Annotated in this window: 114 protein-coding genes and 3 riboswitches (2 of these 117 running past the window's edge); of the genes, 48 read left to right on the forward strand and 66 right to left on the reverse strand. The window is 62.0% G+C overall.

Annotated elements, in window-relative coordinates; genetic code table 11:
* The 13 genes from gcvPB to Q8R81_RS13735 form a co-directional block, all read right to left on the reverse strand.
* On the reverse strand, nucleotides 1–1,510 hold the 5' portion of the coding sequence (gene gcvPB / locus Q8R81_RS13675; protein ID WP_305618705.1) for an aminomethyl-transferring glycine dehydrogenase subunit GcvPB. The gene continues 47 nt to the left of window position 1, outside the view; 1,510 of the gene's 1,557 nt are visible here — the first part of the coding sequence; its start codon is at nucleotides 1,508–1,510; the stop codon falls past the left edge of the window.
* Nucleotides 1,507–2,865 (reverse strand): aminomethyl-transferring glycine dehydrogenase subunit GcvPA, encoded by a 1,359-nt coding sequence (gene gcvPA / locus Q8R81_RS13680; protein ID WP_305618707.1) that lies wholly within the window; start codon nucleotides 2,863–2,865, stop codon nucleotides 1,507–1,509. The genes gcvPB and gcvPA overlap by 4 nt, the downstream gene beginning before the upstream one ends.
* Nucleotides 2,866–2,869: 4 nt before the next feature.
* Entirely contained in the window at nucleotides 2,870–3,241 is a 372-nt protein-coding gene (gene gcvH / locus Q8R81_RS13685; RefSeq protein WP_305618708.1) for a glycine cleavage system protein GcvH, read from the reverse strand.
* Nucleotides 3,241–4,413, reverse strand: coding sequence for a glycine cleavage system aminomethyltransferase GcvT (gene gcvT, locus Q8R81_RS13690; RefSeq protein ID WP_371135370.1), 1,173 nt, complete (start codon nucleotides 4,411–4,413; stop codon nucleotides 3,241–3,243). Before gcvT ends, gcvH begins: the two co-directional genes overlap by 1 nt.
* Nucleotides 4,414–4,445: 32 nt before the next feature.
* A riboswitch (glycine riboswitch) is annotated at nucleotides 4,446–4,570 on the reverse strand.
* A riboswitch (glycine riboswitch) is annotated at nucleotides 4,571–4,671 on the reverse strand.
* A gap of 53 nt (nucleotides 4,672–4,724) precedes the next feature.
* Entirely contained in the window at nucleotides 4,725–5,402 is a 678-nt protein-coding gene (locus Q8R81_RS13695) for an NAD(P)H-binding protein (protein WP_305618710.1), read from the reverse strand.
* The gene (locus Q8R81_RS13700) at nucleotides 5,395–6,567 is read right to left on the reverse strand and encodes a deoxyguanosinetriphosphate triphosphohydrolase (protein ID WP_305618711.1); all 1,173 of its coding nucleotides are present in this window, start codon (nucleotides 6,565–6,567) and stop codon (nucleotides 5,395–5,397) included. Before Q8R81_RS13700 ends, Q8R81_RS13695 begins: the two co-directional genes overlap by 8 nt.
* Nucleotides 6,568–6,574: 7 nt before the next feature.
* Nucleotides 6,575–7,264, reverse strand: a complete 690-nt coding sequence (locus tag Q8R81_RS13705) for an aspartate/glutamate racemase family protein (protein WP_305618712.1) — start codon at nucleotides 7,262–7,264, stop codon at nucleotides 6,575–6,577.
* Nucleotides 7,265–7,346: 82 nt separating this feature from the next.
* Nucleotides 7,347–7,667 carry a hypothetical protein gene (locus Q8R81_RS13710; protein WP_305618714.1) on the reverse strand — a complete coding sequence of 107 codons (321 nt, stop codon included), beginning with the start codon at nucleotides 7,665–7,667 and terminating at the stop codon, nucleotides 7,347–7,349.
* The gene (locus Q8R81_RS13715) at nucleotides 7,667–9,079 is read right to left on the reverse strand and encodes an NAD(P)(+) transhydrogenase (Re/Si-specific) subunit beta (RefSeq protein ID WP_305618716.1); all 1,413 of its coding nucleotides are present in this window, start codon (nucleotides 9,077–9,079) and stop codon (nucleotides 7,667–7,669) included. Before Q8R81_RS13715 ends, Q8R81_RS13710 begins: the two co-directional genes overlap by 1 nt.
* Nucleotides 9,079–9,363, reverse strand: a complete 285-nt coding sequence (locus Q8R81_RS13720) for an NAD(P) transhydrogenase subunit alpha (protein ID WP_011445494.1) — start codon at nucleotides 9,361–9,363, stop codon at nucleotides 9,079–9,081. Before Q8R81_RS13720 ends, Q8R81_RS13715 begins: the two co-directional genes overlap by 1 nt.
* A 2-nt stretch (nucleotides 9,364–9,365) precedes the next feature.
* Nucleotides 9,366–9,839 (reverse strand): endonuclease domain-containing protein, encoded by a 474-nt coding sequence (locus Q8R81_RS13725; RefSeq protein WP_305618718.1) that lies wholly within the window; start codon nucleotides 9,837–9,839, stop codon nucleotides 9,366–9,368.
* Complete coding sequence (locus tag Q8R81_RS13730; protein ID WP_305618720.1) at nucleotides 9,836–10,951, reverse strand: NAD(P) transhydrogenase subunit alpha; 1,116 nt, start codon at nucleotides 10,949–10,951, stop codon at nucleotides 9,836–9,838. Before Q8R81_RS13730 ends, Q8R81_RS13725 begins: the two co-directional genes overlap by 4 nt.
* A 19-nt stretch (nucleotides 10,952–10,970) precedes the next feature.
* Entirely contained in the window at nucleotides 10,971–11,093 is a 123-nt protein-coding gene (locus tag Q8R81_RS13735) for an aa3-type cytochrome c oxidase subunit IV (protein WP_305618722.1), read from the reverse strand.
* Nucleotides 11,094–11,284: 191 nt separating this feature from the next.
* On the opposite strand from Q8R81_RS13735, the gene Q8R81_RS13740 reads away from it, so the two are divergent.
* A complete protein-coding gene (locus tag Q8R81_RS13740; protein WP_305618724.1) occupies nucleotides 11,285–12,703 on the forward strand; it encodes a sigma-54 dependent transcriptional regulator in 1,419 nt (472 codons plus the stop codon).
* 19 nt (nucleotides 12,704–12,722) lie between these two features.
* On the forward strand, nucleotides 12,723–13,490 hold the full coding sequence (locus Q8R81_RS13745; RefSeq protein WP_305618725.1) for an SDR family NAD(P)-dependent oxidoreductase: 768 nt from the start codon (nucleotides 12,723–12,725) through the stop codon (nucleotides 13,488–13,490).
* Here the strand turns inward: Q8R81_RS13745 and folP are convergent.
* The 3 genes from folP to Q8R81_RS13760 form a co-directional block, all read right to left on the reverse strand.
* A complete protein-coding gene (gene folP / locus Q8R81_RS13750; protein ID WP_305618726.1) occupies nucleotides 13,487–14,593 on the reverse strand; it encodes a dihydropteroate synthase in 1,107 nt (368 codons plus the stop codon). The genes Q8R81_RS13745 and folP overlap by 4 nt on opposite strands.
* Nucleotides 14,594–14,701: 108 nt before the next feature.
* Nucleotides 14,702–15,859, reverse strand: coding sequence for a site-specific DNA-methyltransferase (locus Q8R81_RS13755; protein ID WP_305618728.1), 1,158 nt, complete (start codon nucleotides 15,857–15,859; stop codon nucleotides 14,702–14,704).
* Between the two features lie 202 nt (nucleotides 15,860–16,061).
* Nucleotides 16,062–16,652: a ribonuclease HII gene (locus Q8R81_RS13760; protein ID WP_305618730.1), complete on the reverse strand. Its 591-nt coding sequence runs from the start codon at nucleotides 16,650–16,652 to the stop codon at nucleotides 16,062–16,064.
* A 49-nt stretch (nucleotides 16,653–16,701) separates the two neighbouring features.
* On the opposite strand from Q8R81_RS13760, the gene Q8R81_RS13765 reads away from it, so the two are divergent.
* The 8 genes from Q8R81_RS13765 to Q8R81_RS13800 all read left to right on the forward strand — a co-directional run bounded on the left by Q8R81_RS13765 (nucleotide 16,702) and on the right by Q8R81_RS13800 (nucleotide 21,796).
* Nucleotides 16,702–17,835 carry a PQQ-dependent sugar dehydrogenase gene (locus Q8R81_RS13765; protein WP_305618732.1) on the forward strand — a complete coding sequence of 378 codons (1,134 nt, stop codon included), beginning with the start codon at nucleotides 16,702–16,704 and terminating at the stop codon, nucleotides 17,833–17,835.
* A 96-nt stretch (nucleotides 17,836–17,931) separates the two neighbouring features.
* On the forward strand, nucleotides 17,932–18,621 hold the full coding sequence (locus tag Q8R81_RS13770) for a pyrimidine 5'-nucleotidase (RefSeq protein WP_305618734.1): 690 nt from the start codon (nucleotides 17,932–17,934) through the stop codon (nucleotides 18,619–18,621).
* Between the two features lie 46 nt (nucleotides 18,622–18,667).
* The gene (gene dapD, locus Q8R81_RS13775; RefSeq protein ID WP_305618736.1) at nucleotides 18,668–19,501 is read left to right on the forward strand and encodes a 2,3,4,5-tetrahydropyridine-2,6-dicarboxylate N-succinyltransferase; all 834 of its coding nucleotides are present in this window, start codon (nucleotides 18,668–18,670) and stop codon (nucleotides 19,499–19,501) included.
* Between the two features lie 124 nt (nucleotides 19,502–19,625).
* Nucleotides 19,626–19,784, forward strand: coding sequence for a hypothetical protein (locus Q8R81_RS13780; protein ID WP_305618738.1), 159 nt, complete (start codon nucleotides 19,626–19,628; stop codon nucleotides 19,782–19,784).
* Nucleotides 19,785–19,811: 27 nt separating this feature from the next.
* Entirely contained in the window at nucleotides 19,812–20,165 is a 354-nt protein-coding gene (locus Q8R81_RS13785; protein ID WP_305618740.1) for a hypothetical protein, read from the forward strand.
* 35 nt (nucleotides 20,166–20,200) lie between these two features.
* A complete protein-coding gene (locus Q8R81_RS13790; RefSeq protein ID WP_305618742.1) occupies nucleotides 20,201–20,638 on the forward strand; it encodes a cupin domain-containing protein in 438 nt (145 codons plus the stop codon).
* Complete coding sequence (locus Q8R81_RS13795; protein WP_305618744.1) at nucleotides 20,638–21,039, forward strand: DoxX family protein; 402 nt, start codon at nucleotides 20,638–20,640, stop codon at nucleotides 21,037–21,039. The genes Q8R81_RS13790 and Q8R81_RS13795 overlap by 1 nt, the downstream gene beginning before the upstream one ends.
* A 4-nt stretch (nucleotides 21,040–21,043) precedes the next feature.
* A complete protein-coding gene (locus Q8R81_RS13800; protein WP_305618746.1) occupies nucleotides 21,044–21,796 on the forward strand; it encodes a sulfite exporter TauE/SafE family protein in 753 nt (250 codons plus the stop codon).
* Here the strand turns inward: Q8R81_RS13800 and Q8R81_RS13805 are convergent.
* The gene (locus tag Q8R81_RS13805; RefSeq protein WP_305618748.1) at nucleotides 21,778–22,386 is read right to left on the reverse strand and encodes a GNAT family N-acetyltransferase; all 609 of its coding nucleotides are present in this window, start codon (nucleotides 22,384–22,386) and stop codon (nucleotides 21,778–21,780) included. The two genes, Q8R81_RS13800 and Q8R81_RS13805, sit on opposite strands and share 19 nt — an antisense overlap.
* 95 nt (nucleotides 22,387–22,481) lie before the next feature.
* Here Q8R81_RS13805 and Q8R81_RS13810 point away from each other — a divergent pair, with 95 nt between their 5' ends.
* Nucleotides 22,482–22,787 carry an alkylphosphonate utilization protein gene (locus tag Q8R81_RS13810; RefSeq protein ID WP_305618749.1) on the forward strand — a complete coding sequence of 102 codons (306 nt, stop codon included), beginning with the start codon at nucleotides 22,482–22,484 and terminating at the stop codon, nucleotides 22,785–22,787.
* A gap of 224 nt (nucleotides 22,788–23,011) precedes the next feature.
* Nucleotides 23,012–23,299 carry a hypothetical protein gene (locus tag Q8R81_RS13815; RefSeq protein WP_305618750.1) on the forward strand — a complete coding sequence of 96 codons (288 nt, stop codon included), beginning with the start codon at nucleotides 23,012–23,014 and terminating at the stop codon, nucleotides 23,297–23,299.
* Between the two features lie 129 nt (nucleotides 23,300–23,428).
* Here the strand turns inward: Q8R81_RS13815 and Q8R81_RS13820 are convergent, their stop codons facing one another.
* The 3 genes from Q8R81_RS13820 to Q8R81_RS13830 form a co-directional block, all read right to left on the reverse strand.
* Nucleotides 23,429–23,815, reverse strand: coding sequence for a hypothetical protein (locus Q8R81_RS13820; RefSeq protein WP_305618752.1), 387 nt, complete (start codon nucleotides 23,813–23,815; stop codon nucleotides 23,429–23,431).
* A gap of 60 nt (nucleotides 23,816–23,875) precedes the next feature.
* Nucleotides 23,876–24,271 carry a nuclear transport factor 2 family protein gene (locus Q8R81_RS13825; RefSeq protein WP_305618754.1) on the reverse strand — a complete coding sequence of 132 codons (396 nt, stop codon included), beginning with the start codon at nucleotides 24,269–24,271 and terminating at the stop codon, nucleotides 23,876–23,878.
* A gap of 65 nt (nucleotides 24,272–24,336) precedes the next feature.
* Complete coding sequence (locus tag Q8R81_RS13830) at nucleotides 24,337–24,543, reverse strand: cold-shock protein (RefSeq protein ID WP_084277208.1); 207 nt, start codon at nucleotides 24,541–24,543, stop codon at nucleotides 24,337–24,339.
* Between the two features lie 248 nt (nucleotides 24,544–24,791).
* Here Q8R81_RS13830 and Q8R81_RS13835 point away from each other — a divergent pair, with 248 nt between their 5' ends.
* A complete protein-coding gene (locus Q8R81_RS13835; protein ID WP_305618757.1) occupies nucleotides 24,792–25,262 on the forward strand; it encodes a YaiI/YqxD family protein in 471 nt (156 codons plus the stop codon).
* 65 nt (nucleotides 25,263–25,327) lie between these two features.
* Nucleotides 25,328–25,462 carry a hypothetical protein gene (locus Q8R81_RS13840; protein ID WP_305618759.1) on the forward strand — a complete coding sequence of 45 codons (135 nt, stop codon included), beginning with the start codon at nucleotides 25,328–25,330 and terminating at the stop codon, nucleotides 25,460–25,462.
* A gap of 62 nt (nucleotides 25,463–25,524) precedes the next feature.
* Here Q8R81_RS13840 and Q8R81_RS13845 read toward each other — a convergent pair whose 3' ends face one another.
* Complete coding sequence (locus Q8R81_RS13845) at nucleotides 25,525–26,025, reverse strand: hypothetical protein (protein WP_305618761.1); 501 nt, start codon at nucleotides 26,023–26,025, stop codon at nucleotides 25,525–25,527.
* A 131-nt stretch (nucleotides 26,026–26,156) separates the two neighbouring features.
* Here Q8R81_RS13845 and Q8R81_RS13850 point away from each other — a divergent pair, with 131 nt between their 5' ends.
* Entirely contained in the window at nucleotides 26,157–26,663 is a 507-nt protein-coding gene (locus Q8R81_RS13850; RefSeq protein ID WP_305618763.1) for a hypothetical protein, read from the forward strand.
* Between the two features lie 11 nt (nucleotides 26,664–26,674).
* On the opposite strand, the gene Q8R81_RS13855 is transcribed toward Q8R81_RS13850, so the two are convergent.
* From Q8R81_RS13855 to Q8R81_RS13870, 4 genes are all read right to left on the reverse strand, one after another.
* On the reverse strand, nucleotides 26,675–27,343 hold the full coding sequence (locus Q8R81_RS13855) for a trypsin-like peptidase domain-containing protein (RefSeq protein ID WP_305618765.1): 669 nt from the start codon (nucleotides 27,341–27,343) through the stop codon (nucleotides 26,675–26,677).
* A gap of 100 nt (nucleotides 27,344–27,443) precedes the next feature.
* The gene (gene thiC / locus Q8R81_RS13860) at nucleotides 27,444–29,324 is read right to left on the reverse strand and encodes a phosphomethylpyrimidine synthase ThiC (RefSeq protein ID WP_305618767.1); all 1,881 of its coding nucleotides are present in this window, start codon (nucleotides 29,322–29,324) and stop codon (nucleotides 27,444–27,446) included.
* Between the two features lie 50 nt (nucleotides 29,325–29,374).
* A riboswitch (TPP riboswitch) is annotated at nucleotides 29,375–29,482 on the reverse strand.
* 51 nt (nucleotides 29,483–29,533) lie between these two features.
* Nucleotides 29,534–31,054 (reverse strand): NAD(P)/FAD-dependent oxidoreductase, encoded by a 1,521-nt coding sequence (locus tag Q8R81_RS13865; RefSeq protein WP_305618768.1) that lies wholly within the window; start codon nucleotides 31,052–31,054, stop codon nucleotides 29,534–29,536.
* Between the two features lie 140 nt (nucleotides 31,055–31,194).
* The gene (locus tag Q8R81_RS13870; protein WP_305618770.1) at nucleotides 31,195–31,782 is read right to left on the reverse strand and encodes a DUF2585 domain-containing protein; all 588 of its coding nucleotides are present in this window, start codon (nucleotides 31,780–31,782) and stop codon (nucleotides 31,195–31,197) included.
* A gap of 103 nt (nucleotides 31,783–31,885) precedes the next feature.
* Here Q8R81_RS13870 and crtY point away from each other — a divergent pair, with 103 nt between their 5' ends.
* From crtY to Q8R81_RS13900, 6 genes are all read left to right on the forward strand, one after another.
* Nucleotides 31,886–33,082 carry a lycopene beta-cyclase CrtY gene (crtY, locus tag Q8R81_RS13875; protein WP_305618772.1) on the forward strand — a complete coding sequence of 399 codons (1,197 nt, stop codon included), beginning with the start codon at nucleotides 31,886–31,888 and terminating at the stop codon, nucleotides 33,080–33,082.
* Nucleotides 33,079–34,557 carry a phytoene desaturase gene (locus Q8R81_RS13880; RefSeq protein ID WP_305618774.1) on the forward strand — a complete coding sequence of 493 codons (1,479 nt, stop codon included), beginning with the start codon at nucleotides 33,079–33,081 and terminating at the stop codon, nucleotides 34,555–34,557. The genes crtY and Q8R81_RS13880 overlap by 4 nt, the downstream gene beginning before the upstream one ends.
* Complete coding sequence (locus tag Q8R81_RS13885) at nucleotides 34,554–35,135, forward strand: TIGR00730 family Rossman fold protein (RefSeq protein WP_305618776.1); 582 nt, start codon at nucleotides 34,554–34,556, stop codon at nucleotides 35,133–35,135. The genes Q8R81_RS13880 and Q8R81_RS13885 overlap by 4 nt, the downstream gene beginning before the upstream one ends.
* A gap of 3 nt (nucleotides 35,136–35,138) precedes the next feature.
* Nucleotides 35,139–36,116: a phytoene/squalene synthase family protein gene (locus Q8R81_RS13890; protein WP_305618778.1), complete on the forward strand. Its 978-nt coding sequence runs from the start codon at nucleotides 35,139–35,141 to the stop codon at nucleotides 36,114–36,116.
* Between the two features lie 99 nt (nucleotides 36,117–36,215).
* Entirely contained in the window at nucleotides 36,216–37,058 is an 843-nt protein-coding gene (locus tag Q8R81_RS13895) for a cytochrome b/b6 domain-containing protein (protein ID WP_305618780.1), read from the forward strand.
* Nucleotides 37,055–37,798, forward strand: coding sequence for a molybdopterin-binding protein (locus tag Q8R81_RS13900; protein ID WP_305618782.1), 744 nt, complete (start codon nucleotides 37,055–37,057; stop codon nucleotides 37,796–37,798). Before Q8R81_RS13895 ends, Q8R81_RS13900 begins: the two co-directional genes overlap by 4 nt.
* 88 nt (nucleotides 37,799–37,886) lie before the next feature.
* Here Q8R81_RS13900 and gorA read toward each other — a convergent pair whose 3' ends face one another.
* Together gorA and pgi are read right to left on the reverse strand one after the other, a co-directional pair.
* Nucleotides 37,887–39,245, reverse strand: a complete 1,359-nt coding sequence (gene gorA, locus Q8R81_RS13905; protein WP_305618784.1) for a glutathione-disulfide reductase — start codon at nucleotides 39,243–39,245, stop codon at nucleotides 37,887–37,889.
* Nucleotides 39,246–39,333: 88 nt separating this feature from the next.
* Entirely contained in the window at nucleotides 39,334–40,857 is a 1,524-nt protein-coding gene (gene pgi / locus Q8R81_RS13910) for a glucose-6-phosphate isomerase (protein ID WP_305618786.1), read from the reverse strand.
* 155 nt (nucleotides 40,858–41,012) lie between these two features.
* On the opposite strand from pgi, the gene lepB reads away from it, so the two are divergent.
* From lepB to Q8R81_RS13935, 5 genes are all read left to right on the forward strand, one after another.
* The gene (lepB, locus tag Q8R81_RS13915; RefSeq protein ID WP_305618788.1) at nucleotides 41,013–41,876 is read left to right on the forward strand and encodes a signal peptidase I; all 864 of its coding nucleotides are present in this window, start codon (nucleotides 41,013–41,015) and stop codon (nucleotides 41,874–41,876) included.
* Nucleotides 41,825–42,547, forward strand: coding sequence for a ribonuclease III (rnc, locus tag Q8R81_RS13920; RefSeq protein ID WP_371135372.1), 723 nt, complete (start codon nucleotides 41,825–41,827; stop codon nucleotides 42,545–42,547). Before lepB ends, rnc begins: the two co-directional genes overlap by 52 nt.
* A gap of 47 nt (nucleotides 42,548–42,594) precedes the next feature.
* Nucleotides 42,595–43,500 carry a GTPase Era gene (gene era / locus Q8R81_RS13925; protein WP_305618790.1) on the forward strand — a complete coding sequence of 302 codons (906 nt, stop codon included), beginning with the start codon at nucleotides 42,595–42,597 and terminating at the stop codon, nucleotides 43,498–43,500.
* Complete coding sequence (locus tag Q8R81_RS13930) at nucleotides 43,500–44,324, forward strand: SGNH/GDSL hydrolase family protein (RefSeq protein ID WP_305618791.1); 825 nt, start codon at nucleotides 43,500–43,502, stop codon at nucleotides 44,322–44,324. The genes era and Q8R81_RS13930 overlap by 1 nt, the downstream gene beginning before the upstream one ends.
* A gap of 162 nt (nucleotides 44,325–44,486) precedes the next feature.
* Nucleotides 44,487–46,073 carry a glycosyltransferase family 39 protein gene (locus Q8R81_RS13935; RefSeq protein WP_305618793.1) on the forward strand — a complete coding sequence of 529 codons (1,587 nt, stop codon included), beginning with the start codon at nucleotides 44,487–44,489 and terminating at the stop codon, nucleotides 46,071–46,073.
* 10 nt (nucleotides 46,074–46,083) lie between these two features.
* Here the strand turns inward: Q8R81_RS13935 and topA are convergent, their stop codons facing one another.
* From topA to plsY, 3 genes are all read right to left on the reverse strand, one after another.
* The gene (topA, locus tag Q8R81_RS13940) at nucleotides 46,084–48,723 is read right to left on the reverse strand and encodes a type I DNA topoisomerase (protein WP_305618795.1); all 2,640 of its coding nucleotides are present in this window, start codon (nucleotides 48,721–48,723) and stop codon (nucleotides 46,084–46,086) included.
* Nucleotides 48,724–48,801: 78 nt separating this feature from the next.
* Complete coding sequence (gene dprA, locus Q8R81_RS13945) at nucleotides 48,802–49,920, reverse strand: DNA-processing protein DprA (RefSeq protein ID WP_305618797.1); 1,119 nt, start codon at nucleotides 49,918–49,920, stop codon at nucleotides 48,802–48,804.
* The gene (gene plsY, locus Q8R81_RS13950) at nucleotides 49,917–50,465 is read right to left on the reverse strand and encodes a glycerol-3-phosphate 1-O-acyltransferase PlsY (RefSeq protein ID WP_305619399.1); all 549 of its coding nucleotides are present in this window, start codon (nucleotides 50,463–50,465) and stop codon (nucleotides 49,917–49,919) included. The genes dprA and plsY overlap by 4 nt, the downstream gene beginning before the upstream one ends.
* A gap of 116 nt (nucleotides 50,466–50,581) precedes the next feature.
* Between plsY and murI the strand changes: the two genes are divergently transcribed.
* The 4 genes from murI (at nucleotide 50,582) to Q8R81_RS13970 (ending at nucleotide 54,537) form a co-directional block, all read left to right on the forward strand.
* Nucleotides 50,582–51,415 carry a glutamate racemase gene (murI, locus tag Q8R81_RS13955; RefSeq protein WP_305618799.1) on the forward strand — a complete coding sequence of 278 codons (834 nt, stop codon included), beginning with the start codon at nucleotides 50,582–50,584 and terminating at the stop codon, nucleotides 51,413–51,415.
* Between the two features lie 47 nt (nucleotides 51,416–51,462).
* Complete coding sequence (locus Q8R81_RS13960) at nucleotides 51,463–52,359, forward strand: MBL fold metallo-hydrolase (protein ID WP_305618801.1); 897 nt, start codon at nucleotides 51,463–51,465, stop codon at nucleotides 52,357–52,359.
* A 158-nt stretch (nucleotides 52,360–52,517) separates the two neighbouring features.
* Complete coding sequence (hemA, locus tag Q8R81_RS13965; protein ID WP_292623426.1) at nucleotides 52,518–53,738, forward strand: 5-aminolevulinate synthase; 1,221 nt, start codon at nucleotides 52,518–52,520, stop codon at nucleotides 53,736–53,738.
* Between the two features lie 118 nt (nucleotides 53,739–53,856).
* Nucleotides 53,857–54,537, forward strand: coding sequence for a nitroreductase (locus tag Q8R81_RS13970; protein ID WP_305618804.1), 681 nt, complete (start codon nucleotides 53,857–53,859; stop codon nucleotides 54,535–54,537).
* A gap of 66 nt (nucleotides 54,538–54,603) precedes the next feature.
* Here the strand turns inward: Q8R81_RS13970 and Q8R81_RS13975 are convergent, their stop codons facing one another.
* From Q8R81_RS13975 to Q8R81_RS13990, 4 genes are all read right to left on the reverse strand, one after another.
* Entirely contained in the window at nucleotides 54,604–55,824 is a 1,221-nt protein-coding gene (locus Q8R81_RS13975; RefSeq protein WP_305618806.1) for a type III PLP-dependent enzyme, read from the reverse strand.
* A gap of 171 nt (nucleotides 55,825–55,995) precedes the next feature.
* Nucleotides 55,996–57,222: a serine hydrolase gene (locus tag Q8R81_RS13980; RefSeq protein WP_305618808.1), complete on the reverse strand. Its 1,227-nt coding sequence runs from the start codon at nucleotides 57,220–57,222 to the stop codon at nucleotides 55,996–55,998.
* A gap of 41 nt (nucleotides 57,223–57,263) precedes the next feature.
* Nucleotides 57,264–58,463 (reverse strand): carboxynorspermidine decarboxylase, encoded by a 1,200-nt coding sequence (locus tag Q8R81_RS13985; RefSeq protein ID WP_305618810.1) that lies wholly within the window; start codon nucleotides 58,461–58,463, stop codon nucleotides 57,264–57,266.
* 114 nt (nucleotides 58,464–58,577) lie between these two features.
* A complete protein-coding gene (locus Q8R81_RS13990; RefSeq protein ID WP_305618812.1) occupies nucleotides 58,578–59,783 on the reverse strand; it encodes a saccharopine dehydrogenase family protein in 1,206 nt (401 codons plus the stop codon).
* A 78-nt stretch (nucleotides 59,784–59,861) separates the two neighbouring features.
* On the opposite strand from Q8R81_RS13990, the gene Q8R81_RS13995 reads away from it, so the two are divergent.
* The 5 genes from Q8R81_RS13995 (at nucleotide 59,862) to Q8R81_RS14015 (ending at nucleotide 63,776) form a co-directional block, all read left to right on the forward strand.
* On the forward strand, nucleotides 59,862–60,851 hold the full coding sequence (locus tag Q8R81_RS13995; protein ID WP_305618814.1) for a threonine/serine dehydratase: 990 nt from the start codon (nucleotides 59,862–59,864) through the stop codon (nucleotides 60,849–60,851).
* 104 nt (nucleotides 60,852–60,955) lie between these two features.
* On the forward strand, nucleotides 60,956–62,173 hold the full coding sequence (locus Q8R81_RS14000; protein ID WP_371135373.1) for a DUF3419 family protein: 1,218 nt from the start codon (nucleotides 60,956–60,958) through the stop codon (nucleotides 62,171–62,173).
* A 1-nt stretch (nucleotide 62,174) separates the two neighbouring features.
* Nucleotides 62,175–62,819 carry a class I SAM-dependent methyltransferase gene (locus Q8R81_RS14005; RefSeq protein ID WP_305618816.1) on the forward strand — a complete coding sequence of 215 codons (645 nt, stop codon included), beginning with the start codon at nucleotides 62,175–62,177 and terminating at the stop codon, nucleotides 62,817–62,819.
* Between the two features lie 63 nt (nucleotides 62,820–62,882).
* Entirely contained in the window at nucleotides 62,883–63,314 is a 432-nt protein-coding gene (locus Q8R81_RS14010; RefSeq protein ID WP_305618818.1) for an MAPEG family protein, read from the forward strand.
* 27 nt (nucleotides 63,315–63,341) lie between these two features.
* Entirely contained in the window at nucleotides 63,342–63,776 is a 435-nt protein-coding gene (locus Q8R81_RS14015; protein WP_305618820.1) for an MAPEG family protein, read from the forward strand.
* Between the two features lie 116 nt (nucleotides 63,777–63,892).
* Here the strand turns inward: Q8R81_RS14015 and Q8R81_RS14020 are convergent, their stop codons facing one another.
* The 8 genes from Q8R81_RS14020 to Q8R81_RS14055 form a co-directional block, all read right to left on the reverse strand.
* Entirely contained in the window at nucleotides 63,893–65,098 is a 1,206-nt protein-coding gene (locus Q8R81_RS14020) for a class I SAM-dependent RNA methyltransferase (protein ID WP_305618822.1), read from the reverse strand.
* Nucleotides 65,095–66,504 (reverse strand): NAD(P)H-hydrate dehydratase, encoded by a 1,410-nt coding sequence (locus Q8R81_RS14025; protein WP_305618824.1) that lies wholly within the window; start codon nucleotides 66,502–66,504, stop codon nucleotides 65,095–65,097. The genes Q8R81_RS14020 and Q8R81_RS14025 overlap by 4 nt, the downstream gene beginning before the upstream one ends.
* Nucleotides 66,488–66,841: a hypothetical protein gene (locus Q8R81_RS14030; protein ID WP_305618826.1), complete on the reverse strand. Its 354-nt coding sequence runs from the start codon at nucleotides 66,839–66,841 to the stop codon at nucleotides 66,488–66,490. Before Q8R81_RS14030 ends, Q8R81_RS14025 begins: the two co-directional genes overlap by 17 nt.
* The gene (ilvD, locus tag Q8R81_RS14035) at nucleotides 66,841–68,688 is read right to left on the reverse strand and encodes a dihydroxy-acid dehydratase (protein ID WP_305618828.1); all 1,848 of its coding nucleotides are present in this window, start codon (nucleotides 68,686–68,688) and stop codon (nucleotides 66,841–66,843) included. The genes Q8R81_RS14030 and ilvD overlap by 1 nt, the downstream gene beginning before the upstream one ends.
* A gap of 123 nt (nucleotides 68,689–68,811) precedes the next feature.
* Nucleotides 68,812–69,534, reverse strand: a complete 723-nt coding sequence (locus tag Q8R81_RS14040) for an N-formylglutamate amidohydrolase (RefSeq protein ID WP_305618830.1) — start codon at nucleotides 69,532–69,534, stop codon at nucleotides 68,812–68,814.
* Nucleotides 69,531–70,328, reverse strand: a complete 798-nt coding sequence (locus Q8R81_RS14045; RefSeq protein WP_305619404.1) for a 4-(cytidine 5'-diphospho)-2-C-methyl-D-erythritol kinase — start codon at nucleotides 70,326–70,328, stop codon at nucleotides 69,531–69,533. Before Q8R81_RS14045 ends, Q8R81_RS14040 begins: the two co-directional genes overlap by 4 nt.
* A complete protein-coding gene (locus tag Q8R81_RS14050; RefSeq protein WP_371135386.1) occupies nucleotides 70,328–70,768 on the reverse strand; it encodes an endonuclease domain-containing protein in 441 nt (146 codons plus the stop codon). Before Q8R81_RS14050 ends, Q8R81_RS14045 begins: the two co-directional genes overlap by 1 nt.
* A 91-nt stretch (nucleotides 70,769–70,859) precedes the next feature.
* Entirely contained in the window at nucleotides 70,860–72,509 is a 1,650-nt protein-coding gene (locus Q8R81_RS14055) for an electron transfer flavoprotein-ubiquinone oxidoreductase (RefSeq protein WP_305618832.1), read from the reverse strand.
* Between the two features lie 111 nt (nucleotides 72,510–72,620).
* On the opposite strand from Q8R81_RS14055, the gene Q8R81_RS14060 reads away from it, so the two are divergent.
* Genes Q8R81_RS14060 through Q8R81_RS14075 form a run of 4 tightly spaced genes read left to right on the forward strand, consistent with a single transcriptional unit; the run spans nucleotide 72,621 to nucleotide 76,808 of the window.
* A complete protein-coding gene (locus tag Q8R81_RS14060; protein ID WP_305618834.1) occupies nucleotides 72,621–73,400 on the forward strand; it encodes a hypothetical protein in 780 nt (259 codons plus the stop codon).
* Nucleotides 73,367–75,172, forward strand: coding sequence for a lytic transglycosylase domain-containing protein (locus tag Q8R81_RS14065; RefSeq protein ID WP_371135374.1), 1,806 nt, complete (start codon nucleotides 73,367–73,369; stop codon nucleotides 75,170–75,172). Before Q8R81_RS14060 ends, Q8R81_RS14065 begins: the two co-directional genes overlap by 34 nt.
* Nucleotides 75,162–75,689 (forward strand): molybdenum cofactor biosynthesis protein B, encoded by a 528-nt coding sequence (moaB, locus tag Q8R81_RS14070; RefSeq protein WP_305618838.1) that lies wholly within the window; start codon nucleotides 75,162–75,164, stop codon nucleotides 75,687–75,689. Before Q8R81_RS14065 ends, moaB begins: the two co-directional genes overlap by 11 nt.
* A 51-nt stretch (nucleotides 75,690–75,740) precedes the next feature.
* Nucleotides 75,741–76,808 carry a PA0069 family radical SAM protein gene (locus Q8R81_RS14075; RefSeq protein WP_305618840.1) on the forward strand — a complete coding sequence of 356 codons (1,068 nt, stop codon included), beginning with the start codon at nucleotides 75,741–75,743 and terminating at the stop codon, nucleotides 76,806–76,808.
* 47 nt (nucleotides 76,809–76,855) lie between these two features.
* Here the strand turns inward: Q8R81_RS14075 and Q8R81_RS14080 are convergent, their stop codons facing one another.
* The 8 genes from Q8R81_RS14080 to Q8R81_RS14115 form a co-directional block, all read right to left on the reverse strand.
* Nucleotides 76,856–78,481 (reverse strand): long-chain fatty acid--CoA ligase, encoded by a 1,626-nt coding sequence (locus Q8R81_RS14080; RefSeq protein ID WP_305618842.1) that lies wholly within the window; start codon nucleotides 78,479–78,481, stop codon nucleotides 76,856–76,858.
* Nucleotides 78,482–78,502: 21 nt separating this feature from the next.
* Nucleotides 78,503–82,093, reverse strand: a complete 3,591-nt coding sequence (dnaE, locus tag Q8R81_RS14085; protein ID WP_305618844.1) for a DNA polymerase III subunit alpha — start codon at nucleotides 82,091–82,093, stop codon at nucleotides 78,503–78,505.
* Between the two features lie 172 nt (nucleotides 82,094–82,265).
* Nucleotides 82,266–82,754, reverse strand: a complete 489-nt coding sequence (locus tag Q8R81_RS14090) for a glutathione peroxidase (RefSeq protein ID WP_305618846.1) — start codon at nucleotides 82,752–82,754, stop codon at nucleotides 82,266–82,268.
* Entirely contained in the window at nucleotides 82,751–82,984 is a 234-nt protein-coding gene (locus Q8R81_RS14095; RefSeq protein WP_305618847.1) for a hypothetical protein, read from the reverse strand. Before Q8R81_RS14095 ends, Q8R81_RS14090 begins: the two co-directional genes overlap by 4 nt.
* A gap of 64 nt (nucleotides 82,985–83,048) precedes the next feature.
* Nucleotides 83,049–83,312 (reverse strand): hypothetical protein, encoded by a 264-nt coding sequence (locus Q8R81_RS14100; protein WP_305618848.1) that lies wholly within the window; start codon nucleotides 83,310–83,312, stop codon nucleotides 83,049–83,051.
* A 50-nt stretch (nucleotides 83,313–83,362) separates the two neighbouring features.
* Entirely contained in the window at nucleotides 83,363–84,052 is a 690-nt protein-coding gene (locus Q8R81_RS14105) for an ABC transporter ATP-binding protein (RefSeq protein WP_305618850.1), read from the reverse strand.
* A complete protein-coding gene (locus tag Q8R81_RS14110; protein WP_305618852.1) occupies nucleotides 84,045–85,286 on the reverse strand; it encodes a lipoprotein-releasing ABC transporter permease subunit in 1,242 nt (413 codons plus the stop codon). Before Q8R81_RS14110 ends, Q8R81_RS14105 begins: the two co-directional genes overlap by 8 nt.
* A gap of 112 nt (nucleotides 85,287–85,398) precedes the next feature.
* Nucleotides 85,399–86,334 carry an MASE1 domain-containing protein gene (locus Q8R81_RS14115; RefSeq protein ID WP_305618854.1) on the reverse strand — a complete coding sequence of 312 codons (936 nt, stop codon included), beginning with the start codon at nucleotides 86,332–86,334 and terminating at the stop codon, nucleotides 85,399–85,401.
* Between the two features lie 176 nt (nucleotides 86,335–86,510).
* Between Q8R81_RS14115 and purF the strand changes: the two genes are divergently transcribed.
* The 3 genes from purF to Q8R81_RS14130 all read left to right on the forward strand — a co-directional run bounded on the left by purF (nucleotide 86,511) and on the right by Q8R81_RS14130 (nucleotide 89,174).
* On the forward strand, nucleotides 86,511–88,016 hold the full coding sequence (gene purF, locus Q8R81_RS14120) for an amidophosphoribosyltransferase (protein ID WP_305618856.1): 1,506 nt from the start codon (nucleotides 86,511–86,513) through the stop codon (nucleotides 88,014–88,016).
* A 7-nt stretch (nucleotides 88,017–88,023) separates the two neighbouring features.
* Nucleotides 88,024–88,725: an SDR family NAD(P)-dependent oxidoreductase gene (locus Q8R81_RS14125; RefSeq protein ID WP_371135375.1), complete on the forward strand. Its 702-nt coding sequence runs from the start codon at nucleotides 88,024–88,026 to the stop codon at nucleotides 88,723–88,725.
* Nucleotides 88,726–88,820: 95 nt separating this feature from the next.
* Nucleotides 88,821–89,174 carry a PilZ domain-containing protein gene (locus tag Q8R81_RS14130; protein ID WP_305618861.1) on the forward strand — a complete coding sequence of 118 codons (354 nt, stop codon included), beginning with the start codon at nucleotides 88,821–88,823 and terminating at the stop codon, nucleotides 89,172–89,174.
* Here Q8R81_RS14130 and Q8R81_RS14135 read toward each other — a convergent pair.
* From Q8R81_RS14135 to Q8R81_RS14155, 5 genes are all read right to left on the reverse strand, one after another.
* Nucleotides 89,161–90,432 (reverse strand): cyclopropane-fatty-acyl-phospholipid synthase family protein, encoded by a 1,272-nt coding sequence (locus Q8R81_RS14135; RefSeq protein WP_305618863.1) that lies wholly within the window; start codon nucleotides 90,430–90,432, stop codon nucleotides 89,161–89,163. The two genes, Q8R81_RS14130 and Q8R81_RS14135, sit on opposite strands and share 14 nt — an antisense overlap.
* A 37-nt stretch (nucleotides 90,433–90,469) precedes the next feature.
* Entirely contained in the window at nucleotides 90,470–91,846 is a 1,377-nt protein-coding gene (locus Q8R81_RS14140) for a deoxyribodipyrimidine photo-lyase (protein ID WP_305618865.1), read from the reverse strand.
* Nucleotides 91,847–91,910: 64 nt separating this feature from the next.
* A complete protein-coding gene (locus tag Q8R81_RS14145; protein WP_305618867.1) occupies nucleotides 91,911–92,870 on the reverse strand; it encodes a metal-dependent hydrolase in 960 nt (319 codons plus the stop codon).
* Nucleotides 92,871–92,949: 79 nt separating this feature from the next.
* Nucleotides 92,950–94,002, reverse strand: a complete 1,053-nt coding sequence (locus Q8R81_RS14150) for a 2-oxoacid:ferredoxin oxidoreductase subunit beta (RefSeq protein ID WP_305618869.1) — start codon at nucleotides 94,000–94,002, stop codon at nucleotides 92,950–92,952.
* Nucleotides 93,999–95,948 carry a 2-oxoacid:acceptor oxidoreductase subunit alpha gene (locus tag Q8R81_RS14155; protein ID WP_305618871.1) on the reverse strand — a complete coding sequence of 650 codons (1,950 nt, stop codon included), beginning with the start codon at nucleotides 95,946–95,948 and terminating at the stop codon, nucleotides 93,999–94,001. Before Q8R81_RS14155 ends, Q8R81_RS14150 begins: the two co-directional genes overlap by 4 nt.
* A gap of 203 nt (nucleotides 95,949–96,151) precedes the next feature.
* Here Q8R81_RS14155 and Q8R81_RS14160 point away from each other — a divergent pair, with 203 nt between their 5' ends.
* Both Q8R81_RS14160 and Q8R81_RS14165 read left to right on the forward strand, forming a co-directional pair.
* Entirely contained in the window at nucleotides 96,152–97,105 is a 954-nt protein-coding gene (locus Q8R81_RS14160; protein WP_305618873.1) for an alpha/beta hydrolase, read from the forward strand.
* Complete coding sequence (locus Q8R81_RS14165) at nucleotides 97,102–97,593, forward strand: RNA pyrophosphohydrolase (RefSeq protein ID WP_305618875.1); 492 nt, start codon at nucleotides 97,102–97,104, stop codon at nucleotides 97,591–97,593. The genes Q8R81_RS14160 and Q8R81_RS14165 overlap by 4 nt, the downstream gene beginning before the upstream one ends.
* Before the next feature lie 43 nt (nucleotides 97,594–97,636).
* Here Q8R81_RS14165 and Q8R81_RS14170 read toward each other — a convergent pair whose 3' ends face one another.
* From Q8R81_RS14170 to Q8R81_RS14190, 5 genes are all read right to left on the reverse strand, one after another.
* The gene (locus Q8R81_RS14170; protein WP_305618877.1) at nucleotides 97,637–98,143 is read right to left on the reverse strand and encodes a hypothetical protein; all 507 of its coding nucleotides are present in this window, start codon (nucleotides 98,141–98,143) and stop codon (nucleotides 97,637–97,639) included.
* A 54-nt stretch (nucleotides 98,144–98,197) separates the two neighbouring features.
* Nucleotides 98,198–99,385: an RsmB/NOP family class I SAM-dependent RNA methyltransferase gene (locus Q8R81_RS14175; RefSeq protein ID WP_305618879.1), complete on the reverse strand. Its 1,188-nt coding sequence runs from the start codon at nucleotides 99,383–99,385 to the stop codon at nucleotides 98,198–98,200.
* Between the two features lie 114 nt (nucleotides 99,386–99,499).
* Complete coding sequence (guaB, locus tag Q8R81_RS14180) at nucleotides 99,500–100,957, reverse strand: IMP dehydrogenase (protein WP_305618880.1); 1,458 nt, start codon at nucleotides 100,955–100,957, stop codon at nucleotides 99,500–99,502.
* Between the two features lie 69 nt (nucleotides 100,958–101,026).
* A complete protein-coding gene (locus tag Q8R81_RS14185) occupies nucleotides 101,027–102,538 on the reverse strand; it encodes a M28 family metallopeptidase (RefSeq protein ID WP_305618882.1) in 1,512 nt (503 codons plus the stop codon).
* A gap of 148 nt (nucleotides 102,539–102,686) precedes the next feature.
* Nucleotides 102,687–103,472, reverse strand: a complete 786-nt coding sequence (locus Q8R81_RS14190) for a 3-hydroxybutyrate dehydrogenase (protein ID WP_305618884.1) — start codon at nucleotides 103,470–103,472, stop codon at nucleotides 102,687–102,689.
* 96 nt (nucleotides 103,473–103,568) lie between these two features.
* Between Q8R81_RS14190 and Q8R81_RS14195 the strand changes: the two genes are divergently transcribed.
* On the forward strand, nucleotides 103,569–104,438 hold the full coding sequence (locus Q8R81_RS14195; RefSeq protein WP_305618886.1) for a neutral zinc metallopeptidase: 870 nt from the start codon (nucleotides 103,569–103,571) through the stop codon (nucleotides 104,436–104,438).
* 137 nt (nucleotides 104,439–104,575) lie between these two features.
* Nucleotides 104,576–105,187, forward strand: coding sequence for a hypothetical protein (locus Q8R81_RS14200; protein ID WP_305618888.1), 612 nt, complete (start codon nucleotides 104,576–104,578; stop codon nucleotides 105,185–105,187).
* Between the two features lie 5 nt (nucleotides 105,188–105,192).
* Here the strand turns inward: Q8R81_RS14200 and Q8R81_RS14205 are convergent, their stop codons facing one another.
* The 4 genes from Q8R81_RS14205 to sdhC all read right to left on the reverse strand — a co-directional run bounded on the left by Q8R81_RS14205 (nucleotide 105,193) and on the right by sdhC (nucleotide 108,578).
* Nucleotides 105,193–105,789, reverse strand: a complete 597-nt coding sequence (locus tag Q8R81_RS14205) for a hypothetical protein (RefSeq protein ID WP_305618890.1) — start codon at nucleotides 105,787–105,789, stop codon at nucleotides 105,193–105,195.
* Nucleotides 105,790–105,911: 122 nt separating this feature from the next.
* Complete coding sequence (gene sdhA, locus Q8R81_RS14210; RefSeq protein ID WP_305618892.1) at nucleotides 105,912–107,726, reverse strand: succinate dehydrogenase flavoprotein subunit; 1,815 nt, start codon at nucleotides 107,724–107,726, stop codon at nucleotides 105,912–105,914.
* Nucleotides 107,727–107,729: 3 nt separating this feature from the next.
* Nucleotides 107,730–108,113: a succinate dehydrogenase, hydrophobic membrane anchor protein gene (gene sdhD, locus Q8R81_RS14215; RefSeq protein WP_305618894.1), complete on the reverse strand. Its 384-nt coding sequence runs from the start codon at nucleotides 108,111–108,113 to the stop codon at nucleotides 107,730–107,732.
* Nucleotides 108,114–108,152: 39 nt separating this feature from the next.
* Nucleotides 108,153–108,578 (reverse strand): succinate dehydrogenase, cytochrome b556 subunit, encoded by a 426-nt coding sequence (sdhC, locus tag Q8R81_RS14220; protein WP_305618895.1) that lies wholly within the window; start codon nucleotides 108,576–108,578, stop codon nucleotides 108,153–108,155.
* Between the two features lie 168 nt (nucleotides 108,579–108,746).
* On the opposite strand from sdhC, the gene bla reads away from it, so the two are divergent.
* Both bla and Q8R81_RS14230 read left to right on the forward strand, forming a co-directional pair.
* A complete protein-coding gene (gene bla / locus Q8R81_RS14225) occupies nucleotides 108,747–109,604 on the forward strand; it encodes a subclass B3 metallo-beta-lactamase (RefSeq protein WP_305618897.1) in 858 nt (285 codons plus the stop codon).
* Complete coding sequence (locus Q8R81_RS14230) at nucleotides 109,601–110,557, forward strand: 50S ribosomal protein L11 methyltransferase (RefSeq protein WP_305618899.1); 957 nt, start codon at nucleotides 109,601–109,603, stop codon at nucleotides 110,555–110,557. Before bla ends, Q8R81_RS14230 begins: the two co-directional genes overlap by 4 nt.
* Before the next feature lie 5 nt (nucleotides 110,558–110,562).
* On the opposite strand, the gene Q8R81_RS14235 is transcribed toward Q8R81_RS14230, so the two are convergent.
* A complete protein-coding gene (locus Q8R81_RS14235) occupies nucleotides 110,563–111,066 on the reverse strand; it encodes a CinA family protein (RefSeq protein ID WP_305618901.1) in 504 nt (167 codons plus the stop codon).
* A gap of 16 nt (nucleotides 111,067–111,082) precedes the next feature.
* Nucleotides 111,083–111,265, reverse strand: the end of a protein-coding gene (locus tag Q8R81_RS14240) for a LysE family translocator (RefSeq protein ID WP_305618903.1). 444 nt of this gene lie beyond the right edge of the window; 183 of the gene's 627 nt are visible here — the last part of the coding sequence; its start codon lies off the right edge, out of view; the stop codon is at nucleotides 111,083–111,085.

The raw sequence follows: 111,265 nt of genomic DNA on the forward strand, positions 1-111,265 counted from the left end.
CATCGAGGCGGCGGCGTGGCGCGAGGTGTGGGGCGGATTTGAGCATTTCGTCCCCTGCCCGCGCGCGTTCGGCCAATGACCGCATCGCGCCAACAAACTGGTCGATCCCGGCCTTGCTCTCGGTCTCGGTCGGCTCCACCAGCATTGCGCCGTGGACGACGAGCGGGAAATAGACCGTCATCGGGTGATAGCCCTCGTCGATCAGGCCCTTGGCAAGATCGTTGGTCGAGAAGCCTTCGGCAAAGCCATCGTCCGAGAACAGGGCTTCGTGCATGCATGGGCCGGACGCGCCGAACGGGGCATCGAGCACATCGTCAAGGCTGCGCAGGATATAGTTGGCATTGAGCACCGCATCGCCCGAAACCTGCCGCAAACCATCCGCACCGTGGCTGAGGATATAGGCGAGTGCGCGGGTGTACATGCCCATCTGGCCGTGGAAGGCGCACATGCGGCCGAAGGTCTGCGGGTGCTCTTCATGCGCCTGCTCTTCCTCGATGAGCGTGACCGAGCCATCGGCCTGCCGCGCGGTGAAGGGCAGCGGGCCGAAGGGGCTCAGCGCTTCGGACAGGACGACCGGGCCGGAACCGGGACCGCCGCCGCCGTGCGGGGTGGAGAAGGTCTTGTGCAGATTGATGTGCATGGCATCGACGCCCAGATCGCCGGGACGCACGCGCCCGACGATGGCGTTGAAGTTCGCGCCATCGCAGTAGACGTATCCGCCCGCCGCGTGGACGGCATCGGCGATGATCTTGAGATCACGTTCGAACAGGCCGCAAGTGTTGGGGTTGGTAATCATCACACCGGCGACATCGGGACCGAGACGCGCGATCAGCGCGGCGGAATCGACGCGGCCTTCGGGGGTGGCGGGAATGTTTTCGACCTTGAACCCGGCGAAGGCGGCGGTGGCGGGATTGGTGCCGTGGGCGCTTTCGGGAACGAGGATCACATCGCGCGGATCGCCCTTCGCCTCAAGCGCGGCGCGGATGCAGAGCAGGCCGCACAGTTCGCCGTGGGCACCGGCCTTGGGCGTCATGGCGACGCCGTGCATGCCGGTGAGCTCGATCAGCCAGAACGCCAGTTCATTGATGACCGAAAGCGCGCCCTGCACCGTGTGGACCGGCTGTAGCGGGTGGACATCGGCAAAGCCGGGCATCCGCGCGACCTTTTCATCAAGGCGCGGGTTGTGCTTCATTGTGCACGAGCCGAGCGGGAACAGGCCGAGGTCGATGGCATAGTTCTGGCGCGACAGGCGGGTGTAGTGGCGCACGGTCTCCGGCTCTGACAAGCCGGGCAGGTTCGGGCGTTCGGTGCGGGCCATCGGGCCGAGGGCGGACAGATCGATGCTGTCCGTCTCAGGGAAGTCGACGCCCGAACGGTCGGGCAGGCCGAGTTCGAACAGGAGCGCTTCTTCCAGTTGCAGCCCGCGATTGCCGGTGAATGTCTGGATCGGTGCGCCGGGTACATTCTCGCCCATCGAAGGGCGCCAACCGGTGGGATTGATCGCGTTCATGCCAGCACCTCCTTGAGCGCAGCGGCGAGCGCTGCGATGTCTTCGTCCGTCGTGCATTCGGTGGCGGCTACGACCATGCCGTTCGCCAGCGCCGCTTCCTGCGGGTAGAGGCGGCCCAATGAAACGCCACCGAGGACTTGCCGGTCGGCCAGATCGCGCACCACCTGCCGCGCATCCTTGGGCAGGGTGATCGCAAATTCGTTGAAGTAGTGCGTGTTGACCACGGTGACGCCCGGGACATCTGCAAGTGCGGCGGCTGTCTTGCGTGCAGCGGCGTGGCTGAGCTTTGCCATGTCGGACAGGCCCGATCCGCCGAGCAGGGTCATGTGGATCGAGAACGCCAACGCACACAGGCCGGAGTTGGTGCAGATGTTGCTCGTCGCCTTCTCACGCCGGATGTGCTGTTCGCGCGTGGAGAGGGTGAGGACGAAGCCGCGCTTGCCATCGGCGTCCACGGTTTCACCGCAGAGGCGGCCGGGGATCTGGCGCAGATACTTTTCGCGGCAGCCGAACAGGCCGAGGTAAGGGCCGCCGAACTGGAGGCCGACGCCGATGGACTGGCCCTCGCCCACTACGATGTCAGCGCCGAGGCTGCCGGGGCTTTGCAGGACGCCCAGAGCGACGGGTTCAGTGACGACCGCGATCAGCAGCGCACCCTTGGCCTGTGCGGCAGCGGCGATGGCGGCAAGATCGGGGATGCGGCCGAGTATGTCGGGATACTGGACCACGACGCACGAGGTTTCGCCGTCGATACGGGCGATCAGCGCGGCGTCATCGGGCGTAGGCGTCAGTTCGGGCGCGACGGTATCCAGCACGTCGCCGGTGAACTTGGCCATCGTGCGCGCGGTTTCGACGTAGTGTGAATGAGCGCCGCCCGAGAGGACGGCCTTGCCGCGTTTGGTGATGCGGCCTGCCATCGCGATGGCTTCCCAGCATGCGGTGGAGCCATCGTAGAGTGAGGCGTTGGCGACATCGGTGCCGAACAGGCGCGCGACTTGCGTCTGGAATTCGAACAGCACCTGCAGCGTGCCTTGCGCGATTTCGGGCTGGTAGGGCGTGTAGGCGGTGAGGAATTCTCCGCGCTGGATCAAGTGATCGACCGTCGCGGGCACATGGTGGCGATAGGCCCCGGCGCCGAGGAAGAAGGGCACCGATCCGGCGGTGACATTGTTGGCGGAGAGCCGCGCCATGTGGCGTTCGACCGCCATTTCGCTGGCGTGGCCCGGCAGGCCAGCGATGGGAGCCGAAAGGCGCGCCTCGGCGGGAACGTCAGCGAACAGCTCGTCAATCGAGCCTGCGCCGATGACCGAGAGCATGGCGCTCCGGTCAGCGTCGGTCAGGGGAAGATAGCGCATGGAATCAAAGCTCCGCGATGAAGGCCTGATAGCTGGCCTCGTCCATCAGGCCATCGAGTTCGGCGGGGTCGGACAGAGTCATCTTCCACAGCCAGCCCTCGCCTTCGGGATCGGTGTTGACCAGTTCAGGCTGATCTTCGAGCGCGGCATTGGCGACGGTGACTTTGCCCGAGGCGGGGGCATAAACGTCGGACGCAGCCTTGACGCTGTCGACCACCGAGGCGCTGTCACCCATCGACACTTCGCTGCCAGCACCGGGCACTTCGACAAAGGTGATGTCACCCAACTGGCTTTGCGCGTAGTCGGAGATACCGACGGTGGCTTCGCTGCCTTCGACCGCAATCCATTCGTGGTCCTTGGTGAAATAGCGGGTCATCAAGCGGCTCCTTTACGGTGATAGCGATGGGGTACGAAAGGCATGGGCACGACGCTGGCGGCAAGCTTGCGGCCGCGCACGTCGATGGAGAGTGAGGTGCCGGGGGCGGTAAAATCGGTGGCGACGTACGCCATAGCGATGGGGCGTTCGAGGCTGGGCGAGAAGCCGCCAGAGGTGACAGTGCCGACTTCGGTGTCGCCCGAGAGAACCTTTGCGCCCTCGCGCGCGGCCATGCGGCCTTCGATGGCGAGGCCGACGCGGCGGGTTTGCGCGCCGCTGGCGATCAGGGGGAGGATGACGTCCGCGCCGGGGAAGCCGCCTTCGCTGCGGCGGCGCTTGTTGATGCCGAAGAGCAAATCAGCGCTGACCGGGTCGACCGTTTCGGTCATGTCATGGCCGTAGAGCGGCAGCCCTGCTTCGAGGCGGAGGCTATCACGCGCACCGAGGGCAATGGGCTTTACCTGTGGTTCGGCGCAGATGAGATCGGCAAGCTCGGCGGCATTTTCGGCAGGCACGGAGATTTCGAAGCCATCTTCACCGGTGTAGCCCGAACGGCTGATCCACGCATCTACACCGCCGAGCTTGAACTGCCCGCCGCGCATGAAGGTGAGCGCCGAGAGCGGGTATTCACCGGTAACCAGCGGTTCAAGGGCTTCGAAAGCCTTGGGCCCTTGCAGGGCGAAGAGCGCGCTGTCTTCAAGGTGGTTGAGCGTGATCTCATCGGGCAGACGTTCGCGCAGAGTGGCGATATCATCCCACTTGGTTGCGCCGTTGACGACGAGGTGGAAGCCCGTGCCCCAGCGCGTGACCATCAGATCATCGAGGATGCCGCCTTCGTCGTTCAGCAGCAGCGAATAGCGTGCGCCGCCGAGCGGGAGCGTGCTGAGATCGATAGGTAGTGCAGCTTCGAGTGCGGCTTCTACGCCCTCGCCCGAAACGTAGAGCTGGCCCATGTGCGAAACGTCGAAGAACCCGGCGTTTTCGCGGGACCAAAGGTGCTCGGCGATGATGCCCTCGAATTGCACGGGCATCCAGTACCCGGCGAAATCGACCATGCGGCCACCGCGCGTGCGATGCCATTGGTCGAGCGGCAGGGTCAGCGGAGCGGCGGGGCCTGCCTCCACGTCATCGTCGGCATGATTATCGCCAAGATTATCGTATGTGTTGCTCACAAATATCATTCCCGTGCAGTTAAGCGCCATTTGGCGCCCCCTCTGTCACGGAAACCTGAGAGCTTTCCCCCGCCCGCCTCTCCAGACGGGTTTCATGGGGTTACCCCTTCGGCGGCCCTTCCCTTTGCGGGAAGTGACTCTTTCCAGAGCGTCGCTATCGACCAACGCGGTCCATTTGCCTGAGAGATTCCGGGGCGGTTGCTCCTTCGGCGTCTCTCGATCCTGAACGAATCGAGAGAACTCTCCCGCGCGATCAGCGACGGCTCTTCATCGCTGCACTGCAGCGTGAAGTCAACACGGGTAGCCAGCCCTTATCGACGGTTCAGAATGCGGCGGAATTCATCGTGTTGATGGATGAAACGGCCGCGCGGCTTTGCGCCTGCCAGTGCAAGGACGACGCGCGCAAGGTTGCTGTCCTTGACCGAGCGATAGCGGCGCAGCTTGCCGAGCATGAGCAGATCGGCCAGCGGGCTGAGGACCATGCCGAGGCGTTCTGCCGGGCGCGCGGGGCCTTCGCGGTGACCGCGCAGCAAGCCGGGGCGCAGCAGATCGAGACGGTCAAAGTGCAGCTTGGCGAGCTTGTCCTCAACCTCACCCTTGACCGAAAGGTAGAAGTTTTTCGCCCCCAACTCCGCGCCGACCGAGGAGACGACGATGAGCTGGCGCGCGCCTGCAGCCTTGGCGGCGGCCGCGCATTCCAGCACGAGGTCATGGTCCACCGCGCGGAAAGCGGCCTTGTCACCACCCACGGCCTTGATCGTGGTGCCGAGCGCGATGACCACGGTATGCGGGCGCCCGGCGGCGATGGCATCGGGCCAGTGCTCGGTATCGGACAGCAGCATTTCCATGCGCGCGCCCTTGGGCAGAGGCACTTCGCGGCGAGCGACGGCGACGAGGTGGATGTCCGAGCGGCCAACAGCCTCAGCCATCACGGCGCGGCCAATCAGGCCGGTGGCACCGATGAGGACAACGCGGGTTTGGTCAGACATTTCTAAGCCCTTCGGGGGTCTGGCCGAACAGTTTGGTGTAGCTGTCGATGGCGTAGCGATCCGTCATGCCGGAGATGAAATCGGCGATATGACGCGTGCGCGCGGGTTCGGGTTCGGGCAGTGTCGAACGCCAGCTTTCGGGCATTTGTGATGGGTCTTGGGCATAGGCGGAGAAGAGAGCGGCGATCACTTCGCGAGCACGGTCTGCGGTCTGGCGCTGCTCATCGTGGAGGTAGAGGCGCTGGTACATGAACTGCTTGAGCGCGCGCTCCTGCTCACCCATCGCGGGGGAGAAAATGGCCAGCGGGCAGCCAGCGGCGCGCACCTCTTCAGCACTGGAAACGCCGGTTTGCGCGATGTTGGCCTGTGTGGTGGCGATCACATCGTTTACCATGTGACCAATCTGGCCGCGTACCAGCTCACGCAACATCCGGTCCTGCGGAGCGGCGGGAAACCTCTGTTCGATGGCACGCCATTGGTCGGCAACCGACGGCAGTTCAAGCAACTGGTCGAGGCACAAGAACCCGGCGCGCAGGCCGTCGTCAATGTCGTGGTTGTCGTAGGCGATATCGTCGGAAATGGCGGCGACTTGCGCTTCGAGTGAGGCGAAGGTGGTCAAGTCCAGCGGGAACGCCTTGTCCAGCTCGTCAAGCGCCCAGGTGGGCTTCAGAATCGGGCCGTTGTGCTTGGCAAGCCCTTCTAGCGTTTCCCATGTGAGATTCAGCCCCTCATGCCCGCAATATGGGCTTTCGAGGCGCATCAGTACGCGCAGGGTGTTGGCGTTGTGGTCAAAGCCCCCTGCTCCGGCCATCGCCTCTTCCAGCGCATCTTCTCCGGCGTGGCCGAACGGGGGGTGGCCGATATCGTGGGCAAGGCACAGGGCTTCGGTCAGATCCTCGTCCAGCCCCAATGCACGGGCGATGACGCGGCCGATCTGGGCGACTTCGAGGCTGTGGGTAAGGCGGACGCGGTAGTGATCGCCGTCGGGCGCGATGAACACCTGAGTCTTGTGGCGCAGGCGACGGAAGGCGATGGAGTGGATGATGCGGTCACGGTCGCGCTGAAATGCGCTGCGTGGCCCGCGCGAGGCCTTTTCATCGGTGCCGAATTCGCGCCCGCGCGTGTGCGCAGGGTTGCTGGCGTAGGGGGCGCGGCCCTCTATCATAGTCAGCTCAGCCGAGAATCCAGTCGACCGCGGCCTGCGCATGGATGCGGGTGCAATCATAGATTGGCAGCACGTTGGCATCCACGTCGATCACCATGTCCAACTCGGTGCAGGCCAGCACCGCAGCCTGTGCGCCGCGCTGTTCCATGTTGGTGAGCATGGTCTTGAACGTCCGTTCGGCTGCGCGGGTGGCTTTACCCTGCATCAGTTCATCGTAGATGATGCCGTCGGTCGCATCGACCTCTTCCATGACTGGCGGCAGCAGGCTGATTCCCTGCGCGATCAGGCGTTTGCGGTAAAAGCTTTCCATCACGACGTAGCGTGTGCCCAGCAGTGCGGCGGTTTCTATGCCGTCGGCCTTCATCTTTGCAGCGACCGCATCCGCAATGTGGATCACCGGGATCGATACCGCACCCGCGACATCGTCATAGACCTTGTGCATCGAATTCGCGCCGATCAGCAGCGCGGTAGCTCCTGCCTGTTCGAGGCGGCGGGCGCTTTCTGAAAGGATCGCTGCGGCGCGCGCCCACTGGTCTGGCGTGGCAAGGCGGGCGAGGCCATCGAAATCGAGGCTTTCGATCAGGAGTGGCGCGCTCGACAGCGTAGAGGTGCGCGCCTGCACCAGTTGGTTGATGTCTTCGTAATACGTGCGAGTGGAAAACCAGCTCATGCCGCCGATAAGGCCGATCTTGCGCAAAGCGATAACTCCTGCGGGCTGGAAACACCCCTGACGGGCAAGGCCTTACGAAAGGTGGCGCGGCAGGTCCAGTGGGCTGGAGCTACTTCTTCTCGGGCGCGAAGCCGGTGGCACACAAGGCGGCAGCGCTGGTCGTCACGCCGAGCAGTTCGGCATCGCCGAGGCGGCGGACGGTCAGCACATAGTCCGACAGGCCGCGCTTGGGGGCCTGCAGCGATTGCAGTCGCTGAAGCTGGCCGAGCGTAAGCCGGTCGGTCATGCGCTCGGCCATGCAGGCAGCGTTTGCATCGGACAGGCCCGCGTCGACGAGTGCCGAGCGGACCTTTCCATATGCCAATTTTGATGGCGTGCAGGCCCCTGCCGCAATGGCGAAAACCAGAACGGCGGGGGCGACGCGCCTCATCAGTGGGCCAGCGACTTGACGATATCCTCGACCATCTTCTTGGCGTCGGCGAGGAGCATCATGGTCTGGTCCATGTAGAACACGTCGTTGTCGACGCCAGCGTAGCCGACCCCGCCCATCGAGCGCTTGACGAAGAAGATCGTCTTAGCCTTGTCCACATCGAACACGGGCATGCCGTAGATCGGGCTGGACTTGTCGGTCTTTGCCGCCGGGTTCACCACGTCGTTCGCGCCGATGATGAAGGCAACGTCAGCCTGCGCGAACTCGCTGTTGATGTCTTCCAGCTCGAACACTTCATCGTAGGGCACGTTGGCTTCGGCCAGCAGCACGTTCATGTGGCCGGGCATGCGACCTGCCACCGGGTGGATGGCATATTTGACGTTGACGCCTGCTTTCTTGAGCACGTCACCCATTTCGCGCAGCGCGTGCTGGGCCTGCGACACTGCCATGCCGTATCCGGGGATGATGATGACGGTTTCGGCTTCCTTCATCATGTAGGCTGCGTCTTCGGCGGAGCCGCGCTTCCACGGGCGCTGCTCTTTGGCTGAGCCGCCCGCTGCTTCGGGTGCTGCGCCAAAGCCGCCTGCAATCACCGAGATGAAGCTGCGGTTCATCGCCTTGCACATGATGTACGAAAGGATCGCGCCCGACGAGCCGACGAGTGCGCCGGTGACGATCATCGCGGTGTTCTGCAGCGTGAAGCCCATCGCGGCTGCTGCCCAGCCCGAATAGGAATTGAGCATCGAGACGACCACCGGCATATCCGCGCCGCCGATCGGGATGATCAGCAGGAAGCCGATGATGAAGGCCAGAACGGTGAGCGTGGCGATGACCCAGACCGACTGGTCCTGCGTGAACCATGCCACGAGGCCGATGATCGCCAGCAGCGTGCCGAGATTCAGCACATGGCGACCGGGCAACATGATCGGCGAACCGCTCATCTTGCCGGCCAGCTTCAGGAACGCGATGATCGAGCCGGAGAACGTGATCGCGCCGATGGCAATGCCAAGGCCGAGTTCGATGCGGCTGACCGGATTGATCTCGCCATTCGGCAGCATGATGCCGAAAGCGTCGGGATTGAGGTAGGCAGCGAGGCCGACCATTACCGCCGCAAGGCCGACCAGCGAGTGAAACGCAGCGACGAGCTGCGGCATGTCAGTCATCGCGATGCGCTTTGCGATGACAAAGCCAATACCACCGCCGATGGCCAGCGCCACGAGGATTTCCGGCAAGCTCGCGATGGAATGCGTGAGCAGCGTGGTGACCACCGCGATGGTCATGCCGATCATGCCATAGCGGTTGCCCGCACGGCTGGTGGCGGGGCTGGAAAGCCCCCGCAGCGCGAGGATGAACAGAACGCCCGAGACGAGATAGGCCAGCGCGACCCAGGGAGAGGGAGCGACGTGTTCCATCACTTCTTCTCCTTCTTCTTGTACATCGCCAGCATTCGCGCGGTAACCGCAAACCCGCCGAAGATGTTGACCGAAGCCAGCACCACCGCGCCCAGCCCCAGCCACTTGGCAGACGGGCTACCCGCAGCCGCCGAGGCCACCAGCGCACCGACCACGATCACCGAGGAGATGGCGTTCGTCACCGCCATCAGCGGCGTATGCAGCGCCGGAGTGACCGACCAGACGACGTAGTACCCGACAAAGCAGGCGAGCACGAAAATGCTCAGGATCGATATGAAGTCCATTGTTACCCTTCCTCCCCGGCACGGGGAGGGGGACCATCCGTAGGATGGTGGAGGGGGCTATCCGCACGCGCGACGATGGCTTCGGCAGTACCGACCACATCCGCGAGTATGCGCTTCGCCGAAATCCTCAAAACCCTGTACCCGTTCTCGACCAGAAATTTAAATCGATGTGTATCGTTTATGGCGCGTTCGGTATCGTGGACCCAGCCTTCAACTTCTATGATGAGCCTTGCAGAGGCACAGTAGAAATCGGCGACGTAAGGCCCAACCGGATGCTGCCTGCGGAATTTCAGTCCCCTCGGACGTTGCCGCAGCAGTTGCCACAGCATGACTTCGGGCTTTGTCATGTCCCGCCGAAGTTGGCGAGCGCGGTAGACTACCGGGCGTTGTGTTGGGGGAGAACCCCCTCCACCCCCCTTCGGGCGGTCCCCCTCCCCGTGCCGGGGAGGATTGGGGACACGGCCCGGAGCGCTCAACCCAACAACCTCTCGTTCACCACCTTGCCGCCCTGCGTCAGGCGGATGGCGTTGCCGATTTCCTCGTCCAGAACGGGTTTGCCCTGTTCCTTGTCCCAGAAGGCCGAGAGGAAGTTGTACAGGTTGCGGCTGAACAGTGCCGAGGCATCGGCGGGCAGGTGCGCGGGCGTGTTCGAATAGCCGACGATCTTGACGCCGTGCTTTTCGACCACCTGATCGGGCACTGACCCTTCGACATTGCCGCCTTGCGCCACGGCAAGGTCGAAGATGACCGACCCGGGCTTCATCGTGGCGATCTGCGCGTCGCTGATCAGTCGGGGCGCGGCGCGGCCCGGGATCAGCGCGGTGGTGATGACGATATCCTGTTTGGCAATGTGGCTGGAGACCAGTTCGGCCTGCGCCGTCTGGTACTCCTCGGACATTTCGGTGGCATAGCCGCCTGCACCCTCACCTTCGATCCCGGCGACGTTTTCCACGAAGATCGGCTTGGCACCGAGCGACTGGATCTGTTCCTTCGTGGCAGAGCGCACGTCCGTTGCTGAAACCTGCGCGCCGAGGCGGCGAGCGGTAGCGATGGCTTGCAGGCCTGCAACACCTACACCCATGATGAAGGCTTTGGCTGCAGATACCGTGCCTGCCGCCGTCATCATCATTGGGAAAGCGCGGCCATAGAGATTGGCGGCGACCAGCACCGCCTTGTAGCCCGCGAGGTTGGATTGCGAGGACAGTATATCCATGCTCTGCGCACGGGTGATGCGCGGCATGAATTCCATTGCCAGCGCTTCAAAACCAGCGGCGGCATAGGCATCGACACGTTCACGCTTGGTGAAAGGATCGAGGCTGGCGACAATCCATGCGCCGGGATTGACACCCGATAGCTGATCTACGTCAGGCCCCTGCACGCCCAGCACGATGTCTGCACCGGCCACGGGGTTGTCGGTAACGTCCGCACCAACGGCACGGTATTCCTCGTCGGAAATCGAGGCGGTGACCCCTGCCCCGCTTTCCACGGCCACTGTGGCACCGAGGGCAATGAACTTCTTCACAGTCTCCGGCGATGCCGAAACCCTGCTCTCCCCTGCCGCGCGTTCCCGAAGGACGGCGATCTTCATTGCCCCCGCCACGGCGCTGTTACTGGATCACCAGGATGACCACGAGCACGAGCACGCAGATCAGCGGTGTGGACCACTTCACCAGATTGATGAAGCCGTCGTAGGTAGCCTTGGCGGCCTTGATGTCATTTGCAGGAGCCATGTTCTTCCCCAATGAAATTTACGCGCCCATTCCGGCGCAGCCTGACTGCTCTAGCGACGGGTTGCCTGGCACTCAAGTGCGCAGCGACCCGGACAGTTGAATCCGTTTTGACGCGCTTAATCGGCTCTTTACCCAATCCGGGTAGTCCTGCGCTCCTGACGCAAATGCGGGGGGAGTCAAAAGTACAGGTCATGCAGGAGTCCGAACAGCGCCTTCTCATGCTGATTGATGATGAACCCGCCCAGTGCCGCCTGATTTCGGCACTGGCTTCGCGGGAGGGATGGCGCACGATCATCGCCCGCGATTCGGAAAGCGCCATTGCTACGCTCGGCACGCGGCAGGGGATGCAGCTTGGCGCGATCATTCTGGACCAGTGGGTTCCGGGCGACGATGCTTGCGCGCTGATTGCCGAATTGAAAGCGCGCCGCCCTGCACTACCGATTCTGATGCTGACGACGAGCAGTTCGCCGCTTCTCGCAGTGGAAGCGATGCGTGCCGGCGCGACTGACTATCTGATCAAGCCGGTGGCTCCGGAACGCCTGTTGCAGGCGCTCCGCAGCGCGACCACGCGTGAAACCGATGCGATTGAACTGCAGCCGCTGACCGAAAAGCTGGGCGCTCCACTCGATTTCGATTCGATGATCGGTGCAGCGCCTGCCTTCCGTGCGGCCTTGGCCGTGGCAGCGAAGGCGGCTCGCACCCATTCCAACGTGATGATCGAGGGCGAAAGTGGCACCGGCAAAGAGATGCTGGTGCGCGCAATGCATGCCGCCAGCCCGCGCGCCAAGGCAGGCCTGCGGGCAATCAACGCAGGCGGCATTCCAGCCAACCAGATCGAATCCGCCCTGTTCGGCCACGAAAAGGGTGCGTTTGCCGGGGCGTTTGAGCGGCACGTGGGCCTTCTGCAACACGCCGATGGCGGCACGTTGGTGATTGATGAAATCGACCGACTGCCCGAGAATGTGCAGGAGCGGATGGTGCGCTTTGTTGAGCGCGGCGATGTGCAGCCGATTGGTGCGCGCCATTCATTCCGCGTTGATGTGCGCGTTATCGCCTGCGCCAACGCGGGAATTCGCGATCTGGTGGAAACAGGCGATTTCCGTTCCGATCTGCTTGCGCTGCTGACGCAAACGCATGTGACTTTACCGGCGCTACGTGAGCGGCCCGCAGATATTGCAGCACTCGCCCGCCATTTTCTGGCGCGAATCGGTGAACAGCCGGGTCTGAGGCCGCTGGGCATTACCGATGGTGCGCTGGCACTGCTGGGGGCCTATGACTGGCCGGGCAATGTTCGCCAGTTGCAGGCCACGCTGTTCCGGGCGGCGGTGTTCTGCGATGGGGAAGCCCTGACGCCGCAGGATTTTCCGAACCTTTCCAACCTGATCGGCGAGGGCAACCGGCGCGTACCGAGCGTGACCGACGGTGCTGGCATCACGCTATTTGCGGCCGACGGCAACTTGCGGCCGCTGGAAGATATCGAAGCCGATGTGATCCGGCTGGCCATCGGCCACTATCGCGGACGCATGACCGAAGTTGCACGGCGGTTGGGGATCGGACGCTCGACCCTTTATCGCAAGCTTTCCGAACTGGGAATCGACAACGCGGCCTGATTGGCGCTAGCCTTGGTCCATGTCTGGGGAATCCGAATTTGCAGGGCGCACCGCGCTCGTCACTGGCGCGGCATCGGGAATCGGTGCTGCGGCGGCTCGCTGGCTTGATGCACAAGGCATCGGCGAACTTTACCTGATCGATATTAACCGGCGCGGTTTGGATAAACTGGATCTTGGCTGCAAGGTTCATGCGCTTGGCGGAGATGTAACCGATCCCAATTTGTGGAAACTGTTCGAGCGCGAACTGCCACAGATCGATTATGCAGTGCTGAACGCCGGAATCGCCAGCGGTGGCGACATTGTCGATCTCGACATCGCAACCTGGCGCAAGACGATGGCAGTCAACCTTGATGGCATGTTCCTGTCGCTCCGGTCGGCGATGCGCGCGATGAAAAAGGCCGGGCGCGGCTCAATCGTCGCGACGGCTTCGGTGTCGGGCGTGAAAGCAGCGGCGGGTACGGCGGCCTATTCTGCATCGAAAGCTGCAACCATCCAACTGGCGCGCGTGGCAGCGGCAGAGGCAGCGAAGTTTGGCGTGCGTGTGAACGCAATTGCACCGGGTGGGGTCGATACAGGAATTTGGGACAGTGCCGAATGGTTCGCGCCACTGGTGGAGCAGCATGGCGGGCGAGCCGAGGCTCTGGCCGCTATGGCGAAGGACGCAACGCCGCTTGGCCGCTTTGCCAGTGCCGATGAAGTGGCCGCGCAGATCGGCTTCCTGCTGTCAGCCGCTGCCGCCACGATCACCGGCACGTGCCTTGTCAGCGACGGCGGCGTTTCGCTTTAAACCAACTGGCTGAAATCGGTCAGCGCGGCATCCCGCAGACCGCGCCACACGTGGAAGGCTTGCACGGTTTCTGCCACATCGTGGACGCGAACCATCTGGCACCCAGCGTCCATTGCCTTGATCGCAAGCATGACCGAGCCTGCCATGCGCTGGTGTGCGGGCACTTCGTTTGACAAGGCACCGATCATGCGTTTGCGGCTTGCGCCAAACAGGATCGGTTGGCCCAGCGCGTGAAACAGCGGCAGCGCGTTGATAAGCGCAAGGTTTTCTGCCAGCGACTTGCCAAAGCCGATGCCGGGATCGAGCAGGATCTTGTCGCGCGCGATGCCAGCGGCCAGCGCTGCATCGCGGCGTTCACGCAAGGCATCAAACACATCAAGCACGACATCGGCGTATTCGCCATCGGCATGAAGATCGCCGTCCGTACCGGGGGCATGCATCAAGACCACAGGAGCGCCGGATTTCGCCACAATTTCAGCGGTGCGTGGATCGTGGCGCATGGCCGAAACGTCATTGACGATGTGCGCGCCCGCCGCGAGGGCGGCTTCGATCACGGTGGAGCGGCGGCTGTCGATGGAGATGGCTGCGCCTGCTGATGCAAGCTTTTCGATCACCGGAACGACGCGCTTGATCTCGTCCCCTTCCCAAACGGCGGCGGCACCGGGGCGCGTGGATTCACCGCCAATGTCGATCAACCCTGCGCCGCCTGACAGCATGGCGTGAGCGTGATCGAGCGCTGCATCCGGCTTATCAAGGAACTGCCCGCCATCGGAAAAACTGTCTGGCGTGACGTTGAGAATGCCCATGATCTGCGGCTGATCGAGCCGGAGCATGCGCTGGCCGCAGGCAAGCGGAGCGTGGCTGCGACGCAGGTTTTCCCACTGGGTGGTGGCTTCGGCAGCAAGGGCATCGGGCAGCGCCGCAATGGCCGAGGGCATGTCTGCCGTGCCGAGGCGCTGGCGGGCGCTGACCTGTGCCCCATCGCGCACAATCAGTGCGAAGCGGCTTGCATAAGCCAGGCCGCCGCCGAGCCGCACCGCAGCGCCTTCTTCGGACTGCGGGCTGTCGGCAATGGCGATGGGACGGATGTAAACTGATGGCATTAGCGCGTCCCCGCGAAGGCGGAGACCTCTGGCGATCATGCACAAGAGGTTCCGCCGGGTTGCCTGAGGCCCCCGCCTGCGCGGGGGCGCGGTGGCGTTTTTAGGCTATCAGTCTTCCACAGCAAGCAGGTATAGCTGCCGTAGTGCGTCGATAGGCTTGACCTCGCCTTCGTGCTCGACATGCCAGAACGTCCAGCCATTGCAGGAAGGGGCGCCTTGCAGCTTTGCACCCAGACCGTGGATCGATCCCAGTTCGGCATCGGACTGGAGCGAGCCATCGGCGCGAACCACCGCGGTGAAGCGGCCTTTCTTCGCTGTAAGGCGCGTGCCGGGAGTGAGGTATCCGCTCTCCACCAGCGCGCCGAAGGCAACCTTGGGAGCGGAGCGCTTCGACTGCATGGTCACCAGCGACGATTCGTCCAGTGGCAGCGCCAGTTCGATACGCTCCAGCGCAACCTCGATGTAATCATCTTCGCGCTCGCAGCCGATCCAGTCGCGGCCCAGACGCTTGGCCACCGCGCCCGTCGTGCCCGTGCCGAAGAACGGATCGAGCACTACGTCACCCTTGTTGGTGGTGGCCAGCATCACGCGGTACAGCAGCGCTTCGGGTTTTTGCGTGGGGTGCGCCTTCGTGCCGTTGCGGCGCAGGCGTTCGGGGCCGGAGCAGATCGGCAGCACCCAGTCCGAACGCATCTGCAATTCATCGTTCAGCGTCTTCATCGCGCGATAGTTGAATGTGTACTTCGATTTCTCGCTCTTCGATGCCCAGATCAGCGTTTCGTGCGCATTGGTAAAGCGCGTGCCTTTGAAGTTGGGCATCGGGTTGGCTTTCCGCCAGATGATGTCGTTGAGAATCCAGAAGCCGAGATCCTGCAGGATCGTGCCGACGCGGAAGATGTTGTGATAGCTGCCGATTACCCAGATCGAGCCATCGGGCTTTAGCAGGCGACGCGCCTCTACCAGCCATTCGCGGGTGAACTGGTCATAGGTCGCAAAGCTGGAGAACTTGTCCCAGTCGTTCGTCACCGCATCAACATGGCTGCCATCCGGGCGCGCCAGATCACCACCCAGTTGCAGGTTGTATGGCGGATCGGCAAAGATCATGTCGATCGACGCATCAGGCAGCTTGCGCATTTCAGCAATGCAATCGCCGCGCAGGATCTGGTTGCGCGGAAGGGCAACGTCAGCCTTCAGCACTTTTGCCGGAGCGGCACGCAAAGCTTTGGCTTGAACCTTGAGCGCGCGCTCCTTGACTGCGACTACCATATCTCGTCCCTGACCCCTGTTGATAAGCCCCCGTTTGAGTCATCACGAGTCCCGCGTCAAGCCGCGACTCGCCGGATTCAGGCGAGTCGCGGCGCATCAAAAATGAGAACGGAACGAGTCCTTATCGATATGTAGAGTCTGCCCGCCACCGTAGGACTCAACATGTAGTGGTGTGCCCATACAGACTCACCGGCAACTTTTTTCAGAGCAGCAACAACTGCGCAACCGGACCGAAGCTGCGGCGGTGCAGCGGCGTTGCGCCGTGGGTGCGAAGGGCGGCAAGGTGTTCCGGGGTGCCGTAACCTGCGTTCCGCTCCCAGCCATAGTGCGGATGATCCACCGCCGCCGCGCGCATGATCCGGTCGCGATGTTCCTTGGCGATGATCGAGGCAGCAGAAATGCACGGCTCCAGCGCATCGCCGCCAACGATGGCGCGTGCAGGCCAGCACCATTCGGAGCGGCGGCCATGCGGGGTAAGATTGCCGTCTATCAGCACTTCGCCCACGCCCTCGTCTTTCGCCAATTGCTCACACAGTGCCGAAACCGCCAGCGTCATGGCCAGCATCGTCGCGCCGAAGATGTTCAGACGGTCGATCTCTTCCGGCTCCACCACACCCACCGCCCAGCGGCAACGGCGCTTTATCACCGCTTCCAATTCAGCGCGGCGTTTGGCGGAAAGCTTTTTGGAATCGTCCAGCCCCGATGGCCGCGGCTTGCACAGCACCACGGCGGCAGCAACCACCGGCCCGGCAAGTGGGCCACGACCGGCCTCATCCACCCCGATTGTCAGCATGGACGAAAAGGTTGTGGCACAAGATGCGGTTGAGGGCATTGTAGAAGGCATGACGAATCCGATCCTGCGCTCGCTATCGCCGCTCACCCTGCTCCTCGCAAGCTGCGGCACTTCTATTTCTGCCCAAGACAAGGCGCCAGAGGCCGCAGGCATCGCGGTGACTGACGTTGCGACATTCGACGAACCTTGGGCAATGACCTTCCTCCCCGGCACCGAAATGGCGCTGATAACCGAGAAGAAGGGCGTGCTGAAATTGTGGCGCGAAGGGTCGGACAAAGCCGTAAACGTCTCCGGAACGCCGAAGGTCGCCTATGGTGGCCAAGGTGGGTTCGGCGATGTGATCGCCGCACCGGATTTCGCAACGAGCGGCATGGTCTATCTCAGTTGGGCTGAACAGGGTGATGGCGATACGCGCGGCGCAGTCGTCGGCCGGGCCAGGCTGGTCATGGGTGACGCGCCGAAGCTGGAAGGCCTCAGCGTGATCTGGCGGCAGTTCCCCAAGGTCAGCGGAAAGGGGCACTATTCCCACCGCATGGCCTTTTCGCCAGATGGCAAGTATCTCTACGTAACCTCGGGTGACCGGCAGAAGTTCACGCCAGCACAGGATCTGACCGCCAACCTCGGCAAGGTTTTGCGGCTGCTGCCCGATGGCACCCCTGCCCCGGAAAATCCGATGGCAACCAAAGGCGGCGTGACCGCGCAGATATGGTCCTTCGGCCACCGCAACCTGTTGGGCATCGCGTTTTCGCCCGATGGACGGCTGTGGGATATAGAACATGGGCCTGCGGGCGGTGACGAAATCAACCTTGTGGAGCCGGGCAAGAACTATGGCTGGCCAATGGTGTCCGACGGCGATCACTATGACGGCAAGCCCATCCCGCGCAACAGCACCCGCCCCGATCTTGCCCAGCCCGCAATCAGCTGGAATCCGGTGATCGCGCCGGGCAACATGATCTTCTACACCGGCAAGGCTTTCCCGCAGTGGCAAGGACAGGCGCTGATCGCCGGTCTTGCCAGCGGTGGCATCGTTCGCGTGGGAATTGAAGGCGCAAAGGCGAAAGAGCTTGAACGCATCGACCTTGGCAATCGCATCCGCGAAATCGAGCAGGCTCCTGACGGATCGATTTACGTGCTGGAAGATGGCGAAGGCGCAAAGCTGCGCCACATCACGTTGAAGCCATAGGGGCAACCCATAGGGCAAGGTGGTAAGCCCGCTTGCGTGATGGTATGCGCCTGATCGCAAGCGGCATTCCTGCCGCGCGCGTGTGCGAGTTGCCCGATGCCTTTCGATCCCTATTGCGTCGATTGCTGGATCTTCGATCTGGACAACACGCTCTATCCCCCATCCACGCGCCTGTTTGACCAGATTGACGAGCGGATGGGCCAGTTCATCCAGAACCTGCTCGGCTGCGACGCGACGGAAGCGCGGCGCGTGCAAAAGCTCTATTTCCACGATCACGGCACCACGCTTTCGGGTCTGATGCATTATCATGCGACCGAACCGTACGAATTCCTCGGCTTCGTTCACGATATCGATATGACCCCGCTGGCAGCCGCGCCGCGCCTTGCCGATCGTCTGGCAGCGCTGCCGGGACGCAAGCTGCTCTTTACAAACGGCGACGATGCCTATGCCGCCAAAGTCCTTGCCGGTCTGGGGCTGGAGGACAGCTTTGAAGGCGTGTGGGACATCCACGCCATGCAATACCGGCCAAAGCCCGAGCCTTCGGCCTACATCTCCATGATCGAAGCTTTCGGGTTCACACCTGAAACGGCCGTGTTCGTTGAAGACATGGCGCGCAATCTGGCCCCGGCCAAGGCGCTGGGGATGCAGACCGTGTGGCTGGACCTTGCCACAGATTGGGGTGATCGCGCCAAAGACGATGCCGCCATCGATGTGGTGGCAGACGACATCGAGAAGTGGCTGGATCACACGCTGGCGAGCCTTGCCGATCCTGCTTCGCTAAGCTAGTGGCCGCGCAATTTTGTTCCATACCGATTGCCCACGGAGAAACACCATGACCCAGCTCGAAGCCGCCGTTGAAGCCGCCTGGGAAGACCGCGCGAATGTAACGCCTGCCAGCGACGCCGTGCGCGAAGTGGTGGAAGCCGCGCTCGAACTGCTGGACAGTGGCAAGGCGCGCGTCGCCGAAAAGGTTGGCGGCGAATGGCAGGTCAACCAGTGGCTCAAAAAGGCCGTGCTGCTCTCGTTCCGCCTGAACGACAATGCCGTGATCGAACATGGCGCAGGTGGCGCTCCGGCGTTTGACAAGGTGCCTTCGAAGTTTGCCGGGTGGGGCGAAAACCGCTTCCGTGATGCCGGTTTCCGCGTTGTTCCGGGCGCTGTGGCGCGCAAGGGTGCGCACATCGCCAAGGGCGTGGTGCTGATGCCAAGCTTCGTCAACATCGGCGCCTATGTCGATGAAGGGACGATGGTCGATACCTGGGCCACCGTCGGCTCGTGCGCGCAGATCGGCAAGAACGTGCATATCTCGGGCGGTGCCGGCATTGGCGGCGTGCTCGAACCGCTGCAGGCCGGCCCTGTCATCATCGAGGACGGCGCATTCATCGGAGCGCGTTCGGAAGTAGCCGAAGGCGTGATCGTCGGCGAAGGCGCTGTGCTTTCGATGGGCGTCTATCTTGGCGCTTCAACCAAGATCGTCGACCGGGCGACCGGCGAAGTCCACATTGGCCGCGTGCCGCCATATGCCGTTGTCGTCCCCGGTGCCCTGCCCGGCAAGCCGCTGCCCGATGGCACGCCTGGCCCGTCGCTCTATTGCGCGGTCATCGTCAAGACGGTTGATGCGCAGACCCGCAGCAAGACCGGCATCAACGAGCTTCTGCGCGACTGATCCGGCGGCCTTCTCCATCGTTCCGGCCCGCTTGTGCGAACCCGATTGTTCGAACATCACCGGAACAGGGGGCTTCCCCAAGCGTAGACTCGGCAAGTTCCGGGAATGCATAAGGAGAAGCTCCGTGGAAAAGCATGGCCAAGAGACGCACATCACCACAGAAGAAGCGCGCGGCGGGGAAACCTCCAACATCATGCGCTGGGTTCTGGCCGGTGGCCTGTTCCTCGCAATCGGGGCGCTGACGATCATCTGGGTCACCGGCGCGCTGATTACGCCGCAGTAATAGCAAGCAGTTTAACGGCAGGTTGGCATGACAATCGGATGGAAGCTCACCCGCGAATGTCGTGACACCCTGCTGGAGCAACTGCCGCCTGCCTACGCCCGGGTTGTCGCCGATCATGTGACGCTCTCAATTGTCGGCGATACATCGCCACCGCCTGTTGAAGAGGCAAGAATTGTCGGGCGGGCAGACGATGGTGCAGGCGTTGAAGCGATGGTCGTGGCGGTCAACGGCTCGACAGCACGGCCCGATGGAAAAGTGTGGCACGTTACTTGGTCCCTCGCAGCGGACCGCACGCCCCGCGAAAGCAATGACATAATCGCCGACTTTGGCTGGACGTCGATTGCGGAGTGCACCCTTGTTCTGGAACCTGCGGTGTGGTGATTGACATGCCAATCTCCCGGCGCAAAACCCAAGCGATGCTCACCGCCGAAGATCTGATCGACAAACTCGGCCTCTCGCTACACCCTGAAGGCGGTTACTATCGCGAAACGTGGCGCGCGCAGGCCGCACCCCACAAGCGCCCTGCCAGCACCGCAATCCTGTTCCTCCTGCGCACGGGGGACCGTTCGCACTGGCACACCGTCGACGCGGACGAGATCTGGATGTGGCAGAGCGGTGATCCGGTCTTGCTGGAAATCGCCGAGGACGATGCTGCTTCGCCCGTACAGCGATTCCTCGGCCCGGAAATCGATGCCGGGCAAACTCTGCAAGGCGTCGTGCCAACAGGGCAATGGCAGGCGGCCAAGGCTGTGGACGGACCGCACGGTTACGCGCTGGTATCGTGCGTAGTCGCCCCCGGATTCGATTTTGCGGGCTTTACGCTCGCCCCGCCGGAATGGAACCCCGGCGCGTGATGCGCGGCATGCTTCGGGCGATCCTTGCGCTGTTCTACTTTGCGGCAGGCGTCATCCATATCATTGCGCCCAAACCATTTCTGTCAATCATGCCCACATGGGTTCCGGCGCCCGAGGCCGTCGTGTTGCTGACCGGAGTTGCCGAACTTCTCGGCGCAGTCGGGTTGATCCAGTGGTTTTCCTTGCCGCTGCGCAAGGCGGCGGGCACCGGGCTGGCGCTCTATGCAGTCTGCGTTTTTCCCGCCAACATCAACCACTTCATTCTCGACATGGCGCGCCCCGATGGCGGCCTTGGTCTTGGCTATCATGTCCCCCGGATGTTCGTGCAACCATTGCTGGTGTGGCTTGCACTGTGGTGCGGTGGGGTGACGGACTGGCCCTTGCGCGGCCGAGCGACCTAGGCCCATGCTGCTTGCAGATCCGGTAGTTCTCGCCGCCTGCGTTGCGGGCGTCATCCTTGTCGGCATGGCCAAAGGCGGGTTTTCAGGGCTTGGCGCGCTGGGTACGCCGGTAGTGGCGCTGGCGCTGCCACCGTCCATCGCTGCGGCAATTCTGCTCCCCATCCTGATCGTGCAGGACGTCGTCAGCGTCTGGGCATTCCGCCATTCGTGGGACAAGTGGATCGTCGGCTGGATGCTGCCCGGCGCAGTTCTTGGCATCGCCATCGGCTGGGCAATGGCGGCAATGATCGACGAAAAGGCGCTGATGGGCGTCCTGGGCAGCATCACCCTATTGTTCGGTGTATACCGACTGTGGATCGAACGCGGTGGGCGCGTGGCGGCGGCGTCCACATCGCCCGGCTGGGTCGGTGCACTGTTTGGCATGGCCACCGGTTTTACCAGCCAGGTTGCCCACGCTGGCGGGCCGCCGTTCCAGATGTGGGTCACCCCGCGCAAGCTGCCACATCTCTCCTACGCGGGGACCAACGCGATCCTGTTTGCCGCGATCAACTGGTTCAAGGTGCCCAGCTACCTTGCCCTTGGCGCGTTCACGCATGACGTGCTTATCGCCGCGGCCCTGCTTGTGCCGCTGGCCATCGCCACCACACTGCTATCGGTGCGCATCGTGAAAGTGCTGAAGCCCGAAAAATTCTATGTGATCATCTACCTGCTGATGGTCCTGCTGGGCGCGCGACTGATCTACGCTGCCGTCGTCTGAGTTGGCCGCGTCATCGTCCAGAAGCGTGGACCATCACCGGCGACATGCCACGTGTCGATCACTTCAAACCCCAACGTGCGGTATAGACCGACATTGCTTTCCGTCGCCGTCTCCAGAACGGACGGCAGCCCGGCAGCGTCAACTTCAGCCAGCCCCGCGCGGATCGTCAGCCCGCCCAGCCCTTGCCCTTGCCAGTCCGGCCGCACCGCCGCCATGCGCAGGTAGAATTGCTGTTCTCCCTTCGGCAAGTGCTGCTCGATCGTCCGGTCAAGCCGCTCTGCCCGCATCACCGCCGTCCCCAGCATGGCGAGGAAGCGCATCATGGCAGCCGGCGTCAGCGGCGCATGTTCGTGAACCGCGCCCGGCGGACGCCACAGCGTTACCGCCTCGGCCCCCGGCGTGCCCAGCGCCATGCCGTGCCGCAAGTGATCCTCAAACGTCCAGCGCATCAAGGGTGGCAGCCGCCGCGCGCGCACGTCATCATCCGGGAACAGCCAAGTCATCGCCGGATCGCCCATAAACGCAGCTGTCAGCGTGGCGGTCGCCAAATCCGCATCAGCGGCTCCCAACCTGACAATGGTCCTGTCCATAGTGCCCGTTCCCATTCTGCCCCATCCTGAAGCGCGTTTTGCTGGCATTCGCTGCGACACCATGCCACCGCCCGAGCAGAAACATGGAGGAAATCATGAGCGACGACGAAGATTATGTCTACGACGAGGACAGCGGTGAATGGATGGCAGCATCCGATCTTGCGGCAAAACGTGCTGCTGAAACCACCATCGAAGTGCGCGATGCGGTGGGCAACCTGCTTGCCGACGGTGATCAGGTCACGCTGATCAAGGATCTTGAAGTCAAAGGCGCAGGCCAGACCCTCAAACAGGGGACGCTGATCAAGTCGATCCGGCTGACTGGCGATGCGCAAGAGATTGACTGCCGCTACCCCGGCATCAAAGGGCTGGTCCTGCGCGCCGAGTTTGTTCGCAAGCGCTGACTTTTGGTCTCTTGGCGCATGCGTGCATACGTAACAATGCACAGGTCCGGTGCCTCGCAAATCACCTAACATGCTGATTTTAAGCGGGGGTTTCGCAGATTGCAGATTGTGCAACTGGGCGGTCGGCAAATACAATTGCCGCGTTGCACACATACAGTATGCTGCAATGCAACAAGATAAGGGTGCTGAAGGTAATCTTTCCTTATCTTCCAGGAGACATTACCATGATCAAGTCTGCAATCGCTCTCGCCGCTGCCGTCCTCGTCGCCGCTCCTGCCGTTGCTGCAGAAGCTGAAGCCGGTTCGTTCACCTACCAGGGTGTGAAGTACGATTACACCGCTGAACAGCAGGGCGACGTCAAGGTTCTCAAGGGTTCGGCCTATGCCGGCAAGGTGCCTTTCGAACTGCGCGTGTCCAAGCGCACCGTCACGGGCCGCTTCAACGGTCGTCCGGTAACCTTCGACGTCAAGGACGTGAAGCCGATCGCCAGCAAGGCTGCTGCCAACGATTGACTGCACCGCAACACGGGAATGCCTCGCCAGATGGCGAGCGTCGCAAAACCCGTGAACCGCGCCAGCATGTTGCTGCGCCGGTAAGGATCAAAAGGGCGCTTCCGGTTGCGGTTGCGCCCTTTTCCTTTTCTACCGGGTTGGCCCACCCATCAGTTTGACTTCCAGCCCACTGCCCGGCTCCTTGGCTTCGTGCCGGTCGATGACCTCCTCGATCCGCGCCTGAACGGCGACCTCGTCTGCGTCGCGATCAATCGGATAGCGCGCAACGATCATGCCATCGTCCATGCTGGTCACACAGATGTAGCGAATGCGCGAACGGCTCGCGAGTTCGTCCAGATCGATGCCGTCAGCCAGCGTCCACGATTTGCCCCCGTGCGAGTGTATCGCGCGCTGGCAATGGCGGCATACTGACAACAGCATCCCACCCTCGCCGCGAGCCTTGCGCGTGACGGGTTGATGAATGCGGGTGTACCAGCATTGCGTCAGCGTTTGGGACGTCTGTGGACGGATGAGCATGGCTGCGACGATGCGCGCCTATGGTCAATTTCCGGGAAACAGCATCATCCGGCATTCTACCTAGGCCAGCGTGACGAAGATCTCCGCTACCAGCAGCCATGCGCGGTCATATCGCCGCCACTTGGCCGCATAGGTTCCGCCCGCAATCTCGATGCCCGAGCCATCGGCAATGCCCTGCCAATGACCATGCTCCATCGCAATCGGCTCGACCGGCGATGCGATCACGCTTTGCGTTATGCGGGTATAGATCGTGCGCGGCGTGGCACCAAATTCGCGCTTCCACGCAGCAAGCTGAGCTTTCCGCCCCGCTATCACCGCGCTGTCGGTGCCGGTGACAAGTATCGCATCAGGCGCGAGAAACTGCCCGATAAACGACAAATCCGCCTCCGCCAGCGCGCGATTGAACGCGGCGCGGCGAAGGCGGATTTGCAGTTCAGCTTCAGAGGCGAAGGTCATCCTTGCGCATTGGCAGGATGCAGGGGCTTTGAACAGCCCGGCTCTAACGCCTCAAAAGTGCTGGATCAGGCCGAAGCGAGATTTACAGCCGAAGCCTTGCCATTGCGGCCGGTTTCGACTTCATAGCTCAGGCGCTGGTCCTTATCGAGCGAAGCCATGCCGGCAGCCTGAACGGCCGAGATGTGAACAAAGCTGTCCGCGCCGCCGTTGTCAGGCTGAATGAAGCCATAGCCTTTTTCGGTGTTGAAGAATTTTACGGTGCCTACTGGCATGGGAGTTCCTTTCAAGAACGATGGTTGCCCGGCTGCGAAAGTGCAGACAGGCCGTGCGTCAAAATCGTCAATTGAAAGGAAATCGTCGTCAAAAGCCGCAGCCGCACCGAAATGCAGAAGCGGGAGTTTCTGCCGAAGTCCGTCGCAAAATTCGACGTCAGCGACCGCCGGTTAGCAGGTTGAATGTGATCTGGCGAATGTATTCGGCAGGCGGTGGCGCAAAACAGGTCGAGCCGCTATGACGCGGCATGAACGAAGTTGTGCAAGAGCCGTGCCTGACCATCCTCGTCGATGGCGATGCCTGTCCGGTAAAAGACGAAATCTACAAGGTGGCTTATCGCCGCAATGTGCCGGTGGTGGTCGTCAGCAATTCACCCTTCCGCGTGCCGGTGCATCCGCTGGTGCGGCGCGTGGTGGTGAGCGATGGGTTTGACGCTGCTGATGACTGGATCGCAGAGGCGGCCCACGCAAAGGCCGTAGTCATCACCGCCGATATCCTGCTCGCCGACCGCTGCCTGAAGGCTGGTGCGAGCACGCTCTCCCCATCCGGCAAGCCCTTCACAACCAGTTCCATCGGCAGCCAGATCGCAACGCGAGCGATCATGGCAGACTTGCGCGCTGGCGGCGATATCATCGGAGGCCCGGCACCCTTCTCCAAGAATGACCGCTCACGCTTCCTCTCGGCGTTGGATGAGATACTGGAGCGTCTGGCGCGTTAGCGTTCGCTATTGGGGCCTGAAAGGTCTAACCTGCAGGCCGGGCAATCGCCCCAAGGAGAACGATAATGGCGAAGAGCCAAAAGAAGTCGAGCAAGGAAACCCGCAAACCAAAAGCGGAAAAGCCCAAGAAGCTCAATGCCTCCAACCCATCGCAGAAGACAGGTGTGGTTGCCGGTCTGGACAACATGAAAAATACCTGACGCGCGCTATTCGCGTTGCCAAGACCCTGCCCCTCCCACGAATGGGAGGGGGTTGGTCGAGCTTAGCGGCAGCGCACGTTGTTGTCGCGATTGTTGCGATTATTCCGATTGTTGCGATTTCCGCTGTCAATCGCAGCACCGGCTGCAGCGCCACCGATGGCTCCGATTATGGCACCCAAGGGCCTGCTGTCGCCCGGCGCGATGATCGCCCCAAGCGCCGCTCCGCCAACGCCACCGACGATCAATCCGGTCGATCCGTCCGAACGGCGGCAATAGTAGCGATCGTCACGCCCGCGATAGACGCGGTCGTTGTTTGAAAGCTGACGTTCGCGATACTGGGAGTTGTTGCGATAATACCGGTCAGCTTCGTACCGGTTGCCGTATCGCGGATCGGGCCGATCATAGTCATAGCGGCCATTCTGCTCGTAGTATCCGCGATCATAGTAGCCCCAATCACCATTCCCTTGGGAGTAGCCGGGCCGGTCGTAATAACCATTGCTGGTGCATGCGGCGGTCAGCGAGGCTGCAGCGGCCAGCGCGGAAAACATCAGGGCCTTGTTCATGGCCGACATCCTTTTTGAAAGGTGACGCCAAAACGGCGCCTTGATGATCAGGCAATGGTCGGCAAGGCAGGACGTTCCCCGCAGCACATTTTGTGCAGCGCACCTTGCCCGCACGGTCTCTCCGCAATAGCATGGTCGGCATCATGGGCTTTATCTCGTTCCGCTCCCGCCTGCGCGCCTTCCAGACGATGCGTTGCGATCCGCCCGATCCGGGGTTCATCGCCGATCTCGAATTTCTGGAAAACCGCGATCTTGACCTTTCGATCCGTCTCGGTGCGATGCTCGGCTTCAATGCCTTGCTTATCACCATCGGCACGCACCCGATTTCGGCCAGTCCCGGCGCGCCGCTGTCGCTGGATGCGCCAAGCCAGCCTGCCTTCGTGCTGGCAAACATTGTCGCGCTCATTCCACTGGTGATTTCATGCGCCTTTGCGCTGCGCGCAATGCTGCTGGGCGAGGAGTTTGATACCGACGGACTGGACGGCGACGCCGCATTGCGCCAGCGCCTGTTCGCCACCTTCATTCGCTCAATCGATGCCCAAGCGCGTTTGCTATACCACGCTGTGCGATGGACCTTGGCAGGCGGCGCGCTCAACCTGATGCTGTGGGCAGCCATTTTGGCCACTAAGGTGTTCTGAAATTAAACATATCAAAAAGAATAACGGCGAATACTCGGCCATATTCCGTTAATAAAAGCTCCAATTGGGACAACCTGAATCAAACCACTGTTTGCTTCAGAAAATGTATTTTCAACTATATTTTTATCCCCGTTCTCTCTCTTGTAAACTCGGCTGTGCCGTTCGTCCTCCCACCGATACGAAGATATTATTCCCACTAAAGATGCCCCTAGTTCGGTCATCTTAAACAGTGGTCCGCCAGAAAATCCGGGATTGTTAAATCCATCTAAGATTATGAGATCTAAATCTCCCTGCTTTATAACACCGCTGAAGAATGCAGTCCTCACTAAAGGGCTAGGAAACGCCAATCTGCCCGGTAAGGTGCTTGAAATTCCATGCGGATATCCAAGGAATTTTAACTCTTCACCTAAGTCTAAAACGCCGCCCATTTGCGTGTCTTTTAGATGCTCAACGCAAACCCCATCTACTGATATCGCACAAATATCGTAACCGCTTTCGCATTCAAAATATGCAACTACGGAAAAGAAATTTTCTTCTGCATTCGATATGATTTGAATACTATCACCTACTTGAATGCCACTAAATATGTGACAAGCTGAAACTATAACAGTTTTACTGTCAATTGTAACTAAATAACCAGTTCCTCGATTTTTTCCGTAAGCAACATTGATGGTCGACATTGTTTGATTCGGACCAATTTGAAATTTATTCAACATTGATTAATACCTCAAACCTGCAGTTGTAGGGTGAAAGAGATTTCTCATTCACCCTACAACGGCGTCAATCGTGCTCCCGCCCGCCCGATCCGATGTAGAGCTCGCGCCCCATCTCGTCGTACTTCTCGCTCATCGCCTTCATCCCGGCTTCCGCCTCAACCTCATTGGCAACGAAGGTTTCAACGCCTGCATTCTGCTTGGCGGCGAATTCGCGCACTTCCTGACTAATCTTCATTGAGCAGAACTTCGGACCGCACATGGAACAGAAGTGCGCAGTCTTGGCGCCTTCGGAAGGCAGCGTCTGGTCGTGGTACTGCTCCGCCGTTTCGGGATCGAGCGACAGGTTGAACTGGTCACGCCAGCGGAACTCAAAACGTGCCTTGCTCAGTGCATCGTCGCGGACTTGCGCTGCCGGGTGGCCCTTGGCGAGATCAGCCGCGTGCGCAGCCAGCTTGTAGGTGATCACGCCAACCTTCACGTCATCGCGATCCGGCAGGCCAAGGTGTTCCTTGGGCGTCACGTAGCAAAGCATCGCCGTGCCATACCAGCCGATCTGCGCAGCGCCGATGCCGCTGGTAATGTGATCGTAACCCGGCGCAATGTCGGTGACCAACGGCCCGAGCGTATAGAACGGCGCTTCGCCGCACGCTTCAAGCTGCTTGGTCATGTTCTCCTTGATCTTGTGCATCGGCACATGGCCGGGGCCTTCGATCATCACCTGAACGTCTTCTGCCCAGGCCCGCTTGGTCAGCTCGCCCAGCGTATAGAGTTCAGCAAACTGCGCTTCGTCGTTGGCATCATAGATTGATCCGGGACGCAGACCATCGCCCAGCGAATAGGCCACGTCATAGACCTTCATGATCTCGGTGATCTCGTCGAAGCGTTCATACAGGAACGATTCCTTGTGATGCGCCAGACACCACTTCGCCATGATCGACCCGCCACGGCTGACGATCCCAGTCATGCGCTTTGCGGCAAGCGGGATGTAGGGCAGGCGCACGCCAGCATGGATCGTGAAGTAGTCCACGCCCTGCTCGGCCTGTTCGATCAGCGTATCGCGGAACACTTCCCACGTCAGGTCTTCGGCCACGCCGCCGACCTTTTCCAGCGCCTGATAGATCGGCACGGTGCCGATCGGCACGGGGCTGTTGCGAATGATCCATTCGCGGGTGTCGTGAATGTTGCGGCCGGTCGAAAGGTCCATCACCGTGTCCGCACCCCAGCGGATCGACCAGACCATCTTGTCCACTTCGTTGGCAACGTCAGAAGCTACAGCGGAGTTGCCGATGTTGGCGTTGATCTTCACGAGAAAGTTGCGGCCAATCGCCATCGGCTCGGATTCAGGGTGATTGATGTTCGAAGGGATGATCGCCCGCCCGCGCGCCACTTCATCGCGCACGAACTCAGGCGTTACGTAATCGGGGATCGAAGCCCCCCAATCCTGCCCATCGCGCACCAACGCTTCCAGCGCCTGCTTGCGGCCAATGTTTTCGCGGATCGCCACGTATTCCATCTCGGGCGTGATGATACCCTTGCGGGCATAGTGCATCTGGCTGACGTTCTGCCCTGCCTTGGCGCGCAGCGGACGCTTCACCACATTGGGGAACGCCGGAACACCCGCCGAACGATCCGGCCCCTTCAGCCCGTTGTCCTCCGGCTTGATTTCGCGCGCGGCATAATCTTCCACATCACCGCGCGCCATGATCCAGTCACGGCGGAGCTGTGGCAGGCCGGTGGCGATATCGATAGTGACGTTCGTGTCCGTAAACGGCCCTGAGGTATCGTAAACCCGCACCGGCGGCTCACCGCTGGAAGGTTCAAGCGAGATTTCCCGCATCGCCACCTTCACATTGGGGAAGCGCAGGCTTTCAACATGAATCTTGCGGCTGCCACGGATCGGGCCGGTGGTAACCCCGATCTCCAGCTTCGAATTGATGTCGGCCATATGCGCGCTCCTCTTCGCAGCGGATGAGGAGCGGGCCTTTAAATTGCTCTGTAAAAGCAGGCCTCCCTCCCTCCGCCCGTGCTAACGGGTTCAGGTTCGACGGGTCGGGCTGCGTGACCAGCCCCTCTCAGCCAACACAGGCTCCCCGGGGTATGCCATTCCAATACGCAGGTTTGCCGCGCGGAGCAACCGGCCTTTGACGCCAAAGGCTATTCCGCCGCCTCGGCCATGCCCGCTCCGGCCCGCACGCCGTCATAGACAAACTCCTGCCCTTCCAGATCAATGGCCGGAATGGCATTGCGCTCCAGCCAGTAGTTCTGGTTGTGCCGCCATATGTCTCCAGCCCCCCGCTTGGGCAGCTTGTCCATATCGCGCATCAGGTAGCCGGGGTTGAAGTTGTCAGCCTCGATCCACGGCGCGATCTCCATGCCCTCGTCCTCATCACGGAACGCCGCCTCCACCTTCTTTGCGCCGCGGGCATCCATGTGGCGCAGCAGCCCGCAGACAAAGTCTCCGACAATATCCACCCGCAACGTCCAACTCGCGCGGAAATAGCCGAAGACCCAAACCATGTTGGGAACGCCGGTGAACATCATCCCGCGATAAGTCACCGTATCGCCCCAGTTAATAGCCTTGCCGTCAACCTCGAACGGAATGTCGCCCAACACTTTCAGGTGGAACCCGGTGCAGGCCACGATGATGTCCGCCTCCAGCAATTCACCGGAAGCTGTCAGAACGCCTGCGTCGGTGAACCGGTCGATGGTGTCGGTAACGACCGAGGCATTGCCCGCCACCACGTGCTTGAACATGTCGCCATCGGGCAGTTGCGCCAGCCGCTGCTGCCACGGACGATAGCGCGGTGTGAAATGCGGCTCGAACGCGAAATCCTCCCCCGCGTAGCTGCGGATCAGCGTGCGCAGTTCCTCGGCAATTACCTCAGGCTCCTCGCGGCTGCGGCGGTCCAGTTCGTAGAAGTTATGGATATAGTCCTGCCGCACCACGCGGTGAACGGTCGGCTCGTCAATACCGATGGCGCGCAGCCGGTCGGCCAGCTCGCTCACGTTGGGCGCGCAATAGAACCATGTGGGCGAACGCTGCAGCATCGTCACCGTCGCTCCTTCATCGCACAGCGCCGGTACAATCGTGGCTGCGGTCGCCCCCGATCCGATCACCAGCACCCGCTTGCCGGAAACGTCGGTCGCCGGATCCCACAACTGCGCGTGGACGAACTGGCCTTTGAAGTCCGCAACGCCCTGCCACTCCTTGGGGATATAGGGCACCTGGTGGTCATAATAGCCCTGACACATCCACAGGAAGTTCGCGGTGAACGTGGCGTTGCTGCCATCCTTGTGCACCGCCTCCAAAGTCCAGCGGTTTGCCTCGCTACACCATTTCGCGCTCGTGATCGTATGGCCATAACGGATATGCTGGTCGATCCCGCCTTCCGCGATCACCTCGCCCATGTAATCGAGGATCGCCTGCGCACTGGCAATCGGTGCGCCGACCCACGGCTTGAACCGATAGCCGAACGTATAAAGATCGCTGTCTGACCGCACACCGGGATACTTGTGCGTCTCCCACGTGCCGCCGAACGTGTCCTTGCTCTCGATGAGCGCATAAGTCTTGCCGGGACACTGGTCCTGCAAGTGCCAGGCAGAGCCGATGCCAGAGATTCCGGCCCCAATGATCAGAACGTCGAAATCGCCGCCCGAACGTGCTTGTTCGCCCATCTGTCCTCTCCATGATCCGCTCCTGCTGTGCAGGACTGGTCCGGCCGTTCTCGGCTCATGCTGGAAGGTGACATTGATCGCTATGCAGCCGCAACCTGATGCGCCCGGCAATGAGGCGATCCGTCAAGAAAATCAGACGTTCAGCCCGCCGCCTGCCATTCGCGCACCGATTCCAGCGGATAGGCCAGCATCAGCACATTCAGCGCCAGATTGTCCCGGATCATGGCCAGCGTGAACATTTCGAACACCAGCGCCATGCCCACCGTCACCATCGCCGGAACCCGCGCCGCGAACAGGAACCCAAGGCTCATGAACGCCATGTCGCAGAACGAGTTCAGCACGCTGTCCCCGGAATATCCCCACGAGACCGTCACCGCGCGATAGCGGTCAATGATGATCGGCGAGTTCTCAAGTATCTCCCAAGCACCCTCGACCAGCACCGCCAGCGCCAGCGCCCAGCGCGGCGAGAGGGCCTGCAACCCAAACCGCCGCCACAAAAGATGCGCTGCGCCATAGAACAGAAAACCGTGGATCACGTGGCTGAAGCTGTACCAATCGGCAATCTGCTGGCTGTTCTCCGCCGATTCCACCACCCCCTGCCACAACCGGATCGTGCCACACTCGCAGATTGGCGGGCGGTGCATGCCCAGCAGGATGATCACGATACCCAGCGCCACGCCCGCCGCCGCAATCTTTCCGGCGCGATCCGGCAGCAGTTCAATTTTCATGCGTCTTCATTCCCCATCCCGTCCATGCCCTTTCTGACGGGTCGTTCGCCAAGCCACAAGCCTGTGGTTGCACCGGCAACCGCATACTCCTAAGCGCTGTGGCATGAGTTTGCGCAATTGCGACATAGCGATCCTTGGAGGCGGACTGGCAGGCGGGCTGGTCGCGCTCTCGCTGAAACAGGCGCGGCCCGATCTGTCGATTGTTCTTGTCGAACAAGCCGATACAATCGGTGGCCATCACGTCTGGTCCTTCTTCGGGACCGACGTTGGCAAGGCTGGCCGCGAACTGCTCGATGGCATGATCGTTGCCGCCTGGCCCGAATACACCGTAAAATTCCCGCAGTACGAACGCCGCCTCAAAACCAGCTACTATTCGATCACTTCTGCCCGCTTTGACCGGATCGTGCGGGAACGCCTTGCCAATGATACGATCATCACCGGCATCAGAGCGCTCGCCTGCAGCGCCACCTCGGCCACGCTGTCCGACGGCACCCGGATCGAGGCCGGGGCCGTGATCGATGCGCGGGGCCTGCGCCACGTTGGTGACCTTACGGGCGGGTGGCAGAAGTTCGTCGGCAGGCGTTTCCGGCTCGAAGCCCCGCACGGCCTTGAGGTGCCCATCGTAAAGGACGCCACTGTCGAACAGATTGACGGTTACCGCTTCGTCTATTCCCTGCCCTTCGCAGCCGACGAAGTCTTCGTAGAAGACACCTACTATTCCGATGGCCCCGCGCTCGATGTCACCGCCGTGCGCGCCCGGATTGACGAATACGTCGCTGCACGCGGCTGGAAAATCGCGGAAGTGCTTGACGAGGAACAGGGCGTACTCCCCGTTGTGGCCGGCGGCGATTTCGGCGCATTCTGGCGGTCGAGCGGCGGCAATGTGGCACGTGCCGGCGTCCGCGCAGGGCTGTTTCAGGCCGTTACCAGCTACTCGCTTCCCGATGCGGTGAAGTATGCCCTCGCCCTTGCCCGGCAACAGGATTTGAGCGGCGAGGCGCTCGCACAATTCAGCGAAGCATGGTCGCGCAAGCACTGGCAGCAGTCCGCCTATCTGCGCGCGCTGTCCGCGCTCCTGTTTGCAGGCGCTGAGCCGCACTTGCGCTATCGCGTGCTCGAACGCTTCTACAGTCTGCGCCACGGCTTGATCGAACGCTTCTACGCCGGTCGCAGCACCACGCTCGACAAGGCGCGCATCCTCGCTGGAAAGCCCCCGCTGCCGATCACCCGTGCCCTCGGTGTGCTCACCGGTCTCGGCGCGCGGCCCAAACACCTTTCGAATTCAGGAACCAGAACATGAAGCGTGCATGCGTAATTGGCTCGGGTTTCGGCGGTCTCGCCCTTGCCATCAGGCTCCAGTCGGGCGGCGTGCAGACCACCGTGGTCGAAGCGCGCGACAAGCCGGGTGGCCGTGCGTACCACTGGCAGAAAGATGGCTTCACCTTTGATGCCGGCCCCACCGTCATCACCGATCCTTCGTGCCTTGAAGAACTGTGGGCGCTCAAGGGCCACCGTCTGTCCGACGATGTCGAACTCATGCCGGTCATGCCGTTCTACCGCCTCAACTGGCCCGATGGCACAAACTTTGATTATTCAAACGATGATGTCAGCCTGAAGGCTGAAATCGCCAAGATCAATCCGCAAGATGTCGCGGGATATGAAGATTTTCTGGAATACTCCGCAGGTGTTTTCGAGGAAGGCTACGTCAAGCTTGGCGCCGTCCCGTTCCTCGATTTCGCCAGCATGCTCAAGGCCGCCCCGTCGCTTGCCCGCTATCAGGCATGGCGCTCGGTCTATTCGGTCGTGTCCAGCTATGTGAAAAGCGAAAAACTGCGCGAAGCCTTCAGCTTCCACAGCCTGCTCGTTGGTGGCAATCCGATGACCACGAGCGCGATCTACGCCCTGATCCACAAGCTGGAAAAGGACGGCGGCGTATGGTGGGCCAAGGGCGGCACCAACCGCCTGATCGAAGGCATGCTGACCCACTTCCAGCGCATTGGCGGCGAAGTGCGGATGGGCGATCCGGTGGTCCATGTCGATACACTGGGCACGCGCGTAACGGGCGTTGAAACCAAAAGCGGCTGGTCCGGCAAATTCGATGCCGTCGCCTCCAACGCCGACATCATGCATTCCTATCGCGATCTGATGCCCGACAACACCCACGCGCAACGCCGTGCAAAGTCCTTGGGCAAGAAGCGCTATTCCCCCAGCCTCTTCGTTGTCCACTTCGGGCTTGAAGGCACATGGCCGGGCATTCCGCACCACATGATCCTGTTCGGCCCGCGCTACAAAGGCCTGCTGGACGACATTTACACCCACGGCGTGCTGCCGGAAGATTTCTCGATCTACCTCCACCACCCGACCGTTACCGATCCGTCAGTCGCCCCGGAAGGCAAGAGCACGTTCTACGCGCTGGTCCCGGTGGCCAACATGGGCAAACTCCCGGTCGATTGGGACGAAGTCGGCCCGATCCTTGAAAAGCGCATCCTTGATGAAGTGGGCCGCCGCCTCATCCCCGATATCCATTCGCGTATCGTAACGAAGTTCCATTACGCTCCGGCAGACTTCAAGACCGACCTGTCCGCCCACCTCGGCAGTGCCTTCAGCCTTGAACCGCTGCTCACGCAAAGCGCATGGTTCCGCGCACACAACCGTGACGATGCGATCTCGAACTTCTATCTGGTCGGCGCTGGCACCCATCCGGGCGCCGGAATTCCAGGCGTGGTCGGCTCTGCCAAAGCCACAGCGAAACTGATGTTGGAGGATCTTGCGTGAAACGTCTCGCCGTCTACTGCGGCTCTGCCTCGCCGGTCGACACTCGTTACGTCACGCTCGCACGCGAAATCGGGCGGGAACTCGCCCGGCGCGGCATCGGTGTCGTCTATGGCGGCGGACGGCTCGGCCTGATGGGCGCGGTCGCTTATGGCGCGCTTGATGCTGGTGGCGAAGTCATCGGCGTTATCCCGGAAGGACTCGTCAATTCCGAAGTCGCCAACAACGATTGCACCGCACTCCACGTCGTCTCCGGCATGCATGATCGCAAAAAGCGCTTTACCGACCTGTCGGACGGCTTCCTGACCATCCCCGGCGGCGTCGGAACGATGGACGAATTGTGGGAAGCGGTCAGTTGGGCGCAACTGGGCTATCACGCCAAGCCGGTGGGCCTGCTGAACGCGTTCGGCTTCTATGACCATCTGCTGGCCTTCAACAATCACATGATCGACGTTGGCTTTATCCGCCCCGCCCACGCAAACATCATCATCGCCGAGCCTGACCTCGATCTGTTGCTCGCCCGCATGGAAGCACACGTTCCGCACACCCCGATCTTCGCGATGAAGGCTGACGACCTGTAATTCATGCAAGATCGCGCCACCCTCGTTAGTAACGCCCGCAAATCGATCCTGAAGGGGTCGAAAAGCTTCGCCATCGCCAGCCACCTGTTCGATAACGTAACGCGTGAAAGGGTCTGGCTGCTCTACGCCTGGTGCCGCCGCTGCGATGACATCATCGACGCGCAGGACCACGGTGGTGCATTGGGCGATCAGGCAGGCGCGGCCGATCGGCTGGCGCTGGTGCGTGAGAAAACAGCGCTGGCCTTTGCAGATAAGCCGACCGACGATCCCGCCTTCGACGCGCTCGGCCTCGTCGCGCGCGAAACCGGCCTGACGCTGGACATGGCGCGCGCCGTTATCGATGGCTTCGCGCTCGATGCCGCCGAATGGCAGCCCCATTCCGAGGCTGACCTTATGCGCTACTGCTGGCACGTGGCCGGTGCGGTGGGCGTGATGATGGCAGTGGTGATGGGCGTTTCGCCGGACGACGAAGACACGCTCGACCGGGCGTGCGACCTCGGCCTCGCCTTCCAGCTTGCGAACATCGCCCGCGATATCGAGGAAGATGACGCGGCGGATCGCAGTTACATCCCGCTGGACTGGCTGGCGGAGGAGGACATCCCGCCCGGCGAGCAGATGAAGCCGCATTACCGCCCCGCCCTCACGCGTATCGTGGCGCGCATGTGCAAGACGGCGGAAATTCACGAATGCTCCGCCCGCATCGGCGCATCGCGACTGAAGCCCCGGCAGCGCTGGGCGATCCTTTCAGCGGCGGGCATCTACGGCGAGATTGCACGTGAGGTTGCGCGGCGTGGCGACCATGCATGGGACCATCGCACGGTCGTTAGTAACGCGCGCAAACTGGGGTTCGTCGGCAAGGCGGCATGGGCCGCACTACGCCCGGTGCGGCGATCCTGTATAGCACTCGCAAGTACCCGGAAATACAGCAGAATGGAGCTTGTGGCGCTGTCCGACAAGAACGGTGTTCCGAAGTACACCTAGATGCACCTAGCTGCACCTACGCGCACTTGGACGACCGAAATCATCGTTTGAGATGCACGCAAAGCGTGTCACACTGCACAAGCCAAACGGAGATTGAACGTGGACGCCGAAACCTCGCCCGTTACGTTGCAAAATCCGCCCGAAGCCCCCCAAAAGCTCGTCTACCGCTCCCGCCTCCCCGTGCGGATCTGGCACTGGCTCAACGCCCTGTCGATCTTCGCCCTGCTGATGAGCGGCGCAACGATCTTCAACGCTCACCCGAGGCTCTACTGGGGCAAATTCGGTGCGAACTACGATCAGCCCTGGCTGGTGATCGGCAAGCGCGGGCAGGAAGGGTTCTTGGCACTCGGCGGCCTTGAAATCCCGACGACCGGCTTTCTGGGATACACCCCCTATTCCACCAAGGCGATCCCGCCGCTGTTCACGATTCCAAACTATTACAGCCTTGCCGAGGGCCGCCAATGGCACTTCTTTTTCGCTTGGGTGCTGGTGATATCGCTGATAGCATTTTTGATTTATGCCATATTATCCAAGCATCTATCACGCCATCTTGCAATTACTTCTGAAGAGCGGAAACCATCACACCTGTGGCAGGATATCAAGCAGCACGCGCGTCTGCGGTTCCCTACGGGTGAGGCCGCGCGGGCGTATAACCCTTTGCAGAAGATTGCCTATCTCGGGGTAATTTTCGTTTTAATTCCGGTGGTTATTCTGACGGGCATGACGATGTCGCCAAATCTGAATGCGGCTTTCCCGTTCCTGCTGGACATCTTTGGCGGTCGGCAATCAGCACGATCCATACATTTTCTATGTGCAGCAGCATTTTGCGCATTCATCTTCATCCATCTTCTGATGGTAGTGCTGGCAGGGCCGATCAACGAACTGCGGTCAATAGTTACCGGATGGTATCGACTGCCGTCAGCGCGAAAGGATTTGTTATGATTTCCCGGCGCGGTGCCTTGATCGGCGCGAGTGGGCTTTTGCTCAGCGGCTGTGACCGTATCACAACGTCACCAACGGTGCGTAAGATGCTGACTTTAGGTGAAAAAGCGACACTAACGGGGCAGCGTCTCGTAACGGACAGGAACGCCCTCGCCCCCGAATTCACCCGCGCCGACTTGTCCCCGCGCTTCAGGGTGAACGGCAACTTCATGCCGAAATCGCCAATCCACGCCAGTCACCTCGCCAACGGCTTTGCAGATTGGAAGCTGGAGGTTGGCGGGTTGGTCGGACGGCCCATGACGCTCACCCTCGCCCAACTCAAGGCCGCGCCGCAGCGCACGCAGATTACGCGACACGACTGCGTCGAGGGGTGGAGTGCGATCGGGGAATGGACCGGGGTGCCGTTGGCACTGCTACTGAGGCAGACAAAAATTTCCGATAAAGCACAATATATTGTATTCCATTGTGCAGATGACTTCTCAGGTATTCCCTACTACGAAAGCATCGACCTGATCGACGCAATGCACCCGCAGACAATCCTTGCCCACACGATGAACCGCCAGCCTCTCCCCGTCGGCCACGGCGCGCCGGTCCGCCTCCGGGTGGAGCGCGCGCTGGGATACAAGCAGGCGAAGTACGTCATGCGGATCGAGGCCGTGGCTTCGTTGGCGGGCATTCACGGTGGCAAGGGTGGGTACTGGGAGGATCGTTCCGGCTATCAGTGGTTTGCCGGAATTTGACGGCCCAAAAAGCGCGGCCCGCTACGTCAAGAATGTGACGTAACGGGCCGTAATTTCTATGTTTTTCAGCAACCTGCGCCGTAACGCATTACCGCATCAGCACGAGTTCTTCGGCCATCGACGGATGCAGCGCCACCGTATCATCGAAGTCCTGCTTGGTGAGGCCTGCCTTGACCGCGATAGCTGCGGCCTGAAGGATTTCCGGGCTGTCGGGGCCGATCATGTGAATGCCCAACACCTTCTCGGTCGTGGCATCGACAATCATCTTGTAGAGGCCGCGTTCGGGGCGGTGGCCGAAGATGTTCTTCATCGGGCGGAAGTCTGACGAATAGACCTTCACGTTGCCGCCATAGGCCTGCCGCGCTTGGCTTTCGGTCAGGCCAACGCCTGCCAGCGGCGGCTGTGAGAAGACGGCGCTGGGGATGCAGTCGTAGCTGATTGTGGTGTCCTTGCCGCCGAACACTCGGTCGGCAAAGGCCTGCCCTTCGCGGATCGCCACTGGGGTGAGTTGGACGCGGTTCGTTACGTCACCGACGGCGTAGATGCTGTCGCATGTAGTCTTGGCGTGACCGTCCACCGGGATTTCACCCTGCGCGCCGAGTTCGATCCCGGCGCTTTCAAGGCCGAGGCCGTCTGTTTTCGGCCGTCGGCCGGTCGCAACCAGCACCACGTCGGCGTGGAGCGGATCGGGCTGCTTGCCCACGTAGACGTCGAAGGTGCCGTCCTCACGCTTTTCCACGCGATCAAACGGGCAGTTGAATTTGTATTCGATGCCGCGCGCCATCGTGATCTGCAGCAGGCGGTCGCGCATGGATTCGTCATAGCCGCGCAAGATCGTCTCGCTGCGGTTCACAATCGTTACGTGACAGCCCAGAGCATTGAAAATGCCTGCGAATTCCATCGCAATGTAACCGCCACCGGAAATCACCACGCGCTTTGGCAGGCTTTCCAGATGAAACACCTCGTTGGAGGTGATGCAATGCTCGCTGCCTTCAAACTCGGGCATGACCGGCCACGCACCGGTAGCAACGAGGATGTATTTCGCGCTGATCTCGCGCCCCGAGGCAAGCTTGACCGTGTTCGGTCCCGTAACGGTGGCGCGTTCGAGGAAACGTTCGACCTTGTTGGTCTCAAGCGTGTTCGTGTAGGCGGTGTTGAGGCGATCGACGTCCTTCAAAACCGCGTCACGTAACGTCGGCCAGTCGAAGCTCATCTTCTCGACCGTCCAGCCATAGTTGGCTGCGTCCTGCAATTCCTCGGCGAAGTGCGAACCGTAGACCAGCAGCTTCTTGGGCACGCAGCCCCGGATCACGCACGTGCCGCCGACCCGGTATTCTTCGGCGATGGCAACGCGCGCACCGTGGCTGGAGGCAATGCGGCTGGCGCGGACGCCGCCGGAGCCTGCGCCAATCACGAAGAGGTCGTAGTCGAATTGCTGCTCAGACATATGCGCTCCTTGGTCGAACAGCGCATATGGCCTCTGGTCTTGCGCAAGACCAGAGGGATTAATGGGAAGCCGTTAGGCGACCTTACAATCAGGCACCGATTCCAGCAGCTGCAAGGAGGGCTTCGGTCGAAGGGTCAAAGCCTTCTCCCTCACCAGAGTCGATCTGCTTGGCGATGGCCTTGCCCAGTTCGACGCCGAACTGATCGAACGGGTTGATGCCGAGCATGGCCGCCGACACGAACGTCCGGTGTTCGTGGAAGGCGATCAGCGCGCCCAGCGTGGCGGGGTTCAGGTCATCACACAGGATCGTGGCAGAGGGGCGGTCACCGGGATAGTCCCGCGCGCCATCGTCAGAGGCAGACCCGGCCATGAGCGCTGCACCTTGAGCGAAGCAGTTTGACAGCAGGATCTGATGGTGGACGGGATCAAGGTCGTGGCCGGGCACTTTGACCGCCAGGAAATCCACCGGGATCAGGTGCGTGCCTTGATGCAGCAACTGGAACACGGCGTGCTGGGCATCGGTGCCTACCCCGCCCCATGTGACCGGCGCGCTGGCCCGCATGAGGGGTGAGCCATCGGCCAGCACACGCTTGCCGTTCGATTCCATTTCGAGTTGCTGGAGATAGTCGGGCAGCAGGGCCAGACGCTCGTCATAAGCGAAGACTGCGCGGGTCTGGCAGGCGCGCACTTGTGCATAGTAGAGATCGGCAAAGGCCGCACGGACGATGACGTTTTCGGCAAGGTCGATGTCGATGAAGTGGCGGTCGATGGCAGCGGCCCCGTCGAGGAACTCGGCAAAGCCTTGCCAGCCAAGGGCGATCGCCACCGGAAAGCCGATTGACGACCAGAGAGAGTAGCGGCCACCCACGGTTTCGGAAAATGGCAGGACGCGGGTTTCATCGACGCCCCATTCCACGGCCTTTTCCGGCGCGGCTGTCAGCGCGACCACGCGACCGAAGGGATCGGACACGCCGCCATCACGCAGCCAGTCCAAAGCGGAGTGGGCATTGGTCATGGTTTCGGTGGTGGTGAAAGTCTTCGAGGCAATGGCGATCATGGTGGTGGCCGGATCGCAGGCCTTCATCGCGGCTTCGAGCGCACAGCCATCGATGTTGGACACAACGTGGACCGCGACCTTCGCGCCCTCACGCGTCAGAGCATCAATGGCCAGCGCGGGGCCGAGCGCGGAGCCACCGATGCCGATGTGGATGAGGCTGTTGACCTCCCCTAACGCGCCTTCGTGGATCGCATCGACAAGCATCTGCATGCGGGCATGGAGGTCTGCGGCGTCCTCGACGCTGCTTTCCTTGCCCACGCCGCGCTGGGCAGTGTGTTCTGCGGCGCGCCCTTCTGTGTTGTTGATCTTTTCCCCGCTGATCAGCGCATCGCGGCGACCTTCAAGGTCCATCGCGGCGGCAATGGAGCCGAGCAGCGCTTCGACTTCGGGCGACAGGTGCGTTTTGGACCAATCGAAAATGATCGGACCGCCCGGTAGATCGACTGTGGCGGAATAACGTGCGAGCCGCATAGGATCGGCGAACAGGTCTTTCAGCGTGGGCCGGGGCAGGCCTTCCAGTGCCGTCCAGAAAAGTTCCGCTTGGGCATCGATCATGGCAATCCTCATCGTTTCGCATGTGCGTAATGGCCCTAATGCCCGCTAAGCAGCCTGCCGCCAAGCCGACTGTTCATTCACGGGCAAGCTTTGCAAACGTATTTCAGGGCTGTATTATTACGATAACACACTTGACGAAGGGGCTTGCGAGCAACATGACCGCGACGATGAACGACACGCCCGAAGCCAGCAGCACGCCACCGGTCCACCCGGCTTCCACTCCGCCAAGTGCGAAGAAGGAAAAGAAGGAGGACAGCTTTCCGGTCTTCCTGATCAAGCTGGTGTTGGTGGTGGCGATCTTCCGCAGCTTCATCTTCTCGCCGTTCAACATTCCTTCGGAATCAATGCTGCCCCGGCTGGAGAATGGTGACTACCTGTTGGCGGCGAAGTGGCCTTATGGATACAGCAGCTATTCGCTGCCGTTCAGCGCGCCGCTGCTGCCCAAGCGCATCTTTGCCAGTCAGCCGGAACGCGGTGATGTGGCGATCTTCAAGGCGCCCCCGGGCAACGATGTCGATTACATCAAACGCGTGATCGGCCTGCCGGGCGATACCGTGCAGATGATCGACGGTGTGCTGCATCTGAACGGCAAGGCCGTGCCCAAACAGAAGGTTGCCGATTTCGTTATTCCGGTCAGCGTCAACACCGATTGCCTTTCGACCGAGTTCGCTGTGACTGAAGCCGATGGCCGCCAGACCTGCCACTACCCGCAGTTCCGCGAGACGTTGCCGAATGGGAAGAGCTACAACGTGCTCGACATTGGCCGCCGCGATGCTGACAATACGGTTCCGGTGCTGGTGCCTGAAGGGCAACTGTTCCTGATGGGCGACAACCGCGACAATTCGATGGACAGCCGCTTCCCCGCGATGGAAGGCGGCGGCATTGGCCTTGTCCCTCAGGATAACCTGGTCGGCCGCGCCGCGATCATGATGTGGTCCACCGACGGCAGCGCCAACTGGTTCCTGCCGTGGACTTGGTTCACCGCCGCGCGTTGGGAACGGATCGGGGGCACGTTCTGAGCAAGCTTTCCTCCGAGAGCGTCACGTTCCTCACGGACCTGACCGGGAGCGCGCCCACGCGCGCCGATCTGTGGGCCGAGGCACTGACTCATGGTTCTATGGGTGAAGCACGCGATTACCAGAGGCTGGAGTTTCTGGGCGACCGGGTGTTGGGCCTGGTCATTGCCGATTGGCTGCATGAAAAGAGCGACGCTGCCGAGGGCAAGCTCTCGCAGCGGCTGAACGCGCTGGTCAGCCGCGAGACGTGCGCCGATGTTGCGCGTTCTATCGCCCTGCCGCTGCACATCCGGCTGGGAAAGCAGGCGCGCGACGATGGCGGGGCGCAGAGCGACAATATTCTGGGCGACGTTATGGAAGCGCTGATCGGCGCGCTGTTTGTCGAGCGCGGGTTTGATGCAGCGCGGGTGTTCGTGCGCAAGTTGTGGGACAAGCCGATGGCTTCGGGCACGGGCCAACGCAAGCATCCCAAGGCGGCGTTGCAGGAATGGGCGGCGGGCAACCGGCGCAAGCCTCCCGTCTACACGCTCGTCGCGCGCGAAGGGCCGGATCATGCCGCGAAGTTCACCGTCTCGGTCGAGGTGAAAGGCGTGGGCGATGCCAGCGCTACGGGATCGAGCAAGCAAGAGGCGGAAACTGCCGCTGCCAGCGCATTCATGCAGGCTTACGGCTGACGCGCATTTGGCCTACTATGGCCGAAGATTTTCAGAGAATTGGATTTATGACCGAAAAATGTGGCCTCGTGGCCGTCCTTGGCGCACCGAACGCCGGCAAATCGACATTGGTGAACGCTCTGGTGGGGCAGAAGGTGGCGATTGTATCGGCCAAGGCGCAGACGACGCGCGCGCGGCTGATGGGCATTGCGCTTGAAAATGTGGGTGATGACCGGGCACAGATCATCCTTGCCGATACGCCCGGCCTGTTCGAACCCAAGCGCCGGCTTGACCGCGCGATGGTGAGCGCTGCTTGGGATGGAGCGCAGGAGGCCGATGCGATCCTGCTGGTGGTGGATGCGCGCAAGAAGAAGCGCGACTACCTCGAACCGATCCTTGCCAGCCTGAAGGACCGGCCCGAGCGCAAGATCCTGGTGCTGAACAAGGTGGATTCCACGCCCAAGGAGCCGCTGCTGGTGATGGCAGAGGCGCTGACGACCGAAGCGCAGTTTGACGAGGTGTTCTTCGTATCGGCGCTAACCAACGACGGCGTGCCCGAACTGAAGCAGCGACTGGCGGCGCTGATGCCCGAGGCGACGTGGCACTACCCGGAAGATCAGGTGTCTGACGCAAGCGAGCGGCTGCTGGCAGCCGAGATCACGCGCGAGCAGTTGTACCGGCAGCTTCACGACGAACTTCCCTATGACAGCACGGTTAGGCCCGAGAAGTACCTGACGCGCAAGGATGGCTCGATTGAGATACACCAGCAGATCGTGATTGCGCGCGAAAGCCAACGGCCGATCGTGCTGGGCAAGGGTGGCGCGAAGATCAAGGCGATTGGCGAGGCTTCGCGCAAGGAACTGGCGCAATTGCTGGAAACGAAAGTCCACCTGTTCCTCCACGTGAAGGTTGATGAGAACTGGGCCGATGCGAAGGAAATCTACGAAGAAATCGGTCTTGAGTGGGTGAAGTGATGCGACTCCTGATATGCTCTGCCGTTGCCGCGCTGGTTTCGGCACCGCTGGCGGCAAAGCCTGCTGCGCCTGTTGCCGGTGACCGTTACGTTGCGATGGGCAGTTCGTTTGCAGCCGGTCCGGGTGTTGGACCCAATACGCCCAGCACGCCGCAGCGCTGCGGGCGCGGGACGCTGAACTATCCGAACCTGCTGGCGAAGGAACTGGGGTTAGAACTGGTCGACGCGACATGCAGCGGCGCGACCACACACCATGTTCTGGGGCCGTGGAATGAAGTTCCGCCGCAGATCGACAGCGTGGATGCGAACACGAAGCTGGTTACCGTGACCATCGGCGGGAACGACATTGCGTTTGTTGGCAATATTTTTGCGGCGGCCTGTGAACAGATGACCACACCCGATCCGCGTTGCCAGAAGTGGCGCGAGGTGACCGACGCGGAGTGGCAAGGAGACGAGGAGCGGATGCGGCGCATTGTGAGCGCCATCCGTGAACGCGCTCCAAAGGCGCGGGTGGTCTTTGTTGATTACATAACGGTCCTGCCGCCCAAAGGCGCCTGCGCCGCTGTCCCCATCACCGACGAACGGCTGAAGCAAAGTCAGGTTGCGGCAAAGCGCCTTGCCAAGATCACCGCGCGCGTGGCCAAGGCGGAAAACGCCGAAGTCTTGAGGTTCTCTGACCTTTCGCGCAACCACGCACCTTGCTCGGCTGAACCGTGGAGCAATGGAATGACCGCGCCAGAGGGCGATGGCATTCCTGTTCACCCGAACCGCGCGGGCCATGTTGCAGCGGCGAAAGCACTGGCTGAATTCCTGCGACGCAAATGAGCCTGCCCCGGTTTCCGGGCACCCTACCCCACTTTGCTGTACTGCAACACTCTTGCCGCAAATCTGACAGCAAGCGTTCATGACCCTCATCTAGTGCCGTAGCGAAGGGATCCGCCGCGCCACCCGTTAGGCCTCCGGATGCCATTGCAACGGAGTGCGGGAATGAACGAAGCGGGTGCGATTACCCCGGCGACTGTCGGGGCTGTGGCGATTCCGGTTTCGACAGGACGCACATCTCGACCAATCGCAACCGGATTGCAGCGGCTGCCCTCGTGGCTCATTCCTGCGCTCGCCTACTTGGGCCTGTTCCTGATCACGCGCAGTTTCCTGTTCGGCAATCCGGTGGTTCACATTGATGAGCAGTTCTACCTGCTTGTTGCCGAGCGTATGCGCGACGGGGCCGTGCCCTATGTCGACATCTGGGATCGCAAGCCGATCGGCCTGTTCATCCTGTATGAGGCATTCACCGCCCTGCCCGGCGATGCGCTGCTGGCCTACCAGTTCGGTGCCGCGCTGGCGACGGCTGGCACGGCGCTGGTCATTTCCCGGCTGGCGCGCGAGATCGCATCGCCCGCCGCATCGTGGCAGGCCGGGGCCGCCTATGTGCTGTTCATGCCTGCGTTCAACGCCGGGATGGGGCAGGCTCCGGTGTTCTACAACCTGCTTGTCGCAGGTGCCGCCTTGATCGTCGTCGATGCGATGAAGCGGAACGAGGACCAGGCACTGGTGGGGCGTGGGTGCGCGGCAATGCTGCTGCTCGGCCTGGCCATCCAGATCAAATATACCGTCATATTCGAAGGCGCTGCCCTTGGCTTGATGCTGCTGGCGCGCGGCTTTGCCGACATCTGGACGATGCGCCGCCTTGCCGGGGTCGCGCTGCTGTGGGTTGCCGTGGCGCTGCTGCCGACGCTGGCCGCCATCAGCTGGTATGCCGGGATCGGGCATCTTGACGCTTTCATTTACGCCAACTTCGTGTCGATTTTTGAGCGTGGTTCGGACGGCGCGCGATCCTATGGCCGCCTTGCCAAGGAGTTTGCAGCGCTGTTGCCAGTGTGGCTGGCGATATTTCGTGCGCCGAGGATGTTCGACACGTCAGGCGGATTGTGGCCGCGCTCGCACGGCATGCTGAAGATCTGGGGCGCGGTTGCCTGCCTTGGCTTCCTGCTGTTCGGCACGTGGTACGACCACTATGTCGCGCCTCTGCTGGTGCCGCTTTGCGTGCTGGCGGCCCCTGCATTGGCGCGCGTGCAGCGCGGGCAGCGCTGGTATGGACGCTTCCTGCTCGGCTTTGCGGCGCTGGCGGGGACAGTGGTGCCGGTCTATCAGGTCTGGCGGCACGGGACGACCGCGCAGTACGCGGAAATGAGCGCGCTGATTGCGCAGGAGATGCGCGGCGGCTGCCTGTTCATCTTTGAAGGCGAGCTGGCCTTTTACCGCACGATCCCAACCTGCCTGCCAACCACGCGCATCTTCCCCAACCACCTCAACACGTTCATCGAATCCACCGCCGTGGGCATGGATCCGACAGCCGAAGTGCGCCGCATCCTTGCCCATCGGCCCGATGTGGTCCTGATGTGGGCACCGCAGAAGCTCTATCTGCCTAATCTGGAGACGCGCGCCGTTATGGCCAAGGGGCTGGCGCGGGAGTACGAGCGTTATGCCCGCTACACCCTCGGGACGCGTGAATACTGGCTTTATCGCCTGCGTCCGAACCTGCGGAAACCCGCTGGTCCGAACGCGGCGCGCTAGCGTTGGCGGATTACTCCGACGTTTTGGCAACGGCCTTTTTGGCTGGAGCTTTTTTGGGCGCTGCCTTTTTTGCGGGAGCCTTTTTCGCTGCAGCCTTCTTAGGCGCTGCCGTTTCGGGGTCAGCTTTATTCGCGGGCGCTTTCTTGGCCGGAGCCTTTTTGGCCGGGGCCTTTTTCTTGCCCTTGGCCGGTCCCTTGGCCGCGCGCTCGTTGATCAGCGTCACCGCTTCTTCCTCGGTCAACCCTTCGGGCTGCTTATCCTTGGGCAGCGTGGCGTTGGTGGTGCCATCGGTGACGTAGGGACCATAGCGCCCCGCCATCAGCTTGATTTCTCCGCCCGAAACCGGATGTGCGCCGAACACCTTGAGCGGCTCGGCTGCAACCCGACCGCCACGCCCGCCCGCACCGGCAGCGGCTGCAGCAAGCAGCATGACGGCAGCGTTCATGCCGGTTTCGAACACTTCTGACGTGCTCTTGAGCCGCGCGTACTTGCCATCATGGACAAGATACGGGCCATAGCGCCCAATGTTGGCCGATATCGGATTGCCGCTTTCGGGATGCGTCCCAACTTCGCGCGGCAATGACAGGAGCTTGAGCGCCCATTCAAGGTCCATCTCGCCGATGTCCTTGGGGATCGAGGCGCGCTTGGCCTCCTTGCCCTCACCCAACTGGATGTAGGGGCCAAAGCGACCAGCTTTGCGCACCACCTCAAGATCGGTGACCGGGTCTTTGCCCAATACGCCATCTTCCGCGCCCTCGCCCTCGGCTCCGCCGGGTTGGGCGAACTTGCGGGTGTACTTGCATTCGGGATAGTTCGAGCAGGCAACGAACGCGCCGTACCGGCCACCGCGCAGCGAAAGCCGCCCGGCCTCGCACTTCGGGCACAGACGCGGGTCGGTGCCATCGTCGCGCGGGGGGAAAAGGTAGTCCGAGAGGAATTCATCGAGTTCGGCCGTTACTTCGCTCGGCTTCTTCTCCATGACCTCATCGGACTTGGGTTTGAAATCGCGCCAGAACGCGGCGAGCACCTTCTTCCATTCAGCGCGCCCGCCCGAAACATCATCAAGCTCATCCTCCATCCCTGCGGTGAATTCATAAGCGACATAGCGAGCGAAGAAGCGTTCGAGAAACGATGTGAGGAGTCGGCCTGATTCCTCTGCAAAGAAACGGTTTTTTTCAGTCCGCACATAGTTGCGGTCTTTGAGCACCTGTAGCGTCGATGCGTATGTAGAAGGACGCCCGATACCCAGTTCCTCAAGCCGCTTTACAAGGCTGGCTTCTGAATAGCGTGGCGGCGGCTGGGTGAAGTGCTGCGTTGCATCGACGCCGCGCTTGGCTGGCGTATCGCCTGCGTTCAGCGCGGGCAGCAGGTTCGCATCCTCGTCGTCGCCATCCGCCTTCTGGTCGCGGCCCTCTTCGTAGACAGCAAGAAAGCCGGGGAACTTCACGACCTGCCCGGTCGCGCGCAACTCATGCTTGCCGGTGCCATCGCGCAGAGTAACACTGGTGCGCTCAATATTGGCAGAGGCCATCTGGCTCGCCATCGCGCGCTTGTAGATCAGGTCATAAAGCCGCGCTTCATCGCCCGAGCCATAGCGGTCCTTGGTGAATTCGGTCGGCCGGATAGCTTCATGTGCTTCCTGAGCATTCTTGGCTTTCGTCTCGTAATGACGGGGTTTTTCTGGCAGATAGTGCCCGTCATAACGGTCAGAAATCGCCTTGCGCACGGCGGAGATGGCGCTGGGGTCCATCTGCACGCCATCGGTACGCATGTACGTGATCGCACCCGCCTCATAGAGCGTCTGCGCCACGCGCATCGTGTGGCTGGCCGCAAAGCCAAGCTTGCGCGCTGCTTCCTGTTGCAGCGTAGATGTGGTGAACGGCGGATAGGGATTGCGGCGGGTTGGCTTGGTTTCAACCTCTTCGACGCGGAAGGTGCCAGCCTCGACCACAGCCTTGGCCTTCAGCGCCGCGCCTTCGTCGCCCAGCGTCAGCTTGTCGAGTTTCTGCCCGTCAAACTTGACCATCCGCGCGGAAAACTCGGTCCCGCCCTGCTCGAGCCGGGCGATGACCGACCAGTATTCCTGCGCGCGGAACACTTCGATGTCGCGTTCGCGCTCAACGATCAGGCGTAGGGCCACAGATTGCACGCGGCCTGCCGATTTCGCACCCGGCAGCTTGCGCCACAAGACTGGCGAGAGGGTGAAGCCGAACAGGTAATCGAGCGCACGGCGTGCCAGATAAGCGTCGATCAAGTCCTGATCGAGTTCGCGCGGGCGCTTCATTGCATCGGTCACCGTCTGTTTGGTGATTGCGTTGAAAGTGACTCGTTCAACTTCCTTAGGAAGCACCTTACGTTTCTTCAGCAACTCCCTGACGTGCCATGAAATTGCCTCACCCTCACGGTCAGGGTCAGTTGCGAGGATCAGGCGGTCGGCAGTTTTGGCAGCATCGGTGATTGCCTTAACGCGCGACGCTTTATCGCCGTACATTTCCCAATCCATCGCGAAGTCTTCGTCCGGGCGGACCGAGCCGTCCTTTACCGGGAGATCGCGGATGTGCCCGTAGGAGGCGAGCACCTTGTAGCCGGGGCCAAGGTACTTCTCGATGGTCTTGGCCTTGGCCGGAGATTCAACAATGACAAGCTGCATGATCTGAAAAAGCAGTCCTTACGTGTACGTGTGCGCGAGGGTGGGGGCCTTCGGTTGGGTTCGTCAAGCGTTCGAACGTCAATTTGAAGACAGGCTGACCCGTCCTGCTGCATGGCGCGTCAACCTGCCCGCCAATTCCAGTTCGAGCAGCGCCATCTGCACCGCGCCGGCGCTAGCACCGCTTTGCCGGATGATTTCGTCGACGCCCACCGGGGCAAGTGTGAGCAACCCGGCGATGTCAGCCGGTTCATCCGCATCACTGGCTGCGAAGTCTGGCCCACTCTCACGAAAAGTGGACCGGGGCTGGCCTTCAAAGCCGACCAGCAGTTCGATCACATCCTCGGGCGATTGCACAAGGATCGCGCCATCGCGGATCAACTGGTTGCAGCCATGCGAGCGACTATCGAGCGGGGAGCCGGGAATGGCCATGACCTCACGCCCTGCCTCTGCCGCCAGCCTTGCGGTGATGAGCGAGCCGGATCTGGGCGCAGCTTCGACCACCAGCGTGCCGGTAGCCAGTCCGGCGATGATGCGGTTGCGGTGCGGGAAGTGGCGGGCCAGCGGTTCGGTACCGGGCGGCATTTCGGCGATGAGCAGGCCTTCGCAAGCAACCTGTTCCTGTAGTTCGGCGTTTTCGGGCGGGTAGGCGATGTCCACGCCGCTGGCGATGACGCCCACGGTGCCGCCGCCGTCAGCCATCCCGGCCAGCGCACCGCGATGCGCAGCCGCGTCGATCCCGCGCGCCAAACCGGAAATCACGGCATAGCCCCTCCCCGCCAATGCCGTTGCGAAATCGCGAGACAGCTTCACTGCCGCAGCCGAGGCATTGCGGGCGCCGACCACTGCCACCGAAGGGCGCGCAAAAAGCGCTGCATCTCCGCGCACCGTGAGGATCGGAGGCGGGCTTTCCAGCGCCGAGAGCAGTGCCGGGTAATCTGGCCCATCGTGAAAAAGATAACGCGCGCCGGATTTGCGCACTGCGGCCACCTCCGCGTCGATCCGCTCAATTGCGGCGGGGCGATAGGGCGCGCCGCCCCTCGCCGCGAGGTCTGGCAGAGCGTCAATCGCTGCCGTGGCGGTGCCGAACCGCCGCAACAACTGATGGTAGCTGACAGGGCCGATGTTGGGTGAGCGCAGCAGGCGGATGCGGGAGAAAGCCTCGTCGCGTGAAAGCGTGGTCGGCGATGCTCTGGTCACGTCTTGCTGCCGACCTTGGGTTCGGTCCCGGCGCGCAATCGCGCAATGTTTTCACGGTGCAGGAACACCACGAGCAGCGCCAGAAAACCCAGCACCGGCACGTAGGCCATGTGCCCGAGCAGCAGCGCTGCCACGGGGGCTGCCACCGCTGCGCACATTCCGCCGAGCGAAGAAATCCGGCTGATGAACAATACACCCAGCCACACCACAGCATAGGCCAGCCCGATCGGCCAAGCCAGGCCGAGCGAAATGCCCATCATCGTGGCCACGCCCTTTCCGCCCTTGAACTTCAGCCACACGGGGAAGCAGTGGCCCAGCACGGCAGCAAGCGCGGCCAAATCCTCGCTCCCCGGCCAGACATGGCGGGCGATCACCACTGCTGCCAGGCCTTTGCCCATGTCGAGCAGCAGGGTGGCAGCGGCAACGCCCTTCTTTCCGGTGCGCAGCACATTGGTTGCGCCGATGTTGCCCGATCCGATGGCGCGCAGATCGCCGCCCCCGGTGACGCGAGTGAGGATGAGGCCGAAGGGCAAAGACCCCAACATATAGCCAACGAGCAGAGGCAAAAGCGTGTCCACAACCCGCTCATATCCGCAACACAGTGACAAACGAAAGAGGCCACTTCCCATTTTGCCGCCATTACCGATACAAGCCTCGTCCGATGACAGCCCAGAACCTATCTCCACCTCCTGCTCCGCAGGTCGATCCTGCCGCGCCGTTACTGCTGTTCGATTCGGGCGTCGGTGGGCTTTCGGTGCTGCGCAAGGTGCGCGCACTGCTGCCCCAGGCTCCGGTGATCTATGTCGCGGACAACGCTGGATTGCCGTATGGCGCGAAGAGTGAGGCGCAAATCGCAGCGCGCGTTTCTGGCCTGCTTGGCCGTTTGACCGAACGTTTGCACCCGCGCCTTGTCTGCATCGCCTGCAACACCGCATCGACCATCGCTTTGGCATCGGTGCGCGACGTGTTGGAAGTACCGATTGTCGGAACCGTTCCTGCGATCAAGCCGGCGGCGGCGATGACCCGAACGGGCGTGATCGGCCTGCTCGGCACCGAAGCGACGATTCGGCAGAGCTATGTCGACCGGCTTGAGGCCGAATTCGCCGCTGACAAGCGGTTGCTTCGCCACGGCGCACCCGAACTGGTCGCCGCAGCAGAAGCCAAATTGCGCGGCGATTCGGTCGACCCTGAGGTCTACGCTCGCGCCGCAGCCGCCTTGCGTGCACAACCCGGCGGCGAAAATATCGACACCGTAGTGCTGGCCTGCACGCATTTTCCGCTGATCGAAGGCGAACTGGGCGAAGCGTTTGGCCCCGGCGTTGCATTCGTTGACGGATCGGACGGTATCGCGCGGCGCATCGCATTCCTGACCGACGGGCAGCCCTGGGATCGGCGCGCGCCTGATCTGGCGTTGTTCACCCGTGGCGGAGACGAGGTTAACCGGCTAGAACCCATGCTTGAAGCACACGGCCTGGGCCGCGTGGGAATTTTCTGAAACCGATTTCGCGGAGCGGGGGCCGGGCGGTGGGTCGATTTTCAAAGGTGGTGATCGTCCTGCTCTTGGCTGCGGGAATCGCCTATTACTGGCTGCTGGTGAACGCCGGCCCACGCGGCGTTGCGGCGCGTCCGTTCGACATTGCTGCATTGCGCGCTGCCGCGAATGCCGAACGTGGCGCCAAACCTACCGGGATATCATTCGTCATTCTGGCCACCCGCCGCATTCCGTCAGCTTCGCTGGCGGCCGGCACTGGTCTGCGGCAGGTGACTTCAGGCGTAATCGCATGGCGGATCGACACGCCAGGAGGCGGTATCGTGCTTGACCCCGGGCTTTCTCCCGCCGATGCCGACGCGATGGGCTTTACGGGCTACAACAAGGCCGGAATGGCGTTGGTCGATGATTGGATGGGCCGGGCTGAACTGATCCTGTTCAGCCATGCCCACGTGGATCATGTGGGACGATTTCTTGATCACCCACAATTTGATGACATTGCAGACAAAGCGCTGATAACGCCAGGAATGCTTGGCGGTATCAATGCGCTTTGGCGCGAGAATGGCAGCCACATTGCAAAGACGCGGAAACTTGGCCCGATTGAAGCCGTTGCGCCCGGCGTTGTCGTGATTCAGACACCGGGCCATACGCCTGCATCGCAGATGGTCTATGTGCAGCTGGCGAGTGGCCGGGAGTACCTTTTCACCGGGGATACAGCATCGCTAGCCCCGAATTTCGAAAGGGCGACGCCGCGCTCACGGTTGCTGTCGGATATTCTGGTCCCTGAAGATCGCCCCGCCGTGATTGGCTGGCTCAAGGGCCTCAAAGCGTTGAAAGAGCATAACAAAGCTTTGGTGTTATTGCCTTCACACGATGCTGACTGGGTGCAAGAAAATCGTGCAGCCTTCGGCATCGTGTCCGAATTAGGGAGTAAACCATCACGCGATTAACGCGGCTGTTCGAACACTTATGCCAAATTGCATGCGCCTTAAATGCCACTGGCAATGCCGTTTGAACAAGCGTAGAAGCCGCCCATTCGCGGGGTAGCCCAACGGGATAGGGCCATAAGGGACGAGCTGGCGTCCCGGTTGCTGGAAGGAGCGGCGGGGTGAATTACGATCAGGTTTTTGATTCAGCGATCGAGCGTCTGCACTCCGAAGGCCGCTACCGCGTTTTCATCGATATCCTGCGCAACAAGGGCGCATACCCTAATGCGCGCTGCTTTGCCGGGCACAACGGGCCAAAGCCGATCACGGTGTGGTGCTCGAACGATTACCTCGCGATGGGCCAGCACCCCAAGGTGATCGCTGCGATGGAAGAAGCGCTGCACAATGTCGGCGCGGGCTCCGGCGGCACGCGCAACATCGGCGGCAACACGCATTACCATATCGAGCTTGAGGCTGAACTGGCCGACCTTCACGGCAAGGAAGGCGCGCTTCTTTTCACGTCCGGCTACGTGTCGAACGATGCCACGCTTTCGACGCTGGCCAAGATTCTGCCGGGCTGCGTGATCTTCTCGGACGAACTGAACCACGCCTCGATGATTGCCGGCATCCGCAATTCAGGCGCGGAGAAGAAGGTCTGGCGGCACAACGATGTCGAGCATCTCGAAGAACTGCTCGCCGAGACTGACCCCAACGTGCCCAAGCTGATCGCGTTCGAATCGGTCTATTCGATGGACGGCGATGTTGCTCCGATCCACACGATCTGTGACCTCGCCGAAAAGTACAACGCATTGACCTATATCGACGAGGTCCACGCTGTCGGCATGTATGGGCCGCGCGGCGGTGGCATTACCGATCGCGATGAAGCGGCGCACCGTATCGACATCATCGAAGGCACGCTGGGCAAGGCTTTCGGCGTGATGGGCGGCTACATCGCGGCCGATCGCAAGATAATCGACGTGATCCGCTCCTATGCTCCCGGCTTCATCTTCACGACCTCGCTTTCACCGGTACTGGTTGCGGGTGTTCTCGCCTCTGTCCGCCACCTCAAGGCTTCAAGCGTCGAGCGTGAAGGCCAGCAAGCTGCTGCTGCCTATCTGAAAAAAGCCTTCGCAGATCAGGGCTTGCCCGTGATGCCTTCGACCACGCACATCGTTCCGCTGATGGTGGGCGATCCTGTGCGCGCCAAGAAGATCGCTGACATCCTTCTCGCCGAGTACGGCGTTTACGTACAACCGATCAACTACCCCACCGTCCCACGCGGCACAGAGCGTCTGCGCTTCACGCCCGGACCTTCGCATACCGAAGCGATGATGGACGAACTGGCAGGGGCGCTGGTGGAAATCTGGCAGCGCATGGAACTGGAACTGCAACGGGCAGCCTGAACGGGCCGCCTTGCTGAAATGAAACGGCCCTCCCCTGACCGGGAGGGCTTTTTCGTTGGACTTGCCTTTCCGTGGCGTGGCGTTAGCTTTAACCGGACAATTAATTCCGGGAGAGTTCATGCCTGCGCAGACGTATGATGAAGTGGTCTTGGGCCGCCGTTCGATCCGTGGCTACCTCGATAGGCCGGTGCCGCGCGCATTGATCGAAGAAGTGCTCGCGCTGGCGATGCGCTCTCCCACATCGATGAACACACAGCCGTGGCACTTCCACGTGATCACCGGCGAACCACTGGATCGCATCCGCAGGGGAAACACTGAGCGCATTCTGGCGGGTGAACCGGATAGCCGCGAGTTCCGCCGGGGCGAACCATTCGCCGGGGTTCACCGGGAACGACAGGTAGAAGTTGCCAAGCAGTTGTTCGGCGCTATGGGCATTGCGCGTGATGACACGGCAGCCCGGCAAGACTGGGTGCTGCGCGGTTTTCGCCAGTTCGATGCGCCAGTGTGCGTGATCATTGCCTACGACCGCGAGTTATCGGGCAGCGACGATACCGCTTTCGATTGCGGCGCGGTGACGAATGCTCTGGTCAACGCGGCATGGTCGCGCGGGCTCGGCTGCGTGATCAATTCGCAAGGCATCATGCAATCCCCCGTAGTGCGAGAGCACGCGGCCATTCCTGACGATCAAGTGATCATGAAGGCCGTGGCCCTTGGCTGGCCGGACCCGGACTTTCCGGCCAACGCAGTGGTCAGCCTTCGCAAAAGTGTTGATGAAGCAGCGCGGTTCGTCGGTTTCTGACCGCAAACGGAAAAGGCCCCGCCTTGCGGCAGGGCCTTTCCTCGATTCACACCGCAGCGCAGGCAATCAGCGCAGCGACACCACGTTGTCCGACACGCGCGGATCGCGGCGGTCGCCACGGTACTGGCTGGCCATTGGCTCGTCCGAAACTTCAAACACGTCCGTAGCGCCAAAGCCGTTGAACGCGGTCTTCATCGCTGCGCCATAGGCACCCAGCATGCCGACTTCGATATAGTCGCCCACTTTCACGTCCACCGGCAGTTCAAACGGACCTTCCATGTGGTCCATATCGTCGCAGGTGGGGCCGTAGAAGCTGAAAGGCTCCAGCACGACCTCAGCTTCGTCGTTGGCCACCTGTTCGCGCAGCACGCGCACAGGGAAGCGCCAGCCTACGTGAGCGGCATCGAACAGCGCGCCATAGGCACCGTCGTTGATGTAAAGCTCGGTCCCGCGACGGCGTTCTACCCGCACGATCATCGAGTTGTATTCGGCACAGAGCGCACGGCCCGGCTCGCACCACAGTTCGGCGGAGTACGAAACCGGCAGCGATTCATAGGTGCGGTCGATCACGCCGAAATAGTCTTCAAGCGGCGGAGGTTCCATGCCGGGGTAGATCGACGGGAAGCCGCCGCCAACATCGATGATGTCCACGAGCACCGATGCATCAACAATCGCCGCACGAACGCGCTCCAGCGCCTGCACATAAGCGTGTGGGCTCATCGACTGGCTGCCAACGTGGAAGCAGATGCCGAGCGAATCTGCCACCTGGCGCGTTGCCTGCAGCAGTTCCGCCGCATTGGTCAGATCGCAGCCGAACTTGGACGCGAGGCTGAGTTCCGAATACTCCGACGAGACGCGCAGACGGACGCACAGAGTCAGATCTTCAGGAACGTTGCCGTCGGCATCGGCCGTTGCCGCCTTGATCTTCTCCAGTTCCTCAAGCGAATCGAGGCTGAACACGCGCACGCCATAGTTATGGTATGCGTCGCGGATCGCGGACGGCGATTTGACCGGGTGCATGAAGCACAGCGTCGCGTCGGGCAGCGTTTCACGCACAAGCCGCACTTCGACAATCGAAGCGACGTCATAATGCGTCACACCCGAATCCCAAAGGATGCGGATGAGATCTGCCGACGGATTGGCCTTTACCGCATAGAGCGACTTGCCCGGAAACTTCTCGACGAAGAAGCGGGCAGCGCGCGCGGCGGCGTGCGGACGGTTCAGAATGGCGGGTTGTTCAGGCGCGGAGGCGCGAACTACAGCCAGTGCGTCAGGATGGATGTGCAACTCAAGGGACCCCCAAACGGAACGTTGAACGAAGCTGCCTTGCGGTTTGGAAGTCCCCATGGGGCAGCGAGAGGGGGGTAATAAGGCTCCTGTGCTGAACATCAAGTGAAAAACTCAACGCCCAACATACCTGTCAGAAAAATGAAACACTTCCAGATAGATCGCTTTTTATCAGCACTTTAGGGCATGTGACAGCGCCGCCCATGCCGGAAGGGAAAGCGGATCATTGGCACCGTTTGCCGCGATCGGGTGCGATGCGAATCGTGCAACCGTCATTTCCGCCTCCGGATCGACCCAAATCGTCTGCCCGTGGATGCCCCTTGCGGAAAAACAGCTCCGATTGTTGTGGGTATGCCACCATTGGCTGCCGTAGCTCCAACCCGGCAACTGCGGATAGCGATTGCGGTCAAAATGCGCAGGGTCACCACCTGTGCGAATGCGCTCCACCACCCGCGCCGCAATCACACCCGCACCCCCAAGCCGCATTGCCTCCCCGAAGCGGGCAAGGTCTTCCAGCCGCAGATTGAGACCACCTCCGGCAAAGGCCATGCCCGCCTGATCCAAGATCAGGTCCGCATCGCCGAGCATACCCAGTGGCCCCCACAGCCGTTTAGACAGGACATCGGCAAAGTGCTTGCCTTCGATCCTGGCGATGATCCACGCCAGCACTTCGGTGTTCGGCGTGCGATAGGTGAAGCCCTGCCCATGTTTGCCGGTCTTGCCGATGGTTGGGAGATAGCTGGCAAGGTCGGTCGGCCCCGCATACCCATCAGGCCGTGGTGTCAGGCCGAGCGCCGCACTGTAGGCCCCGATGCCCGAGTTGGGATCGGCATAGTCTTCAGAGAAATCGAGCGCGGTGGTCATGTGCATGACCTGCTGCACGCTTGCGTCGCCAAAACCGCTGCTGGCCAGTTCAGGTAAGTATTGCGCAACCGGCGCGGCGGGATCGAGCCTTCCTTCCTCGACCAGCATTTCGGCAATCGTGCCGACGAAGCTTTTGGTGACAGAGAACGCGATGTGCCGGGTTTCCGTATCGGTCACCCCAAACCAGCGTTCGAACACCACCTTACCGCGATGGAGGACTAGAATGCCGTCGGTATAAGCTTGGGTCAGTGATTCCCCGAATGTGACCGGCGCGTCACTATTCACGGGGACGAACGGCACCTCGGCCAGATCGTCGCGCAGCGCCCGCTCGAAAGGGTTGCCGCCTACTCCTGCACCAACGCGCCGCGACGGCGCAAACTGGCGCATGTTCGAATAGGACCAGCGGATCATGGGAAAGCGCATGTGGTCGGCGCGGGAGGCAAGCAGGAGCCGGTCCGCAGGCGGCGGGAAGCCCTGCATCCAGCCCATGAGCAATGGATCACTGGTCACGCCATCAAGCACTTCACCAGCCATTGCACTCTCCCGCCGCCATTGTTGTTGGCGGGCAGCATGCCTCAGGAAAGGCGGTCGCGAAAGTCCTCGTACGTAAAGCCGCGAACCTTCTCCAATGCGTCGGTCTCACTGTCCCACAGCCAGATCGATGGCAAAGGCACGCCGTTGAACGTGGTGGTCTTGACCATCGAATAGTGCGCCTGATCGAGGAACGCGAAGCGTGTGCCGGGTTCTGCGCCATGTGGCAGGCGGTAATCGCCGATCACGTCTCCGGCGAGACACGACGGCCCACCGAGACGCACCGGCGCGCCACCCTCGCCTGCATCCTCATACTCATCGATAGGCAGTTCACCCAACATGGCCGGGCGATAGGGCGCCTCGATCACGTCCGGCATGTGGCACGTGGCCGAAATGTCGGTCACGGCCAACTGCATCCCGTTCCAGTGCGTATCGAGCACGGTGCCCACCAAAATGCCCGCATCAAGCGCCACAGCTTCACCCGGCTCCAGATAGATTTCACAGCCGGTGCGAGCCTTCACCTCACGCAGGAACGCCACCAGATCGTCGCGCTGATAATCGGAGCGGGTGATGTGGTGACCGCCGCCAAAGTTCAGCCATTTGAGCTGTCCGAAATACGGGGCGATGCGGGCTTCGAGCGCGTCCCATGTGCGCTGGAGCGGTTCGAAGTCCTGCTCGCACAGCGTGTGGAAGTGCAGCCCCGAAACGCCTTCGAGGTGTTCGGCGGTGAGTTGGTCCATCGGAAAGCCAAGGCGCGAATGCGGCGCACAAGGATCATAGCGCGGCACTTCGCCCTCGGCATGGAGCGGGTTGATGCGCAGGCCGATATCGAACGCCTCACCCGCCGCCCGCGCCGCTACGATCTCTCCCGCAAAACGTGCATGCTGGCCGGGCGAATTGAAGATCACATGGCCGGACAGGCGCAGGATTTCGGCCATATCCTGCGCCTTGTAGGCGGCGCAATAGGTCGCGATTTCGCCGGAGTAATGCTCCCCCGCCAACTTTGCTTCCCACAGGCCGGAAGTGCAGACGCCGTCGAGATACTGCCCGACAATCGGCGCGACTTTCCACATCGAGAACGCCTTGAGCGCGGCCAGCACCTTGATCCCGGCACGGTCCCGCACATCGGCCAACACAGCCAGATTGGCGCGCAGCTTGGCGGCATCGACGACAAAGGCCGGGCTATCCACCCGGCCCAAGTCAAACTGCGCAAACGCGCCCGGATCGCCGGCTCTGGTTTCCATGCTCAGCCCTCAATCTAAAACAATGCGCCCCCGCGAAGGCGGGGGCCTCGTGCCGTCAAGCACAGCGTTAAACGCCTGAGGTCCCCGCCTTCGCGGGGACGCACCGGCATTGGATCAAAACTCCAGCGGCCCCGCCAGTTCCTTCACCTGCCACGGCAACCCGTGCTGGTTCAGCATGTCCATGTAGGGATCGGGATTAAACTGTTCCATGTTGAACACGCCCTCGCCCGACCAGATGCCCTGCACCATCATTGCCGCACCGATCATAGCCGGAACGCCGGTGGTGTAGCTGACCGCCTGATTGCCGGTTTCGGCATAGGCGTCTTCATGATCGCAGATGTTGTAGATGTAGAAGGTCTTTTCCACCCCGTCCTTAAGGCCGGTGGCGATGTCGCCGATGTTGGTCTTGCCCTTGGTGGTTGCGCCGAGCGAAGCGGGTTCGGGCAACACGGCTTTCAGGAACTGCAGCGGGATGATTTCCTGCCCGTTGTACATTACCGGATCGATCCGCGTCATACCCACGTTCTGCAGCACGGTCAGGTGGGTGATATAGGCATCGCCGAAGGTCATCCAGAAACGAATGCGTTCGATCTCGGGCAAGTGATGCGCGAGGCTTTCGAGTTCCTCGTGATACATCAGGTACATGTTCTTCGGGCCGACCGCCTCGAAATCGAACTGCTGGCGGATGGTCAGCGCGGGCGTTTCGACCCATTCACCGTTCAGGTAATGGCGCGCAGGCGCGGTCACTTCGCGGATGTTGATTTCGGGGTTGAAGTTGGTGGCAAAGTGCTGCCCATGATCGCCGCCGTTGCAATCAAGGATGTCGAGCGTGCGGATCGTGTCGAGCTTGTGCTTGCGCAGCCACGTGGCGAACACGCTGGTCACGCCCGGATCGAAGCCAGACCCCAGCAGCGCCATCAGACCCGCTTCCTTGAACCGCTCCTGATAGGCCCACTGCCACGAATATTCGAACTCGGCCTTGTCGATCGGCTCGTAATTCGCGGTGTCCATGTAGTTGACGCCTACGGCAAGGCAGGCATCCATGATGTTCAGATCCTGATAAGGCAACGCCAGATTGACGACGAGGACAGGCTTGACCTCATTGATCAGCGCGGTGGTGGCGGCAACGTCGTCAGCGTCGATCTGGTAGGTGTCGATGACAACGCCGGTGCGCTCCTTCACCGAAGCGGCGATGGCATCGCACTTGCTCTTGGTGCGGCTGGCCAGCGCAATGCCGGTGAAGATGTCCGAATTCATCGCCATCTTGTGGACCGCGACCGAGCCGACGCCGCCTGCGCCGATGACGAGAACTTTTGCCATTATTGCTCCAATTGTCTTTGTGCGCCCCGCGCCAAGGTTGCGCAGGACAATCATGGGCAGGGCCTTTAGAGGAGTGGCATGACAAACCCAAGTCCTTCTGTCGCTGACCGGCCCCCAACGCGCCACGGAGTCTTGCGCGCAGCAGCAAAAATGGCTGAACTGCTGCCGCAAACGCCTCTGCTGCCGCTGGAATTGCCCGATGGTGCGGTGATCTGGTGCAAGGCCGAGTCCCTGCAACCCGTAGGTGCATTCAAAATTCGCGGTGCCTGGCACCGGCTTACCGATCTGGACGAAGCAGATCGCGCCCTCGGTGTCGTTGCTGTGTCGAGCGGCAACCATGCACAAGGCGTCGCCTGGGCGGCACGCAGGCTTGGGATCGCAGCAAAAATCGTGATGCCCAACGATGCCCCAGCGGTGAAACTCGCCTCAACCCGCGAACTGGGCGCTGAAGTCGTGCTGTATGACCGCCCCGGAGGCGAGGACCGCGACGAGGTGGCCTTGCGCCTCACTTACGAAAGCTGCGCAACGCTGGTCCATGCCTATGGCGACCCTTGGGTGATTGAGGGCCAGGGCAGCTGCGGCATAGAACTGCTGGCACAGATGCAATGCGACGCAGGTGGCCCGCCCACACGCGTGGTCACACCCTGCGGAGGCGGCGGTCTTGCCTCTGGCCTCGCGCTGGCGCTCCCTGATGCCGTGATTGTGCCGGTTGAGCCAGAAGGCTGGGACGACGTGGCACGCAGCCTTGCTTCGGGCACAATCCAGCGTGTTGCCGCGAACGCGCCGAAAACCGCCTGCGATGCCCTGCAAACACCCGCGACCTACCCGATCAACTTCGCTGTCATGACGTCGCGCGGATTGCAGGGAATCAGCGTGTCCGAAGCTGAGGTGCGCACAGCGCAGCGCTATGCCTTTTCAAAGCTGCGGCTGGTTGTGGAACCGGGTGGCGCGGCAGGGCTTGCTGCGATTCTCGCAGGCAAGGTTCCCACCGATGGCCGAACGGCCGTGATCCTGAGTGGCGGAAACGTCGACCCCGCCGCCTTTGCTGCCGTCATTTCAGAGGTTTGAGCGCGCGTCTTACAACTTGCGGTCAGGTTGGGCAAAACTGCCACACAGTCGCAATGGTCACGTTCTAGTCGAACTCCCGAACACTTACCCCGGGGGTCACCAAAATGCTGGAACGTGCCCGTTCCCATCCCATAACGCGTTCGGTTGTGCGCCGCAGCTCCGGCATGGCCAATCGCATGCTCGATCACGCCTTTGCGCTGGCCTTTCGCGGCCTCGTCTACGCGCAGATCTGGGAAGATCCCGAAGTTGACATGAAGGCGCTGCAAATCCGGCCAGACAGCCGGATCATCGCAATTGCCAGCGGCGGCTGCAATGTCCTGTCCTATCTCACCGCTGATCCAGAGGCGATCACCGCAGTAGACCTCAACACTGCGCACATCGCCCTCAACAAGCTTAAGCTGGCGTCCGCGCGCCATCTGCCCGATCACGCGCACTTCCGCCGCTTCTTTGCCGAGGCCGATAGTGCAGCCAACATCGCCGCCTATCGCGCGCACATCCTGCCACACCTTGACGAGACGACGCGCCGCTATTGGGAAGGGCGCGATCTTTCGGGTCGCCGCCGTATCAGCGGATTTTCGAGCAACATCTACAAGCGCGGGCTTCTGGGCAACTTCATCGGCGTCGCCCACCTCCTCGCACGCCTTTACAAGATCGATCTCTCCACGATCCTCTCCGCGCGCGATCTTGATGAGCAACGCCGCGTGTTCGAGCGGGAGATGGCCCCCGTGTTCGACAAGCGCTTCGTGCGCTGGCTGACAGACCAGCCCGCCTCGCTGTTCGGCCTCGGAATTCCGCCCGCCCAGTTCGACGCGCTGGCCGGCAACGAGCCGATGGCCGAAGTGCTGCGCCGCCGTCTGGCCAAGCTTGCCTGCGATTTCCCGGTCGAGGACAACTACTTTGCCTGGCAGGCCTTTGGACGTGGCTACGGCCGAGGCGACCGCTGCCCTCTGCCGCCCTATCTGCAAGCTGCCAACTGGCAGGCCGTGCGCGACCGCGCCGACCGTGTCGAGGTGCGCCACGCCAACCTGACCGAACACCTCACCGCCCAGCCCGACGCCTCGCTCGACCGTTACGTGCTGCTCGATGCGCAGGACTGGATGACGGACGACCAGCTCAACGCGCTGTGGACCCAGATCACCCGCACTGCCCGCCCCGGCGCACGGGTGCTGTTCCGCACCGCCGCCGAACCCAGCCTGCTGCCGGGCCGCTTGGCCGACGCGCTGCTTTCGCGCTGGCACTACCACGAAGCGCTGTCCGCCGAATGCACCGCGCAGGACCGGTCGTCGATCTACGGCGGCGTTCATCTCTACGAGCTTGCCTGATATGGCAACCCTCGCCCCGCCCTCCCCGCATGGCGCGCTGATGGACGCGGTCTATCGCCGCCAGAAGCACATCTACGATGCCACGCGGAAGTTCTACCTGTTCGGGCGCGATGGCCTGATTGCGGGGCTTGAAGCCGCGCCCGGCATGAACGTGCTGGAAGTGGGCTGCGGCACCGGGCGTAACCTCGCTTGCATCGCCCGCACATGGCCCGGCGCACGCCTTCACGGCCTCGACATTTCGGACGAGATGCTCTCAGTTGCCCGCGGCCGCCTTGGCCCGGATTGCCAACTGGCGCGCGGGGACGCCACGGATTTCGATGCCACCGCCCTGTTCGGCAGGCCGACATTCGACCGCATCGTCATCTCCTACGCGCTGTCGATGATCCCCCAATGGCAACTCACGCTCGGTCACGCGGCCAGCCTGCTCGCACCCGGCGGCTCGCTGCACGTCGTAGACTTTGGCGATTTCAGCGGATTACCCGCGCCCTTGCGCGCGCTCATGCACCAATGGCTCGCCCGCTTCCACGTCACCCCACGGGAGGATTTGAGCGCAGTCACCGTGCGCATCGCCGCTGACCGAAACCTTGCCTTGCGCACCCTGCGCGGGCGCTATGGATATTTCAGGCGCATTTCCCTGCGCCGATAAGTTGCATTTGACAATCTAACCTACTGCACGCAGTCTCCCGCAACATCTCGGGGGAGACAATTGATGCAAGCGCAGATCCTGACGCCAGCCGCAATACTTGTGGTGTGGTCCATCATCATGCTCATCTGGATGGCCACCACGCGCCTTCCCGCGCTCAAGCAACTGGGCGGCCTCGGTCAGGCCAAGGCTGGCGGTCGCGGGCAGGATCTCGAAGGCGTGCTGCCCGATCAGATAAACTGGAAATCGCACAACTATGCCCACCTGATGGAGCAGCCGACGCTGTTCTACGCCACGGTCGTGATCCTTGCGATCCTTGGGCCAAGCGCGTTCGATGTCATGTTGGCTTGGGCCTACGTCGTGCTGCGCGTGCTGCATTCTATCTGGCAGGCCACGGTGAACCGCATTCCTGTGCGTTTCAGCCTGTTCCTGCTGTCGTCGCTGTGCCTTGCGGCGCTGGCCTTGCGCGCGCTGGGAGCGACGCTCAGCCACGGATAATGACTTCAATCGAGGGGGAAAATGCCAATGGAAAGCGCAAAAATTCTGCAGCCTGCTGTCGCACTGATGGCGTGGACGATGGTCATGTGGCTGTGGATGTACGCCACCCGCATCCCAGCGATGAGCGCTGCAAAGCTCGATCCGGACAGCCTCGCCAAAGACCCGACCAAGACGCTCGACGATATTCTCCCCGCCGCAGTCCAGTGGAAAGCGCACAATTACAACCATCTGCACGAAGCGCCGACGCTGTTTTATGCGGTGTGCCTGGTGATTGCGCTTACCGGAAACGGCGGCGGCACCAGCGCAACGGTGGCGTGGGTCTACGTCGGCCTGCGTGTGGTACACTCAATCTTGCAGTCAACCGTGAACAAGGTGATGATCCGCTTCATCCTGTTCACGCTGTCGTCCATCACGCTGATGGCGCTGATCTATCACGCGGCGAAGATCGTTTTCCGCTTCTGACCGCATCCAGCCACAAACCCTGCACCCCCGCGAAGGCGGGGGCCTCAGGCCTTTCAAGCTGACGCTGCGAAACAACACCGAGGCCCCCGCCTTCGCGGGGGCACACCAACCTATCGTCAATCGCGCAAGAACAAACTCGCCAGTTCCACATGCGTGGACCAGCGGAATTGCCCCACTGGCCGCAATTCGGCCAGACGATACCCGCCAGCAATCAGCTTCACCGCATCACGCGCCCAACTGGCCGGATTGCAACTGATATAGACAACGCGAGGCACCTTGCTCAGCGCAATTTGATCGACCTGCTCCGTCGCGCCGGCACGCGGCGGATCAAGCAGGACGCCCGCAAAACGATCCAGTTCCTCCACCCGCAGCGGATTGCGAAACAGGTCACGGTGCAGCGAATGGACCGGCTTTCCGTTCATACGCGCCGCGCTCTGGCAGACGAGGAAAGGCTCACGCGCTGCCTCCACCGCCAGCACCTTGGTCGTCGGTCCAGCAAGCGCAAAGGTAAACGTGCCCAGCCCTGAAAACAGATCCGCCACGGTCGCCGCGCCATCCAGCCATTCGCGCGCTGCGCTCACCAGCGTAGCTTCGCCATCTGCCGTTGCCTGCAGAAACGCACCCGGTGGCAACGATACCGGAACACCGCCCAGCGTTACGGTAACCGGCTCAGGCTCCCATACGCCTTCTGCGCCATAGCCGGAATCCATCGTCAACCGCGCCAGCCCAGTTTCGCGCGCAAAGTCCAGCAACGCCTCGGTCTTCGCCAATCCTTCAGCGGTAAGGCCCTTCAGCCCCATCGAAACGCCCTGATCGGTCATGGCAAGGTCGACATCGACCGCCAGTTTCTTGCTGCCCCACCCTTCCAGCAGAGTGCGCAACGGGGCGACCAGCGCAAACATCTCGGGCGTCAGGACATGGCATTCGCGCATGTCGATGATCTTGTGCGAACCTTGTTCGCGGAAACCGATCACCACGCGCTTGCCAATGGACTGTGCGTGCAGCGTTGCCCTTCTGCGGGACCGTGGCGGCGAAAGATGCGCGGGCGCGGCGTTCACATCCCACAATTTCTGACCCGTCGCCCCGCCAATCACGCGATCATAGACGTAATCGCTCAACGCAGCTTCGGACAGATGCTGCAACTGGCAGCCACCACAAGCCGGGAAGTGCCGACATGCCGGATCAACATGGTTCGGCCCGCGAACCACCGTGCCATCGTCCTGCAAAACATCGCCCGGTGCAGCAAGCATGGCATACCTGCCGTCGGCAGTCGCGCCTTCCCCTTTGGCGGCAACGCGCACGATCAGGCCGGATTCAGTCATTCAATACAATCCCTCAAGGCCGCCTGCACGGCATGGGCCAGTTCACCCGCAGTGAAGGCCGCGCCGCAGCGCTTTGCCGCATCGGCGTGGAGCCATAGGCCTTCCTCCGCCGCGCGCAAGGCTTCGCCGTTTGTCGCAAGGCGACCGGCGATGGTCCCCGCCAGCACATCGCCGGTGCCCGCAACCGACAGCCATGACGATGCACGCTGTGCCAGCACCAGTTCGCCAGACGGCGCGGCAATCACGCTGTCCGGCCCCTTGAACACCACCACAGCGCCCGATTTCGCTGCCAGAGCCAATGCTCGATCCCGGCGCAGACCTTGGCCGGAAAGGCCGAAGTTCCGCTCCAGCGCTGCCATCTCACCCTCGTGCGGAGTCAGCACACAAGGTGCGCCACCCAGCATCTCAGGCCGCAGCAGCACAAGTGCATCGGCATCAATGACGCAGGGCTTCGCCGCATGGAGCGCTTTCACAAGCAGTCGCGAAGCGCCATCCGAACGCCCCAGCCCCGGCCCGACCAGCAGCGCCGCCATCCGCGCATCGCCCAACAAGGTATCGACGTCGCCGGTCACGACCAGTTCTGCCGGAGCGCCCGGTAGAGCACCCGGTGCCGCCAGCTTGACATAGCCAGCCCCCGCTCGCAGCGCTGCCGTCGCAGCAAGCAGCGCCGCCCCCGGCATATCGCCACCCAGAATGCCCAGCATCCCGCGCCGATATTTGTGGGAATCTGCCGCCGGAGCCGCCAACACAGGTTTTGCCAGCACCCTTGCCGCGCCCGGCACCGGCGCCACGCCAATATCCACAAGTCGCAGCGCGCCCGTTGCCGCGCATGCTGGCATGGCAAAGTGCGCATGCTTCCACGCACCCAGCGCAATCGTCAGCGTCCAATCCGGCAAGCCATCGTTCAAGGGTCGCCCGCTGTCGCTCTCGACACCGCTTGGCACATCGATCGCAATGCGGTGGCGGTGGATCGCGGCCAGACGGCCCAGCAAAGCCGCCAGTTCCTCAGGCAAAGCCCGCGTCAAACCGCTGCCGAACAAGCAATCCACGAACACGTCGCCCGACACATCCGCGTCCGCAGCCACAACCTCACCACCGTAAAGCGCCTGCGCATGGCGCGCGGCGTCCGTCGTCGGTTCGCGCGCGGCAATAACCCGCACCGCATTGCCATGTTCGCGCAAGTATTCAGCGATTACCCAGCCATCGCCGCCATTGTTGCCCGGCCCGCACAGCACGGTCACCGAACCGCCGCCCGCTATCCGCCGCACCCATTCGCCAGCGCGCCGTCCGGCACGCTGCATCAATGCATCCACGCTCGTGCCAGCCGCAATAAGGTCATCCTCTGCCGCGCGCATTTGCGCAACGGTCAGCACTTGGCTCAATATGCCATCACGGCTGCGGCGCATCGGCCTTCATCCGCGCCGGAAAGCGATAGCGGTCACCCGCCACGCTCACTTCCAGCACGCCTTCCGCAGACCACTTGGCAGTCGCCTCGTCAGCACCATCGGCGGCGACAACACCGCGCCCGTCATCGACCATCACGAAGCGCCGGAAGGCCCCGTCCTTGTGCCGCACGGTCAGCACCTGCTGCTCGCCACTGCGCGAATCCTGCACGAAACAATCGGGCGCAAACTTCGCCGCGCCGGCCAGCGCACAATCGATGACGCGACCCTGCGGCTTTTCCTCGGTCTGCGAACACGCTGCCAGCGCTGCCACGGCAAGAAGGGAAAGCCCGCGCCGCATCAATCGACCCCGATCTGCTTCAGATCGCGCACCGCACCACGCGCCGCGCTGGTGGTCATCGCGGCATAGGCCTTGAGCGCCGTCGAAACCTGTCGTGGACGGGGTGCCGCTGGCTTCCAACCCTTCGCGTCCTGCGCGGCGCGGCGCTGCGCCAGCACCTCGTCCGACACGGCAAGGTTGATCGTGCGCCCCGGAATATCAATCTCGATCATGTCGCCGTTCTCAACCAGCCCGATCTCGCCACCTTCTGCCGCTTCGGGCGAGGCATGGCCGATGGACAGGCCCGAAGTGCCGCCCGAAAAGCGCCCGTCGGTCAGCAATGCACAAGCCGCGCCGAGGCCCTTCGATTTCAGATAGCTGGTCGGGTAGAGCATTTCCTGCATGCCCGGCCCGCCCTTTGGCCCTTCGTAGCGGATTACCACCACGTCGCCCGCCACGATCTGCCCGGTCAGCACTGCCGTCACCGCCGCGTCCTGGCTTTCATAAACCTTGGCGGGGCCTGTAAACTTCAGGATCTTCTCGTCCACGCCCGCCGTTTTCACGATGCAGCCATCGCGCGCTATGTTGCCGTAAAGCACAGCCAGCCCGCCGTCCTTGCTGAACGCGTGCTCGGCTGAACGGATCACACCGTTTTCGCGGTCAAGATCAAGCTCCTTCCACCGGCGATCCTGCGAGAATGCCACTTGCGTCGGCACCCCACCCGGTGCGGCGCGGAAGAATTCCTGCACGCTGGGCGAATTGGTGCGCGCAATGTCCCACCGGTCCAGCGCTTCAGCCAGCGTGCGGCTATGCACGGTCGGCAGGTGCGTGTGGATCAGCCCGGCGCGGTCCAGTTCGCCAAGGATCGCAAAGATTCCGCCCGCACGGTGGACGTCTTCCATGTGAACATCAGCCTTGGCCGGTGCCACCTTGGACAGGCACGGCACGCGGCGGCTCAGCCGGTCGATGTCGGCCATAGTGAAGTTCACCCCGGCCTCGAACGCAGCGGCCAGCAGGTGCAACACGGTGTTGGTCGATCCGCCCATCGCAATATCAAGGCACACGGCATTTTCGAACGCATCGAACGTGGCAATCGAGCGCGGCAGGGCGCTGACGTCGTCCTCTTCATAGTACCGCTTGCACAGGTCTACAGCAACGCGGCCCGCTTCAAGGAACAGCCGCTTGCGATCCGCATGCGTCGCCAGCGTTGAACCATTGCCCGGGAGCGAAAGGCCCAGTGCCTCGGTGAGGCAGTTCATCGAATTGGCGGTGAACATCCCGCTGCATGATCCGCAGGTCGGGCAGGCAGCACGCTCGATAGCGTCCACCTCGGCATCGGTCAGCGTGTCATCAGCCGCAGCAACCATCGCATCGACCAGATCGAGCGCGTGCTCCTTGCCGTTCAGCACGACCTTGCCCGCTTCCATCGGCCCGCCCGACACGAACACCACCGGAATGTTGATGCGCAGCGCGGCCATCAGCATGCCGGGCGTGATCTTGTCGCAATTGGAAATGCACACCATCGCGTCGGCGCAATGTGCATTGACCATGTATTCCACGCTGTCGGCAATCAGATCACGGCTCGGCAGCGAATAGAGCATGCCGTCGTGGCCCATCGCGATGCCATCATCCACCGCGATAGTGTTGAATTCCTTGGCAACGCCGCCCGCAGCCTCAATCTCGCGCGCGACCAGTTGCCCCAGATCCTTGAGGTGGACGTGCCCCGGCACGAACTGCGTGAAGCTGTTCACGACCGCTATGATCGGCTTGCCGAAATCTTCGTCCTTCATGCCCGTGGCGCGCCAAAGTCCGCGTGCGCCCGCCATATTGCGGCCGTGGGTGGTGGTGCGCGAACGATACGGGGGCATTTTTTGAACTCCGGACAGGGAATCAGTTTTTATGGGCGACTTGGCAACGTTCCCTAGCCGACCGGGACCGCCGCTGTCGAAGGTAATAATTACAACTATGTCAGCGCGGAAAGCCCGGATTTCCTAGCCGATTTCAACTGCAACCTGATTGGCAATGCGCGCCAGCCGCTCGGCCCACTCCACCTGCCCCGCCGCGTGGCCGATCAAATCCTGCCGCACCTCAATGCCCAGATAAGGCCGACCCTCGCTTTCCGCGTGACGGTTCATTGTCGCATTCAGCAGCTTGCCGGAATAGGGCAACTGATCCCCCACACACAGCCCATCGGCTTCCAGCAAAGGAATGGCGATTCGCGCCGCGCGATCATCCTCGTTGTAGAGCACTCCCACATGCCAAGGGCGCACTTCATCACTTGAGGAGAGCTGCGGCGTGAAACTGTGCAACGACAGGATCAAAGCCTGCGGCACATCGCCTAGCAATGCCTCCAGCCCATCATGATAGGGCCGGAAGAACCGCGCCAGCCGCGCTTCATGCCCCGCGTGATCCAAAGCATTGCCCGGAATGGCGTGCCCGTCGCTGGCAATCGGCACCACTGCCGGCAAATGCTCATCACGGTTGAAATCGCACACAAGGCGGCTCACCCCGCCCTGAAACGCCGCGATGCCGGGCCGCGCCGCCATCAACGCGCCCACTTCGGCCACGCCAATGTCCACCGCGATGTGCTGGCCCAACAACTCCGGTGCGATGCCAAGGTCGATGTCATCGGGCACCCGGTTCGATGCATGATCCGACACCACCAGAATACCACCAAAGCGCGGGGTGCCAATGATCCTGAAAGCCTCGCTCACCGCAACGCTCCTGCCAAAGTCCACCATCCGCGCGGCATCGCAGCCCGCGCTTCATCGCGTCCTTCTGCCGTATCATAGAGCGCAAAACAGGTCGCCCCCGATCCTGACATCCGCGTCAACCACGCGCCCGTCCGCCGCAACGCCGCCAGCACATCGCCAATTTCTGACACGAGCGTCAGCGCCGGAGCCTCAAGGTCATTGCGCCCCGCCAATGCCATCTCTCGCAAATCCGCCCCTTCAAGCGCCCCGCGATCCACGCCATCCCAGGCCTTGAACACTGGCCCCGTCGCCAGTGGAATGCGCGGGTTGACCAGCAGCACCGGCACGCCCGCCAGATCGTTTACAACCGGCTCAAGCTCGGTCCCCGTCCCGCGACCGATGCAGGCCACGCTGTTCACACAAGCCGGAACGTCCGCCCCCAGCTTCGCAGCCCGCGCATGCCAATCGTCAGGCAGTCCATGCGCCCGCTTCACCATACGAAATACCGCGCCCGCATCGGCAGAGCCGCCACCCAGCCCCGCCGCCACCGGCAGGTTCTTCTCCAGCGTCACATCCCAGCCAGCGCCGTGCGGCAAAGCACCCAGCGCCTTGGCCACAATGTTCCCGAACGGATCGTCCAGCGCCCCGCCAAACTCGCCCACAACGCGCAACGAATCCCGCTGCGAAGGATGCGCGGTCACTTCGTCCCCCGCATCCACGAAGGCAAACAACGTCTCAAGCTCGTGATACCCGTCATCCCGCCGCCGCCGCACATGCAGCGCCAGGTTGATCTTGGCATAGGCGGTTTCGCGCATCATTCCGCCCCCCGCGGGGGAGGGGGACCATCCGCAGGATGGTGGAGGGGCACCCTCAGCCGAGCGCCAAGCTTGACCCCACGCTCCTCGCAAACAGCAACGATGCGCGTCAAAACCAATGCCATATCTTCAAGCACAACCTTCGCTGGAATACGCAGAGTGGCGACGCCCTGCGAACGCAGAAAATGCGATTTCGCAGCATCCCGCTGCATTACTTCAGGCGCATCGTGCGCGACACCATCCACTTCAATCGCCAACTTCACCGCCGCGCAATAAAAGTCGATCACGAAGGCTCCGGCTGGATGCTGTCGACGAAACTTGAACCCGCCCGGGCGCTTGCGCAACTCGCGCCAAAGCAGACCTTCCGGCAAAGTCATCTCGCTCCGCAACTTGCGGGCAAGTTTGACCGTGCCTTTGGGTCCGGAGATCAGCGTTTCGATCCTTTTTTGCCGGAGGGGCTGCGCTTCGTGGCACCTGCCCCTCCACCATCCTGCGGATGGTCCCCCTCCCCGGTTCGGGGAGGAACGTGCCTCACATATTCGGATAGTTCGGCCCGCCGCCGCCTTCAGGCGTTACCCACTCGATGTTCTGCGTCATATCCTTGATGTCGCAGGTCTTGCAGTGGACACAGTTCTGGGCGTTGATCTGCAGGCGTGGATTGCCTTCTTCCACACCGACGTACTCATAGACCCCCGCCGGGCAGTACCGCGCCTCGGGCCCGGCATAGATCGGCAGGTTGATCCGTGTCGGCACGGTGGGATCTTTCAGCACCAGATGGCACGGCTGATCTTCCTCGTGGTTGGTGTACGAGAACGCCACGCTGGTCAGTCGGTCGAACGTGATCACCCCATCGGGCTTGGGATAGGCGATCGGCTTGAACAGATCGGCACGCTGCGTAGCCTCGGCGTCCTTGTGGTGCTTCATCGGCTTCCAGATGCCGAACCCGCCAATGGTGCGCAGCCACATGTCCGCCCCAGCCAGCACAGTGCCCAGTTCGCCACCGAACTTGGCCACCAAGGGCTGCGCATTCTGCACCTTCTTCAGTTCCTTGGCGATCCAGCTTTCGCGCACGGCGGTGTCATATTCCACCATGTCGTCCTTCTCGCGCCCGGCCGCTATCGCCACCACGATGGAATCGGCGGCCAGCATCCCGCTCTTCATCGCGGTATGGCTGCCCTTGATGCGCGGCACGTTCACGAAGCCTGCCGAACAACCGATCAGCGCACCACCGGGGAACGAAAGACGCGGCACCGATTGCCAGCCACCCTCGTTGATCGCCCGCGCGCCATAGGAAACGCGCCGTCCGCCTTCTAGAATCGCGCGGATTTCAGGGTGCTGCTTCCAGCGCTGGAACTCCTCGAACGGATAGACATAAGGGTTCGCGTAATCGAGCGCGGTGACGAAGCCCAAAGCCACCTGATTGTTCGCCTGATGGTACAGGAACCCACCGCCCCACGAATTTGATTCCGACAGCGGCCAGCCCTGCGTGTGGATCACGCGCCCCGGAACATGCTTTTCGGGATCGATGTCCCACAGTTCCTTGATGCCGATGCCATAGACCTGCGGCTGGCAATCACGCTCCAGATCGAAGTGCGCTTTCAGCCGCTTCGTCAGATGCCCGCGCGCGCCTTCGGCAAACAGCGTGTACTTGGCATGCAGTTCCATGCCGGGCTGGTAATCGCCCTTCTTCTCGCCATCGCGGCCCACGCCCATGTCGCCGGTCGCCACGCCCATGACCGCGCCACGTTCGTCAAACAGCACTTCGGCGGCGGGGAAGCCGGGGAAGATCTCCACACCCAGTTCCATCGCCTGTTCGGCCATCCAGCGGCACAGGTTGCCAAGGCTGCCGGTGTAATTCCCGTCGTTCGACAGGAACGGAGGCATCGGCCAGTGCGGAATGCCCATCTTGCCCGTCTTGCTCAGCACCCAGTGCCAGTTGTCCGTCACCGGCACTTCGGCCATCGGGCAGCCCATCGTGCGCCAATCGGGCAGCAGTTCGTCCAGCGCCTTGGGATCGATCACCGCACCCGAAAGGATGTGCGCGCCGATCTCCGAACCTTTTTCCAGCACGCAGACCGAAATCTCGGGATTGATCTGCTTCAGCCGGATCGAGGCCGCCAACCCAGCAGGCCCGCCGCCGACGATGACCACGTCATAGGGCATCGATTCCCGTTCGCTCATGCCTCGCTCACTCCCGACTTCAGACTAATTGCGTGATTGAATTCCAATTGTGCCTTGAAAGAGGCTACCGGCAAGGTCAAGACCGCAAATTAGACTGTAAGGAAGCATAGGTTGCCCGATACCGCTAACCAGCAAAGCCCGGATTGGAGCGCTGCCGTAACGGCGGCCTTCGATTGGTGGCGCGATGCGGGGGTGGACCACGCGTTCATCGATGATCCCCAAGACTGGCTGGCGCAAGTGCGCGAAGTGCCTGACACGGCTGCTCCTGCCCCCGTGAAGCCCCTGCGCGAACTGTCCGCAGAGCGCAGCGATTCGCCGCAGATTGCCAAAGTTGCCGATAAGTCGGGCTGGCCGCAGTCGCTCGATGCCTTCGCCCCGTGGTGGCTGGCAGAGCCTGCACTCGCCCCGGCAGGCCTGCGTCGCCTGCCGCCTATCGGCCCTGTCGGTGCCGATCTGATGGTGCTGGTGCCAATGCCCTCAGCAGATGACACCGACGCCCTGCTCAGCGGCCGCGCCGGGCGCCTGCTGGACGGTATTCTTGCGGCGTCCGGGATTGACCGTGCGCAGACTTATCTTGCCTCCGCCCTGCCCGCGCATGTTCCCATGCCCGATTGGCACATGTTCAACACCGCCGGACTTGGCGATGTCCTTTTGCATCACATTGCCCTTGTCGCGCCGCAACGGTTGCTGATTTTGGGCATATCAAGCATTTCAACGCTTCTCGGCCACGATCCGCCGAATATGGCTCTAAGTTTACGCGGTATTAATCAAGAGAGTTCACCAATCGCCGCCTTGCCGGCGTGGGATCTTGAGGCCATGCTGACGCGTCCCGCCCTCAAAGCGGGATTTTGGAGCAGATGGCTCGAATGGACAGGAACGGAAACGGTTTGAAACTGGGACGCGCCACAAAGTTGACGCTGGTCGCGCTGGTAGCGTCGACCGCTGCACTTTCCGCAGTGCCCGCACAGGCCAACAGCGCCGCCGTGGATTACTTCAGGGGCCGTGCCGCCCGCACCGCTGTGCCAACGCTCCTCAGCGCCGATGACCGCGGCTATTACAAATCGCTGTTCTCGGCGATTGAGCAGGAAGACTGGACCAAGGTTCAGGCCATGTTCTCCCAGCGCAGCGATGGCCCGCTCCATACCGTCGCCCGCTCGCAATACATTCTCGCCGCCACTTCGCCAAAAGCGGAACTCGCGCCGATCACCGAAGTCCTTACCCGCGCGCCCGATCTGCCTTGGGCCGAACAGCTTGGCCGCCTCGCACTAAAGCGCGGCGCGAGCGAACTTCCAGACCTTCCGCAATCGCAGCGCTTCGTCTCGCTGCCCAACGTGTCCAAGCGCATCCGCCCACGCTCGATCAGCGATGGCACGATGCCCGCCAGCGTGTCAGACGCCATACAGGACCGCATCAAATTCGATGATCCTGTCGGCGCGCGCCTTTTGCTCGATGGCATCGACGCCACCCTATCCTCCGATGCCCGCGCCGAATGGCGGCAGAAGATCGGCTGGGCCTTCTATATCGAGAATGATGACGCCACCGCCCGCGCCATCGCGCTCAGCGCTACCGAAGGCACCGGCCCGTGGGTTTCTGAAGCACACTGGACCGCAGGCCTCGCCAGCTTCCGCCTCGGCGATTGCCTCGCTGCTGCAGATTCGTTCGAAAAATCCGCCGGGTCTGCGCACAACGATGAACTGGCCTCTGCGGCTCATTATTGGGCAAGCCGCGCCTGGACGCGCTGCCGCAAGCCGGAAAAAGTCTCGTCTGCATTGCGCAGCGCCTCACGCTTCCGCGATACGCTCTATGGCATGATGGCGGTCGAAGCACTCGGCATGCGTGAAAGCCAGCCCTCTGCCGCACCCGATTTTTCGACCAACGATTGGCAATCACTGCGCGATGTGCCGAACATTCGCACCGCCGTGCAACTTGCCGAGATCGGCGAGGACGGCCTTGCCGACGAAGTGCTGCGCCATCAGGCGCGGATCGGAAATCCTGGCCAGTATGCTCCGCTCTCGCGCCTCGCCCGCGATCTGGGCCTGCCATCAACACAGCTTTGGATGGCCTACAATGCACCGTCTGGTGCGCGTCCGGATGAAGCCGCTCGCTTCCCCGCGCCAAAATGGACGCCGACCACTGGCTGGAAAGTCGACCCCGCCCTTCTGTTCGCACACTCCCTGCAGGAATCGAACTTCCGCACGTCTGTCACCAGCCCCGCTGGTGCCAAGGGCCTGATGCAACTGCGCCCCGGCACCGCGCGCGATATGTCCAAGGTCGAACCGATGATGGCCGGGCGCGACAAGCAGCTTGATCTGCCCGACGTGAACCTCGCCTTCGGCCAGCAATATCTCCAGCACTTGCGCGATAATGACGCCACGCAAGGCCTGCTGCCCAAGGTCATGGCCGCCTACAACGCCGGACCGCTGCCGATCAGCCGCTGGAACACCGAAATTCGCGGTGGCACTGATCCGTTGCTCTGGATGGAATCGATCCCTTACTGGGAAACGCGCGGATACGTCGCCATCGTCATGCGCAATTACTGGATGTATGAGCGGCAGGCGGGCGGCCCTTCGGAAAGCCGGATTGGCCTCGTTCAGGGAATGTGGCCGAAGTTTCCGGGGCTTGCCGGGTCTGAAAATGTTAGGATAGCATCGCGTGGCAATTGACACCTCGCGTGAGTTCAAGCCCGTCAACATCGCCCTGCTCACCGTTTCCGACACGCGCGGCCCCGACGAAGACACGTCAGGTGACATTCTGGCCGAACGCGTCAAGGCCAAGGGTCACCGTCTGGTCGCCCGCGCGATGGAGAAGGACGAGGCTGACCGCATCGTCAATCGTCTCAACAACTGGATCGATGATCGCGGTGTCGATGCCGTGGTCATCACCGGAGGCACTGGCCTGACCGGGCGCGACGTGACACCCGAAGCGCTGGAGCGCGTGAAAACGCGCGACATTCCGGGCTTTGGCGAACTGTTCCGTTGGCTTTCGTTCAAGACCATCGGCACCAGCACAATCCAGTCCCGCGCCTGCGCCGTCGTCGCACGCGGCACTTATATCTTCGCACTTCCCGGCTCGACCGGCGCGGTCAAGGATGGCTGGGACGGTATCCTCGATGAACAACTCGACAGCCGCAACCGCCCCTGCAATTTTGTAGAACTGATGCCAAGGCTGCTGGAAAAGTAGGCTTTTTCACGCACACTTGCACTATCGTTCCGCTTATGTTCTAATCCTGCCATGTCCATTCACGGCAGAGGTGCGCAATCGGCCCAGGTGCCCACCCGCTTCGGCCTCGCCACGCGTGAGGCTGACGGCGACTGGCTGGACGCGCGCGGGGAAATCGACGGTCCCGGCCCCAAGCTGCGCACCACCGTCACCGAAGAACACCCGCGCTCAATCCTCAGCTTCAACCAATCGCCCGACATTCCCTTCGACCGCTCGGTCAACGCCTATCGCGGCTGCGAACACGGCTGCGTCTATTGTTACGCCCGCCCCAGCCACGCCTTCCACGATCTGTCCCCCGGCCTCGATTTCGAAACCAAACTTTTCGCAAAGCCCGATGCGGCAAGGCTTTTGCGCGAGACGCTGGCGAAAAGGAGCTACACTCCGGCCCCCATCGCGATGGGCACCAACACCGACCCGTACCAGCCCATAGAGGGGCGCTACCGTATCACGCGGCAGGTGCTGGAACTCTGCCTTGAACTGCGCCATCCCGTTACGATCACCACAAAATCCGCCCGCGTGCTTGATGATCTGGACCTGCTGGCCGAACTCGCCAAACATCGGCTGACGGCTGTCGGAATATCGGTCACCAGCCTTGATCCGCGCCTGTCCGGCTTGCTCGAACCGCGCGCATCATCGCCCCCCAAACGACTGGATGCGCTGGAAAAACTGGTGAGCGCCGGAGTCCCCACCCACGTCTCGGTCGCCCCGGTCGTCCCCGCGATCACTGACCACTTCATCGAAGCCATCCTCGAAGCCGCCGCCCAGCGCGGCGTCCGCTCCGCGGGTTGGATCATGCTGCGCCTCCCCCATGAAGTCGCCCCGCTGTTCCGAGAGTGGTTGGACACGCACTTCCCGGATCGCGCCGGGAAGGTCATGTCCATCGTCCAGCAGGTGCGCGGCGGGAAGGACAACGACGCGCAGTTTTTCACCCGGATGAAACCGCAAGGCACCTGGGCCGATCTCATCCGCACCCGTTACCGCATCGCCTGCCGCAAACACGGTATCGGCAAGGCCCATGTTGACCTTGATTGCACGCAGTTCAAAAAACCCAGCGCTGACGGACAGTTAGACCTGTTTTAGGGCGCGTTGGTGTCACTTAGGTGCAGTTAGGTGCATCTAGGTGCACTTCAGACAACCTCGCTCCAGCTGTACTCCCGGAACTGTTCGCGCAGGTCTTTTTTGCTTATTTTTCCGGTGCCTGTGTGCGGAATCTGGTCCACGAAAGCCACCGCATCGGGCACCCACCACTTCGCCACGTGCTGCATCAGGAAAGCACGGATATCATCCTGCGAAACATCCATCCCCGGCTTGCGCACAACCACCAGCAAGGGCCGCTCATCCCACTTGGGATGGTGCACGCCGATCGCCGCAGCCTCAGCCACAGCAGGGTGCCCCACGGCGGCGTTTTCCAGTTCGACCGAGCTGATCCATTCGCCACCAGACTTGATCACGTCCTTGGTCCGGTCAGTCAGTTGCAGCGTGCCATCAGGATGAATCAGCCCGACATCGCCGGTATCGAACCATTGCCCCGCCACCACAGCGTCGGCCTCGGCCTTGAAGTAGCGCTTGACCACCCACGGCCCGCGTACTTGCAGCGCGCCCGATGTAAGTCCATCGCGCGGCAGGACTTTTTCGGGATCGTCCAGATCGACGCAGCGGATTTCCACGCCGAACGGCGGCCGCCCCTGCATCGCCTTCACGCTGACCTGCTCGTCAAAAGAAAGCTCGTCCCAATCCCACGTTTCCGCGCCGGTCGTGCCGATAGGCGAAGTTTCCGTCATGCCCCATGCGTGCGCCACGCGGCAGCCTGCGCGCATGAAACGTTCAATCATCGCGCGGGGCATGGCCGAACCGCCGCAGACGACGGTTTTGAGGCTTTGCGGAATTTCCGTGCCAGTAGATTCAACGTGTTGCAGCAGCGCCAGCCACACCGTCGGCACGCCAGCCGAGCAGGTAACCTTCTCGCGGTTCATCAATTCGCACAGGACGGCGCCTTCATTCACCGCCGAATAGACGAACTTCGCGCCCGCCGCCGCGCCCGCCCAAGGCAGACCCCAACTGGCGGCGTGGAACATCGGCACGATCGGCAGCATGACCGAGCGGCAATCCATGCCGAACACCGGCGGGCTGATCGCGCTCAACGCATGGAGCATGGTCGAGCGGTGTTCGTAGAGCACGCCCTTGGGGTTGCCGGTGGTGCCGCTGGTGTAGCAGAGCATGCATGGGTCGCGCTCATCGCCATCGTACCATTCGGCCTGCCCGTCTTCGGCGCTGATCCATTCCTCGAAGTGAAGCGCAGGCTCGCTGCTGTCATAACAGATGTAGTGCTCAACCGTTGGCCAAAGGGGCTTCATGCGTTCGACAATCGGTGCCCACACTTTGTCGAACAGCATCACCCGGTCTTCGGCGTGATTGACGATATATTGGAGCTGATCGTCAAACAGGCGCGGGTTGAGCGTGTGGAGAATGCCGCCTGCGCCAACCGCGCCGTACCATGAAACGAGGTGGCGGTGGTGGTTCATCGCCAGCGTGGCAATGCGATCTCCGGGCTGCACGCCCAGCTTGCGCAAGGCTTGCGTCATGCGCAGGGCATCGTGACGGATGCCTGCCCAATTGGTGCGCGTTTCGCTGCCATCGGCCCAGCGGCTGACGATTTCGCGCGCGCCATGTTCGCGCGCGGCGTGATCGATCAGGTGGGTTACCCGCAGCTTCCAATCCTGCATTGCGCCCAGACTTTGGCCAAGCTGCTGCATATTCTCTCTCCCGATTGGCGTCTATTCGACGAGCCGCAGATGCCTTTCCGGTCTTGCGGTCAGCGCTACATTGGCAAGGCCTTCTATCGGAATCAATCGTTCGATTAAGTCACTGTCCAGTTTAAAATCATTGCCGAGCCGCACGAGCGGTTCTTTCGGCCCGCCAGTGCGCAGGCGCGCGAAGACTTCACCCTTGGCACCCTCCCCGCGCGGCAGGAGCAGAGCGAGTTCGGCGATGGCTTGCGGATTACTGACATCAAGCTTCAGCTGCATCTGCGAGGCACTGCTGACGGAGGCCAACGGCCTTGCGCCACGGACGGTGATGCGCGGCGGCTCATCCGGGTTGGGTCGGTCAAGTTCCACATTCAGCAGCACGCAAGTGCCGTCCTTTGCCCATTGCTGGAACGGCTCGACCAGCGATTCTTCAAAGCAGGAGGCCGTGAACAGACCCGAATTGTCGGAGAAGTCGGCCATGACGAAGTCCTTGCCCTTCTTCGTCTTGCGCTTCTGCACGTTTTCAACGAGCGCCGCCATAACGGCCCCGGAACGTCCGCCGGGTTCTCCGGTGCCGGTCATCAGGCTGCCATAGGACCGCGCGCCATTGGCCGAGGCGACGGCGCGGTATTCCTCCACCGGATGCGCGGCGAAATAGAAGCCGAAGTTCTCGCGCTCTGCCGCCATCTGGTCGGCCCGACTCCAGGGTTTGGCTTCGGCAAGCCGCGTGGCGGGGGCTGCGTGATCATCTCCGCCAAACAAGCCACCCTGCCCCGATGTGCGCGACCGGGCAGCTTCATCGGCCACGGCCATCAGCAGTTCGCCATTGGCGATGACTTGCGCGCGGTTTGGCGCAAGGCCATCAAGCGCACCGCCAGCCGCCAGTGCTTCCAACTGGCGACGGTTCATTGATCCTGCGGGGATGCGTTTGAACAGATCGTCGAGCGAGGTAAACGGGCCATTGGCTTCCCGCTCGGCCACGATCTGCTCCATCGCCTTTTCACCGACATTGCGCAGGCCCGCGAGTGCATAGCGCACCGCAAAGCCATCGCTGGTGCGCTCGACCGTGTATTCGGCTTCGGAATGATTGATGTCCGGCCCCGCCAGCGCGACGCCATTGCGGCGCATGTCATCCACGAAGATCGAAAGCTTTTCCGACTGGTGCATGTCGAAGCACATCGAGGCCGCGTAGAATTCGTGCGGGTAGTGCGTTTTCAACCACGCCGTCTGGTAAGCGAGCAGCGCGTAGGCAGCGGCGTGGGATTTGTTGAAGCCGTAGCCTGCGAACTTGTCGATCAAATCGAACAGTTCGTTGGCCTTGGCCTTTTCAATGCCGGACACGGTCTTGCAGCCATCGGCGAACCGCTGGCGCTGCGCATCCATTTCCTTCTGGTCCTTCTTGCCCATCGCGCGGCGCAAAAGGTCTGCATCGCCGAGCGAGTATCCAGCGAGGATCTGCGCGGCCTGCATCACCTGTTCCTGATAGACGAAGATCCCGTATGTCTCTGACAGGATGCCCGCCAGCTTTTCATGCGGATATTCAATGCTTTCCAGCCCGTTCTTGCGGCGGCCGAACAGCGGGATGTTGTCCATCGGGCCGGGACGGTAGAGCGAGACGAGCGCGATGATGTCACCGAAGTTGGTGGGCTTCACCGCTGCCAGCGTGCGGCGCATGCCTTCGGATTCAAGCTGGAACACGCCGACGGTATCGCCCGATTGCAGCAGCTTGTAGGTCTGTTCATCGTCCCACGCCAGCGCGGACAGGTCGATCTCGATGCCGCGCTTGCCCATCAGGTCCACGGCTTTGCGCAGCACGGACAGCGTTTTCAGGCCGAGGAAGTCGAACTTGACGAGGCCCGCATCCTCGACATGCTTCATATCGAACTGCGTGACCGGCATGTCCGAACGTGGATCGCGGTAGAGCGGCACGAGCTGCGCCAGCGGGCGGTCACCGATCACCACGCCTGCCGCGTGGGTGGAGCTGTTGCGCGGCAGGCCTTCCAGCTGCATCGCAAGGTCGATGAGGCGTTTGACCTCAGGGTCGCGGTCGTACTCACGCTTCAGCTCCAGCACGCCATTCAGCGCGCGCGGGAGCGGCCAGGGGTCGGTTGGGTGGTTGGGCACCATCTTGCACAGGCGGTCGGTCTGCCCATAGCTCATCTGCAGGATGCGGCCGGTATCGCGCAGCACGGCGCGGGCCTTGAGCTTGCCGAAGGTGATGATCTGGGCGACGTGGTCCAGCCCGTATTTGCGTTGGACGTAGCGGATCACTTCGCCGCGCCGCGTTTCGCAGAAGTCGATATCGAAGTCTGGCATGGAAACGCGTTCGGGGTTGAGGAAGCGTTCGAACAGCAGGCCAAGCTTGATCGGATCAAGGTCTGTAATGGTCAGCGCCCATGCCACCAGCGACCCTGCGCCCGATCCGCGCCCCGGCCCCACCGGAATGCCCTGATCCTTGGCCCATTTGATGAAATCGGCCACGATCAGGAAGTAGCCGCCGAAGCCCATACGGTTGATGATACCAACTTCGAATTCTAGCCGGTCACGGTAGCTGATGACCTCTTCCCATACGCCTGCGACGTTGAGTTGCGGGTAATCGGCGGCATCAGGCTGGGCATCGGGACCGAGGCACAGCAGGCGTTCGAGTTCGACGTGGGCGGCTTCGGGGTAATACGGCAGCAGCCGCAGGACGAGGCCCTTTCGGCTGTCCGCCGCGCACATCCGCGCCTCGCCTTCCTGATCGCCGGCAAGGCTGGGCAGGATCGGCTTGCGCTTGGGCGGCATGACCGCGCAGCGCTGCGCCACGACGAGCGTATTGGCGATGGCTTCGGGAAGATCCTTGAACAGTTCCTCCATCACCTCGGCAGGCTTGATCCACCATTCCTTGCTGGAACGCGGACGATCAGTGCTGTCGACGTGGGTGGAACTGGCGATGCAGAGCATGGCATCGTGCGCATCGTAAAAGCTGCGGTCGGCAAAGCGCGCAGGATTGGTGGCCACCAGCGGCAGATCGCGGGCATAGGCGAGGTCGATCAGCGCTTCTTCGGCAGCTTCTTCCTGCGCATCGTTGCGGCGGGCGACTTCGATGTAAAGGCGCTGGGGGAACAGTTCCTGCAGCCGGTCGAGATAAGCCTCGGCGGCGGCCTGCTGGCTTCCGGCGAGCAATTGCACCAGTGCGCCTTCTCCGGCGGCAGTCAGGCAGATCAGGCCATCGGTGTGGCCGACAAGGTCTGCCAGCACGACATGGGCTTCGAATTCGAGCGGGCGATCCAGATGCGCGCGGCTGACGAGGTGGCAGAGATTATCGTAGCCGGCGGAATCCTGCGCATAGAGCGCCAGCCAGTCAATCGTCGGGGCGGCGGGGCCGAAGCCGGTGGCTGCACCATCGCGATCCGGGCGGGCGACGGCGAGCATCGTGCCGATGACCGGCTGCACGCCCATATCCTTGCACGCCTTGGCATAGGCGACGCTGCCGTAGAGGCCGTTGCGGTCGGTAATGGCGGCAGCGGGGAAGCCGCGTTCTGCCGCCGTTTTGGCGATGGCCTTCGGATCAATCGCGCCATCGAGCATCGTGTAGGAGGAGAAGATGCGAAGCGGGACGAATTGGGCGTGGGGCATGGTCTGCAAGGTAGCAACTTGCGGAGCGATTCAGGAGGGGGGAGTGGCAATCATCCCCAACTGTTTCAGGACGAATTGCGTCCCCGCGAAGGCGGGGACCTTGGTGGTGTTGTGGAACCTCACGTAAAACGACTGAGGCCCCCGCCTTCGCGGGGGAGCAGGTTGGCTGAAATCAGAGCAGCTTTTCGATGTCCTTGGCGATGCTTTCCGGCTTGTCCGTCGGGGCATAGCGGCGGACGACCTTGCCATCGCGGCCGATCAGGAACTTGGTGAAGTTCCACTTCACTGCCTTGGTGCCAAGCACCCCGGGTGCCTCTTTCTTGAGCCAGTCATACAACGGGTCGGCACTATCGCCATTGACGTCGATCTTGGCCATCAGCGGGAAGCTCAGGCCGAAGTTGACCTTGCAGAAGCTTTCGATCTCTTCCGCCGACCCGGGTTCCTGACCGCCAAACTGATTGCAGGGAAAGGCGAGGACTTCGAAGCCTTTGTCGCCGTAGTCCTTCCACAGCTTTTCAAGGCCATCGTATTGCGGGGTGAACCCGCATTTGGAGGCCGTGTTGACGACCAGCAGGACTTTGCCCACTTTCTCGGACAGGTCGATCATCTCGCCGTTGGGCTTCTTTGCCTTGAAATCGGCGATGGTGGTGGGTTCGGTCATGTCAGGCCCTCCTGCTTGGCGAGTTCGAGCATTTCGGTGACGTTGAGCGATTTGCCCCCGCTTACGTCAAGTACCAAGCGGGCGCGGCGGCTGGCGTCCATTGAGGCTACGTCTGCGACAAGATCGCGCAATGGGCCTTTTTTCAGCACACTGAAATTGTACTGCATTTCCGAACCCGCGTCGTCGCGCTCGTGCAGTGTCGCCTCGGCATTCCAATCAAGACCAGACATGAATTCTCCCCTTGTTGTGCAAATGGTTCGCACGACAAGGGGAGCGGATCAACGGTAAATCGGGTCAGGCCGGAAAGTCGTCCCGGTGCGCAAGGCTGGCTATTTCGGCAGCGGAATACTGGCGGTCGCCGCTCTTTTCGATGACGAGCGTTGCGCGTTCGCTTTCGGGCATGCGGCTCACCAAGCGGACCATTTCAGCGAAAGTGCCGGAATGGAGCGAGGCGAAGCCATGGAAGACGCCGTCAGCGGCCTCACGGCGAATGACGGTGGCATGGTCTGACCAGAAGGAAGCGGCATCGGCAGCTTCGGCGCGGATCGTGGTGTTCATGGGGACGATCTCCTTTGCGCTGTGAAACGCGCGAAGGAGACCTTGTATCCCTATTCCAGCACGCCTTCGTGCAGACGCACAACGCGGTCCATGCGCAGGGCAAGGCGTTCGTTGTGGGTGGCGATCAGGGCGGAGCTGCCCTCACCCCGGACGAGCTTGAGAAATTCTTCAAGCACACGGTCGGCCGTGGCTTCATCAAGGTTGCCGGTGGGTTCGTCTGCCAACACCAGTTCGGGGCTGTTGGCGAGCGCGCGGGCAACGGCCACACGCTGCTGCTCGCCGCCGGAAAGCTGGCTGGGGCGGTGGTCGAGACGTTGGGCGAGGCCGAGCGCGGTGAGCAGTTCGGTGGCGCGGGCGTCAGCTTCGGCGCGTGTCTTGCCGGCGACCATCTGTGGCAGGACCACGTTCTCCATCGCGTTGAAATCAGGCAGAAGGTGGTGGAACTGGTACACGAAGCCGAGGTGATCGCGGCGCAGCGTGGTGCGGGCATCGCCTGAAAGCTCGGACGCTCTCGTGCCCGCAATCTCGATCAGGCCGGAAAAGCCGCCTTCGAGCAGGCCGATGGCTTGCAGCATGGTGGACTTGCCCGAGCCGGAGGGGCCGAGCAGCGCGACGATTTCACCGGGCTGAATGTCAAGATTGACGCCGCGCAGCACGTCGATGGTCACGCCGCCCTGGCTGAACGAGCGGCGCAGGTCTTTGAGGCGGACTACGGGGTTTTTGGCCACTGGATCACTCATAACGCAGCACCTGAACGGGGTCCGTGCTCGCGGCCTTGAGTGCCGGGTAGAGCGTGGCGAGGAAGGAGAACAGCAGGGCCATCAGGCAGATGGTGGTGATCTCTACCGGATCAGACCGACTGGGCAGTTCGGTGAGGAAGCGGATCGAGGGATCCCAGAGGTTCTGCCCGGTTATCCACTGCACCGCGTTGACGATGGGCTGGCGGAAGAACAGGAAGACGAACCCAAGTCCAAGGCCGGACAGAGTGCCCAGAGCGCCGATCACGAAGCCGATGGTCACGAAAATCTTGAGCAGGCTTTTCCGCGTCGCTCCCATCGTGCGCAGGATCGCAATGTCCCGCGTTTTGGCGCGGACCAGCATGATCAGCGACGACAGAATGTTGAACACGGCCACCAGCACGATGATCGACAGCACGATGAACATGGCAACGCGCTCTACCGCCAGAGCCTCGAACAGGCTGGCGTTGATCGTCTTCCAGTCGGTGACGACGGCGACGCCTTCAAGCTGCTTGGTGATGGGGGCAAGCGTTTGCGAGACGGTATCGGCGTTGGTGGTGGTCACCTCGATCATGCCGATGGAATCGCCGGTCAGCAGCAGCGTTTGTGCATCGGATATGGGCATGACGACATAGGCGTTGTCGTAGTCATAGACGCCGACTTCAAAGATTGCCGCGACCACATAGCCGATTTCACGCGGGACGGTGCCGAACGGGGTGGCGCGGCCCTGCGGGTTGATGATGGTGATGGTATCGCCCACCCGCGCACCAAGGTTCTGGGCAAGGCGTGAACCGAGTGCGATGTTGCCCGAGGCGGGGCGGAGCGAAGCAATCACACCATCGACGCGCTTGTCCTCAAGCCGTTTGATATCGCCATCGGTATTGCCGCGCACCAGCACGGCTTCGACACGACCGTTGAAGCTGGCGAGCAGGGGCTGTTCGATCAGCGGCGAGGCGTGGGTGACGCCGGGTGTGGCTTCCACCTTCTTCAGGATGTCCTGCCAGTTTTCCAAGCGTCCGCCATAAGCCTGAATGATCGCGTGGCCATTGAGCCCCACGATCTTGTCGAGCAGTTCGGCGCGAAAGCCGTTCATCACGCTCATCACGATGACAAGGGCAGCCACCCCAAGCATGACCGCAACAAGGCTGATCCCGGCGACGAGGGCGATGAACGCCTCTCCCCTGCCCGGCAGCATGTAGCGCTTGGCGATGGTCCATTCGAAAGGAGAGAGGATCAAGCAGCGGCCCTTTGGAAACGGTTTGCCGATTGCGCGCACGGAGCGACGCTGGCGGTTGCCGATGTAGGGGCATGCTGCGCAAACGGCAATGGGCAGCAATGCTCGCCGCCCGTCACGCCACCGGGCGCTGGCTTTCCAGTTCGGCAATGCGTGCTCGCATCTTGCGCATCTCCAGCACGCGTTTTGCCCGTTCGCATTGCAACGGCAGGGATGTGAGGACGGTTACTGCCACATAGAGCTGGAAGAACTGCAGCCGATCCCCCATCGACCAGTCCATCGCAGCGATTGGCCCCTGCCCCGTGAACGTCATCGATCCACCAATCAGCATCAGCAGGACCGGCAACAGCATCAGGATAGCGCTGGGCTGGGTTGCCGCGCAAACGACGATATAGATTAACGGAAAGACGAGCAGCGGACGCATATCCAGTGAGAACGCGGTCACCGTTACCAAGATGAACGCACCAACCACAAGCGTAGCCTGCGGAAGCATTTCGCGCGGGGGCAGGAAGCTTCGGCCACGCCCAAGGCGGCTGTATATGAAGTGAAACACCGGCAGACAGGCGAGCAGACCGAGCGAATGCCCGATAATCCAGCGGGTGAAGTTTTCGACCACTGGCTGATCGTAGATCAACCATGCGGTGAAAGCGCCAGCAGCTCCCGACAGCAGTGGGACCGTCAGGACGATGCCGACATAGAATGATGCGACCCATTCGAGCGTTTCGAAAGGCCAGAAGGCCTTGGTTATGCGCCGCCAGATTACAGCCGCGCTGGCCGCTTCGAAAATGTTGATGATAGCCAGCGGCAGTGCCGCCCCCCAACCGAAACCCCACAGCCCGGTTGCCAGGCCGCTGGCCGCCGCACTGCTGATGAGCCACGGTGTCCAACGGTGTTCAGGCAAATGCAGCAGTCGCCCGGCCAGCATGGCACTGGCGATCCACACCATCGCCACGCCGCCGGTAAATCGGGCAAACGAGACTGAGCACGCCGCCAGCGCAAGATAGGTCAGCGCAACTCCGGCGGGACAGGCAAGAAATCGAGCAAGGCGCATTTTGCGTGGATGAACGATTTTGATTAAGATTTCACATCTTGGGCGCTGTCGCGGGTATGCCATCCCGTTGAGCTACAGCGCCCCACAACCTTGCACTTGCCATTGTGGGCAAACGTCGCCATTTGAGCGCCAGCAATTGGCCGGCGCGTATGCGCCCATGCGAGTCCACGGGACCAATGACATCAAATAGCGATTTTTTCGACGCCACGCCGTGGGATGTTGGGCCAGCGCACAGCGACGGCGATGACGACAAGCTGCGCGAAGAGTGCGGCATTTTCGGCGTACTCGGCGTTCGTGACGCTGCGGCGACAGTTGCGCTGGGCCTCCACGCGCTGCAGCATCGCGGGCAGGAAGCCGTTGGCATCACCAGCTTTGACGGGCAGGAGTTCTATTCGCGCAAGGGCATTGGCCACGTTGCTGCGAATTTCTCCACCGGATCAGCCATAGCTGAACTGCCCGGTGTGATGGCATCGGGCCACGTGCGCTACTCCACCACGGGTGGCGCGGGCCTCCGCAACGTGCAGCCGCTGTTTGCCGATCTTGCATCGGGCGGCTTTTCCATCGCGCACAATGGCAACATCTCGAACGCGATGTTCCTGAAGCGCGATCTGGTGCGCAAGGGCGCGATTTTCCAGTCGACATCAGACACCGAGGTGATCATTCACCTTGTGGCGACAAGCCGTTACCCGACGCTGCTCGATCGCTTTGTCGATGCACTGCGCCTGGTCGAAGGCGCCTATTCGCTGATCTGCATGACGCCGCAGGGCATGATCGCCTGCCGCGACCCCATCGGCATCCGTCCGCTGGTGATGGGCAAGCTGGGCGATGCTATCGTGTTCGCCAGCGAAACCGTGGCCTTGGACGTGGTTGGTGCAGATTTTGTCCGCGAAGTGGAGCCGGGCGAGCTGATTCAGGTCGATCTTGACGGCAAGCTCAGCAGCCATCGTCCCTTCGGCACACCCGATGCGCGGCCATGCATCTTTGAACACGTCTATTTCAGCCGCCCGGATTCGGTCATGGGCGGGCACTCGGTCTATCAGGTGCGCAAGGCCATTGGCGAGCAGCTGGCGATTGAAAGCCCTGCTGACGCCGATCTGGTGATCCCGGTGCCCGACAGCGGCGTTCCTGCAGCGCTTGGCTATGCCCAGCAGTCCGGCATTCCGTTCGAGCTTGGCATTATCCGGTCGCACTATGTTGGCCGGACATTCATCCAACCCTCGGATGGCGCACGCAACGCCGACGTGAAGCGCAAGCACAACGCAAACCGCGCACTTGTGGCGGGCAAGCGGATCGTGCTGATCGACGATTCGATCGTGCGCGGCACCACCAGCCTCAAGATCGTGCAGATGATGCGCGATGCGGGCGCAGCCGAAGTCCACATGCGCATCGCCAGCCCGCCGACCGAGCATTCGTGCTTTTACGGTGTCGACACGCCCGAGCGTTCAAAACTGCTTGCAGCGCGCATGGACGTGGCGGCGATGGCCGAGTTCATTCATGCCGACAGCCTTGCCTTCGTTTCCATCGACGGGCTTTACCGTGCCGTGGGCGAGACCGAACGCAACAAGGCGCGGCCGCAGTATTGCGATGCCTGCTTCAGCGGCGAATACCCCACGCGGCTGACCGACATGGCTGAGCGCGACAATCCTGATCAGCTTTCGCTCCCGGTCGGCAAGGTTGCCTGACATGAGCATGACCGGCCAGACCGCACTGGTTACCGGTGCAAGCCGGGGCATTGGCGCGGCAACCGCCAAAGCACTGGCTGCTGCGGGCGTACACGTGATCCTTGTGGCGCGTAGTGCCAAGGAACTGGAGAAGATCGAGGAAGAGATCTTCGATGCAGGCGGCAGCGCCACGATTGCGCCGGTCGATCTGGCCGAGCCGGACGGTATCGCCCGCCTCGCCACTGCTATTTCGGGACGCTGGACGGCGTTGGACGTGCTGGTCATCAATGCCGCCGCTTTTCCCACGCTCACGCCGGTTTGGCAGATCGATGCGCGCGAATTCAATCAGGCGCTGACGCTGAATGTGCTGGCAACGCAGGCCCTGCTCGCCGGGTTTGACGGTATGCTGCGCAAAAGCAAGGACGCCCGAGTTATCGGCGTGACCAGCAGCGTGGGAGCCAGCCCGCGCGCCTATTGGGGTGCCTATGGCGCGTCCAAGGCAGCGTTTGACACTCTGCTCAATTGCTATGCGCAGGAAGTGCGCAATACCGCATCGATCCGCGTGGCTGTGGTCGATCCCGGCGCAACCCGTACCAAGATGCGCGCCAAGGCCTATCCGGGCGAAAATCCTGACAGCGTGAAGCCACCGGAAGCGGTGGCTGACGCCATCGTGGCGCTTCTTGGTGAACAGTTTGCCAGTCCACACCGCATCCGCGTTAACCAGGATTGATAACGCACAATTAACAAGCAGGGCCGATTCTTGACGTCGGTTTGCCGGACAGTTTCCGGCAAGCAGATGACGTCAACGGGTCAAGGATGCCCCGCATGAATGCGACGGACTGGAACACGGAAGTTTACGGGCAAGCCGCGCTGGAAGATCGCAGCGCGCAGCGGCAACGGATAAACATTCCGGCAACCCTGCGCCCGTCCGGAGGGCAAAGCTTCAAAACCGTAGTACTCGACCTATCGCTTGGCGGATTTTGCGCCAACGCAGTGCAGCGGATACCCATTGGCAATCGCTGCTGGCTGACGCTGCCGGGAATGGAAAGCCTGCAGGCAGACGTGGTCTGGTGGGATGCCGGCCGCGTCGGCTGCGCGTTTGCCAATCTGCTCAGCCCGATGGCGCACGACAATGTTCTTGCGCGCTATCGCGGCGATGGCGTGTTCAGACGGCTTTGATCAGCGTCACCTGACTGACGTTGATACCCCCGCCCCTGAAGCCGCCCTCGCAATACATCAGGTAATAGCGCCACAGATCAACAAAGCGCGGATCGAAGCCGGGCGGCAGGCGGTCTTCATCAACCGCGCGATCCAGACTATCGCGCCACAACCCTAGCGTGCGGGCATAATCAAGGCCGAAATCTTCGCGCTCCTGCCACGTCAGTCCGCGTTCGCGCGCAAGCTGCGAAAACTCGCTTTCGCTGATGAGCAACCCGCCGGGGAAAACGTAGGCCTGAATGAAATCGGCACTGCTGGCGTAGGCTTCAAACAGATCATCGCGGATGGTGATGTACTGCAGCGCGGCGCGCCCGCCCGGTTTCAGGCAGCGGGCAAGGCAATCGAAGTAGGATGGCCAGTATTCACGGCCTACTGCCTCAACCATTTCCACGCTTGCGATGGCATCGAATGTGCCGGTCACGTCGCGATAATCCTGATGGCGATATTCGATGCCGGACAGGCCTGAGGTGACGAGTTCGTCCCGTGCCCATTCGATCTGTTCATCTGACAGGCTGATGCCGGTCACCTGCGCGCCAGTGGTTTCGGCAAAGCGCCGCGCGAGGTAGCCCCAGCCGCAGCCGATTTCCAGCACTTCGCTGCCGGGCTTCAAGTCGAGCCGCGCGGCGAGGCGATCTACCTTGTTGGCCTGCGCTTGCGCCAGTGGGGCATCTGCTGCGATCCCTTGCCACAGTGCGCTGGAATAGCTCATCGTCTGGTCCAGCCACTGGCGGTAGAAATCGTTGCCCAGATCATAGTGTGCCGCAATGTTGCGGCGGGCTTGCTCGCGCGAATTCTTGCGCAGAAAATTCAGCGCACGCCCTGCCAGCCGCCACGGCCCCTTGGCGCGCCCTACATCGCCCAGCGTGGACGCATTGCGCATGAACAGGTCGAAGATCAGCACCGGATCGGGGCTTTCCCACTCACCCGCAACCCACGCCTCGTACCATCCGATGGAACCGGCGGTGGCAAGGCGGATCAAGGCGTTCCAGCTTTTGAGGTGGATGCGAGCGACCGGCCCTTCGCCATGCCCGCCAACGCTGCGTTGTTCACCGTCGGGCAGCGTGGCGTGAATCGTGCCTTGCACCAATCCCCGGTCGATACGGTCAACAACCTTGCTGAAAGAACCGGAAAACAGGTGCGCCAACCAGCGACCAGCGGCGGACATATTCCACCCTCCGGCAACCAGATGCCCTCCCCTCGTAGGCGTCTGCGTGTTCATGATGCCGATATGTCGCCCGGTGACGTAACGTGCAAGGTCAACCGGCAGCTTTCATTTCGTCATGGGCCGAAAGGGCACGTGCGCGGGCCTGAACATGGGGGATAATCTTGGCCGGATAGCCACGCGGCGGGAACACCGGGTCGTGGATATCAGCATCCGGCAAGTGCGCCAGTTCGGGCACCCATTGCCGGATATAGCCTGCCGCATCAAACTTTGGCGATTGCGTTAGCGGGGCCATGATCCGCACGAACATGTTGGAATCAACGCCCGTGCCCGCTGTCCACTGCCAGTTGACCGCGTTGGAGCCGTAATCGGCATCGACCAGCGTATCCCAGAACCAGCGCTCACCCTCACGCCAGTCGATCAGCAGATGCTTCACAAGGAAGCTGGCGGCGATCATGCGCACGCGGTTGTGCATCCATCCGGTGTGCCACAACTCGCGCATTCCCGCATCGACGATGGGGTAGCCGGTGCGGCCCTGTTGCCACGCTTTGAGGTCCGCCGCTTCGTCGCGCCACGGAAGCCGGTCGTAGGCTTCGCGCGCGTTTTTTGTGCCGTAATCGGGGAATTGCACGATCACATTTTGCGCATAATCCCGCCAGCCCAGTTCACCGAGGAACACGTCAACCGAGCCGCCCGAATCGGCGACGCGGTGCCAGATCGTGGCGGGGGAAATCTCGCCGAAATGCAGATGCGGCGAAAGGCGCGAGGTGCCTTCCTGCGATGGCAGATTGCGGCATTCGCCATAGCGGCGCGCGTTGTCTTCGAAGGCGTCGAGCCGTGCGAGCGCGCCAGCCTCACCCGGGGTCCATTCGTTGCGCATGCCGCCTGCCCAATCGGGTTTGGTCGGCAGCAGGTTCCAGTCTTGCAGCGCATCGCTTTCGGGCCAGATATTGGGTGCAACGAGGCCGGCGGGGGCAGGACACGGCAGTGCGGGTGGCATCCGCTCTTTCAGCGCTTTCCAGAACGGCGTATAAATCTTGTAAGGTGCGCCACTGCCGGTGAGGATTGTGCCCGCTGGGGCGAGGTAGTTGCCGTGATGAAGTTCGAGACGCAGAGTTTTAGCGACTGCCTTCTCAGCGTTGCGCCACCACGGTTCGTAGTGATGCAGGGCATGGACCACCCGCGCGCCTGTTTCACGGCGGACAGCAGCAAGCTCCTCGTGGCATTTGCCTCGGCGCAGGATCAGGCGGGAGCCAAGCTGGCGTAAGCTTTGGTCGAGGCTCGAAAGGCTTTGGTGCAACCACCAGCGCGAAGCACCGCCCATTCTGCGGTGTTTGGGCGCGTCATCATCCAGCACGTAGACTGGAATCACTGGCCCTTCGGAGGCAGCGGCCAGAAGCGCAGCCTGATCAGCAAGGCGGAGATCGCGGCGGAACCAGACGATGACAGGATCGGGAACAAGATCAGACATTGACCTAGTTTGGCCCCTGCGCCCTACTCTTTCCACCCTCGCCGACGTGCCCCTTGGGACAGGTTCAGGGTTTTGCGCAGGCGTTGCGGTCAAGCGCAACGGATGCCGTGGCCATGAAGCTTTCGCGCATTTCGGGCGCGGCAAAACGGGCGTCGCCGAAAGTGACCACCGCAGTGCAGCCCTGCCGCTTTACCGAAGCAAACGGCATTTGCGACCAATCCAGAAAATCGCGCACTTCGTGTGTGGCAAGGGCGGCACGCTTCACCACGGGATCAGCCATGTTGTCCGGCATCATATCCTTCCGGTCAAACAGCGACGTCGGATGGGTGATGAGATCGAACTGCGCCCGCCCGATCATGCCGTCCTGCCGCCAGATCACCTCGCGCTGCCAGAATCGCAGCGGCGCGGGCGAGGCGAAGACGCGGTCGGGCATAGGATAGGGCGACGACATGCGCAGCGCATCATCTGCCAGCCGCGAAATGCCTATGTTGACCAGGATGAAGCCAAGCGTTGCTGCCAGCGCAGCCACAGCAGGCCAGCCCCTCAATTTGCGCCGTGCGCCCCAGATGCCAAACCCAAGGAAAGCTAGGAGCCAAGCCGAGACGATGAACAGCCCATCGGTATGGAACCAGCGTTCACTGAGCGGCGACATCAGTTGCACCGCATAGACGTTCTGCAGATCGAGCAGCGGGTGCGTGAGCGCGCCAAGGTAGCACAGCGTAACCAGCCAGCCGAAGTGCATAGGCGGCGCGCTGCTCGCAATCCGTCCTTGCCCTTGCTGCCAGCGATCCAGCAGCCACAGCAGCCCTGCCAGCAGCGGCGGCATGAGCAGCACTCCGCCGACCAGCCCATGCGTGAACCCGCGATGCATCGCCAGCGGCGCCCACGGCACCCAGCCGAAGAACACATCGATATCCGGCATGTTGGCTGCCAGCACGCAGGCGGGAAGGCCCTTGCGCGTCCGATGCTTCAGGCCCGTTTCGGCAAGCGTCCAGCCGACAAGGCTGTGGGTCAGATTATCCATTCGACAGACTCATGAAAAAGGCCGCAGGGGCGCGACAGTGTCACATCCTTGCGGCCTTATGCATTCAGTTGAAGCAGTTTCAGATCGGATCAGCCGCCGTGCCGCTGACGGTCCAGGTCTGGCCTTTGCCAAGCAGCTTGGCGAGGTTGGCGTCCTTGCCCTTGCGAGCCTGTTCGTCCTGGCCGAGCAGCACCGTTTCATAGGTCGGGCGTGGATCGTCGTAGATCACGCCCAGCGCCATCGGGAACGGGCCGAACGGCATTTCCACCAACATGTGCGCCAGCGCGCGGTTCTTCACATTGTGGACGATCACGCCAGCCGCCTGCCAGTCGCCATCAACAACATCGACGACCTTGAGGCTGAGCGTCTCCATGTCGAGCGCGATGCCCCGCACGCCGCCGGACTTTTCCGAGCCGAACAGCATCGGCTCCCCATCGTTGAGCCACAACTGGTTCTGGTCGGCAACGCCTTTGGCGACGAAATCGTCGAAGCGGTCCTTGTTGTAGACGATGCAGTTCTGGAAGATTTCCACGAAAGACGCGCCCTTGTGGGCGTGGGCCGCCTTGAGCACGGCAGACAGGTTCTTCGACACGTCATAGGCCCGCGCGATGAAGCGCGCGCCCGAACCAAGCGCGAAAGCGCAAGGCAGCGCAGGACGGTCAACCGAACCCAGCGGCGACGTAGGCGAATTGGTGCCCTCACGGCTGGTGGGCGAGAACTGGCCCTTGGTCAGGCCGTAGATCTCGTTGTTGAACAGCAGGATCTGCACGTTCACGTTGCGACGCAGAATGTGCATCGTGTGGTTGCCGCCGATGGACATGCCATCGCCGTCGCCAGTCACCAGCCATACGTCGAGGTCCGGGTTGGCCAGCTTGATACCAGTGGCAAACGCCGGCGCGCGGCCGTGGATCGTGTGGAAGCCGTAGCTTTCGATGTAGTACGGGAAACGGCTTGAGCAGCCGATGCCGCTGACAAACACGGTGTTGGCAGGGTCCGCACCCAGTTCCGGCAGCGTGCGCTGTACCGCCTTGAGGATCGCGTAATCACCGCAACCCGGGCACCAGCGTACTTCCTGATCGGTTTCCCAGTCCTTGAGCGTGGTCTGGACCGCGATCTTGGTCATCTCGTTCATGGGTTCACACTCTTGATGCTGGGCAGTTGCGTCTTGTCGGCGTCGACCTCGCCGCCAACGTCCCCGCCAAGGGCGGCAACGATTGCCTCTTCGATTTCCGCGATGGTGAAAGGCTGGCCGCTGGTCTTGTTGAGCGGCTGTGCGTCGATCAGGAACTGGTCGCGCAGCACGGTCTTGAACTGGCCGGTGTTCATTTCGGGCACCAGTACCTTGTCGTAAGCCTTCAGCAGATCGCCAAGGTTCGACGGCATCGGCCAGATGTGGCGAACGTGGACATGGCTGACGTCCAGCCCCTTGCGGCGCGCGCGGCGCACGGCCTGATAGATCGGACCATAGGTGCTGCCCCAGCCGACGACGACCAGCTTGCCCGACGCTTCGCCGTGGACCACGTCCTGCAATGGGATCGTGTTGGCCACGCCGTCAACCTTGTCACGCCGTGCATCGGTCATGATCTGGTGGCTGGCGGGCGAGTAGTCGATGTTACCCGTGCCGGGGTTCTTCTCGATGCCGCCAATGCGGTGCATCAGGCCTGGAGTCCCCGGCTTGATCCACGGACGCGCGCCCTTTTCATCGCGCGCGAAAGGCAGAAGTTCGCCATTCGGGCCATTCTTTTCACCAAGGAACTTGGCTGGGAACGGCTTGATGCTGGCAGGGTCTGGCACCTTCCACGGCTCAGCCGCGTTGGCGATGTAGCCATCGGTCAGAACCATGACCGGGGTCATGTACTGCACAGCGATGCGCACCGCCTCAATCGCCACTTCAAAGCAATCCGAAGGACTACGCGCGGCAATCACCGGCATAGGCGCATCGCCATTGCGGCCATAGACTGCCTGATAGAGGTCCGACTGCTCAGTCTTAGTCGGCAGGCCGGTGGACGGGCCACCGCGCTGCGAATTGACGATGACCAGCGGTAGCTCGGTCATGATCGCAAGGCCCATCGCCTCACCCTTGAGCGCGATGCCGGGGCCGGACGATGACGTAACGCCAAGCTGGCCCGCATAGCTGGCACCGATGGCCGAAGCGATGGCGGCAATCTCGTCTTCCGCCTGGAACGTGGTGACGCCGTATTCCTTCAACCGTGCAAGGTTGTGCAGAATGGCCGAGGCGGGCGTGATGGGATAACCGCCGAAGAACATTGGCAGTTCGGCAAGCTGCGCACCGGCAACCAGACCAAGGCTGATCGCCTCTGCGCCCGTGACCGTGCGGTAAAGGCCCGGTTCGCTTTCAACGGGAGCAATGTGATACTGCTTGAGCGGCCCTGCCAGTTCCGCCGTTTCGCCATAGGCATGGCCAGCGTTCAGCGCCGCGACGTTGGCTTCTGCCAGTACCGGGTTCTTGCCGAACTTCGCATTCAGCCAATCGATCAGCGGCTGCCGGTCACGGTCGAACATCCACAGCGCGAGGCCGAGCGTCCACATATTCTTGCAGCGCAGCGCTTCCTTGTTGCCAAGGCCGAATGGCTTCACGGCTTCAAGCGTCAGCGCCGAAATGTCGAACGCAAGCAGCTGCCACTTTTCAAGGCTGCCATCCTCAAGCGGGTTGACGTCGTACTTGGCCTTTTCAAGGTTGCGCTTGTTGAACTCACCCGTGTCGGCAATGATCAGACCGCCAACCTTCAGCGCGCCAACGTTTGTCTTCAGCGCCGCCGGGTTCATCGCCACCAACACGTCGGGCTGATCGCCCGCAGTGTCGATCTCGGTCGATCCGAAGTTGATCTGGAAAGCAGAGACGCCAAACAGCGTGCCTTGAGGCGCGCGGATTTCTGCCGGAAAGTCCGGGAAGGTCGCCAGATCATTGCCTGCAAGCGCGGTGGAAAGCGTGAACTGGCCGCCGGTCAGCTGCATGCCATCGCCCGAGTCTCCGGCAAAACGCACGACCACCGCTTCGGGATTGGAAGTGTCCTTGCCGCCCGTCAGCGCATCTGGTCCATCAACAAGTGTAGCCATATCGTCCTCTGCTGTGCGCCGGGAGTTTCACCCGGTGCTGAAACGCGCCTATGCCTGTGCCGCCCCGTTCGCAAAGAAGAAAAACTGCGCGTGGCGAAAAATCCTCCTGCGCTCTTGATTCCGAACGCGCTTGCCGGTCAAGTTGCAAAAGCAAACTTACCGCGCTGTTTATAACGAATCCCATCAAGGGGACGAGGAACGTCATGACCGATCACACCACCCACTACGTGCGCCCCGATGTGCAGGCTTTCCTTGGCTTCCTGAACAGTACCGGCGCGCCGCCGATGAGCGCATTGCCACTGGCCGAAGCGCGGGCCGGCTACATCGCGATGGGCCAAGTGGCCGAAGCTGATCCGCGCGAACTGGCGGTAATCCGTGATCTGACTTGCCCAGGTCCTGCTGGGGATATCCCGCTGCGCCTGTATGACTTGCGGGACACGCGCGAACCCGGTCCAGCGGTGGTGTTCTTCCACGGTGGCGGCTTTGTTATCGGCGATCTGGATAGCCACCACAGCCTCTGCACCGAAATTGCGGCGGAACTGGACATGCCCGTCATCGCGGTCGACTATCGCCTTGCGCCAGAACACCCCTTCCCCGCCGCGCCCGATGATTGCGAGGCAGCGGCCCGCTGGATTGCAGCCAGTTCCGCCACGCTTGGGCGCGAGATCACAGGTCTGATTCCGATGGGTGATTCGGCGGGCGGCAATCTGGCCATCGTTGTCACGCAGGCACTGGTGGAACACCCTGCCGCCGTGCCGGTTGTAATGCAGGTGCCGATCTATCCGCTTTCGGATGATCGCCCGGACCATGAATCATTTGCCCATTTTGCCGATGGCTTCCTTCTCACCGCAGAAACAATGCAATGGTTTGCAAAAGCCTATCAAGCGGTTACCGGCCACAAACGCGCTTACCCTATCTACGGCGATCATTCGACTACGCCGCCAACGGTGCTAGTGACCGCAGGGTTGGACCCGATTCGCGACAGCGGCCGGGTCTATGGCGCGGAACTGATCCGTTCCGGCGCCGAAGTCGTGTTCCTTGAAATGAAAGGGACAATCCACGGCTTTACCCAGGTGCGCAAGGCCATCCCGAGCGCGCAGGAAGACATGCAGTCGATCTTCAAAGCCGTAAGGTTGCTGCTGGAAAGGTTAAAATGACAGACGAATTTGCCGGGCTACCCTACCGTCCCTGTGTGGGTGTGATGCTTGTGAACGGCGCGGGTCGCGTCTTTGTGGGCAAGCGCATCGACAACAAGGAAGTGAATGCGGACGCCTGGCAGATGCCGCAGGGCGGGATCGATGATGGCGAAGAGCTTCATCCCGCCGCCCTGCGCGAACTGGAAGAGGAAACCGGCGTTGCGCCCCACCTCGTCACGATCATCGCCGAAAGCCGCGAAGAACACTTCTACGATCTGCCAGATTTCCTGATGGGCAAGTTGTGGGGCGGCAAGTATCGCGGCCAGCGCCAGAAATGGCTGCTGTTGCGCTTTGCTGGTGAAGATACGGACATCAATCTCGACGCGCACAAACACGCCGAATTTGAAGCATGGAAGTGGGTGGAGCCGGAGCAGCTGCCCGACCTGATCGTGCCGTTCAAGAAGCGCGTCTACCGGCAGGTTGTGGAAGAATTTCGCGGGTTGATCTGATCACGGGCGGCAGCATCAGCGCCGCCCCCGCCTTCGCCCGGACTCAGTTGTTCTCGATCTTGCTGTCCGACGTCACAGCTTCAGCCGATAGCACTTTCGGCGCAGGCCCGCGCGAGATTGCGGCGGACAGTTCGGCTGTTTCAGAGCAGCCCTTTCCACAGAGGCCTTCAAGCCGGGTCAGGTTCCGCTTGGCCTTTTCGACCGCGCCCTTTTCAACCATCGCACCACCTTCACCAGAAATGGCGACGACATTGTTCGGTTCACGCGAAAGCACTTCGCGGTAATAGTGGATCGCTTTGCCTTGCAAGCCCTCACGGCGGGCGGCGTCAGCCAGGCCGAGCAGCGCGGCGTTGCTGGCAGGATCGATCACCAGAGCAGCCTCGAAACTGTCGGTGGCCAAACCAGCCTCACCTTTGGCCAGTGCCGCACGGCCATCCTTGAGCAGCGATTCGACGCGCGGATCAGCCGGAGCGGTACTCCGCGCCACGCCCATGCTCCCGGTAACGCCAACAACAAGCGACAAGGCAAGAGCAACGGGGGCGTAGCGCATCAGCAACTCCTTGGGCCGGAAACCATCTCTGAATGAACCGGCATGCATGACGCTTCAATTAACACGCCGCACGAGTGTTGCGAAGAAAAACCCGTCGGTGCCATCCCAAAAGGGCACGAGCCGCCACCCATGCCCGTGCGGACGGCCAGCAGGGAGCGATGGAAGCACCACGTCCCAACCCGGATTGGCCGCCAGAAAGGCAGCAATACGGTCAGCGCCCTCGGCATCAAGCAACGAACAGACCACATAGGTCAGCCGCCCGCCGGGCCGAACCAGCCCTGCGCCGATGGCCAGGACATTGGCCTGCATCGCGCAATAACGATCAATCGCCTTGGCATCCAATCGCCAGCGCGCCTCAGGGTTGCGCCGCCAGGTGCCTGTGCCGGAGCACGGCGCATCAATCATCACGGCGTCAGCTTTGCCCTGCCAATCTGCGAGCATGGCCGGCTCGCTGCCGGGATTGAGCAGACGGGTTTCTGCCAGCACCCCGGCGCGGACGGCGCGATCAGGCAGGCGCGAAAGCCGCGCGCGATCTATATCGCATGCCAGCAGCGCGCCCTTGTTTTCCAGCGCTGCGCCAAGCGCAAGCGTCTTGCCGCCCGCTCCTGCGCACAGATCGACCACCGCCTCTCCCGGCTGCACACCCAGGGCCATGCAGGTGATCTGGCTGCCTGCGTCCTGCACTTCGAACAGGCCCTCGGAAAATTCCGGCCAGCTCTCCGCCGCGCTCCCCGAAGGCAAGCGCAGCGCGTGTGGCGCGATGGCAGGTTCCGCCTCTACCGGGAGCCGCGCGCGCAATTCCTCACGCGTGATCTTGAGCGTATTGGCCCGCACATCGAGTGGCGCGCGGCCAAGCAGAGAAGCTTGCGCATCGGCATCAAGGCCCGCAGCGGTCAACCGCTCGATCAGCCATGCAGGCGCGATGCCGCCTTCGGCCACCGGCTCGCCCGCAGCAATCGGCGCGGGACCATAGTTGGAACCATCGAATAGCCCGCAAAGCGCAGGGTCGCCATCAGCCAAACGCAGCATCGCAGCACGCCCGGATGCTGGAACCGGCCCGCAGGCCCGGATCGCGCTCCACACCATTTCACGAATTGCGCGACGGTCCTTGGAGCCGACAAAACGCCGCGCCCGGAACCACTCCACTGCAATCCGGTCGGCCGAAGCGCCCTGTCCCTGCGCCGCCGCGATCACCGCATCGAGCAGATCAATCGCGGCCTGAACGCGCGCGGAAGGAGTCATTTAAGCCCCGCCCGCAAGCGGGAGGGGTTTGGGGTGGGTTGAGGCCGGGCGCGACGGTTCTTGTCCGGCCCACCCCCGACCCCTCCCGCCTGCGGGAGGGGGGAAATGACCAATTCAGCCCGCCTTATAGTTCGGCGCCTCGCGCGTGATCGTCACGTCGTGAACGTGGCTTTCGCGCAGGCCCGCGTTGGTGATCCGCACGAACTGCGCACGCTTGCGCAAATCTTCGATCGTGCGGCTGCCGGTATAGCCCATCGCAGCTTTCACGCCGCCGACGAGCTGGTGGACCACGTCCTTGGCCGGCCCCTTGTAGGGCACCTGGCCTTCAATGCCTTCAGGCACCAGCTTCATCTGGTCCTTGATGTCCTGCTGGAAATAGCGATCCGCACTGCCGCGCGCCATCGCGCCGACCGAACCCATGCCGCGATAGGACTTGTATGCGCGGCCCTGATACAGGAACGTCTCTCCGGGCGCTTCCTCGGTCCCTGCCAGCATCGATCCGATCATCACCGAACTTGCGCCCGCTGCCAGCGCCTTGGCCGCATCGCCCGAAGTGCGCAGACCGCCGTCGGCAATCACCGGAACGCCCGACTTTTCAGCCTCTTCGGCACACTCCATCACGGCAGTAAGCTGGGGCACACCCACGCCTGCAACAATGCGGGTCGTGCAGATTGAGCCCGGTCCGATGCCAATTTTCACGCCATCGGCGCCCGCATCGATCAATGACCGGGTCGCCTCTGCCGTGGCGACATTGCCCGCGATGACCTGTACCGAATTCGAAAGCTTCTTGGCCGCTTCGACAGCCCGCGCCACGTCACGGTTGTGACCGTGGGCGGTATCGATGATAACAACGTCGCACTCGGCCTCGATCAGCGCCTGCGTGCGGGCCAGGCCCTTTTCGCCGACGGTTGTGGCCGCTGCCACGCGCAGGCGTCCTGCAGCGTCCTTGGTCGCGTTCGGGAACGTCACGGCCTTTTCGATGTCTTTCACCGTGATCAGGCCGATGCAATGAAACGCATCGTCCACCACCAGCAATTTCTCGATCCGGCGCTGGTGGAGCAGGCGGCGCGCATCGTCGCCGCTTGCGCCCAGCTTCACCGTGGCGAGGTTGTCCTGCGTCATCAGTTCGTGCACCGGCTGCAGCGGATTGTCGGCAAAGCGCACGTCGCGGTTGGTCAGAATGCCGACAAGCTTGCCCGAAGCTTCGACCACCGGGATACCGCTGATCTTGTTGGCGCGCATGATCGCGTTGGCTTCGCCCAGCGTTGCGTTGGGCGCGATGGTGATGGGATTGACCACCATACCGCTCTCGAACCGCTTCACCGCGCGCACCGCAGCACACTGCTCTTCGATCGAGAGGTTCCGGTGAAGCACGCCGATGCCGCCAAGCTGCGCCATGACAATCGCCATGTCCGCCTCGGTCACGGTGTCCATTGCCGAGGAAACGACCGGTATGTTGAGGCTGATGCTCCGCGTGAGGCGAGTGCGCGTATCGGCCATCGAAGGCACGATGTCCGACTCGGCGGGACGCAGCAGCACGTCGTCGAAAGTAAGGCCGAGAGGGATATCCATGATGCGTGCCACTTCTTGAGGTCCGGGGAGATTCGTGGCGGCCCATGTAAACAGGAAGGTGCGGCTGCGCTAGGGGGTTTGGCCCGGCTTTTGAACCACTGTAGAGGCCTTTGCCGGATGGCGTCTGGCATCGGCAAAGGCGCGCACCAGTTCAACCTGCAAGTTGACGTCATCGGCCATGCCTGAATAGTCGATGGTTGCACCAGCCTCGTCGCTCGGACGATGGTAGATATCCTCCATGAAACGCTCCAGTCGCTCCATGTTGCCATAGCTGTTGCTGACCATGACGGTGGGCACATCGTGCTGCATCAGCACCCACGAATCCTGCCGCTTGATATAGGCATTGGCCCCATCGCCCGGCGCGAGCTTGCGCTTCATGCGCCGGACCACATCCGCAATCAGCGGGTCGAGCCGGGTTTGCCCCTTGCCAACCACCCCGATCAGCCCTCCGGCCGGGACAAGGCCAGTGCTGTCGACGTTGAAAGCCGCGACAAAGCGGTCGAGCGGGATCGGCGGATTTTCAGCAAAGGCCATCGCGCCAAGCAGGCCCAGTTCTTCACCGGTCGTGGCCACGAAATAGACGTCGCGGTCCAACGGCTTGCCTTTGGCCAGCAGGCGCGCAGCCTCGGTAATCACGGCAAGGCCCGATGCATTGTCGATAGCGCCGTTGCAAATAAGGTCTTCGGCCGGTGCCGATGCGCATTCACCGAAGTGGTCCCAGTGGGCCATCACCAGGACTGCACCCGCCCCCGGATCGCGGCCCGGCAGCCGCCCGATCAGGTTGTGCGTCTTGATCCGGGTTTCACCACTGGTCGCCTCGAATGTGCCCAAAACCCCAATTGCATAAGGTGCAAAAGCCGCAGAGCGCGCATCGCTCCGCAGCTTTCCCAAAGTGGCGTGCTGGCTTCCGGCCAACAACAGCTCGGCAGTGGCCGGAGAGAGAAACGCCTCAATCTCGCTGCCCAGCGTTTCACCCGCCACGGCATAGCCCGCCCGCCGACGCCGCGCGATCACATCCTCAAGCCCGCGCTCGTCGTCAAGCACTGTCAGGACTGCCAACGCGCCGGCATCCAGCAACCGCCCGGCCCGATCCCCGGCGACATCTCCTGTCATCCCGGTAGGCAGGCTATCGAGCATCACCGCCACGCGCCCTGCCAGTTCAGCGCGCCCCAACATGCTCCCTGTGGCGTGGCCGACAAAAACCAGCGGCGCGTCCTGAACCAGACTGCGCAGCCCCGAAGTTACCACAAAGACGCTATCGGCAGGCAGAACGACGCGCTTTTTGCCGCGCATGAAAGTCGCGCGCGAAAGCACCGGCTCACGCTCGACCAGTTCAACCGGCGCAAACCAACCGCTTGCAGGGATATTGGTGCCCGCTTCCAGCCCGATGTCGAACCACTGCCGCGCGAGATACCGCAGAGTCTTCGTCTCGCCTTCTGTCCCCGGCTCTCGCCCGCCGAAATCGTCGCTGGCCAGCGTCTCTACGTGCGTCTTGAGTGCAGTTTCGAGCGGGTTGGTGCGTTTAGGTGCAGGTCGGGCAGCGACAACAAGCAGCGCGCCAAGGACCAAGGCCCCCGTCATCACCCCGCGCAATACCCCCGCACGCTTCATCGCCAGCCCCAAACGCCTCGTCGCGTACCATTGCTCTCAAAAGCAGCAGCGCGATGCAAGTTCCCAATTGAGCCTGTCTGGATGAACGGGGGTTTACCAACGCCCCGACAATCTACCCTTATTGCGCCACCCAACCACCATCGACACTGTAGTTGGCCCCGGTGATATTGCGTGCTTCGTCGCGGCACAGGAACAGCGCCAGCGCCGCCAGTTCATCGGGCTGCACGAACTGCTTGCTGGGCTGACGTTCGAGCATCACTTCGTTGATCACCTGCTCACGCGTCATGCCCCGCGCCTTCATCGTATCGGGGATCTGGTTTTCCACCAGCGGCGTCCAGACATAGCCCGGGCTGATGCAGTTGGCGGTGACGCCCTGAGTCGCCAGCTCCAATGCCAGCGTCTTGGTCAGCCCCGCAATGCCGTGCTTGGCCGAAACATAGGCCGCCTTGAACGGCGATGCGGTGAGCGAGTGGGCAGACGCTGTGAACAGGATACGCCCCCAACCCTTTGCCTTCATGCCCGGAATGCACAGGCGGCAGGCGTCGAAGGCAGACGTCAGGTTCAACGCGATGATCGCGTCCCACTTTTCGACAGGAAATTCGTCCACCGGGGCAACATGCTGCATCCCGGCATTGTTGATCAGAATGTCGACCGCGCCAAATTCTGCCAGCGCCGTGGCCACCATCGCCTCGGTGCCTTCACGCTTGGTCAGGTCTCCAGCCGCAAAAATCGCGCGTCCTCCGCTGGTTGCAGCCAGTTCCTCGCACAGCTTGGCAATTTCGTCGGCATCGCCAAAGCCGTTGAGCACCACATGGGCACCCTCCGCCGCCAAGGCCCGCGCATAGGCGAGGCCAATGCCCGATGTGGAGCCGGTTACAAGCGCGCACTTGCCCTTCAGGAACATTCGATTACTCCGGGAATTCTGGACGGGTTGATTGCACTGGCATTGCGGGACACCTCCCGCTTGTCCAGTCGCAAGTGCAAAAAGAGGGGTAAGCCGATGCGGCTCGACGATTTCGACAATTCCATCAACGTCGAAGACCAGCGCGGTGGCGGCGGCAGCCGGTTCCCGATGGGCGGCGGCGGAAAGCTGGGCTGCGGATCAATCGTGATCGCGCTGATCGCAGCGGTGGTATTCGGAGTCGATCCGGCGCAGATGCTTGGCACGTTGCAACAGGTGCAGACGCAAGGCCCGGTCCAGCAGGAGCAGGCGGGCGGCACGTCGCTGGCCGAAAGCTGCGCCGCCAACGAATTCAGCCGCGAAAGCTGCAACGCGCTGTCCTCGCTCAACAAGACGTGGGTGCCGCTGTTTGCCCAAGCCAACATTGCGTACCAACCGCCCAAGCTGGTGTTCTATGCGCAAAACGGCAATTCCGGCTGCGGCGCGGCGCAAAGCGCAATGGGTCCATTCTATTGCCCGGCTGACAACGGCATCTATATCGACACCGATTTCTTCACGCAGATGGACCAGCAGATGGGCGCTGGCGGCGATTTCGCGCGTGTCTATGTCATGGCGCACGAATATGGCCACCACATCCAGAACGTGCTCGGCACCTCCACGCAGATGCGCCAGGCGCAGCAGCGCAGCCCTAGCCAGGCAAACCGGCTGTCGGTGGCGCTTGAGCTTCAGGCCGATTGCTATGCCGGGGTCTGGGCGGGCAAGAACCGGGACCGGATTGAAGCTGGAGACATCGAGGAAGGTATGCGTGCCGCCCACCAGATCGGCGATGACGCGCTGATGAAAGCCGCAGGACGCCGCCCGGTGGAGGAAGGCTTCACCCACGGCAGTTCCGCTCAGCGTATGGAATGGCTACGGCGCGGGCTTGAGACGGCAGACGAGGATCAGTGCGACACGTTCAAGGCGCTATAATCCCCGCACAGCAAGTTTGAGGAACGAACGGCCCAAGGAACAAAAAGGCAGAGCGTGGCGTTTCAGCGGCAAAGGGGATTTCCACAATGCCAAGCACTGCCTTCCGGTTCGCACTCTTTCTGCCATGCATGTTCGCAATGGCCTATCCCGCAATGGCGCAAACCGCCGTATCGCAAGAAACTGTCACTGTCGGCGATGTCGCCACAAAACCGCTGAGCGACTTCAACCTCAAAAAGGACGAAGTGCCCGAGATACTCGTTTCGGCGCGCTCAAAGCCCTACGACCTCACGGGAATGAAGCGCTGCCCGGCCATCGGGGCCGCCATCGCCAATCTCGACGCGGTGCTGGGCGACGATATCGATGTGGCGCGTGATGATGGCAACGCCACGATCAACATGGGCAGCCTTGCCCAGTCTGTCGTCGGTTCGTTGATCCCGTTTGGCGGGGTGATCCGTGAGATCAGCGGCGCAAACGCCCAGCAGCGCAAATGGCAGGAGGCGATCTACGCGGGTTCGGTCCGCCGCGCATTCCTCAAAGGCGTCGGCCAGCAGCGCGGCTGCGCATATCCGGCCCGCGCCGCCACGGCAAAGGACTCTGCCGCTGTCCACGCCGCCCGCGATGCCGCCGAAGCGCGCGAAAAGAACAGCAAGGAGGACAAGAAGGACGACAAGTCTGCCAAGGCTGGCAAGTCAGGCAAGAACCAGTCGGTCAGCTTTGAAAGCCGACCGGTAGTGCAGCGCACGCAGTAGACGCGTCAGCTGCTGGCCTGCAATTTGGCGATTTCCGCATCGAGTTCCTGAAGGACTTCGGTGCGAATTTCGTCCGATAGCGCGCGGTTGCCCGCAATCGCTGCGCGTGCAGACCTGATGCCGCTGATCGCCTTGGCCATCGCATGGCGTTCAATCTGCTGTTCATCGATCACCGTCTTTGCGCCAGTACTGCCATCCTTGATCACGACAACACGGTGACCGGCGTGGTGCGAGCCATGTGCTGGCACCGGCGGAAGATCGGCCTCTGCCTTGGCAATGCGGCGCTCGAATTCCTCATCGGACAGCGGCCTGTCCGTCTTGAACACAAACGTCTTGCCGTCGCGCGTGGCAGTGCGGACGTGCGCTGCGCCACGCTCCCCACCCTCACGCTCAATCACGACAACCCGCGCGCCCGGCTCACCGATCTGCGGAGGAGCAGGCGGCGCTGGCGGTGCTGGCGGCGCTGGCGGTGACGCCGCAGAAGGGGGCGCTGGAGGCGCAGGCGGTGCCTCAGGCAAAGCTTGCGCCACAGCTCCGGCAGAAACCAGCAGGCCCGCACCCATCAGCACACCCAGCTTCACATTGCGCTTTTCGAACATCATCGCGTGCCTCCCCGGCAGGCCGGTAATCCCGGCACAAAAAGAATGGCGCCGGAGTATCAAACCCCGGCGCCATCTCATGCCTTGTTCGACCAACCGCTGGCCCTGCTGGACCAGCGTCGGGATCAGTAAACGCGCTTCTTTGGCTTGATGTATTCGACATCGTCGGTCAGCGTGAATTCGTGGACCGGGCGGTAATCGATCTTGATTTCGCCGCCCTTGCCGCCCCAGCCGTTGAACCATGCTGCGGTGTGCTTCATCCATTCAGCATCGTTGCGATCAGGGAAATCTTCGTGCGCATGTGCGCCGCGGCTTTCCTTGCGGTTGTGTGCCGAATGCATCGTCACCGCTGCCTGACTGATCAGGTTGTCGAGTTCCAGCGTTTCAACCAGATCCGAATTCCAGATCAGCGAACGGTCGGACACGTTGATGTCCTGCATGCGCTCATAAGTCGCCGCCAGCTTGACCTTGCCTTCGGCCATCAGTTCGTCGGTACGGAACACCGCGGCATGGGCTGACATCGTGCGCTGCATTTCGATACGCACTTCTGCGGTGGGCGAGCCGCCATTGGCGTGGCGGAAGTGGTCAAGGCGGCCAAGCGACATATCCGCGCTGTCCTTGGGCAGCGCGTTGTGTGACGTGCCCGGCTTGATCAGTTCCTTGAGACGCAGGCCGGTGGCGCGGCCGAATACGACAAGGTCGATCAGCGAGTTTGAGCCAAGGCGGTTTGCGCCGTGGACCGAAACGCACGCCGCTTCACCAACCGCGAACAGGCCCGGAATGATCGTTTCAGGATTGCCGTCCGCGCCAATGGTCACGACTTCGCCGTGATAATTGCAGGGGATGCCGCCCATGTTGTAGTGGACGGTCGGCACAACCGGCAACGGCTGGCGGGTCAGGTCAACACCGGCAAAGATCTTGCCGCTTTCGGTGATGCCCGGCAGGCGTTCCGCCAGCACCTTCTGGTCGATATGATCGAGGTGAAGGAAGATGTGGTCCTTGTGCGGCCCCACGCCCCGGCCTTCGCGGATTTCCAGCGCCATCGAGCGTGAAACCACGTCACGCGATGCCAGATCCTTGGCCGACGGAGCGTAGCGCTCCATAAAGCGCTCACCTTCGGAGTTGGTCAGGTAACCACCCTCACCACGCGCGCCTTCGGTGATCAGCACACCCGCGCCGTAGATGCCGGTCGGGTGGAACTGCACGAATTCCATGTCCTGCAACGGCAGGCCAGCGCGCAGTACCATGCCGCCGCCGTCACCCGTGCAAGTGTGGGCCGAGGTCGCGGTGAAGTATGAACGGCCATAGCCGCCGGTTGCCAGCACCACGGCATGGCTGCGGAAACGGTGGATCGAACCATCGTCCATGCACAGCGCGATCACGCCACGGCACTGGCCGTTTTCCATGATCAGATCGATGGCGAAGTATTCGATGAAGAAGTCTGCGTCGTACTTCAGGCTCTGCTGATAGAGCGCATGAAGCATGGCGTGGCCGGTGCGGTCAGCAGCCGCGCAAGTGCGCTGAACCGGCGGGCCTTCGCCCATGTTCTGCATGTGCCCGCCGAAGGGACGCTGGTAGATCGTGCCTTCGGGGTTGCGGCTGAACGGCACGCCGGCGTGCTCAAGCTCATAAACCGCAGCCGGGGCTTCGCGCACCATGTATTCGATGGCGTCCTGATCGCCCAGCCAGTCAGACCCCTTGACGGTGTCGTACATGTGCCACGTCCAGTGGTCGGGCGAATTGTTGCCAAGGCTGGCAGCGATGCCGCCCTGTGCCGCCACGGTGTGCGAGCGCGTCGGGAAGACCTTGGTGATGCAGGCGGTGCGCAGGCCGGCTTGGGCCGAACCCATTGTGGCGCGCAGGCCCGAACCACCCGCGCCGACGACGACGGTGTCGTAGGTGTGGTCGATGATCTTGTAGGCTGGCTGAGTCGAAGTCATGTCTTACGCGCCCCCGAGCGCAATGCGCAGAACCGAAAGGATGCCGAAAGCGGCTGCCGCGAAGGGCACGATATTGACCAGCAGCCATGCTGCGATCTTGCCGCCCTCTTCGTGGACATAATCCTCAAGCATGACCTGCACGCCCATACGGGCATGGGTGAAGGTGTTGATCATGATCAGGATCATCGCAATCGATGGCAGTGGCCGTGCCACCCAGCCGCGCACCGTGGCGTAGCTATAGTCCGGCAGCAGCGCGAGGCTGGCGATCAGGAATGTGATCAGGACGAGGTTGCCCACGGCCGTCAGCCGCGAAGTGAGCCAGTGGTGCGTGCCGTGGTGGCTGGAACCCAGCCCGCGCACGCGACCGATGGAGGTGCCGTTACCCATGTGGAGTAGCCTTCCTTGCTATGCGATCCGTGCCGGCGCTCAGCGCAGCAGCACGAAAGCCCAGAATGCGATGGTGAGGAGGATCGAGATAACGATCGTCAGGCTCGACCAGCGGGCGTTGGTGTTCAGCTCGTAACCTGCACCGATATCGAGGATCAGGTGGCGGATGCCCGATGCGGCGTGCTGAAAGAAGGCCCATGTCAGCCCCACAAGCACGATCTTGCCAAGCACCGAAGTCACCGTCTGCAAGCCGCCGCCAGTGCCGAGCCACACCCAGTCGAGGAACGTCTGATAAGCCTCTGGCCCGCTGGCCAAAGCGCCGATCCACCACAGCAGAAGACCAAGCCCGCCGAACGCCAGCCCGTTGCCGGTGATGCGGTGCAGGATCGAAACCAGCATGGCCGGGCCCCAGCGCCAAATCTGGAGATGCGGAGAAATCGGCCGTGCCTTGCGCGTTTGCGCCATGAATATACCCCCTCGACTAGGTATTGGTATCAGGTACTGGGATCGCGGACGTCCGCGACAGGATTGCGAGTCCTATTAGTCGAAAAGCCCCGGCGCGCAAGCGTATGCGGGATGTAAAAAAGGACAGCCTGTTGCGCTGCGGTGAAGCGGTGCCTAGACGAGCAGGCCATGAGCATCACACTCGCCTTTCTCGCCGCCGCAACCGCCTCCCCGGCACCCGCTGATCCGGGCGCTGCACGCGAAATCATCCGCCAGTGCGAGGGCAAGGATGGCTTTTCCGATCCCGCCCCCCCCGCGCGGATTTTCGGCAACGTCTGGTATGTCGGCACCTGCACCGTCACGGTACTGCTGATCACGGGGCCGGATGGGCACATTCTGGTCGATGCCGGAATGGAAGATGCGGTGCCGCAAGTTCTCAAGAACATCGCGAAGCTTGGCTTTGATCCGCAGGACATAGGCTTGATCGTCTCGAGCCACGAACATTTCGACCACATCGGTGGCTTGGCAGCACTTCAAAAAACGACAGGCGCGCGCTTTGTCGCCACGGCAGATGCAGCCAAGGTGATCCGCAGCGGAAAGGTCAGCCCTGCCGATCCTCAGGCGCAGGAAATCCACGGATCGCGGAAGGCTCGCGTTGATCGCGTGATACGCACTGGCGATGTCGTCAGCATCGGCCCGCTCAAACTTACGGCGTTTGCCACACCCGGCCACACCGAGGGTTCAACGAGCTGGCACTGGAAATCGTGCGAGGGCACCGATTGCCGCACCGTCACTTATGTCGACAGCGTGACGGCCTTTCCGCTCGGCACCTATCGTTTTGCCGATCATCCTGATCGCGTTGCCATGTTCCGCCAGACCTTCGCGCAAGTCGAAGCGCTCGAATGCGGCATCCTCCTTACCCCCCACCCCTCTGCCAGCGCCATGTTCGAACGGATGAGCGGGGCAAGGCCGTTGGAAGACCCCGAAGCCTGCAAGACGCTTGCCGCCGGAGCGCGTGATCGGCTTGAAAAGGCACTGACCCAATGAGTTGGAAAGTTACCGCTTTCGCCCCACGCGATGTCGTGCAGGCCGCGCTCGTCGCACATGAGGACGCGTGGGACTGGGATCATGACATCGTGATCGCCGGTAGCGAGATCGCCGAAGACAAGCCCGACGATTGGCAGCTTGAAGCATGGATGGCACGAAAGCCGACCAAGGCCGACCAGAACGCCATTGCCGACCTGTTCGAAGGCACGCCGCCCCAGTTGCAGGTAGAGGAACTGCCCGAAGAAGACTGGGTGACGCTCAGCCAGCAGGGCGTAGAGCCGATCCGCGAGGGTGTGTTTTACGTCCACACCCCAGAGTATCCACCGCTAGCGCAGCCGGGTGTGCGCGATTTCGTGATCCCGGCCAGCCAGGCTTTTGGCACAGGCCAGCACGCGACCACTGCCGGGTGCCTTGCCATGTTGAGCCACATGAAGCGACAGGGCGTGACCGTGCGCAATCTGGCCGATATCGGCACCGGCACTGGACTGCTGGGCTTTGCGGGCTTGCATCTGTGGCCCGGCTCCCGCGCCATCGCCAGCGACATCGACGCGGTCTGCGCGCCGGTTGTGGCAGAGAACGCCGCAAATAACGGCATCGCACTGGGTGACGGCGCGGGCCGCATGGCGATGGTCATAGCGCCGGGCATGGACCATGCCTTGCTGCATGCCGCCGCGCCCTATGATCTGCTCATCGCAAACATTCTCGCCGGGCCGCTGGTGGAACTGGCCCCGGATTTCGCCCGCGCTGTGGTGCCGGGCGGCTCGGTGCTGCTGGCGGGGTTGCTGGAGACGCAGGAAGCTGCGGTGCGCGCCGCCTATCGCAAGGCGGGCCTCAGGCTGGCAGCGCGAATGGTGCGCGGCGACTGGTCGATCCTGTGGCTGCGCCGCCGCGCTGGCGGGAGCATCCGTTTGAGTCGTATGGGCGGACTGACAGACGGGGCGAAGTGGCAGTAATTCGTTCAGGGGTGCGATTGCGCAATCAGTGTGTCGCGCAACAGCAGCAAGGCCCCCTGTGTAAACATCTGCATGTTTTCAAGACGGTCATTGCTCTCGGTCACGACCAGTGTCGACGCCTCGAAGCCCTCCGGGCCGACCACACCAATAGCGCTGGTGCCTGAGGCCACGCCAAGTGGATGCGCGCTACCGCCCGAAGCACCCGTTTCGGCAATGCCCCAATCCGCGCCATAGCGTTCGCGAATTAGGCGGGCCTGCGCCAGCGCATAGCCCTCGGTCGCCGAGGTGAAGCCGCGCAGCGAGCCGGGTTCGTGGCCGAGGACAATGCGCCTTCCTTTGAGCGTGTAGATCACCCCGCCGCCCAGATAGAAGGCCGACGCTCCGGGTATGGCAAGCAGGCTGGCCGAAATCAGGCCACCCGTGGAACCGTCAACCACGGCGATAGTCTGCTTGCGCGCTTTCAGCAGCGTGCCTGCTTCGGCGGCGATTGCAGCAAGGGCGTCAAGCATCACGTTCTCCCGTCGCTCAGCTACGCGATGCCAGCATACCGATCCCAAACGCAACGAAGATACCTCCAGTCACTCGGTTGAACAACGTCTGCAGGCTGGGTCGGGTCAACGCTCGGGAAATGGACCGGCCACCCAGCGCGTAGATGAAGAACCACGAGATTTCGATGACTCCGAAGGTCAGGACCATAATCCCGAACTG

Source organism: Novosphingobium sp. (assembly GCF_030696665.1).
Lineage (GTDB): Bacteria > Pseudomonadota > Alphaproteobacteria > Sphingomonadales > Sphingomonadaceae > Novosphingobium.

Coding starts and splice junctions, on each gene's coding strand:
- gcvPA (WP_305618707.1), bottom strand. CDS start 2,865: ATGCGCTATCTTCCCCTGACCGACGCTGACCGGAGCGCCATGCTCTCG.
- gcvH (WP_305618708.1), bottom strand. CDS start 3,241: ATGACCCGCTATTTCACCAAGGACCACGAATGGATTGCGGTCGAAGGC.
- Q8R81_RS13695 (WP_305618710.1), bottom strand. CDS start 5,402: ATGTCTGACCAAACCCGCGTTGTCCTCATCGGTGCCACCGGCCTGATT.
- Q8R81_RS13700 (WP_305618711.1), bottom strand. CDS start 6,567: ATGATAGAGGGCCGCGCCCCCTACGCCAGCAACCCTGCGCACACGCGC.
- Q8R81_RS13710 (WP_305618714.1), bottom strand. CDS start 7,667: ATGAGGCGCGTCGCCCCCGCCGTTCTGGTTTTCGCCATTGCGGCAGGG.
- Q8R81_RS13715 (WP_305618716.1), bottom strand. CDS start 9,079: ATGGAACACGTCGCTCCCTCTCCCTGGGTCGCGCTGGCCTATCTCGTC.
- Q8R81_RS13720 (WP_011445494.1), bottom strand. CDS start 9,363: ATGGACTTCATATCGATCCTGAGCATTTTCGTGCTCGCCTGCTTTGTC.
- Q8R81_RS13730 (WP_305618720.1), bottom strand. CDS start 10,951: ATGAAGATCGCCGTCCTTCGGGAACGCGCGGCAGGGGAGAGCAGGGTT.
- Q8R81_RS13735 (WP_305618722.1), bottom strand. CDS start 11,093: ATGGCTCCTGCAAATGACATCAAGGCCGCCAAGGCTACCTACGACGGC.
- Q8R81_RS13740 (WP_305618724.1), top strand. CDS start 11,285: ATGCAGGAGTCCGAACAGCGCCTTCTCATGCTGATTGATGATGAACCC.
- Q8R81_RS13745 (WP_305618725.1), top strand. CDS start 12,723: ATGTCTGGGGAATCCGAATTTGCAGGGCGCACCGCGCTCGTCACTGGC.
- folP (WP_305618726.1), bottom strand. CDS start 14,593: ATGCCATCAGTTTACATCCGTCCCATCGCCATTGCCGACAGCCCGCAG.
- Q8R81_RS13755 (WP_305618728.1), bottom strand. CDS start 15,859: ATGGTAGTCGCAGTCAAGGAGCGCGCGCTCAAGGTTCAAGCCAAAGCT.
- Q8R81_RS13760 (WP_305618730.1), bottom strand. CDS start 16,652: ATGCTGACAATCGGGGTGGATGAGGCCGGTCGTGGCCCACTTGCCGGG.
- Q8R81_RS13765 (WP_305618732.1), top strand. CDS start 16,702: ATGACGAATCCGATCCTGCGCTCGCTATCGCCGCTCACCCTGCTCCTC.
- Q8R81_RS13770 (WP_305618734.1), top strand. CDS start 17,932: ATGCCTTTCGATCCCTATTGCGTCGATTGCTGGATCTTCGATCTGGAC.
- dapD (WP_305618736.1), top strand. CDS start 18,668: ATGACCCAGCTCGAAGCCGCCGTTGAAGCCGCCTGGGAAGACCGCGCG.
- Q8R81_RS13785 (WP_305618740.1), top strand. CDS start 19,812: ATGACAATCGGATGGAAGCTCACCCGCGAATGTCGTGACACCCTGCTG.
- Q8R81_RS13790 (WP_305618742.1), top strand. CDS start 20,201: ATGCTCACCGCCGAAGATCTGATCGACAAACTCGGCCTCTCGCTACAC.
- Q8R81_RS13795 (WP_305618744.1), top strand. CDS start 20,638: ATGCGCGGCATGCTTCGGGCGATCCTTGCGCTGTTCTACTTTGCGGCA.
- Q8R81_RS13800 (WP_305618746.1), top strand. CDS start 21,044: ATGCTGCTTGCAGATCCGGTAGTTCTCGCCGCCTGCGTTGCGGGCGTC.
- Q8R81_RS13805 (WP_305618748.1), bottom strand. CDS start 22,386: ATGGACAGGACCATTGTCAGGTTGGGAGCCGCTGATGCGGATTTGGCG.
- Q8R81_RS13810 (WP_305618749.1), top strand. CDS start 22,482: ATGAGCGACGACGAAGATTATGTCTACGACGAGGACAGCGGTGAATGG.
- Q8R81_RS13815 (WP_305618750.1), top strand. CDS start 23,012: ATGATCAAGTCTGCAATCGCTCTCGCCGCTGCCGTCCTCGTCGCCGCT.
- Q8R81_RS13820 (WP_305618752.1), bottom strand. CDS start 23,815: ATGCTCATCCGTCCACAGACGTCCCAAACGCTGACGCAATGCTGGTAC.
- Q8R81_RS13825 (WP_305618754.1), bottom strand. CDS start 24,271: ATGACCTTCGCCTCTGAAGCTGAACTGCAAATCCGCCTTCGCCGCGCC.
- Q8R81_RS13830 (WP_084277208.1), bottom strand. CDS start 24,543: ATGCCAGTAGGCACCGTAAAATTCTTCAACACCGAAAAAGGCTATGGC.
- Q8R81_RS13835 (WP_305618757.1), top strand. CDS start 24,792: ATGAACGAAGTTGTGCAAGAGCCGTGCCTGACCATCCTCGTCGATGGC.
- Q8R81_RS13840 (WP_305618759.1), top strand. CDS start 25,328: ATGGCGAAGAGCCAAAAGAAGTCGAGCAAGGAAACCCGCAAACCAAAA.
- Q8R81_RS13845 (WP_305618761.1), bottom strand. CDS start 26,025: ATGAACAAGGCCCTGATGTTTTCCGCGCTGGCCGCTGCAGCCTCGCTG.
- Q8R81_RS13850 (WP_305618763.1), top strand. CDS start 26,157: ATGGTCGGCATCATGGGCTTTATCTCGTTCCGCTCCCGCCTGCGCGCC.
- Q8R81_RS13855 (WP_305618765.1), bottom strand. CDS start 27,343: ATGTCGACCATCAATGTTGCTTACGGAAAAAATCGAGGAACTGGTTAT.
- thiC (WP_305618767.1), bottom strand. CDS start 29,324: ATGGCCGACATCAATTCGAAGCTGGAGATCGGGGTTACCACCGGCCCG.
- Q8R81_RS13865 (WP_305618768.1), bottom strand. CDS start 31,054: ATGGGCGAACAAGCACGTTCGGGCGGCGATTTCGACGTTCTGATCATT.
- Q8R81_RS13870 (WP_305618770.1), bottom strand. CDS start 31,782: ATGAAAATTGAACTGCTGCCGGATCGCGCCGGAAAGATTGCGGCGGCG.
- crtY (WP_305618772.1), top strand. CDS start 31,886: ATGAGTTTGCGCAATTGCGACATAGCGATCCTTGGAGGCGGACTGGCA.
- Q8R81_RS13880 (WP_305618774.1), top strand. CDS start 33,079: ATGAAGCGTGCATGCGTAATTGGCTCGGGTTTCGGCGGTCTCGCCCTT.
- Q8R81_RS13890 (WP_305618778.1), top strand. CDS start 35,139: ATGCAAGATCGCGCCACCCTCGTTAGTAACGCCCGCAAATCGATCCTG.
- Q8R81_RS13900 (WP_305618782.1), top strand. CDS start 37,055: ATGATTTCCCGGCGCGGTGCCTTGATCGGCGCGAGTGGGCTTTTGCTC.
- gorA (WP_305618784.1), bottom strand. CDS start 39,245: ATGTCTGAGCAGCAATTCGACTACGACCTCTTCGTGATTGGCGCAGGC.
- pgi (WP_305618786.1), bottom strand. CDS start 40,857: ATGATCGATGCCCAAGCGGAACTTTTCTGGACGGCACTGGAAGGCCTG.
- lepB (WP_305618788.1), top strand. CDS start 41,013: ATGACCGCGACGATGAACGACACGCCCGAAGCCAGCAGCACGCCACCG.
- era (WP_305618790.1), top strand. CDS start 42,595: ATGACCGAAAAATGTGGCCTCGTGGCCGTCCTTGGCGCACCGAACGCC.
- Q8R81_RS13930 (WP_305618791.1), top strand. CDS start 43,500: ATGCGACTCCTGATATGCTCTGCCGTTGCCGCGCTGGTTTCGGCACCG.
- Q8R81_RS13935 (WP_305618793.1), top strand. CDS start 44,487: ATGAACGAAGCGGGTGCGATTACCCCGGCGACTGTCGGGGCTGTGGCG.
- topA (WP_305618795.1), bottom strand. CDS start 48,723: ATGCAGCTTGTCATTGTTGAATCTCCGGCCAAGGCCAAGACCATCGAG.
- plsY (WP_305619399.1), bottom strand. CDS start 50,465: ATGTTGGGGTCTTTGCCCTTCGGCCTCATCCTCACTCGCGTCACCGGG.
- murI (WP_305618799.1), top strand. CDS start 50,582: ATGACAGCCCAGAACCTATCTCCACCTCCTGCTCCGCAGGTCGATCCT.
- Q8R81_RS13970 (WP_305618804.1), top strand. CDS start 53,857: ATGCCTGCGCAGACGTATGATGAAGTGGTCTTGGGCCGCCGTTCGATC.
- Q8R81_RS13980 (WP_305618808.1), bottom strand. CDS start 57,222: ATGGCTGGTGAAGTGCTTGATGGCGTGACCAGTGATCCATTGCTCATG.
- Q8R81_RS13985 (WP_305618810.1), bottom strand. CDS start 58,463: ATGGAAACCAGAGCCGGCGATCCGGGCGCGTTTGCGCAGTTTGACTTG.
- Q8R81_RS13990 (WP_305618812.1), bottom strand. CDS start 59,783: ATGGCAAAAGTTCTCGTCATCGGCGCAGGCGGCGTCGGCTCGGTCGCG.
- Q8R81_RS13995 (WP_305618814.1), top strand. CDS start 59,862: ATGACAAACCCAAGTCCTTCTGTCGCTGACCGGCCCCCAACGCGCCAC.
- Q8R81_RS14000 (WP_371135373.1), top strand. CDS start 60,956: ATGCTGGAACGTGCCCGTTCCCATCCCATAACGCGTTCGGTTGTGCGC.
- Q8R81_RS14005 (WP_305618816.1), top strand. CDS start 62,175: ATGGCAACCCTCGCCCCGCCCTCCCCGCATGGCGCGCTGATGGACGCG.
- Q8R81_RS14010 (WP_305618818.1), top strand. CDS start 62,883: ATGCAAGCGCAGATCCTGACGCCAGCCGCAATACTTGTGGTGTGGTCC.
- Q8R81_RS14015 (WP_305618820.1), top strand. CDS start 63,342: ATGGAAAGCGCAAAAATTCTGCAGCCTGCTGTCGCACTGATGGCGTGG.
- Q8R81_RS14020 (WP_305618822.1), bottom strand. CDS start 65,098: ATGACTGAATCCGGCCTGATCGTGCGCGTTGCCGCCAAAGGGGAAGGC.
- Q8R81_RS14025 (WP_305618824.1), bottom strand. CDS start 66,504: ATGCGCCGCAGCCGTGATGGCATATTGAGCCAAGTGCTGACCGTTGCG.
- Q8R81_RS14030 (WP_305618826.1), bottom strand. CDS start 66,841: ATGCGGCGCGGGCTTTCCCTTCTTGCCGTGGCAGCGCTGGCAGCGTGT.
- ilvD (WP_305618828.1), bottom strand. CDS start 68,688: ATGCCCCCGTATCGTTCGCGCACCACCACCCACGGCCGCAATATGGCG.
- Q8R81_RS14045 (WP_305619404.1), bottom strand. CDS start 70,328: ATGCGCGAAACCGCCTATGCCAAGATCAACCTGGCGCTGCATGTGCGG.
- Q8R81_RS14055 (WP_305618832.1), bottom strand. CDS start 72,509: ATGAGCGAACGGGAATCGATGCCCTATGACGTGGTCATCGTCGGCGGC.
- Q8R81_RS14065 (WP_371135374.1), top strand. CDS start 73,367: ATGGCTCGAATGGACAGGAACGGAAACGGTTTGAAACTGGGACGCGCC.
- Q8R81_RS14075 (WP_305618840.1), top strand. CDS start 75,741: ATGTCCATTCACGGCAGAGGTGCGCAATCGGCCCAGGTGCCCACCCGC.
- Q8R81_RS14080 (WP_305618842.1), bottom strand. CDS start 78,481: ATGCAGCAGCTTGGCCAAAGTCTGGGCGCAATGCAGGATTGGAAGCTG.
- dnaE (WP_305618844.1), bottom strand. CDS start 82,093: ATGCCCCACGCCCAATTCGTCCCGCTTCGCATCTTCTCCTCCTACACG.
- Q8R81_RS14090 (WP_305618846.1), bottom strand. CDS start 82,754: ATGACCGAACCCACCACCATCGCCGATTTCAAGGCAAAGAAGCCCAAC.
- Q8R81_RS14095 (WP_305618847.1), bottom strand. CDS start 82,984: ATGTCTGGTCTTGATTGGAATGCCGAGGCGACACTGCACGAGCGCGAC.
- Q8R81_RS14100 (WP_305618848.1), bottom strand. CDS start 83,312: ATGAACACCACGATCCGCGCCGAAGCTGCCGATGCCGCTTCCTTCTGG.
- Q8R81_RS14105 (WP_305618850.1), bottom strand. CDS start 84,052: ATGAGTGATCCAGTGGCCAAAAACCCCGTAGTCCGCCTCAAAGACCTG.
- Q8R81_RS14115 (WP_305618854.1), bottom strand. CDS start 86,334: ATGCGCCTTGCTCGATTTCTTGCCTGTCCCGCCGGAGTTGCGCTGACC.
- purF (WP_305618856.1), top strand. CDS start 86,511: ATGACATCAAATAGCGATTTTTTCGACGCCACGCCGTGGGATGTTGGG.
- Q8R81_RS14125 (WP_371135375.1), top strand. CDS start 88,024: ATGACCGGCCAGACCGCACTGGTTACCGGTGCAAGCCGGGGCATTGGC.
- Q8R81_RS14130 (WP_305618861.1), top strand. CDS start 88,821: ATGAATGCGACGGACTGGAACACGGAAGTTTACGGGCAAGCCGCGCTG.
- Q8R81_RS14135 (WP_305618863.1), bottom strand. CDS start 90,432: ATGAACACGCAGACGCCTACGAGGGGAGGGCATCTGGTTGCCGGAGGG.
- Q8R81_RS14140 (WP_305618865.1), bottom strand. CDS start 91,846: ATGTCTGATCTTGTTCCCGATCCTGTCATCGTCTGGTTCCGCCGCGAT.
- Q8R81_RS14145 (WP_305618867.1), bottom strand. CDS start 92,870: ATGGATAATCTGACCCACAGCCTTGTCGGCTGGACGCTTGCCGAAACG.
- Q8R81_RS14150 (WP_305618869.1), bottom strand. CDS start 94,002: ATGAACGAGATGACCAAGATCGCGGTCCAGACCACGCTCAAGGACTGG.
- Q8R81_RS14155 (WP_305618871.1), bottom strand. CDS start 95,948: ATGGCTACACTTGTTGATGGACCAGATGCGCTGACGGGCGGCAAGGAC.
- Q8R81_RS14160 (WP_305618873.1), top strand. CDS start 96,152: ATGACCGATCACACCACCCACTACGTGCGCCCCGATGTGCAGGCTTTC.
- Q8R81_RS14165 (WP_305618875.1), top strand. CDS start 97,102: ATGACAGACGAATTTGCCGGGCTACCCTACCGTCCCTGTGTGGGTGTG.
- Q8R81_RS14170 (WP_305618877.1), bottom strand. CDS start 98,143: ATGCGCTACGCCCCCGTTGCTCTTGCCTTGTCGCTTGTTGTTGGCGTT.
- Q8R81_RS14175 (WP_305618879.1), bottom strand. CDS start 99,385: ATGACTCCTTCCGCGCGCGTTCAGGCCGCGATTGATCTGCTCGATGCG.
- guaB (WP_305618880.1), bottom strand. CDS start 100,957: ATGGATATCCCTCTCGGCCTTACTTTCGACGACGTGCTGCTGCGTCCC.
- Q8R81_RS14185 (WP_305618882.1), bottom strand. CDS start 102,538: ATGACGGGGGCCTTGGTCCTTGGCGCGCTGCTTGTTGTCGCTGCCCGA.
- Q8R81_RS14190 (WP_305618884.1), bottom strand. CDS start 103,472: ATGTTCCTGAAGGGCAAGTGCGCGCTTGTAACCGGCTCCACATCGGGC.
- Q8R81_RS14195 (WP_305618886.1), top strand. CDS start 103,569: ATGCGGCTCGACGATTTCGACAATTCCATCAACGTCGAAGACCAGCGC.
- Q8R81_RS14200 (WP_305618888.1), top strand. CDS start 104,576: ATGGCCTATCCCGCAATGGCGCAAACCGCCGTATCGCAAGAAACTGTC.
- Q8R81_RS14205 (WP_305618890.1), bottom strand. CDS start 105,789: ATGATGTTCGAAAAGCGCAATGTGAAGCTGGGTGTGCTGATGGGTGCG.
- sdhA (WP_305618892.1), bottom strand. CDS start 107,726: ATGACTTCGACTCAGCCAGCCTACAAGATCATCGACCACACCTACGAC.
- sdhD (WP_305618894.1), bottom strand. CDS start 108,113: ATGGGTAACGGCACCTCCATCGGTCGCGTGCGCGGGCTGGGTTCCAGC.
- sdhC (WP_305618895.1), bottom strand. CDS start 108,578: ATGGCGCAAACGCGCAAGGCACGGCCGATTTCTCCGCATCTCCAGATT.
- bla (WP_305618897.1), top strand. CDS start 108,747: ATGAGCATCACACTCGCCTTTCTCGCCGCCGCAACCGCCTCCCCGGCA.
- Q8R81_RS14230 (WP_305618899.1), top strand. CDS start 109,601: ATGAGTTGGAAAGTTACCGCTTTCGCCCCACGCGATGTCGTGCAGGCC.
- Q8R81_RS14235 (WP_305618901.1), bottom strand. CDS start 111,066: ATGCTTGACGCCCTTGCTGCAATCGCCGCCGAAGCAGGCACGCTGCTG.